Source organism: Pseudomonas sp. Leaf127 (genome assembly GCF_001423155.1).
Lineage (GTDB): Bacteria > Pseudomonadota > Gammaproteobacteria > Pseudomonadales > Pseudomonadaceae > Aquipseudomonas > Aquipseudomonas ovata.
Genome location: NZ_LMOA01000021.1, coordinates 115108 through 227265 on the forward strand (window position 1 = coordinate 115108; position 112158 = coordinate 227265).

At 61.8% G+C, this 112158-nt stretch carries 108 protein-coding genes and 3 pseudogenes (2 of these 111 cut by a window edge); 63 read left to right on the forward strand and 48 right to left on the reverse strand.

From position 1 onward, the window contains the following. Both ASF84_RS13820 and ASF84_RS13825 read left to right on the forward strand, forming a co-directional pair. On the forward strand, positions 1 to 508 hold the 3' portion of the coding sequence (locus tag ASF84_RS13820; protein ID WP_056839265.1) for a DUF2300 domain-containing protein. Its footprint begins 1115 nt before the window's first position; 508 of the gene's 1623 nt are visible here — the last part of the coding sequence; the start codon falls outside the window, past its left edge; it ends in the stop codon at positions 506 to 508. Between the two features lie 58 nt (positions 509 to 566). After that, positions 567 to 1547, forward strand: a complete 981-nt coding sequence (locus tag ASF84_RS13825; RefSeq protein ID WP_156684231.1) for a hypothetical protein — start codon at positions 567 to 569, stop codon at positions 1545 to 1547. A 461-nt stretch (positions 1548 to 2008) separates the two neighbouring features. On the opposite strand, the gene ASF84_RS13830 is transcribed toward ASF84_RS13825, so the two are convergent. Continuing rightward, a complete protein-coding gene (locus ASF84_RS13830) occupies positions 2009 to 2479 on the reverse strand; it encodes a hypothetical protein (protein ID WP_156684232.1) in 471 nt (156 codons plus the stop codon). Continuing rightward, positions 2479 to 2874, reverse strand: a complete 396-nt coding sequence (locus tag ASF84_RS13835) for a hypothetical protein (protein ID WP_056839271.1) — start codon at positions 2872 to 2874, stop codon at positions 2479 to 2481. The genes ASF84_RS13830 and ASF84_RS13835 overlap by 1 nt, the downstream gene beginning before the upstream one ends. Before the next feature lie 138 nt (positions 2875 to 3012). On the opposite strand from ASF84_RS13835, the gene ASF84_RS13840 reads away from it, so the two are divergent. After that, a complete protein-coding gene (locus tag ASF84_RS13840) occupies positions 3013 to 3402 on the forward strand; it encodes a lysozyme inhibitor LprI family protein (protein WP_156684234.1) in 390 nt (129 codons plus the stop codon). Positions 3403 to 3469: 67 nt separating this feature from the next. On the opposite strand, the gene ASF84_RS29125 is transcribed toward ASF84_RS13840, so the two are convergent. Further along, complete coding sequence (locus ASF84_RS29125) at positions 3470 to 3730, reverse strand: hypothetical protein (protein ID WP_152034993.1); 261 nt, start codon at positions 3728 to 3730, stop codon at positions 3470 to 3472. Here ASF84_RS29125 and ASF84_RS13845 point away from each other — a divergent pair. Genes ASF84_RS13845 through ASF84_RS13875 form a run of 7 tightly spaced genes read left to right on the forward strand, consistent with a single transcriptional unit; the run spans position 3687 to position 11182 of the window. After that, a complete protein-coding gene (locus ASF84_RS13845; RefSeq protein WP_056839273.1) occupies positions 3687 to 4703 on the forward strand; it encodes a 3-oxoacyl-[acyl-carrier-protein] synthase III C-terminal domain-containing protein in 1017 nt (338 codons plus the stop codon). The genes ASF84_RS29125 and ASF84_RS13845 overlap by 44 nt on opposite strands. Continuing rightward, positions 4703 to 5710, forward strand: a complete 1008-nt coding sequence (locus ASF84_RS13850; RefSeq protein WP_056839275.1) for an NAD-dependent epimerase/dehydratase family protein — start codon at positions 4703 to 4705, stop codon at positions 5708 to 5710. The genes ASF84_RS13845 and ASF84_RS13850 overlap by 1 nt, the downstream gene beginning before the upstream one ends. Next, a complete protein-coding gene (locus ASF84_RS13855; RefSeq protein ID WP_056839277.1) occupies positions 5707 to 6561 on the forward strand; it encodes an MBL fold metallo-hydrolase in 855 nt (284 codons plus the stop codon). The genes ASF84_RS13850 and ASF84_RS13855 overlap by 4 nt, the downstream gene beginning before the upstream one ends. Continuing rightward, complete coding sequence (locus ASF84_RS13860; RefSeq protein WP_056839280.1) at positions 6551 to 7909, forward strand: F390 synthetase-related protein; 1359 nt, start codon at positions 6551 to 6553, stop codon at positions 7907 to 7909. The genes ASF84_RS13855 and ASF84_RS13860 overlap by 11 nt, the downstream gene beginning before the upstream one ends. Beyond that, the gene (locus ASF84_RS13865) at positions 7897 to 9048 is read left to right on the forward strand and encodes a hypothetical protein (RefSeq protein ID WP_056839281.1); all 1152 of its coding nucleotides are present in this window, start codon (positions 7897 to 7899) and stop codon (positions 9046 to 9048) included. The genes ASF84_RS13860 and ASF84_RS13865 overlap by 13 nt, the downstream gene beginning before the upstream one ends. Then, positions 9045 to 10184, forward strand: a complete 1140-nt coding sequence (locus tag ASF84_RS13870) for a hypothetical protein (protein WP_056839283.1) — start codon at positions 9045 to 9047, stop codon at positions 10182 to 10184. Before ASF84_RS13865 ends, ASF84_RS13870 begins: the two co-directional genes overlap by 4 nt. Then, complete coding sequence (locus tag ASF84_RS13875; protein WP_056839285.1) at positions 10184 to 11182, forward strand: aromatic ring-hydroxylating oxygenase subunit alpha; 999 nt, start codon at positions 10184 to 10186, stop codon at positions 11180 to 11182. Before ASF84_RS13870 ends, ASF84_RS13875 begins: the two co-directional genes overlap by 1 nt. 52 nt (positions 11183 to 11234) lie before the next feature. Here the strand turns inward: ASF84_RS13875 and ASF84_RS13880 are convergent, their stop codons facing one another. Continuing rightward, positions 11235 to 12968, reverse strand: a complete 1734-nt coding sequence (locus ASF84_RS13880) for a DUF4344 domain-containing metallopeptidase (protein ID WP_056839287.1) — start codon at positions 12966 to 12968, stop codon at positions 11235 to 11237. A gap of 104 nt (positions 12969 to 13072) precedes the next feature. After that, positions 13073 to 13537 carry a hypothetical protein gene (locus ASF84_RS13885; RefSeq protein ID WP_156684236.1) on the reverse strand — a complete coding sequence of 155 codons (465 nt, stop codon included), beginning with the start codon at positions 13535 to 13537 and terminating at the stop codon, positions 13073 to 13075. A gap of 267 nt (positions 13538 to 13804) precedes the next feature. Between ASF84_RS13885 and ASF84_RS13890 the strand changes: the two genes are divergently transcribed. From ASF84_RS13890 to ASF84_RS13905, 4 genes are all read left to right on the forward strand, one after another. Continuing rightward, positions 13805 to 14965, forward strand: coding sequence for a DUF6393 family protein (locus ASF84_RS13890; protein WP_056839291.1), 1161 nt, complete (start codon positions 13805 to 13807; stop codon positions 14963 to 14965). Positions 14966 to 15077: 112 nt separating this feature from the next. Then, a complete protein-coding gene (locus ASF84_RS13895; protein WP_056840143.1) occupies positions 15078 to 16346 on the forward strand; it encodes an OmpP1/FadL family transporter in 1269 nt (422 codons plus the stop codon). Between the two features lie 139 nt (positions 16347 to 16485). Further along, positions 16486 to 17022, forward strand: a complete 537-nt coding sequence (locus ASF84_RS13900) for a hypothetical protein (protein ID WP_056839293.1) — start codon at positions 16486 to 16488, stop codon at positions 17020 to 17022. Positions 17023 to 17151: 129 nt separating this feature from the next. Beyond that, positions 17152 to 18765 carry a hybrid sensor histidine kinase/response regulator gene (locus tag ASF84_RS13905; RefSeq protein WP_056839296.1) on the forward strand — a complete coding sequence of 538 codons (1614 nt, stop codon included), beginning with the start codon at positions 17152 to 17154 and terminating at the stop codon, positions 18763 to 18765. A 423-nt stretch (positions 18766 to 19188) separates the two neighbouring features. On the opposite strand, the gene ASF84_RS13910 is transcribed toward ASF84_RS13905, so the two are convergent. Beyond that, on the reverse strand, positions 19189 to 19653 hold the full coding sequence (locus tag ASF84_RS13910) for a hypothetical protein (protein ID WP_056839298.1): 465 nt from the start codon (positions 19651 to 19653) through the stop codon (positions 19189 to 19191). A 305-nt stretch (positions 19654 to 19958) separates the two neighbouring features. On the opposite strand from ASF84_RS13910, the gene ASF84_RS13915 reads away from it, so the two are divergent. Continuing rightward, positions 19959 to 20363: a DUF2251 domain-containing protein gene (locus ASF84_RS13915; RefSeq protein ID WP_056839301.1), complete on the forward strand. Its 405-nt coding sequence runs from the start codon at positions 19959 to 19961 to the stop codon at positions 20361 to 20363. A gap of 6 nt (positions 20364 to 20369) precedes the next feature. Here the strand turns inward: ASF84_RS13915 and ASF84_RS13920 are convergent, their stop codons facing one another. Next, positions 20370 to 20675, reverse strand: coding sequence for a hypothetical protein (locus ASF84_RS13920; protein WP_056839302.1), 306 nt, complete (start codon positions 20673 to 20675; stop codon positions 20370 to 20372). Between the two features lie 122 nt (positions 20676 to 20797). Between ASF84_RS13920 and ASF84_RS13925 the strand changes: the two genes are divergently transcribed. After that, positions 20798 to 21268: a hypothetical protein gene (locus ASF84_RS13925; protein ID WP_236709425.1), complete on the forward strand. Its 471-nt coding sequence runs from the start codon at positions 20798 to 20800 to the stop codon at positions 21266 to 21268. A 173-nt stretch (positions 21269 to 21441) separates the two neighbouring features. Here ASF84_RS13925 and ASF84_RS13930 read toward each other — a convergent pair whose 3' ends face one another. Then, positions 21442 to 22062, reverse strand: a complete 621-nt coding sequence (locus ASF84_RS13930) for a DUF7716 domain-containing protein (RefSeq protein ID WP_056839305.1) — start codon at positions 22060 to 22062, stop codon at positions 21442 to 21444. A gap of 59 nt (positions 22063 to 22121) precedes the next feature. After that, positions 22122 to 22697, reverse strand: a complete 576-nt coding sequence (locus ASF84_RS13935; RefSeq protein ID WP_056839308.1) for a DUF1349 domain-containing protein — start codon at positions 22695 to 22697, stop codon at positions 22122 to 22124. Between the two features lie 153 nt (positions 22698 to 22850). Between ASF84_RS13935 and ASF84_RS13940 the strand changes: the two genes are divergently transcribed. Then, complete coding sequence (locus ASF84_RS13940; protein WP_056839310.1) at positions 22851 to 24068, forward strand: MFS transporter; 1218 nt, start codon at positions 22851 to 22853, stop codon at positions 24066 to 24068. A gap of 64 nt (positions 24069 to 24132) precedes the next feature. Here ASF84_RS13940 and ASF84_RS13945 read toward each other — a convergent pair whose 3' ends face one another. Then, positions 24133 to 26067 (reverse strand): sigma 54-interacting transcriptional regulator, encoded by a 1935-nt coding sequence (locus ASF84_RS13945; protein ID WP_056839313.1) that lies wholly within the window; start codon positions 26065 to 26067, stop codon positions 24133 to 24135. Between the two features lie 216 nt (positions 26068 to 26283). On the opposite strand from ASF84_RS13945, the gene ASF84_RS13950 reads away from it, so the two are divergent. The 6 genes from ASF84_RS13950 (at position 26284) to ASF84_RS13975 (ending at position 32663) form a co-directional block, all read left to right on the forward strand. Continuing rightward, on the forward strand, positions 26284 to 27165 hold the full coding sequence (locus ASF84_RS13950; RefSeq protein ID WP_056839315.1) for a DUF1932 domain-containing protein: 882 nt from the start codon (positions 26284 to 26286) through the stop codon (positions 27163 to 27165). A 10-nt stretch (positions 27166 to 27175) separates the two neighbouring features. Beyond that, positions 27176 to 27880: an RraA family protein gene (locus ASF84_RS13955; protein ID WP_056839317.1), complete on the forward strand. Its 705-nt coding sequence runs from the start codon at positions 27176 to 27178 to the stop codon at positions 27878 to 27880. Positions 27881 to 27961: 81 nt separating this feature from the next. Then, the gene (locus tag ASF84_RS13960) at positions 27962 to 29323 is read left to right on the forward strand and encodes a CitMHS family transporter (protein WP_056839318.1); all 1362 of its coding nucleotides are present in this window, start codon (positions 27962 to 27964) and stop codon (positions 29321 to 29323) included. Between the two features lie 92 nt (positions 29324 to 29415). Beyond that, the gene (locus ASF84_RS13965; protein WP_056839320.1) at positions 29416 to 30408 is read left to right on the forward strand and encodes an AraC family transcriptional regulator; all 993 of its coding nucleotides are present in this window, start codon (positions 29416 to 29418) and stop codon (positions 30406 to 30408) included. 132 nt (positions 30409 to 30540) lie between these two features. Further along, a complete protein-coding gene (locus tag ASF84_RS13970) occupies positions 30541 to 31575 on the forward strand; it encodes a histone deacetylase family protein (protein ID WP_056839322.1) in 1035 nt (344 codons plus the stop codon). Beyond that, positions 31572 to 32663, forward strand: coding sequence for a polyamine ABC transporter substrate-binding protein (locus tag ASF84_RS13975; RefSeq protein WP_056839325.1), 1092 nt, complete (start codon positions 31572 to 31574; stop codon positions 32661 to 32663). Before ASF84_RS13970 ends, ASF84_RS13975 begins: the two co-directional genes overlap by 4 nt. 78 nt (positions 32664 to 32741) lie before the next feature. Here the strand turns inward: ASF84_RS13975 and ASF84_RS13980 are convergent, their stop codons facing one another. Both ASF84_RS13980 and ASF84_RS13985 read right to left on the reverse strand, forming a co-directional pair. Further along, positions 32742 to 34514 carry a BCCT family transporter gene (locus ASF84_RS13980; protein ID WP_056839327.1) on the reverse strand — a complete coding sequence of 591 codons (1773 nt, stop codon included), beginning with the start codon at positions 34512 to 34514 and terminating at the stop codon, positions 32742 to 32744. Positions 34515 to 34691: 177 nt separating this feature from the next. Next, positions 34692 to 35897: an MFS transporter gene (locus ASF84_RS13985; RefSeq protein WP_056839329.1), complete on the reverse strand. Its 1206-nt coding sequence runs from the start codon at positions 35895 to 35897 to the stop codon at positions 34692 to 34694. Between the two features lie 110 nt (positions 35898 to 36007). Between ASF84_RS13985 and ASF84_RS13990 the strand changes: the two genes are divergently transcribed. The 10 genes from ASF84_RS13990 to ASF84_RS14035 all read left to right on the forward strand — a co-directional run bounded on the left by ASF84_RS13990 (position 36008) and on the right by ASF84_RS14035 (position 46033). Continuing rightward, the gene (locus tag ASF84_RS13990; protein ID WP_056839331.1) at positions 36008 to 36634 is read left to right on the forward strand and encodes a TetR/AcrR family transcriptional regulator; all 627 of its coding nucleotides are present in this window, start codon (positions 36008 to 36010) and stop codon (positions 36632 to 36634) included. Between the two features lie 388 nt (positions 36635 to 37022). After that, positions 37023 to 38261, forward strand: a complete 1239-nt coding sequence (locus ASF84_RS13995) for an urea ABC transporter substrate-binding protein (protein ID WP_056839332.1) — start codon at positions 37023 to 37025, stop codon at positions 38259 to 38261. Between the two features lie 10 nt (positions 38262 to 38271). Further along, positions 38272 to 39141 carry an ABC transporter permease subunit gene (locus tag ASF84_RS14000; RefSeq protein ID WP_056839334.1) on the forward strand — a complete coding sequence of 290 codons (870 nt, stop codon included), beginning with the start codon at positions 38272 to 38274 and terminating at the stop codon, positions 39139 to 39141. Further along, on the forward strand, positions 39141 to 40166 hold the full coding sequence (locus ASF84_RS14005) for an ABC transporter permease subunit (protein WP_056839336.1): 1026 nt from the start codon (positions 39141 to 39143) through the stop codon (positions 40164 to 40166). The genes ASF84_RS14000 and ASF84_RS14005 overlap by 1 nt, the downstream gene beginning before the upstream one ends. Beyond that, positions 40163 to 40885, forward strand: coding sequence for an ATP-binding cassette domain-containing protein (locus ASF84_RS14010; protein ID WP_056839337.1), 723 nt, complete (start codon positions 40163 to 40165; stop codon positions 40883 to 40885). Before ASF84_RS14005 ends, ASF84_RS14010 begins: the two co-directional genes overlap by 4 nt. Next, positions 40878 to 41582 carry an ABC transporter ATP-binding protein gene (locus ASF84_RS14015; protein WP_056839338.1) on the forward strand — a complete coding sequence of 235 codons (705 nt, stop codon included), beginning with the start codon at positions 40878 to 40880 and terminating at the stop codon, positions 41580 to 41582. The genes ASF84_RS14010 and ASF84_RS14015 overlap by 8 nt, the downstream gene beginning before the upstream one ends. Positions 41583 to 41592: 10 nt before the next feature. Beyond that, entirely contained in the window at positions 41593 to 43107 is a 1515-nt protein-coding gene (locus ASF84_RS14020) for an amidase (RefSeq protein WP_056839339.1), read from the forward strand. Beyond that, entirely contained in the window at positions 43104 to 44225 is a 1122-nt protein-coding gene (locus ASF84_RS14025) for a transporter substrate-binding domain-containing protein (protein ID WP_056839340.1), read from the forward strand. Before ASF84_RS14020 ends, ASF84_RS14025 begins: the two co-directional genes overlap by 4 nt. Positions 44226 to 44241: 16 nt before the next feature. Next, positions 44242 to 44844, forward strand: a complete 603-nt coding sequence (locus ASF84_RS14030; RefSeq protein ID WP_056839341.1) for an ANTAR domain-containing response regulator — start codon at positions 44242 to 44244, stop codon at positions 44842 to 44844. A 37-nt stretch (positions 44845 to 44881) separates the two neighbouring features. After that, the gene (locus ASF84_RS14035) at positions 44882 to 46033 is read left to right on the forward strand and encodes an iron-containing alcohol dehydrogenase (protein WP_056839342.1); all 1152 of its coding nucleotides are present in this window, start codon (positions 44882 to 44884) and stop codon (positions 46031 to 46033) included. Here ASF84_RS14035 and ASF84_RS14040 read toward each other — a convergent pair. The 8 genes from ASF84_RS14040 to ASF84_RS14075 all read right to left on the reverse strand — a co-directional run bounded on the left by ASF84_RS14040 (position 46027) and on the right by ASF84_RS14075 (position 55877). Then, positions 46027 to 46971 (reverse strand): amidohydrolase family protein, encoded by a 945-nt coding sequence (locus ASF84_RS14040; protein ID WP_056839343.1) that lies wholly within the window; start codon positions 46969 to 46971, stop codon positions 46027 to 46029. The two genes, ASF84_RS14035 and ASF84_RS14040, sit on opposite strands and share 7 nt — an antisense overlap. Continuing rightward, on the reverse strand, positions 46968 to 47894 hold the full coding sequence (locus tag ASF84_RS14045; RefSeq protein ID WP_056839345.1) for a YncE family protein: 927 nt from the start codon (positions 47892 to 47894) through the stop codon (positions 46968 to 46970). The genes ASF84_RS14040 and ASF84_RS14045 overlap by 4 nt, the downstream gene beginning before the upstream one ends. Before the next feature lie 42 nt (positions 47895 to 47936). Then, complete coding sequence (locus ASF84_RS14050; RefSeq protein ID WP_056839348.1) at positions 47937 to 49235, reverse strand: MFS transporter; 1299 nt, start codon at positions 49233 to 49235, stop codon at positions 47937 to 47939. 126 nt (positions 49236 to 49361) lie between these two features. After that, positions 49362 to 50951, reverse strand: a complete 1590-nt coding sequence (locus ASF84_RS14055) for an aldehyde dehydrogenase (NADP(+)) (protein WP_056839350.1) — start codon at positions 50949 to 50951, stop codon at positions 49362 to 49364. A gap of 55 nt (positions 50952 to 51006) precedes the next feature. Continuing rightward, the gene (locus ASF84_RS14060) at positions 51007 to 52182 is read right to left on the reverse strand and encodes an L-rhamnonate dehydratase (RefSeq protein WP_056839352.1); all 1176 of its coding nucleotides are present in this window, start codon (positions 52180 to 52182) and stop codon (positions 51007 to 51009) included. A 419-nt stretch (positions 52183 to 52601) separates the two neighbouring features. Next, positions 52602 to 53606, reverse strand: a complete 1005-nt coding sequence (locus ASF84_RS14065) for a 4-hydroxythreonine-4-phosphate dehydrogenase PdxA (protein WP_056839354.1) — start codon at positions 53604 to 53606, stop codon at positions 52602 to 52604. Then, positions 53603 to 54562: an amidohydrolase family protein gene (locus ASF84_RS14070; RefSeq protein WP_056839356.1), complete on the reverse strand. Its 960-nt coding sequence runs from the start codon at positions 54560 to 54562 to the stop codon at positions 53603 to 53605. Before ASF84_RS14070 ends, ASF84_RS14065 begins: the two co-directional genes overlap by 4 nt. Beyond that, positions 54555 to 55877: an MFS transporter gene (locus ASF84_RS14075; RefSeq protein WP_162241264.1), complete on the reverse strand. Its 1323-nt coding sequence runs from the start codon at positions 55875 to 55877 to the stop codon at positions 54555 to 54557. Before ASF84_RS14075 ends, ASF84_RS14070 begins: the two co-directional genes overlap by 8 nt. A gap of 335 nt (positions 55878 to 56212) precedes the next feature. Between ASF84_RS14075 and ASF84_RS14080 the strand changes: the two genes are divergently transcribed. From ASF84_RS14080 to ASF84_RS14095, 4 genes are all read left to right on the forward strand, one after another. After that, on the forward strand, positions 56213 to 57226 hold the full coding sequence (locus ASF84_RS14080; protein WP_082481582.1) for a Bug family tripartite tricarboxylate transporter substrate binding protein: 1014 nt from the start codon (positions 56213 to 56215) through the stop codon (positions 57224 to 57226). Between the two features lie 69 nt (positions 57227 to 57295). Beyond that, a complete protein-coding gene (locus tag ASF84_RS14085) occupies positions 57296 to 57829 on the forward strand; it encodes a tripartite tricarboxylate transporter TctB family protein (protein WP_056839360.1) in 534 nt (177 codons plus the stop codon). Further along, on the forward strand, positions 57826 to 59355 hold the full coding sequence (locus ASF84_RS14090) for a tripartite tricarboxylate transporter permease (protein ID WP_056839362.1): 1530 nt from the start codon (positions 57826 to 57828) through the stop codon (positions 59353 to 59355). The genes ASF84_RS14085 and ASF84_RS14090 overlap by 4 nt, the downstream gene beginning before the upstream one ends. Before the next feature lie 68 nt (positions 59356 to 59423). Beyond that, positions 59424 to 60368, forward strand: a complete 945-nt coding sequence (locus tag ASF84_RS14095) for a LysR family transcriptional regulator (RefSeq protein WP_056839364.1) — start codon at positions 59424 to 59426, stop codon at positions 60366 to 60368. Between the two features lie 148 nt (positions 60369 to 60516). Here ASF84_RS14095 and ASF84_RS14100 read toward each other — a convergent pair whose 3' ends face one another. Next, the gene (locus tag ASF84_RS14100) at positions 60517 to 61125 is read right to left on the reverse strand and encodes a dTMP kinase (protein WP_056839366.1); all 609 of its coding nucleotides are present in this window, start codon (positions 61123 to 61125) and stop codon (positions 60517 to 60519) included. Positions 61126 to 61348: 223 nt separating this feature from the next. On the opposite strand from ASF84_RS14100, the gene ASF84_RS14105 reads away from it, so the two are divergent. Beyond that, positions 61349 to 61765, forward strand: a complete 417-nt coding sequence (locus ASF84_RS14105) for a GNAT family N-acetyltransferase (RefSeq protein ID WP_201783678.1) — start codon at positions 61349 to 61351, stop codon at positions 61763 to 61765. Between the two features lie 23 nt (positions 61766 to 61788). Here ASF84_RS14105 and ASF84_RS14110 read toward each other — a convergent pair whose 3' ends face one another. Continuing rightward, positions 61789 to 62751, reverse strand: a complete 963-nt coding sequence (locus ASF84_RS14110) for a DMT family transporter (protein ID WP_056839370.1) — start codon at positions 62749 to 62751, stop codon at positions 61789 to 61791. 28 nt (positions 62752 to 62779) lie between these two features. Here ASF84_RS14110 and ASF84_RS14115 point away from each other — a divergent pair, with 28 nt between their 5' ends. After that, positions 62780 to 63586, forward strand: coding sequence for a LysR substrate-binding domain-containing protein (locus tag ASF84_RS14115; RefSeq protein WP_056839372.1), 807 nt, complete (start codon positions 62780 to 62782; stop codon positions 63584 to 63586). 20 nt (positions 63587 to 63606) lie between these two features. Here the strand turns inward: ASF84_RS14115 and ASF84_RS14120 are convergent, their stop codons facing one another. Then, positions 63607 to 64581, reverse strand: coding sequence for an AraC family transcriptional regulator (locus tag ASF84_RS14120; RefSeq protein WP_056839374.1), 975 nt, complete (start codon positions 64579 to 64581; stop codon positions 63607 to 63609). 243 nt (positions 64582 to 64824) lie between these two features. On the opposite strand from ASF84_RS14120, the gene ASF84_RS14125 reads away from it, so the two are divergent. The 7 genes and pseudogenes from ASF84_RS14125 to ASF84_RS29730 form a co-directional block, all read left to right on the forward strand. After that, entirely contained in the window at positions 64825 to 65358 is a 534-nt protein-coding gene (locus tag ASF84_RS14125; RefSeq protein WP_056839376.1) for a 2,4'-dihydroxyacetophenone dioxygenase family protein, read from the forward strand. A gap of 23 nt (positions 65359 to 65381) precedes the next feature. Then, the gene (locus tag ASF84_RS14130; RefSeq protein ID WP_056839378.1) at positions 65382 to 66632 is read left to right on the forward strand and encodes an MFS transporter; all 1251 of its coding nucleotides are present in this window, start codon (positions 65382 to 65384) and stop codon (positions 66630 to 66632) included. Positions 66633 to 66720: 88 nt separating this feature from the next. Then, positions 66721 to 67989 carry a carbohydrate porin gene (locus tag ASF84_RS14135; RefSeq protein WP_082481584.1) on the forward strand — a complete coding sequence of 423 codons (1269 nt, stop codon included), beginning with the start codon at positions 66721 to 66723 and terminating at the stop codon, positions 67987 to 67989. A gap of 48 nt (positions 67990 to 68037) precedes the next feature. Continuing rightward, positions 68038 to 68763: an SDR family NAD(P)-dependent oxidoreductase gene (locus ASF84_RS14140; RefSeq protein ID WP_056839380.1), complete on the forward strand. Its 726-nt coding sequence runs from the start codon at positions 68038 to 68040 to the stop codon at positions 68761 to 68763. Positions 68764 to 68940: 177 nt separating this feature from the next. Next, a complete protein-coding gene (locus ASF84_RS14145) occupies positions 68941 to 69354 on the forward strand; it encodes a YybH family protein (RefSeq protein WP_056839383.1) in 414 nt (137 codons plus the stop codon). Positions 69355 to 69548: 194 nt separating this feature from the next. Then, on the forward strand, positions 69549 to 69836 hold the full coding sequence (locus ASF84_RS14150) for a c-type cytochrome (RefSeq protein WP_056839385.1): 288 nt from the start codon (positions 69549 to 69551) through the stop codon (positions 69834 to 69836). A gap of 394 nt (positions 69837 to 70230) precedes the next feature. Beyond that, positions 70231 to 70419 (forward strand): annotated as a pseudogene (locus ASF84_RS29730) (di-heme oxidoredictase family protein); the annotation flags it as partial. A 236-nt stretch (positions 70420 to 70655) separates the two neighbouring features. Here the strand turns inward: ASF84_RS29730 and ASF84_RS14160 are convergent. The 5 genes from ASF84_RS14160 to ASF84_RS14180 all read right to left on the reverse strand — a co-directional run bounded on the left by ASF84_RS14160 (position 70656) and on the right by ASF84_RS14180 (position 76587). Next, positions 70656 to 72644 carry a TonB-dependent receptor gene (locus ASF84_RS14160; RefSeq protein WP_056840147.1) on the reverse strand — a complete coding sequence of 663 codons (1989 nt, stop codon included), beginning with the start codon at positions 72642 to 72644 and terminating at the stop codon, positions 70656 to 70658. Between the two features lie 221 nt (positions 72645 to 72865). Beyond that, complete coding sequence (locus ASF84_RS14165) at positions 72866 to 75025, reverse strand: TonB-dependent receptor (RefSeq protein ID WP_056839390.1); 2160 nt, start codon at positions 75023 to 75025, stop codon at positions 72866 to 72868. Positions 75026 to 75092: 67 nt separating this feature from the next. After that, positions 75093 to 75500, reverse strand: coding sequence for a DUF2946 family protein (locus ASF84_RS14170; protein WP_056839392.1), 408 nt, complete (start codon positions 75498 to 75500; stop codon positions 75093 to 75095). 14 nt (positions 75501 to 75514) lie between these two features. Continuing rightward, entirely contained in the window at positions 75515 to 76084 is a 570-nt protein-coding gene (locus ASF84_RS14175; RefSeq protein WP_056839394.1) for a putative natural product biosynthesis protein, read from the reverse strand. A gap of 122 nt (positions 76085 to 76206) precedes the next feature. Next, positions 76207 to 76587 carry a DUF2946 domain-containing protein gene (locus ASF84_RS14180; RefSeq protein ID WP_056839396.1) on the reverse strand — a complete coding sequence of 127 codons (381 nt, stop codon included), beginning with the start codon at positions 76585 to 76587 and terminating at the stop codon, positions 76207 to 76209. 312 nt (positions 76588 to 76899) lie between these two features. On the opposite strand from ASF84_RS14180, the gene ASF84_RS14185 reads away from it, so the two are divergent. The 8 genes and pseudogenes from ASF84_RS14185 to ASF84_RS14220 all read left to right on the forward strand — a co-directional run bounded on the left by ASF84_RS14185 (position 76900) and on the right by ASF84_RS14220 (position 82854). After that, positions 76900 to 77736 carry a DMT family transporter gene (locus ASF84_RS14185; protein ID WP_056840148.1) on the forward strand — a complete coding sequence of 279 codons (837 nt, stop codon included), beginning with the start codon at positions 76900 to 76902 and terminating at the stop codon, positions 77734 to 77736. 267 nt (positions 77737 to 78003) lie between these two features. Beyond that, a complete protein-coding gene (locus ASF84_RS14190; protein ID WP_056839398.1) occupies positions 78004 to 78372 on the forward strand; it encodes a histone-like nucleoid-structuring protein, MvaT/MvaU family in 369 nt (122 codons plus the stop codon). A gap of 380 nt (positions 78373 to 78752) precedes the next feature. Continuing rightward, positions 78753 to 79324, forward strand: a pseudogene (locus ASF84_RS14195) (alpha/beta fold hydrolase); the annotation flags it as partial. Positions 79325 to 79610: 286 nt separating this feature from the next. After that, the gene (locus ASF84_RS14200) at positions 79611 to 79889 is read left to right on the forward strand and encodes a hypothetical protein (protein ID WP_056839401.1); all 279 of its coding nucleotides are present in this window, start codon (positions 79611 to 79613) and stop codon (positions 79887 to 79889) included. Between the two features lie 87 nt (positions 79890 to 79976). Further along, positions 79977 to 80485, forward strand: a pseudogene (locus ASF84_RS14205) (ferritin-like domain-containing protein). Positions 80486 to 80549: 64 nt separating this feature from the next. After that, positions 80550 to 81395, forward strand: a complete 846-nt coding sequence (locus tag ASF84_RS14210) for an SRPBCC family protein (RefSeq protein WP_056839403.1) — start codon at positions 80550 to 80552, stop codon at positions 81393 to 81395. Further along, entirely contained in the window at positions 81395 to 82564 is a 1170-nt protein-coding gene (locus ASF84_RS14215; RefSeq protein ID WP_056839405.1) for a zinc-dependent alcohol dehydrogenase, read from the forward strand. The genes ASF84_RS14210 and ASF84_RS14215 overlap by 1 nt, the downstream gene beginning before the upstream one ends. A 38-nt stretch (positions 82565 to 82602) precedes the next feature. Then, entirely contained in the window at positions 82603 to 82854 is a 252-nt protein-coding gene (locus ASF84_RS14220; RefSeq protein WP_056839408.1) for a metallothionein, read from the forward strand. 213 nt (positions 82855 to 83067) lie between these two features. On the opposite strand, the gene codA is transcribed toward ASF84_RS14220, so the two are convergent. Genes codA through codB form a run of 3 tightly spaced genes read right to left on the reverse strand, consistent with a single transcriptional unit; the run spans position 83068 to position 86809 of the window. After that, positions 83068 to 84327 carry a cytosine deaminase gene (gene codA / locus ASF84_RS14225; RefSeq protein ID WP_056839410.1) on the reverse strand — a complete coding sequence of 420 codons (1260 nt, stop codon included), beginning with the start codon at positions 84325 to 84327 and terminating at the stop codon, positions 83068 to 83070. Continuing rightward, complete coding sequence (locus ASF84_RS14230; RefSeq protein ID WP_056839412.1) at positions 84324 to 85547, reverse strand: PucR family transcriptional regulator; 1224 nt, start codon at positions 85545 to 85547, stop codon at positions 84324 to 84326. Before ASF84_RS14230 ends, codA begins: the two co-directional genes overlap by 4 nt. Next, positions 85544 to 86809 carry a cytosine permease gene (gene codB, locus ASF84_RS14235; protein ID WP_056839414.1) on the reverse strand — a complete coding sequence of 422 codons (1266 nt, stop codon included), beginning with the start codon at positions 86807 to 86809 and terminating at the stop codon, positions 85544 to 85546. The genes ASF84_RS14230 and codB overlap by 4 nt, the downstream gene beginning before the upstream one ends. Before the next feature lie 518 nt (positions 86810 to 87327). Here codB and ASF84_RS14240 point away from each other — a divergent pair. Together ASF84_RS14240 and ASF84_RS14245 are read left to right on the forward strand one after the other, a co-directional pair. Continuing rightward, complete coding sequence (locus ASF84_RS14240; protein ID WP_056839416.1) at positions 87328 to 87672, forward strand: helix-turn-helix domain-containing protein; 345 nt, start codon at positions 87328 to 87330, stop codon at positions 87670 to 87672. Continuing rightward, positions 87672 to 88886, forward strand: coding sequence for a type II toxin-antitoxin system HipA family toxin (locus ASF84_RS14245; protein ID WP_056839418.1), 1215 nt, complete (start codon positions 87672 to 87674; stop codon positions 88884 to 88886). The genes ASF84_RS14240 and ASF84_RS14245 overlap by 1 nt, the downstream gene beginning before the upstream one ends. Before the next feature lie 9 nt (positions 88887 to 88895). Here the strand turns inward: ASF84_RS14245 and nadE are convergent, their stop codons facing one another. From nadE to ASF84_RS14260, 3 genes are read right to left on the reverse strand one after another with little or no spacing between them, the layout of a single operon-like run. After that, positions 88896 to 89729 (reverse strand): ammonia-dependent NAD(+) synthetase, encoded by an 834-nt coding sequence (gene nadE, locus ASF84_RS14250; RefSeq protein ID WP_056839420.1) that lies wholly within the window; start codon positions 89727 to 89729, stop codon positions 88896 to 88898. A 14-nt stretch (positions 89730 to 89743) separates the two neighbouring features. Next, entirely contained in the window at positions 89744 to 90961 is a 1218-nt protein-coding gene (pncB, locus tag ASF84_RS14255) for a nicotinate phosphoribosyltransferase (RefSeq protein WP_056839422.1), read from the reverse strand. 12 nt (positions 90962 to 90973) lie between these two features. Next, positions 90974 to 91621, reverse strand: coding sequence for an isochorismatase family protein (locus tag ASF84_RS14260; protein ID WP_056839423.1), 648 nt, complete (start codon positions 91619 to 91621; stop codon positions 90974 to 90976). A 296-nt stretch (positions 91622 to 91917) separates the two neighbouring features. Here ASF84_RS14260 and ASF84_RS14265 point away from each other — a divergent pair, with 296 nt between their 5' ends. Next, positions 91918 to 92463 (forward strand): adenylyltransferase/cytidyltransferase family protein, encoded by a 546-nt coding sequence (locus tag ASF84_RS14265; RefSeq protein ID WP_056839425.1) that lies wholly within the window; start codon positions 91918 to 91920, stop codon positions 92461 to 92463. Position 92464: 1 nt separating this feature from the next. After that, positions 92465 to 93172, forward strand: a complete 708-nt coding sequence (locus ASF84_RS14270; protein ID WP_056839428.1) for an NUDIX hydrolase — start codon at positions 92465 to 92467, stop codon at positions 93170 to 93172. 10 nt (positions 93173 to 93182) lie between these two features. Here the strand turns inward: ASF84_RS14270 and ASF84_RS28520 are convergent, their stop codons facing one another. The 3 genes from ASF84_RS28520 to ASF84_RS14280 are packed head-to-tail and all read right to left on the reverse strand — an operon-like array spanning position 93183 to position 95187. Further along, positions 93183 to 93341, reverse strand: coding sequence for a DUF2256 domain-containing protein (locus tag ASF84_RS28520; protein WP_082481590.1), 159 nt, complete (start codon positions 93339 to 93341; stop codon positions 93183 to 93185). Next, positions 93338 to 94882 carry a cryptochrome/photolyase family protein gene (locus ASF84_RS14275; protein WP_056839429.1) on the reverse strand — a complete coding sequence of 515 codons (1545 nt, stop codon included), beginning with the start codon at positions 94880 to 94882 and terminating at the stop codon, positions 93338 to 93340. The genes ASF84_RS28520 and ASF84_RS14275 overlap by 4 nt, the downstream gene beginning before the upstream one ends. Continuing rightward, entirely contained in the window at positions 94876 to 95187 is a 312-nt protein-coding gene (locus ASF84_RS14280; RefSeq protein ID WP_056840149.1) for a DUF6482 family protein, read from the reverse strand. Before ASF84_RS14280 ends, ASF84_RS14275 begins: the two co-directional genes overlap by 7 nt. 217 nt (positions 95188 to 95404) lie before the next feature. Here ASF84_RS14280 and ASF84_RS14285 point away from each other — a divergent pair, with 217 nt between their 5' ends. Next, positions 95405 to 95956 carry a lipocalin family protein gene (locus ASF84_RS14285; protein ID WP_082481592.1) on the forward strand — a complete coding sequence of 184 codons (552 nt, stop codon included), beginning with the start codon at positions 95405 to 95407 and terminating at the stop codon, positions 95954 to 95956. A 25-nt stretch (positions 95957 to 95981) separates the two neighbouring features. On the opposite strand, the gene ASF84_RS14290 is transcribed toward ASF84_RS14285, so the two are convergent. Beyond that, entirely contained in the window at positions 95982 to 96896 is a 915-nt protein-coding gene (locus tag ASF84_RS14290; protein ID WP_056839431.1) for a LysR family transcriptional regulator, read from the reverse strand. Positions 96897 to 96993: 97 nt separating this feature from the next. On the opposite strand from ASF84_RS14290, the gene ASF84_RS14295 reads away from it, so the two are divergent. Together ASF84_RS14295 and ASF84_RS14300 are read left to right on the forward strand one after the other, a co-directional pair. Continuing rightward, positions 96994 to 97857 (forward strand): aldo/keto reductase family oxidoreductase, encoded by an 864-nt coding sequence (locus tag ASF84_RS14295; RefSeq protein ID WP_056839433.1) that lies wholly within the window; start codon positions 96994 to 96996, stop codon positions 97855 to 97857. A gap of 179 nt (positions 97858 to 98036) precedes the next feature. Then, entirely contained in the window at positions 98037 to 98951 is a 915-nt protein-coding gene (locus ASF84_RS14300) for a LysR family transcriptional regulator (protein ID WP_056839435.1), read from the forward strand. 13 nt (positions 98952 to 98964) lie between these two features. Here the strand turns inward: ASF84_RS14300 and ASF84_RS14305 are convergent, their stop codons facing one another. The 10 genes from ASF84_RS14305 to ASF84_RS14350 all read right to left on the reverse strand — a co-directional run bounded on the left by ASF84_RS14305 (position 98965) and on the right by ASF84_RS14350 (position 110851). Further along, positions 98965 to 100560: a GMC family oxidoreductase gene (locus tag ASF84_RS14305; protein WP_056839437.1), complete on the reverse strand. Its 1596-nt coding sequence runs from the start codon at positions 100558 to 100560 to the stop codon at positions 98965 to 98967. After that, the gene (locus ASF84_RS14310; protein WP_056839438.1) at positions 100547 to 101368 is read right to left on the reverse strand and encodes a shikimate dehydrogenase family protein; all 822 of its coding nucleotides are present in this window, start codon (positions 101366 to 101368) and stop codon (positions 100547 to 100549) included. Before ASF84_RS14310 ends, ASF84_RS14305 begins: the two co-directional genes overlap by 14 nt. Positions 101369 to 101381: 13 nt before the next feature. Continuing rightward, positions 101382 to 102815: an aldehyde dehydrogenase family protein gene (locus ASF84_RS14315; RefSeq protein ID WP_056839440.1), complete on the reverse strand. Its 1434-nt coding sequence runs from the start codon at positions 102813 to 102815 to the stop codon at positions 101382 to 101384. Between the two features lie 325 nt (positions 102816 to 103140). Then, positions 103141 to 104157 carry a LacI family DNA-binding transcriptional regulator gene (locus ASF84_RS14320; RefSeq protein ID WP_056839441.1) on the reverse strand — a complete coding sequence of 339 codons (1017 nt, stop codon included), beginning with the start codon at positions 104155 to 104157 and terminating at the stop codon, positions 103141 to 103143. 60 nt (positions 104158 to 104217) lie between these two features. After that, on the reverse strand, positions 104218 to 104988 hold the full coding sequence (locus ASF84_RS14325) for an SDR family oxidoreductase (RefSeq protein WP_056839443.1): 771 nt from the start codon (positions 104986 to 104988) through the stop codon (positions 104218 to 104220). A gap of 33 nt (positions 104989 to 105021) precedes the next feature. After that, on the reverse strand, positions 105022 to 105726 hold the full coding sequence (locus ASF84_RS14330; RefSeq protein ID WP_056839445.1) for an ABC transporter ATP-binding protein: 705 nt from the start codon (positions 105724 to 105726) through the stop codon (positions 105022 to 105024). Beyond that, positions 105719 to 107500 carry a branched-chain amino acid ABC transporter ATP-binding protein/permease gene (locus tag ASF84_RS14335; protein ID WP_056839447.1) on the reverse strand — a complete coding sequence of 594 codons (1782 nt, stop codon included), beginning with the start codon at positions 107498 to 107500 and terminating at the stop codon, positions 105719 to 105721. Before ASF84_RS14335 ends, ASF84_RS14330 begins: the two co-directional genes overlap by 8 nt. Positions 107501 to 107511: 11 nt before the next feature. Further along, the gene (locus ASF84_RS14340; RefSeq protein ID WP_056839449.1) at positions 107512 to 108387 is read right to left on the reverse strand and encodes a branched-chain amino acid ABC transporter permease; all 876 of its coding nucleotides are present in this window, start codon (positions 108385 to 108387) and stop codon (positions 107512 to 107514) included. Between the two features lie 66 nt (positions 108388 to 108453). Continuing rightward, positions 108454 to 109608 (reverse strand): ABC transporter substrate-binding protein, encoded by a 1155-nt coding sequence (locus ASF84_RS14345; protein WP_236709426.1) that lies wholly within the window; start codon positions 109606 to 109608, stop codon positions 108454 to 108456. Between the two features lie 331 nt (positions 109609 to 109939). Then, complete coding sequence (locus ASF84_RS14350; protein WP_056839453.1) at positions 109940 to 110851, reverse strand: LysR family transcriptional regulator; 912 nt, start codon at positions 110849 to 110851, stop codon at positions 109940 to 109942. Between the two features lie 112 nt (positions 110852 to 110963). On the opposite strand from ASF84_RS14350, the gene ASF84_RS14355 reads away from it, so the two are divergent. Next, positions 110964 to 111797, forward strand: a complete 834-nt coding sequence (locus ASF84_RS14355) for a pirin family protein (protein ID WP_056839455.1) — start codon at positions 110964 to 110966, stop codon at positions 111795 to 111797. A 51-nt stretch (positions 111798 to 111848) separates the two neighbouring features. Then, positions 111849 to 112158, forward strand: partial view of an alkene reductase gene (locus ASF84_RS14360; protein WP_056839457.1) — the beginning only. It continues 761 nt past the right edge of the window; 310 of the gene's 1071 nt are visible here — the first part of the coding sequence; the start codon lies at positions 111849 to 111851; its stop codon lies off the right edge, out of view.

Below are 112158 nucleotides of genomic sequence, written 5' to 3' on the forward strand. Positions count from 1 at the left end.
AAGCGCTGAATCACGCCGTATTGCGGCGTGGACCAGCGACCTGATTCTTGCGGGCACGAATGTCACTTACCATTCGACGCAACCGGATGCCGATAAATTGTCCTGGCAGCAAGCAGTTGAACAAGCCAATGCCGGTCAGCGCTACGACGCCATCCTGGTGCAGGCCTACCCTCGCGCAAGCCTCAGTCGCTGGGACAATCCTGTCGCGTCCTGCACAACACTGCCCGCGGCTCAGGACTGGCTGCAAAAGCAGCGCAAAATCTGGCGTCAACAGCTCGAAACCGAGGTTGGCTACAACGAAGTCAGTACGTTTGCCGTGTGCCGCGTAGCCTTCGGCAATCCCCATGTCGACCGCGAGCGCAACCGGATCTACGTGCGTGGCGTTCTTTCGCTGCAGGACCGTCTCGACCTGACGCACGAGTACCTGCACCTGGCGTTTGAGGCGCACCCCAATGGCAACGATGAAGCGTACATCGAAGGACTGGCCCGGCGTCTGTTGCTGGAATAGCACCCTGACCCTGGGAATGCCCCGATTCTTTTGTATGAATGACAGTGAGGGATTGACCATGTTTGTCTGCATCTCCGGTATTGCCCGGCATCGGGTAGGGTGCGCCGTCAGCGTTTGGCTGAGCAGCGCAATCGCCCCGGCCCTGGCTATCATGCCGGTCGAGCACCCCGTCGATGCCATGGCGGCGCTGGAGGAACTGCGCTCGGAGGACCTTGCCTGGACCTCGCCCAGGATGCAGGCGTTCATGCGGCAATGGCTGGATGTGGTTGAACTGGATGAATCGCCCTGTGCGCCCGCTGAAGTCAAGTTATCGCCCATGACGACGGTCTGTGAATATACCCCGGACGATCAGACCGGCGCTGCCGGGCCATCACGCCTTCTGCTGGGCATTGTCGGCAACGATAAAAACACCGCCCGCCTGGTCAGTGTCGTGAGTACGCGGCGTCTGAGCGACGAAGCCTGGAAGTGCCAGCCAGCGCCGCTGGATACCTTTGTGTGTGTGCCGCTCGGCGGCGACAGCGGTGAAGACGACACCCTGTTTGCCCGGTGGGATAAATGGCTGCCTCGCACGCAGAGCGAGTGGTATGCCCGGTATGCCATGGATCCTGAAATGAGATACATACAAAGCGTCCTGGCGTCTGGCCAGCCCATGCCAGCCGATCTACCGGGCTTGCTGGCCTGGAAAAAATGGCAGGGCGTGGCAATGAACACGGTACGGATCGAACGACTGGTGCTGGTTGGTCAGTTGTGCCGTGTGTTGGAACCGTCTGACGCGGCGACCATTGTTCGCAATGCTCACGCTGAACTGGATCAAGACAGGCGCCAATTGGCTGATCAGGACAGGCGTCGCGCCAAAGACTGGCTGAGGGCGCTGCGCATGGGCGCCACTCAGTCCGCGAGGATATCCGATGTGACAGACGAGGCGTCTTGCCAACGGTTTGCCGCGCCCTATGGAACCCTGTCAAAGCTGTTGACCTGGACCGATAAACCGCAAGAAGCGAGCCCGGGTGTGCGCGCCAGTCCAAGGACGTTGCCCTGATAACGGCTCATCCCGGGCCCCGCTGGCGAGTCACGGGGTTGAAGGGCGGGCTGTAGTCAAAAAAGCCCCGCCCTTATTTTTTGCTCGATGATCTGACCTAACTCCCTGCCAGGGGATTGGTAGAACAATGAGGCGTGGGGGCAATGGGGAGCATGTTTGAAAGGATGCGGATCGATCACATGTTGTGAGTAACCGCAATACTGGCAGTAGACCGACTCGCCCCTCAGCTTCCAGTGTTTGTTCCAGGCCTGCAGTGGGAGATAAGGTATGGTCATCTGGATCCGGCCGCCTGGTGAAGGTGAGTCGTATGTGTCTGACGGGGTTCATGGGCCGCGCCTCTCGTCAAGGTCGACGTAAAAGGCGGCCCGTCTTGAACCCGACGGTCAATGTGCATGGCAAAAAACAATAGGGTTTATGTATCCATCCATACACAGGTGACGGGCGCTGCTGGCTGCGGTCGATTACAGCGAGTCATCCTGGATGCGATACAGTCTCCAGCAGGCCTCGCGCTTGAAGAACAATGAGCGCTGATAGCCCGTGTCGGCCTTGGTCAGTCTTATCATCGCCTGGTCTGGTGCCGTGAGCTTTTTCTCAAGCGTCAAGCCTTCATCGTGCTGCTGCTTTTCGCTCGGCATCAGGGGGAACTCCAGCCGGGCTTTGTCCAGCAGTTCAGAAACCGGTCGGGGTTCGGGCTGCGCCTCAGGGTCAATGAATTCGTTGCGCAACGGCGTGCTGACAAAGGCTTTCTGCACCGCAACGTCGTTCGCGAAGCGCTCCAGGAAGCCATCAAAATTCTGAGACGGGCATACCGCAACGCCTGCCGATGAAGGCGGTGGGGTGCCGGTGGCGAAGGCGAAGGGGATGTACAGCGTGGCAGTCGTCATTGCCAGCACAGCGCCTGCGCGAGTGCACCATTGTTTCAACATAATCATCACAGCCCCTGCGACCATTCTTTGTGAATTGCAGCGATGCGTTCAGCGTAAGCCACTGAAAGACAGGCGGCATCCTTGCACACCCCGGCCAAGGCATCGCGCCATACTTTCTGTTGCACGCCCATCGGGTCTACAGCCTCGCCCGTCTCACCATCGACGCCCTTGGTTTCTCTCCTGACACTGTCGACCAGAGCCAGCATTGTCGCTTCCTGGCCTCGCAGACTTGCACTGGAACACGCAATGTCCTCAAGCCGGGTCAAGGGTGCATTGTCGTCGCAGCGTTCTGCAAAGCCAAAGTCGGAATCGCCGCGTGGAATGCCATCGGTGCCGGCACTCGCATTCAGGGCCAGGGCCATGAGGGTGCTGGCGACACACAGGCCAAGCCGTTGTTTCATGGGGTCGCCTCGTTCAAGTCATTGCCACGATAGAGTGTCCTGCGACACCGTGAAAATACTACACCTGTACTATTGAAAAGCCTTGATGGCTGGGCGAATCTCGATGGTTGAGCCCCTTCATTGAAACGGATTCCAATCATGATGCGTTACCTGCCTGCGCTGTGTACGGCCTTCTTTTGCCTGTCCGCTTCAGCGAAAGATCAATACTCTGCGCAGTACGATGCCTGTGTCGCGCGGTCTGAAGGCATCACGTTCAACATGAATGAATGCGATAACAAGGAACTGGCGAAACAGAATGCGCGCCTGAATACGGCCTACAAGGCGGCCATGGCGGCGCTTTCGGACGAGCAGAAAACGCAACTGCGCGATGCGCAGCGACTGTGGATCAAGTACCGGGACGCCAATTGCTTTATGTATTATCACTTTTCAGGCGGCACCATGGACCAGATCAACGGTGCCGGCTGCGAGTTGAGCATGACGGTCAAACGCTCGGAAGAACTCAAATGGTTTGCCGAGATGAGTGAGTAGCACTTCCACCGTGACCTGGACGCCCGGTTGCCGCCGCACCAGGACCTGCGCCTGACGGCTATATCGATCAAGGGTAAGACAATGCTTTGGGCACCGGATACTGGCTACCGTCAAATGTCAGGGTGACGCTGGGCAGGGCAGGTTTGGCAGAAATTTTTTCGCAGGCTTGGCCTTTGGGGCGTTTTTGGGTGTCAATGATCTTCTGCTCCACCTTCAAGGCGGCAAAGCCATCATCACCGCCCGTATAAGTTTTACTAGAATGATCTTTTATAAACGGAATTTGAATGCACACTTCACCGCTGGCTCTGTCTCCAAGGCCTGTGGCCATTCTCGGCTCCGGGCATGCGCTGCCGGACACAATTGTCACCAGCGCCGCTCTCGATCATGAGTTGGGCCTGGCAGCGGGGAGCGTCGCGCAGATCAGTGGGGTCGTTCAGCGGCATGTCGCGTGCCGCACCGAAACCGCCGCCAGCCTGGGCGCGGCGGCGGCCCGACAGGCGCTAGGGGCCGCCAGTCTCGAGCTGGACCAGATCGACCTGATCGCTTGTGCCAGTGGCACCCTGGATCAAGGCATGCCGTGCAATGCCGCCTTGCTGCAACGGGAACTGGGCATGGGCCACTCCGGCATTCCGGCCATGGACATCAATGCCAGTTGCCTGGGCTTTATTGCTGCCCTCGACACCTTGTCCTGGCCCTTGGTTGCCGGTCGTTACCGGCGTGTTCTGCTGGTGTGCTCGGATATCGCGTCCTGTGGGCTCGATTGGCAGCAGGTGCCGGTCAGCGGCATTTTTGGCGACGGTGCGGCGGCTGTTGTGCTGGGTGTCAGCGAAGGCGGGGCGAAGATCATCGCCTCGAACCTGCAGACATTTTCCGAAGGTGCGCACTTATGCCAGATTCCGGCAGGTGGGTCGCGCTTTCACCCGCAGCGTATCGATATACCCTTCGAGCCCTTGACCCGATTCTCCATGCAGGGCAAAGGCGTGTTCCGTCTTGCCTCCAGGCACTTGCCGACGCTGACAAACGATCTGCTGGATCAGGCAGGCCTGACCCAGGATCAGATCGACTGGGTGATTCCTCACCAGGCCAGCCAGCAAGCGATGAAGCATGCGTCCAGGCGCCTGGGGTTTGCGCCAGAAAAAGTCATCGACATTTTTTCTCATCATGGTAATCAGGTTGCTGCTTCACTGCCGACAGCGCTGGACATTGCGATTCGTGATCAGCGCATTCAGCGCGGGCAGACATTGATGTTGATCGGGACCGGTGCAGGCCTTTCGATCGGCGGCATGATCCTGGAGTATTGATGAAAATCCTGGTGACCGGTGGCACCGGCTTCATTGGCCGGCATATCGTCTGGCGACTGGTTTGCCAAGGCCATGAAGTGCTGTTCAGCGGACGCAACGCTTCAGCCGCGGCCGATGTCGTCCGCCACAGCCAGGGCACGGTGCGCTGGCTTGCACTGGAGCATGGCTCGGCAGCGGCAGCCAGAACGCTGCTTGAGGCGACGCGGGGCTGCACGGCGGTTGTCCATTGCGCGGCATTGTCCTCGCCCTGGGGAACCACCGAAGCCTTTGCCCAGGCCAATCTGATGGCCACCGATGAGGTACTGAACGCCTGCCGCGTCAATCAGGTGAAGCGCCTTGTGCACCTCTCGACGCCCAGCCTCTACTTCGCCTTTCGTGATCGGCTCGATATCCACGAAAACGAACCGTTGCCTGTGCCCGTCAACGAGTACGCGCGCACCAAGGCGCTGGCTGAATTGAGCATTCAGGCGGCAGGTCTTGCCGAGGCGGTCATTTTACGCCCGCGTGCGGTGTTCGGGCCGTGGGACGGGACATTGTTACCGCGCCTGTTGCGTGTCATGCAGCGTGGGCACATACCGCTGATGCGCGGCGGCCGGGCCCAACTGGACCTGACCTGTGTCAACAATCTGGTGCACGCGGTCGAACTCAGCCTGAGTCAACCGTTGCCACGCCCCCTGTGTATCTACAACGTGAGCAACGGCACGCCGCTGGCGTTCAAGGAGCTGTTGCAGCGCATCGCCGAACACTTTCAACTGACCTTGCGTACTCGACGCCTGCCATGGCGGTTGGTGGATGCCGTGGCGCTGGCGCTGGAAACCAGTGCCCGGCTGCGACACAGGGGTGAACCGCTACTGACCCGCTATGGCGCCGGGGTGCTTGCGTTCAGCCAGACCCTGAATCTGGACGCCATACGCAAAGAGCTGGGTTACCGCCCGGTGATCACGCAAGAGCAGGGCATTGGCCAACACGCGCAATGGTGGCTTGCACAACAGGGGATTAAACCGTGAGCCGCACCGTCAGCCTCAACGTATTGCGCGCCGGTTGGTGCCGGCATCTGGCCTGTATGGCCGATCGCAGCGCCCGCTGGGCGCCGACACAGTTTCCGTCACTGTGCGGGCTGATTCGCCATCCCGACGCCGGCTGGATCCTGTACGACACCGGTTACGCTGAACATTTCTTCAAGGCCACCCAGGCCCTGCCAGAGCGCTTGTATCGCGCAGCGGTGCCGGTGCAACTGCCCGTGCAGGAGCAACTGCTCGCCCAGCTGAAGGCGTTGGGCATTCAGCCCGATGACATCCGCACAGTGATCATTTCGCATTTTCATGGCGACCATGTCGCCGGGTTGCGCGACTTCGACAAGGCGTCCTTCATTGCCCTGGATGCTGACCGCCAGCACATTGAAAGCCTGCGCGGCTCGCGTTGGCGGGCGACCCTGGGCGGTCATTTGCCAGGCTTGTTGCCGGACGATTTTGCCAGCCGCCTGACCCTCGCCGATCATTGCAGGCAAGTCGCCCTGCCTGAGTGGATGACCCCTTTCAGTCAAGGACTCGACCTGCTGGGTGATGCCAGCCTGATCGGTGTGCCGCTCCCGGGGCACAGCCATGGCCAACTGGGCCTGTTCATCCCGGATGCGCAAGGGCGTCCGGCGTTTCTGGTCGCTGACGCTTGCTGGTCGGTGCCCGCTTGCCGCGCCGAGCGACTCCCGGCTGCGCCGGCGGTGTGGTTTGCCGGCCACGACGCCAGGCAGTACCGCCAGACCTACGCCAGCCTTGGCACATTGCTGCGCCGAGAACCGGCTGTTGCGGTGCTGCCGTCGCACTGCACGTACGCCTGGGAGGCGTTCCGGGATGAGCAATGAAGGCTTGAGCGCAACACTGCGCAGTGTGCTGAGCTTTCTCGACAGTCGCTACCGGTTGCGATTCACCCGGCGCGAACACCTGCAAGCGTGGCAGGCGCGGCAATTGACGTATTTTCTGGAAACCGTGGTGCGCCAGTCTGCACGGTTCAAAGACCATAGGTTTACCCACCTGGCCGACTTTCCATTGATGGACAAGACCACAATGATGAATGACTTTGCGGCGTTCAACACCTGTGGCCTCGGGTTGGACCAGGTCCTGTCAGTCGCACGGCAGGCAGAACAGTCCCGCGACTTCAGCCCAACGCTGGGCACTATCACCGTTGGCCTTTCCAGTGGCACGTCCGGGCACCAGGGGGTGTTTCTGGTCAGCGCGCTTGAGCGCCAGCGTTGGGCCGGGATTCTATTGGCGAGAACCTTGCCGGCCCGGTTTCTGCCAAGGCTGCTGTGTTTCTGGCAAGCACCGCTGCGCATCGCTTTTTTCTTGCGCGCCAACAGCCGCTTGTACACCACGCTGAGCAGTCGCCGAATCGATTTTGCCTTTCACGACCTGATGCTCGGGCTGGACGCAGCCTTCAAACGCCTGGAGGCCCAGAACCCTGATGTGCTGGTGGCCCCGGCAACGGTGTTGCGGGGCCTGGCTGAAGCCGTGCTGCACGGGCGCTTGCGCCTGCGCCCGACCCATATCGTGTCGGTGGCCGAAGTGCTTGAAAGCACGGATACCGATGCAGTTCTCAAGGCCTTTGGGGTAATGCCACGGCAGATCTATCAAGCCAGTGAAGGCTTTCTCGGCTACACCTGCGAGCAGGGGACGTTGCATCTCAACGAAAGCCATCTGCACATCGAGCCGCAGTGGCTTGACGACCAGCACACCCGCTTTCACCCCATCATTACCGATTTCTCGCGGCGTACACAGATGATCGTGCGCTATCGCCTCAACGACGTGCTGCATGTCAGCGAGGCCCCTTGCGCCTGCGGGCGGGTCGAAAGGGCGATTGCCTTTATCGAGGGCCGTGCCGACGAGGTGCTCTGGCTGCCTGACCTGGAGGGGCGGCAGTTGCGCGCGCTGTACCCGGATGTCGTGCGCCGGACCCTGCTGATGCACGGCGCAGCGCTGCAGGAATATGAGATCCAGCAGACGAACCTGAACTGGCAGATCAACGTGCAGGCCAGCGCTGATCACGACGCACTGTGCCAGGCGATCGACGAAAGCCTGCGCCAGTTGTGTGCCCGGCAGGGCGTAAAGCCTGCGCACATGCGCTTTGGTCACTGGCAGGCACCGCCCGCGCACGTCAAACGCCGACGCCTGAAACTGCTGCAATTGCCTGAAGGGTTGCCATGCGTGTACTGATTCTGGGCGCCCGGGCGCCGGCGTGCCTGGAGTGGGCGAGGGCATTCAACGCTGCTGGCTGGACCGTCAGCGTCGGTGATTCGCTGGGGCAGCCGCTGAGCCGCTTCAGCCGCTCGGTGCACCATTTCGTTCGTTTGCCAGAGCCCAGACTCGATCCCGCCGGCTGGATCGAGGCGCTGGCCAGGGTCATTGAGGCACAACGCATCGACGTGTTGCTGCCAACGTGCGAAGAAGTCTTTTATCTGGCCCATGGTCTGGAGCGTCTGGCCCCTCTGTGTCGAGTGTTGACCTGTGACTTTGCGCTGCTGCACCGTTTGCATCACAAGGGGCAGTTCGCGGACCTGATCCAGGACTGGACGTTGTCGGCGCCCGAAACCCGCCTGCTGACGGATCGCCAAGGCGTGTTGGCGTTCGGTGCGCAGGCTGCGCAGTGGGTGTTCAAACCGGCCTATTCGCGTTTCGCCTCGCACACGCAGGTTCAGCCCGACGCGACGCAGTTGGCTAAGGTCCAGCCCAGTCTCGAGGCACCCTGGGTTGCACAGCGGTTCATTCAGGGCCGGGAGTTTTGCAGCTTCAGCGTATTGATCAATGGCCAGTTGCGAGCCCATGGCGTCTACCAGCCGCGCTATCGGGTGGGCCGGGGGTCGGGCATCTATTTTGCGCCTGCGACGCCAGAGCCTGTGCGTCGCTTCATCGAGCAGTTCGGCCGTGAAACCGGCTATACCGGGCAGGTCGGCTTTGACTTTATCGAAGATCAGGCTGGCCGCTTCCATGTACTGGAGTGCAACCCGCGGGCCACCAGCGGCGTCCACCTGTTCGACAATCAGCGTCAGGCGCTGGTGAGCAGCCTTGGCGAAGCTTGCAGCCGCGTGCTTGAGCCGACGCAGGAGCCGCGGATGATCGCACTGGCGATGCTGTTACTGGCTGCGCCTTCACGCGTGTCGAGCCGCACGTTCTGGCGCGACTACCGTCTGGCCCGCGACGTGATCGTCCAGCAAGGTGATGTGTTGCCGCTGGCGGCTCAATGGCTGAGCCTGGGGGAAATTCTCTGTCGCGCCGCCTCCCGGCGCTGCGGGGTGCTGGCGGCGTCCACCGCCGATATCGAGTGGAACGGCCAGGCCTTGGAGAGACCACAATGAAGCTGGTGTTTCAGGCGCAGCTCCTTCAGGAGCCGGTGACCGCCCACGACAGCCCCGCCCGACACTACGTGCGCGGCTGGGCCGAGGCCGGACTGATCGCCAATGTGAGTACGCGGATGGCGCTGCTGGACACTGGCACGCAGCAGCTTGTGGTCAGCATCAATGACGGACACGACCCCGAAGACAACGGTTATGTGGTGTCGCCGCGTACCGCCTACAGTGGCTACGCCCGTGAGGAACTCAAACGCCTGGGCCGCCCGTGGCTGACCCGTCCCTTGAGCCTGCTGACCCAAGGCGTCGACGCCTTGCTGGGCGCGGCCAGGGTCGACAAGCTGGTCCAGGTCAATAACTGGTTGCTGTCGACCAACCTGTACCCCGCTGACTGGGATCTGGACGAACTGGCGCCGATCAGTGAGTTCTTGCAGCGCACCTTCCCCGATCACGCGCTGTGCTTTCGCTCGATCAATGCGTTCAGCAACCGTGAACTGAAACAGCGTCTGCAAGCGCTGGGCTTCCTGAGTATTCCCAGCCGGCAAGTGTATGTATTCGACGGCCGTAGCGGGGCGGATGCACCGTTCCTGCGGCATCACAACACCCGGCTCGACCGCACACTGTTGCGGCGCAGCCCCTATGAAGTGGTGTCGGGCTCCGCCCTGAGCGACAGCGATTTCGTGCGGGTAGAGCAGCTTTATAACCTGCTGTACCTGGACAAGTACTGCCGACTCAACCCGCACTACAGCGCCCGCTGGATGCAGCGCGGTCAACGTGAAGGCTGGCTGGAGCTGCGCGCGCTGCGCAACCCGCAGGGCCGTATCGATGGCGCATTGGGCTGGTTCGCCAATGACGCGACCCTCAGCGCGCCGATTGTGGGTTACGACACCGGGCTGCCACAGAAAACCGGCTTGTACCGGCAACTGACCTGCCTGTGCCTGCTGGAATCGGTCGAGCGCCGTACAGTATTGAATTTCAGCTCCGGTGCCGCGGGTTTCAAACGCTTGCGCGGCGGCCAGCCGCAGATCGAATACAGTCTGATCAGGGTCGCCCATCTGTCCTGGCGGCGGCGCTGGGTATGGCGATTGCTCAGCGCCCTGCTGCATGGAATAGGTGTACCGCTCATGAGGGCACTCAAACTGTGATGCAGCGTACGCAATGGTGGCCGGTAGCGCTTGGCCACGAACTGAAAAAAGCCCCACTGGCGTGCCAGGTTCACGACCTGCCACTGGTGCTGTTCCGCAGCGACGATGGGCGTGCGGCCGCCTTGCCGGATCGCTGCCCGCATCGCTTCGCGCCATTGAGCCAGGGCCGGGTTCGCGATGGACAGATCGAGTGCCCTTACCACGGTTGGCGATTTGCAGCCGACGGTCGCTGCACCCGGGTGCCCGGCACTGATCAGGCTCCCTCCAGCACGGCCTTGCTCGACAGCCTCGCCTGCTGCGAAGCCCATGGCCTGGTGTGGGTCTGCCTGAATGCCCCGGGGGCGCTTGCTACGCCGGTTGCCCCGGCCGGGCAAGGTCAGGCACTCGATACGTTCTGGATGACCGACCAGGTGCAGTGCTCATTACAGGACGCTGCAGAAAACTTCCTGGACGGATTTCATACCCATTTTGTTCATGCCGGATGGATCCGTCATGACCTGCAGCGCCAACGCATCACGGTCCGCGTTCGCCCGCTCAAGGACGGTATCGAAGCGATTTACAGCGAGGAGGGCAAACAGTCCGGGCTCATCTCGCGGATGTTCGAAGGGCAGCGGGGCAGGAGCATGGGGCGTTTTCGCCTGCCGGGGCTCGCAGAAATCGAGTACCGCGATGGCAACGATCACCTGAACCTGCTGGTCAGCGCCTGGATGACGCCCTGCGCAGCGGGGCAGTTGCGGGTCTTCGCACGCGTTGCGACAGCCAGGGGCAAAGTTCCGGCCGTGCTGAAACGTGCCGTATTGCGGCAGATGTTCAAGGTCATTCTGCGTCAGGATCGACAGATTCTGGAGCAGGTCAGCGCCAACAGACAACGCTTCCATTCACACCCGGTCGCGCCGCTGGATGGCCCTCAAGACTTGCTTGGGCCAGGCATCCGCCAGTTGCTTGAGCAGGGTCAGCCGCTGGCGTTTGAAGAGCGAACCTTCAATATCTCGCTCTGAAAGGCACCTGAAAGCACAGCAGCGGCAGGGCGGTAATCGGCTTCAGCCGTTCTCACTGCCGGCTCTGCGCATCCTGGCGATTGACTGTGTCGTTGGCGATTTTCTGATAACGCGGTGCAAAGTGTGGCAGCAGTAATCGCGCCCACGACGAGACGATTTTGCTGGTTTCCTGAGGGCAGCGTGCAGCCCTGGACTTTGGAAGCAGCCCTCGATCGACAATCGAGGCGTACTCCTGCGGGTTACGGCCGTACACCATGCACAGCAAGTTGTAATAGCGCTGTTCGTTGAGTGAGTGCTCGTCCGAGAATGTATCGTGGGCGGCACTGCCGCTTTGCAGTGAGGCATTGGTCTTGAACCAGGTGGCAGTCATCGACAGGACCCGGGTGAGCTGCTCGGGGGGCTCATCACGGTTTACATGCATCAGGATCATGGTCGCCGCCATTTGATCGACCGCATCTTCTTCACGCCCCGTGGAGGGCAGGTTCAACAAGTCGATAAAGGCATGGCCGGTCTCATGCAGCAGAATAAAGCGCAGGTTGGACTTTACGTAATCGGTCGGGAAATCCGGGTCGTTGTTCACGTTCAGTTCATCGGCCTGGCGCAGCAGGTAGTTGACCATTTCGTAGCACAGGAAGACGGCAGAGTCTTTCGGGCTGTAGAACGCATTCACCATGCCGCACTCCATGCCCACATAATGCAGAGGGCGAGGCATCATGAACATGCCGTCCATGGCGTCAATTTCGACATTACCGACCAGCAGGTCGGCCCGGCGGGTGAAACGATAGGCTTCTTCGAGCCGGGCATCACGAGGCGCCTGGTACGTATAGGAGAACCGCGTGCCCTTGCCGTCCGAGACATCCGGTTTTTGCGCGCTCTGCGCGGGAGGTTGCTGCTGTGCCGGTTGTTGCTGTACAGGTTGCTGCTGCACAGGTTGTCTGCCGGGTGGTGGCGTATTCGCGCTGACCTGAGGCGGGTTGCCGCCGGGCTCGTTTTTAGAAGCCTGAGCCAGTGCAACCAGGTAGGAATAGTCAGGCTCTCTTGTCTGGCGAGGGGTGTCGAAGGGCTCGAAGCTGTTTGAAATCAATACGGAAATCGCCTGCATTTCTGCGTCCCGGCTGCCGCTCCAGACCAGGTCATAACCCCGCACTTCGCTGCCACGCTGTTCATAACGGCTGTAGTATTTACCGGTGCCGCGCTCACCGGCGAGGATGAACAGACCGCCTTTTCTGAACGAATAGGTCACGGTGGATTTACCGTTGCCGGTCAGGTCGGCGTACAGCGTGTCGATGGCATCGGGCTTGACGTTGTCGATACGCATGACCTGGATCGAAACACTTCTGTCTTCGGAATCGATATTGACGAAGCTCGGCTCCGGGTGGGTGGTCCTGGTGAGCAAGGCCGAGGGGTAGGCCAGCGTCACGCCGGACTTGGGCTCGGTCATGGTCGTCCAGCCATACTTCTTGCGTGCAGTGAGCGCCAGCCCCCCCAGGTGCACCGCAAGGTCTGCATTGAGTACCCCGGTGCCAGGTTGCTTGTATTGCTGCTGTACCGTTGCAATGGCGTCACGGGTGCCTTTGCCAAACTGGCCATCGATCCAGCCGTTGTAAACGCCGCCCCAGATCAAGCCTTCCTGGATCAGCTTTCGCTCATCGACATTGAGCGAGCCTTCAGTGTTGTCGGCATTCTGGGTGGCGTAGGGGTTAACAGGGGCTGCGGCACCCGCCAACGCGCCGGCAGGCTGCCCGGCAAAAGTCGCGACAGTCGCAATAAATGCCATGTGCAACATGCGGTTTTTCCAGCTCGTCGAGGAGCGGGTTGCTACGGTCCCTATCGTCAATGGAATAGCTCCTGAAATGCGCTCGCCAGCCTGTAAGTTTGTCATCGTCCAGCTCAGTTGTCAGGGAGTGCTTCGTAGCCCTCGAGTGCATAGCCACTGACACTCGTCCCGGTCAGGTGGGCGCCATCACACCTGTAACTTCGTCGCTCGTAGCTGTAGGACGTCCGTATCTGCTTTATATCGGGCAGAGGACGCCGGAACTGCCAGCCTTCCTCTACGTCGTAAGCCAGGCGCTTGTCATCGAGGGCGACCACACCCTCAGAGTAAATCAATGTCTGCCTCGATCCGCCGTCATCGGGTAACGGCTGCGGGTCGGCTTTTGTCTGGTCGGTTTGCCAGGTTGCTTCAAGAAATGCACGGCAAGCGTGAGCGCTGGGCAACGTGCGCGCTTCGAGGGCACTCGGTGGCAATTGCCCACTGGCCTGGACGCAGGCTGGCAGGGCCAGCAGTAAAAGCCAGGCCATGAAGCCTGTTGCAGCCTCATGAGGTGTTGCTGTCCTGACGAATCCAGTCACCATGCTCCGTGGTTGTCCTTGAGGATTGGCGGTGTCTGACGTCGGTAGTGACGTCATGCTCCAGGCAGGCATTGCCGGGAGTGGTTATCAGCAATTTACGGGGAAACGGTGAAATGCCAATAGCACATCCGTACTATAGATATCCCGATCATTATTCGTCACCCTGGATTAATGAGTAAAACTCAATGCATCGGGAAGAGGATGGCCTGTAAACCTGATCGACAGTGTTTCGATAAGCATCAGGTTCAAGACCCTAAAGGATCCGATTGAATGAAGTCCCCTGCGGTTGCAATCTTTTTGCTGGCTTTCATGTCTCAGCCTGCCTTGGCGCGACCCATGGATTGTGCAAGGGCATCCGCTGCAATAGAACATTTGATATGCGCCGATTCCCGGCTGGTCACTGCTGACGCGGCCATGGCAAGCGCTTATGCATCGATCCTCAGGCGCACCGATGATCCTGAGATTCGCAGCGTGCTGCTCGCCAGCCAGCGTCGCTGGATGGCTGCGAGAGACCAGAACTTCGAGGCACTGCGTGACGGCATTGATCCCCGGACAGGTGAGCCCTATACCCCGCAGGCGCGCAGTCATATCGTACTGAAGGCTATTGAGGCGCGTACCCGGCAACTGGGTCGGATTGCCGATCAGGCATCGGCCAGGCCTGAGCTGATTCAGCGGGCGATTGACCAACGTGCGTTTGATGCAGGGTTCACAGGCGGCCGCTTCGCCGGAAGCAGTGTGGCCTGTGAGTTTGTACCGCAAGCGGATGCCTATGCCTACGGTTGTTTCGGGACGCGCTTTCATCAGAATAACAACCGGATCTGCAGCGTCTCCCAAGACTGGGCCAGCGGGGACTTGTATCAGACCCGCGCTGTCGCAGAGGTCATTGACGGCAAGCCGAAGCTGATTGCGACGTGCCGTCCCGGTATCCAGGATTGCGCTGAGGGCAGTCCTGGCTGGAGTACCCGGTCCGGTGATCCGGATGCAGACACGCAACGTCTCTATGACCAGGTCGATAAAACACCCTTGGCCAGGCTGGACGTCGAACTTGACGACCCGCAAGAGTTCGATGATCCGTGGTTGACGCAATGCCTGACAGCGCCCGGTTTTCCATGGGGCCTGTCGGTTGACCTGAACGCCATGTTCGATGAGGTTTATGCTTCGAAAAAACCGGTCGGATTCGAGCAGGTTGATGTCAGCAGCGTGATCACCCGGTATTTTCCGTTGAATACCCGCAAGGCCGCGCTTACCCGGGCATTCACGCCGTCCAGGACGTGGACGATTGTCGAGGACCTGCCCGACAGGCTTGTGATTCGGGACAATCGGGGGCGGGCGATAGTGGACCCTGATGCCAGTTCCGTTGTAATGACTTTCGCGTTCAATAAAGACAGCCTGCTTAGCCAGGTGCACGCTGTTCGTGTAAAAAGCCAGTAGTTGTATGAAGGGGCTCGCCTCGGCTTTGCGCCGGTTCATGCAGGAAGAGAAGGCATCATTGAGGGTCTTCCCCGGCACTTTTCAATAACGGGTTCTGAAGAAATAAATGACCATGCTCAAGACATCCCTTGGCCTCGCCGTTGCACTGGCATCGACTCACGCTCTTGCTGGGGGTTTTGCCCGCACCGAACAAAGCATCAGCTCCATGGGCAGTGGTCAGGCAGGGCGCGCATCGGCCGCCAACGACGCCGGCACTGTATACGGGAATCCGGCAGGCATGGCGCGCCTGGACGGCACGCAGATCAGCGCCGGCGCCACGTTCATCGACGCCTCCACTGATATCAGTAATGCCAGCGGTCGTTCCACTGGCAGCAATGACGGCGACATGGTGCCGTTCAGCACGGTGCCCTTTGGCTTCTATACGCACACGCTCGATGAGCATTGGTCCTTTGGCCTGGGGGTCTATGCACCGTTTGGTCTGTCGACTGATTACGAAAACGGCTTTCAGGGGCGCATGTTTGCCAGCAAGAGTGACATCAAGGTCATCACGCTTCAGCCCACCGTCAGTTACGCCTTCAATGACAGGTTGTCGATCGGCTTCGGGCCTACCTTCAATCGGATTGCGGGCACGCTTGAGTCAGATGTCACGCTGAATCCGGCCATTGCCGACACCCATGTCAAGGTCAAGGGTGACGATACGGCTGTAGGATTCAATCTGGGGGTGCTGTTCAACGCCACCGATAGCACCCGGATCGGGCTGACTTATCACTCTCAGGTGGATTACAAACTGGACTGCCATACCCAGGTGGCGACGGGCGCGGGCACACCTGCGCCGTTGCTCATGAGCAACCGCTATGACTGCACGCTGAAAGTGAGCACGCCGCAGTCATACGATTTTTCGGTTACCCAGGACGTAACCGATGCCTGGAAGCTCTTCGCGAGTGCGACCTGGACCGGGTGGAGCAGCATGCAGGACCTGAGTCTGCGCAATCAACCCATCTCGGCAGCGCAAGGAGGATCGTTGGCTTCGGCTTTGACGGGCTCCATTCAGGAAGGGCTGAACTGGCATGACACCTGGGCTTATGCCATCGGCACGGCGTATCAGTTGAACCCGCAATGGATCGTGCGCGCCGGTTTGACACTCGATCAATCGCCGACCCGCAACACCGATCGCTCACCCCGTACGCCGACGGGTGACCGGCAGCTGTTCAGCCTGGGAGTTGGTTACAACGCGACGCCGCAATTGACCATTGATCTAGCTTACACCTACCTCAAGGAGGAGCGTATTGACGTCAGTCGCTCAAATGCACTGGCCAGTTACCGTGCAACTTATCAAAGCGACGCTGACATTGTGGGGGTCGGGGCCACTTACCGGTTCTGAGACAGACCGATTGGCCGTCCAGGGGCTGTCCGAATAAACCGGTAGTACAGATGTGCTATTGCCTGAAAACGGTGGTGAATCCTAATCTTCAAGCACCCGCCGTCTATCTTCTATTATCACCTGCGCCCGGAGGCTGTCTTTGCTTAAAAAACTGCTGATCGGTGCACTCGCGATCCTGGCACTCGTATCCGCGATGGTCCTGGTTTTGGCCGTTTTCATCTTTACATCGTTCACGCCCGATCGAACGCCGACGTTCAGTGTGCCGTTGGACATGCAGGGCCCCATAAGCACAACCCGTCTTGAGGTACAGGTGACCGAACCCGATCGTTATGCCGTGACGCTGCGTTATCCCTACACCGGCGGCGTCGAACGAGACAAGGCCTGGGCGCTGGCAGGCGGCGACACCCTCAAGGATGGCGTCTGGAACGAGCGAGGGTCTTCGCTGGTGTTTCAAGTCCGCATTCAAGAAATCCCCAGCGGGGTAGAAGTACTGGACCTGCACGTAATACACCCCAAACTGAACTCATGGGAGAGCAACTACCTGAACGCCGAATTGATCAGGACTACGCTTGAGACGGGGCTTTATCAGGTGTCAGTGCAGCGCGAGGGAAGCCTGGCCGATACGCCTCCAGCCGCTCTTGAAATCCAGTTTAGCAAGGCTCATCGGGCCAAATAATCCCGACGCCCGAAGACAAGGCAAGACCGGTTCCAGTGTCTGGCTTTTTCAAGAAGAAAAGGGCGCGTGTATGTACGACGCCCGTACACCCGTCCATGCATCACCGCCAGCCCAACGGCAGGGTTACTCATGAAAGACCGGAAAAACGCTGAACTGGATCAAGCCACGCTGAGGTTGACGGTGGCGACGGTGGCTATCACTTATGTGTCGCTGATAGGGTTTTTGCCAGGCTACAACGTCGCGCACTATCAGCCCATCATTGCTTACTATGCCGGCTTCCTCGTTATCTCCTTTATCTTGCGCCAATACATTATCAGCCGCCCTGGCGTATTTCCGGCACGCCGGGTATTCGGGATGGTGCACGACTACACCGGCATTTCCGTAGGGCTGGTGGTGGGCGGGGAAGCGACACTGCCCATCTTCAGCGTGATGGTCTGGGTGACGCTGGGGAACGGTATGCGCTACGGCTCGCGTTACCTGGCAATTGCAGCGTCCCTGGCCCTGTTGGCGATCCTGATTATCTATCAGCTGACGCCGTACTGGCAGGCACAGCCGTTCATGGTCCTGATGCTGGTCGCAGTCACGATCCTGGTGCCTGGCTACGCCCATATTCTGTTGGTCAGGACGCGTCAGGCGTCGGAGCAGGCGACCGTTGCCAACCAGGAGAAAGAGCGCTTTCTGGCGCAGGCCAGCCATGACCTTCGTCAGCCCATCCACTCCATCGGCATGTTCACCGCCTGCCTGCGTGCAAGCCCGCTCGGCGATTACGAGCGCAAGCTGGTGGACAATATTGATCGATCCTTGCACAACGTGGCGCAACTGTTCCGCTCCATCCTGGACATCTACACACTGGACAGCGGCAAGGTTTCGGCCAAGTCAGACGTGGTCAACCTGGGCGAAATGCTGGCTGAAATCGCTCAGCAGAATATCGCTGCCGCGCGCTGGGCCGGTGTCGAGCTCAGAATCCGGCCTTGTAACCGGTGGGTGAGGGTGGACGTCACGCTGTTGGCCACCATGGTCCAGAACCTGCTGTCCAACGCACTCAAATACGCGCCAAACCATCCAGTACTGATCGGCGTACGCCGCCACAAAGGAGGATTGTCGATCAGTGTCCATGACCAGGGGCCGGGTATCGCCGCCGAGCATCTTCCTAACGTCTGGGATGAGTTTTATCGGATACGCCACGAGCGTGACAAGGATGTCGAAGGCGTTGGCCTGGGCCTGTCGATTGTCAAACGACTCAGCCAGATTATCGGCGTGCAGATTCACATTGAATCACGCATAAACCGTGGTACCCGCGTGACCATCCACGGCCTCGAAGAAGTCGCGACTCCCGTGCAGCAGCCGCGCAAAAAACCCTTGGGGCACAGCCTGCTCCAGGGCGTCAGGATTTGCCTGGTAGAGGACGATAACAACGTTCTCATGGCCACCGCAGCCTTGCTTGAGCGTTGGGGATGTGTTGTCCAGACCGCCAGCTCGGCGCAAGGGTTGAGCACCGACTGCGACATTATCGTGGCCGATTACGATCTGGGGACGAACGCAAACGGCCTTGATTGCATCGACAGTATCCGCCTGGCCCGGGGCTGGGACGTTCCGGCACTGATTGTCACCGGCCGTGAAGTGGACATCGTCCAGGAGGCATCGCAGTCAAGAGACATATCGGTCTTGTCAAAACCCTTGAGGCCTTCGGAGCTGCGCCTGACCCTGCTGTCGATGTGCGAGAAAACGGCGGAACAGGCCTGAACACATGACCCCGCCGGGCTGACAAGGGCGCGCCTCAACCGCCACGAATCTATCGTCATTACCGATCGTCACGCGCTTGTGCCGTGCCTTTGACGCGCTATTACTGGCTGTTCGGGCAAGCCTGGAGAGGTAAGCCCATATCAGGCCTTCCTGAATCAGCTTTCGCTCATACAGGTTCAGGGAGGCTTCGGTATTATCGACAAGTCGGGCAGGGGCCGGATCAGTCGCAGGCAGAGCGCCGGCATGTGTATCCAGCGGCTGCCAGCTGCACACTGACACCAGGGTGATGAACGCTACTCGCAGCAGTGGCGTTTTCCAGTTCGTGGAAACGCGGGTCGCTACGGTGTCTGGCGTCAATGGAAAAGTCCCTGTGTTTTAGGTGGGGCTGGAATGAGTATGTTAGCCAGCGCAGGCCGATGCCGGTCAACGCAAGTGCTGAACCAGTTGCCAACAGTGCTGCCTGTACTCGAACAGATAAGCCTGGGGTGCACCGAGGGTTCTGATGACTTCGTCGTCAGCCGAAAACTCGGCCTTGATGAAATCCGCACGCATGCGCTCGCCATCGGCAACCAGATCGAGCTTTATTCGAACCAGGTCGCTGGCGTCCTTTTCGGGCTCATCAAAGACCCAACGAGAGTCAACCAGCGCAACCCGGAAGGGTTCAGCAGGACGATGCACGGTTGGGGCACTGTAGGCTTCACGCAAGGCGGGATCGGTGACGAACGTTTCGAAAAAAGTGCCAAAGCCATCGGCCGTTTTTTCGCAGGCTTGCGCCGGCATTGCCGGGCGACTGGGGTCAGCGGCTGTCGGTGTGGAAAAGGCTGCCACGCCGGCACAACTTGGCAACAGCAGCGCCAGCACTGCGCGGGTGAACAGGCGTTGCGCCATGAAGAAGCTCCTCAGTGAGAGACGCAGGTCATAGTCACTAGCGTGGTGGTTGCGCAAGAGGGCATCAATAGTACAGGTGTACTACGAAGAGAAATCCCGGTCAGCGGCCGCTAAATATAACTCTACTAAATGTTCCTTTAGTTTAGTTATCAGTTATTTTTATAGTGTTGCAGTCTGAAAGAACAGGCTGGGCAGCACGTTCAGGAAAGACATCATACCCCTTGCCTGTGATGAACAGACCGGACAGGGCACAAACACCTAACAACGCGGTCTTTATAGACTTCAAGCCCATCAGGATCAACCCCATGCCCATTTATCTGGCTGCTGAAGAGACATTGAACGTAGGACAGGCCTTGGCCGTAGATGCTCCGGCGCAAAAAGGCTTTTTTACGGTGGCCTTCGAAGACGATGGAGACACCGGCTATTTCTATGCACTCGACATGCGTGACGACGATAACCCGGTCCGCGATGCACTGCACATCTACGACGTGGCCAGTGTCTCCGACCGAACCAAGCCGTCGACCGTCAAGGTCGGCTGGTCGACGGACCACACCAAGGCTGTGTTGCTGATCAACGACTATCCCCATGCCGTGTTCGATTTCCAGGCCGAACAAGGCTACTGCCGCACCGGATTTCCGCCACCGGCCAGTACCGGCTGGTCTGTGAGTGGGCATGACTGGGATGACGCGGCGCTCGAACTGTTTGCCTGATGGGCCTTACAGGCCTTTCATGCACTTGCGGACATCCTCATCGATAAGATTGTCGGGCTTCATGCACTCACGCAGGGTTTTTCTGTCAGCTGTTCTATCGAGCTCGCGTGACTCAGTGCGTGCCGGATTGTTGCGATCCCGGCATTGAGGTGTGTTGTTGATCCCGGGTGTGCCCGCCATGACGTCGCAGACAAACGCATTACTGAGCGTTTGCATGTGTTTGCCCAAGGGCTGCGCGACTGAAGAAAGCGAACCGGCCGACCACGCGGGTGAACAGGCGCAAGCGATTATGAGCACCACAGTGCGTTTCATGATTCATCCTTGAATTAGACCGTTGCAACGGCAGAGGCGAGATTATGGCGAGCATTCGCAAGCAATGTCGATTAGCCATCACCTTAAACCACACGGCATCACGTATCTAAAGGACGAGCAACGTGCGAGCACGCCTGACATTTAGTCTATGGGCCGCCTCACTGGCGATCAGCAGCCTCTCAATCGCGGACGAACTTGCGCGCCAGGAGCAGATCAAGGCATTTGGCGCGGCCGGATTCAACGGCACGTCCTCGGCGTGCGAAATCGAGGAAACAGGCAACTACACGCCTGTCACGATGGAGCTGGTCAAAGATCTGAACGGAGACGGCCGGCAGGATGCACTGATCACTGAAGGCAGCGCCTCGTGTTACGGCCTTGCAGGCACGGGGTTCTATCTGGTCAGCCGACAACCTGACGGTCAATGGAAACTCATGGCCAGTGAAAGTGGCTCCGCTGAGTTTCTCGCCAGCAAGGGTCGCGATGGCTGGCCCGATATTCAGGTCGTCGGTCCTGGCTCATGTTTTCCGGTGCTGCGTTACGATGGCGAGCGTTATCGGGTTCACCATCGTATGGGTGACACATGCCATGAATAACGAGTATGGACGGCGGAGGTTTGAAAGCGCCGACGGCTGGGCTTGAAATCGAGCCACCCCGTGGCCAGACCTCTGCATATATGATTACGTATAATGTATATTATGTTAAATCACGTATGCCTGTAAGGGATTGTTGCCCTCGTTCTTGTTGCTATGGTTCGTATGGCCCTCATCTACTGCCACGGAAATGATCGATGTACCACTCGCTGCAACGGAATCGAACGCTCAGAAAAACGCCCTTCGATCTGCCGGCACTGGTCGCCGGTCATGCGCGTTCCCAGGCACAACGGCAATGCTCTACAACCCTGCAACGCACTGGCAATGTTGATTCCAAGAACAGCGCTGACTTCCCGCGCCGCGACACTCAACTGGTCAGGCGCGCATTCAGCCAGAAACAGGTCGTACTCGGCGTATAACTCTCGGGCCAACCCGGGTTCTGCTGCCTTGGGGTTATCTGCGCCGGGCACTTCCATGAAGGCATCTTGCTCAACGTAATGCTCAAGGGCACTGGCGTAATCCTCCAGGCTCGAGTGCGGCTGCTGTCGCTTCTGCACGCTCAAAACGTCTGCAAAAGTCGCCGCTTCCAGGCACGACGACAGACCGTACCGGGCGCCAAAGTCCGACACGCGACGCTCATCGTCTTCATCAAGGTTCGAACCCAGGTAAAAGCGGCTGTCTAACAACGCTGTATCGCCCTGAACATAGACCCAGGCGTATCGCCTCCATAAAGCCTGATCATCAGAGCATGCCGCGAAAGCTTCTACTGTTTCGCGAAAGGAATTGAGCTTGAACATCCTGCAACGGCTCCTGCAAATGGCGCGTGTAATATGAGTAATGGCTGCTGACACGGCACTCACGTCAAATCATGAAGATCCTTGCCATTGGGCTCAGTCACCAGCATCTCGGAAAAACTCACCGTCAAACCTGCGCGTTCAGGTGTACACGCCATCGGCCCGACCCAGTACTGGTCGGCCACGGGAAACGGTGCCAGCCGGATCAGTGACCATTGTTCGCCATCGCTCGACGCCTGAACTTTCATAACGCCCTTGCTGACGGTCACGCGCAGCCAGAAACCCTCTGCGCGTCCGTTGAATGAACCGGTTGCCCAGTCCGACACACCGTCCGTGATGACGGTGCTCAAGAATGGGACACCGTCATTGACCTCTACGGTGATCTTGGCCCAACGCTCTGCGTCGATTCGTACCATAAGACCGGCCTGGTCGTAGAGCGCCTGAAAATCAGCGGACACCTTGGCTTGCGCGGTAAAACCGCCCGTTCGCTGTACACCGAAAAAGTGACCGGTGTCCCGGATAAATCCGTAATGCGTTACCCGCCAGAAATCGCTGCCCGCGTCTGTGGTGAACGACAGCGTATTTGCTGTAGTCGACCAGGCTTTTGGCTCATTTAACCATACGTAACGATCAAACATGTTCATGCCCTGCTTGTTGATGAAGCCGTCTTATTGATCACACTGATGATTATTATCGAAAGGCTCGCCTGTCGGCTGCCAGAACCGACTCCTATAATCGGCCCCTCCGCTTTTACCGTCTGTTTCAGGCGACATTCCCTCAGGAACCCGCATATGCCAAGCGCCCGTCAGGCCCCTCCCGAACATAATCAACAAAGCGTCAGACAACAGTGGCTGGCCATTCTCTCGGTTGCCGTGGGGGCTTTTGCCTTGGTCACCAGTGAGTTTCTGCCGGTAGGCGTACTCAACGATGTCGCCAGCGACCTCGGTATCAGTGCCGGCCACGCCGGCCTGATGATCACCCTGCCCGGCATCATGGCGGCCCTGGCGGCCCCGGTGCTGTCTGTGGGCATTGGGGCGCTGGACCGTCGCTACCTGCTGATCGGCCTGACCCTGATCATGATCATTGCCAACGCGGTCGTGGCCTACGCCAGCGATTTCAACCTGCTCTTGCTCGGTCGCGTGCTGCTGGGCATCAGTATTGGCGGTTTCTGGGCGACGGCCATTGCCCTCAGTGGTCGCCTGGCGCCCAAGGGGGTGGGCGTTGCCCAGGCCACCTCGATCATCATGGTCGGCGTGACCCTGGCCACCGTGCTGGGCGTGCCCGTAGGCACCTGGCTGAGTGGTCTCATGGGCTGGCGCATGACTTTCCTGGTGACCGCGCTGGTGGGCATTCCCGTGCTCCTGGCGCAGATTCTCCTGCTGCCAAGGCTCACGCCGGACAAAGCCATTCGCATCAGCGACCTGCCCGCCTTGTTCATCAATCCCCAGGCCCGGGTTGGATTGATTGCGGTCTTGCTGATTGGCCTGGCGCACTTTGCCGCCTACACCTATGTCGCGCCCTTCTTCAAGCAGAGTGCCGGCTTTGATGGGCCGACGATTGGCTCACTGTTGCTGCTCTACGGCATCGCTGGGGTCATCGGTAATATTTTCGCCGGCTTCGCCGCCAACCGCAGCGTGCGCCATACCTTGTTGCTGATCGCCTTGCTGATCGGCATCAGCACCGCCCTCTTCCCTTACTTCGCCACCACCCTGACGGGCGCGGCGATGCTGATAGCGCTCTGGGGCTTTGCCTTCGGTGCCTTCCCGGCCTGCGCCAGTATCTGGATGTTTGTCGTGGCGCCCAAGGAGGTCGAGCGTGGCATGCCGCTGTTCGTCGCCTTGTTCCAGGTGATCATTGCGCTGGGCTCGTTCTTCGGTGGGCAGATCGTCGATCAACTGGGCAGCTCGGTGCTGCTGAGCCTGGCCACAGCGCTGGTCGGCTGCGGCTTCGTTACAGTGCTGGTGTTGGGACGCAAGGTCAGTAACAGCCTGGTAGCCCAGCCCGGCTGATCATTGCCGAGGGTTCGGCCAGAGGCGGACATAGCCCCTCTGGCCCGCCTGACGATACGCCCATTCACGGTTGGGCGTATCGAGTCCGGGCAAACACATCAGGATCCTGGTCCTGATACTTCTTCATGCGCCGCCATAGCGTCGTGGTACTGATCTTCAACAGCTTTGCCGCCTCCTCGCGATTGCCGCGTACACAGGCCAAGGCCCGGAAAAGCACTTCCTGCTCACTGTCGCCAAGGCCGCCAGGCGGCGCACTCGCGGCAACGGTGGCCGTGGCATCGGGCAAGTCCTCCAGCACCTCCTCCACCCAGTCACCGATCATCTCCCGGCCCTGGCTCATCACCGCCAGGCGCTCGACGACATTGCCCAGTTGGCGAATATTGCCTGGCCATTCGAATGCGCTCAATCGCGCCAGCAACGGATCGCCGACCATGGCGGCTGGCAAGCCAAAGCCTTTGAGCAAGTGGCCAATCAGTTCGGGAATGTCTTGCCGGCGCTCGCGCAGCGCGGGCAATTGCAGTTTCAACACGCAGATGCGGTAGAAGAAATCCTCACGAAACAGCCCCTGTGCCAACAAGTGCGTCAGGCGCTTGTTGCTCGCGGTGATGATGCGGATATCCACCGGCGTGACCTTGTCGTCGCCTATGCGCACCACCTTGCGCTCCTGCAGGGTGCGCAGCAATTTGAGCTGGATGTCTGCCGAGGTTTCGCTGATCTCGTCGAGAAAAATGGTGCCGGTGTGCGCCATTTCGAACACGCCGGCCTTACCTTCGCTCAGCGCGCCAGTAAAAGCGCCTTTGACATAGCCAAACAGCTCGCTCTCCAGCACGCTAGGGGCGAACGCTGCACAGTTGATCGCCACAAACGGCCCCAACCGGCGTTTTGAAGCATTGTGGATGCTCTGGGCAAACAACTCTTTGCCGGTGCCGGTCTCGCCTTCGATCATCACGGTGCTGTCAACGACGGCAAAGGTCTGCGCCAGGCGCTTGGCCTTGATCAGCGCCGGGCTGCTGCCGATGATCGAATCAAAGGTGTTTTCGGCCACATGCAGGCGTGCCTGCCGGCGGCGCATTTTCTGCTCCATGGCCTGGATTTCAGTCTGTTTCTGCAAGGTGGCGACGGCCCCGATCACCTGCTCGCCCAGCGTGATGGGCGCAATGCTGAGGGTCAGTGACAGACGCCCCAGGGTAATCAACGCACCGCGTACCGCCGTCGCCTTTTCCAGCACGCGGCCGAAATAATCCTGCTCCAGCAAGCCGGCAACCGTGTCACCACAGGCCCGGCCGCCCAGGTACTGCGTCGCAACGCTGTTCATATTGGTGATGACGCCCGCGCTGTCGATACTGAAAATGCCCTCGGACACACAATTGAGGATCGACTGGATCATCTCGTAGCGGCTTTGCAGCTCCAGGCGCTTTTGCAGCCGCTCTTGCTCGATCCGCAGCAGGTGCAACGCCTCGTCTATCGCGTCGAAGGCGGCATCGGTGTCGGCCTCGGACATGACGTAGCTCATGCCGCGAATCTTGACCGCGCGCTCCAGGGACAACCCGCCGATTGCCACCTTTATACCGTCGGCCCGCAGCCGATCCAGCTGGGCCTCGGTGGCCTGTGCACTGCCAAAGGGATCGATCAGGCAGATCGCAACCTCAGGCATGAACGGCCGGGCCTTTTCCAGGATCGTCGCATAGCCGTCCGAGGTGGCCAGGAAGGCGATTCTGTCCGACACCTCACGCGCCTTATGGTAGGCATTGATGCAGTCGAAGAACGTATGCCGGACTTCCACGATCGGCACCTGCAGACGCTCACGCAACACGCTGGCGGTCTTGCCACGGCTGATGATCACGCTGGCGCCCTCTTCCACCAGCCGCTGCGCCATCAGGACCGCATCAAGCTGTGTGGCCTCGGCCACCGAGACCTTCAATCCGCGCAGGGACAACGCCCGGTTCATGACTGCCGTCAGAGTGGTGGAGGGAGAAATGACCGCAAGTTGGCTCAGCATTGAAGGTCCCTGATCAAAAGGTACAAGACGGCACGGTATTCACTGGTGAAAGCTTTTGCAATTTATTGAAATGAAACGTCCTTTCATTAGCGCCTGAAAAAGCACTTATAAAAAAATTAAGCGATTGATTTTAATAGCATTAATTCTTTCTAAGAAAGCTGGCACAGCCTTTGCCATTTCATCGGTAACAACAATACAAATAAAAGGAAACAATCGATGAAACTCGTCTTTATCGGGTTCGGCGAGGCGGCCTTCCACCTTGCGCAGGGTCTGCATACCCAGGGCGACCTGGAGATGGGCACCTTTGATGTCAACGCCCGCGACCCTCAGCGCGGTCCCCTGATTCGCCAGCGTGCCCAACAGACCCGCGTCACCGTTTTCGACTCGCTCGAAGCCGCCTGCCACAACGCCCGCTTCGTGGTGTGCCTGACCAGCGCCAGCAGCGCACTGGGTCTGGCGCAGCGCATCCTGCCCTTGCTGCAGGCCGGGCAGACCTACGCCGACATGAACTCGGCCGCCCCGACCGTCAAGCAGGCCATCGATGCATTGCCCAGGGCGGCAGGCGTCGGTGTCTGTGACATCGCGGTGATGGGCACCGTACCGGGCAATAACCATCGTGTGCCAATGCTGCTGGCCGGCGACGGCGCCCAGGCTTTCAACCAGGCGTTCAGCCCTTATGGCATGCGCCTGAGCGTTCTGGCCGCGCCGGCCGGCGCGGCCTCGGCCATCAAGATGCTCAAAAGCGTGGTGATGAAAGGCCTGCCGCAATTGCTGATCGAGGCCTTTCAGGCCGCTGAAAAATTCCACGTCCTGGACACGCTGGTCGAGTCCCTGGGCGACTCGCTCAACGGCAAGACCGTCGAGCAACTGGCCAATACCTTCACCGCGCGGACCCTGATCCACGCCCGGCGCCGCAGCGCCGAGATGACTGACGTGGTGGCCACCCTCGAAAGTGCCGGCGTAGACGCCTCAATGTCCAGAGCCTGCCATGGCCAATTGGAAAAACAGGCCGCCATCGACTGGACCACCCTGCTCGGCCCTGACGCCAGCGACATGGACTACCGCACCGCCATCCAGCACTTGACCCGACTTTCCTGAGGACACCGCCATGAACACTGAATACTACCTGCCCCTGCCCGACCTGATTCCCCAGGACCTGCTTGATCGTTTTCGCCAACTGAGCCCGGCGCAATTGTGCGACGGCATGGCAAAACTGGGTATCGCTCGCAATGGCGCCATGGACGCTGACCTGATGCCGCTGGATGAACGCAAGGTCATGCTCGGCACCGCGTACACCGTCGACACCGAAGACGGCGACAACTTCCCCATCCATGTGGCGGTGTACCAGGGCCAGCCCGGCTATGTGCTGGTCGTCGCCGGCAAGGGCTACCCGGGCCGCGCCTACATTGGCGACTTGATGGCCGGTGCGGCACAAGCGGTGGGCCTGGCCGGCATGGTGATCGACGGCTACGTGCGCGACAAGGTGCCGCTGGCCGGGCTGGACATCCCGATCTATGCCAAAGGTTTCATGCAGCGCAGCCCCGGCAAGCAAGGCCCTGGCAAGATCAACACCCCGGTGACCTGCGCAGGCGTCGAAGTGGCTGCCGGTGACCTGGTGTTCGGCGACTACGACGGCGTCACGGTGGTGCCCCGTGCACGCTTGCTGGAAGTGCTTGAGGCCTCGGAGAAAAAGAGTGCCTACGAAACCCAGCGGCGTGAGGTGATCGACCACTACGTACGCTGCCGCGACAGCGGCGCACCGCTGCCTGAACTGGCGCCTGCCTGGGTCACCGAGCTGCTGCAAGGCCAGTAACTCCTCCGGGCCCGGTGCACAAGCCGGGTCCGCGCATCACCGCCGTACCTCTCAATAAAAATAATAGGTGGAGACGTTCAGATGCTGACAGTTCTGGGCTACGTATTAATAGCGGCATTCCTGCTTCTAGTGATCAAACAGAAACTCTCGCCCTTCACCGGGTTGATCGTGGTATCGCTGGCGGTCGGGATCCTGGCCTGCCTGCTCAACGGCGTGCCGCTCGACACGATCATCACCTGGATCAAGGAAGGCCTGTTCTATTCCAGGGGCACCGACGGAAAAATAGCCCTGGGTACAGTCAATCCGACGGTCATGATCCTCTTCGCGGTGCTGTATTTCAGTCTGATGATGAACGTCGGGCTGTTCGATCCGTTGTGCACCTACCTGATCCGCAAGGCCAACGGCGACCCGCTGAAGATCATTCTGGTCACCGCCCTGACGTCCGCCGTGGTGACGCTGGACGGCGATGGCACCACTACCATATTGATCATCACCACCGCCTTCCTGCCGTTGTACAAACAGATGGGCATGAAACTCTCCAACCTGGCGATGCTGATCATATTGCCCTGCGGGCTGGGCAACTGCCTGCCGTGGGGCGGCCCACTGGCGCGGGCCGCCGCGGTGCTCAATATCGAGGTCAACACCCTGTTCGTGGCGATCCTGCCGATCCTGGGCGTGTCGTTCATCTACGTGTTCATCATGGCCTACATCATGGGCGTCAAGGAGCGCAAACGCCTGGGCTACGTGGCTGGCGAGAAAGTCATCGTGACGCCGCAGCAGATTGCCGGGATGGTCAAGGTCATCGAAGACCACGACAAAGCGTTCAAGCGGCCCAGGCTGTTCCTTTTCAACCTGGCCTTGACCCTGGGCATGCTGGTGATCCTGATCGCCGGATGGGCCAGCGGGGCGGTCGTGTTCATGCTCGGCACGGCATTGGCGCTGACGCTCAACTACAGCGCCGTGGAGCAGCGCGAGCGCATCACCGCCAATGGTGGCGATGCCGTGGCCGTGGCTTCGATCATTCTGGCGGCGGGCTGCTTCCTGGGGATTTTCAACGGCAGCGGCATGGCGGATGCGGTGGCTGTGCACATGGCCAGCCTGATTCCGGAATCCATGGGCAGCCATACCGCCCTGATCTTCGCCTTCCTCGGTGCGCTGGCCTGCTACGCCCTACCGGTGGACGCCTATTATTTCGGCATCCTGCCGGTGGTGGCGCCGATCGCCTACAGCTTTGGCATCACACCAACCGAAATCGGCGTGGCGTCATTCATGGGCCAGGCGCTGCGCTATGCCAGTCCGACAGTGGCCTGGCTGTTCCTGCTGATGAACCGCACCGAGATGAGCTTCGGTGAATACCAGAAAGAGTTTTTCAAATGGTCGCTGCCCATGTTCGGGATCTTCCTGGTCACCGCGATCGTCACCGGTGAGCTGCCGGTGGGCTGAAGCCTGTGGACGGCAGGCTCGCCAAGGCTGCGCGGCGAGCCTGCCGGCACATAACTTGCTCTTCTTGCAGCCATCGCCTGCAGGAGGTCCCCATGCTGCATTCCCACCTCACCACCCTCAATGCCGTCTCGCTGATACTCGGCACCTTCAAGGCGCAAGGCTTGCCCGCCGAAGCGCTGCTGGACGGCAGCGGCATCTGCGCGGCGGACCTGAGCCGTGCCGACACGCGCATTGCCACGCATCAGGAGATGCAGGTATGCACCAATGCCGTGGCCTTGCAGCGTGACATCGGCCTGGTGGTCGGACAGCGCATGCATGTCTCGTCCTACGGCATGCTCGGCTATGCCCTGCTCACCAGTGCCACTTTCGGTGACGCTTTACGCCTGGCCCTGCGCTATCCGGCGCTGCTGGGAACACTGTTCGAGCTGAGCCTGGAAGAAGATGGCGAACGGATCTGGTTTACCGCGGGCGACTACCGCGAGAATCCGGCCCTGACCGCTTTCAATGTCGAGCTGTGCCTGGGGTCGCTGAAAGTCATCTGCGACGACCTGCTCGGCCATTCATTGCCCCTGCTGGGCGCGCGTTTCGAGCACGACGCGCCGGACTACCAGGCGCGCTACGCCGACTGCTTCGACTGCCCGTTGCAATTTCAGGCAACCGCCAATGCGTTTGCCTTTGACAAGCGCTGGCTCACCCAGCCGTTGCCGCTGGCTGACACGGTGACTCACCAGGCCATGGTTGAGCGCTGCCGTAAACAGAACACCGAGTTCATCGGCCGCGAGACCTGGCTGGGACGGGTACGCCAGTTACTGGCGGCACAACTGCATGCCGCCCCCGGGCTGGATGGGCTGGCCCGGCAGATGAACTGTTCGGCCCGCACCCTGCGGCGGCACTTGCACGACCTGGGCTGCAGCTATCAGGAACTGCTCGACGAGCTTCGCTTCGAACGCGCCAAGCAACTGCTGGTCCAGGACCGTTGGCCGGTCTACCGCATCGCCGAGGCCCTGGGCTTCAGCGAGACCGCGAGCTTTCGCCACGCCTTTGTACGCTGGAGTGGCGTGGCGCCGAGCCAGTTTCGTGCATGACGCCCCATTGAAGGGCGAATTGCGGACAGACAATCTGGCCATATTTATCCCCTTTTGGCCGCCCCTGCCATTCTCATAAACCGCGCCCACGGCAAGACTGCAGGCACCGACACCGCCTGCAGAGAACAACAAATGCTCACGATCTACTCCGATGATCACCACCTGCACCACGGTCGCTGTGAACTGATGGACGGGCAGTTGATGCCCTGCTTTGAAATGCCCTCGCGCGCCGACCATGTATTGCAACGGGTCAAGGACCGCCAACTGGGCCCGGTACAGGCGCCGCAGGACTTCGGCCTGGCACCGCTGCAACGCATCCACAGCCGCGATTACCTCGAATTCTTCCAGGGGGCCTGGGCGCGCTGGGCTGCCTTCGGCCAGGACGGCGACCTGCTGCCGTTCACCTGGCCCGCCCGTACCCTGCGCCGCGTATTGCCCACCAGCCTGCACGGCCAACTGGGTTATTACAGCTTTGACGGCGGCGCACCGATTACCGCCGGCACCTGGCAGGCCGCCTACTCGGCAGCGCAGGTCGCGCTCAGCGCCCAGCAAGCGATCCAGCAAGGCGCCCACAGTGCCTTCGCCCTGTGCCGTCCGCCGGGGCACCATGCAGCCGAAGACTTGATGGGCGGTTATTGCTACCTCAATAACGCCGCCATTGCTGCCCAGGCCTTTCTGGACATGGGCCACAAAAAGGTCGCGATTCTGGATGTGGATTACCACCACGGCAACGGCACACAATCGATTTTCTATGCGCGCAGCGATGTGTTGTTCGCCTCGATCCACGGCCACCCGGAGGCGGAGTTTCCATTTTTCCTGGGCTACGCCGACGAACTGGGTGAAGACGCAGGCGTGGGCTTTAACTTCAACTACCCGCTGCCGGCCGGCTCTGGCTGGGAGACCTGGAGCGCAGCGCTGGAACAGGCGTGCACGGAAATCGACTATTACGATGCTGATATCGTCGTTGTGTCCCTGGGCGTGGACACGTTCAAGGACGATCCGATCTCAAAGTTCAAGCTCGACAGCCCCGACTACCTGGCGATGGGCGCACGCATTGCCCGCCTGGGCAAACCCACGCTGTTCGTGATGGAAGGCGGTTACGCCGTGGAAGAAATCGGCATCAATGCCGTCAACGTTCTCGAAGGTTTTGAAGGGGCAGCGCCATGAACATGCTCAAGTCACTCATCCTCTGTACCGCCGTCATCGGCGCGGTCGCGCAGGCCGAAGAGAACACCCTGCGGGTCTACAACTGGTTCGACTACATCACCCCCAAGGCCCTGGAAGATTTCAAGGCACAGAACAGCGGCATCAAGCTGGTGTACGACATCTTCGACACCAACGAAGCGCTGGAGGCCAAGCTGCTCACGGGCAATTCCGGGTATGACGTGGTGGTGCCGTCCAATGTGTTCTTGGCCAAGCAGATCGAAGCCGGCGTGTTCCAGCCGCTGGACCGCAGCCGCCTGCCGAACTGGAACCACCTCGACCCCAAGCTGATGAAGCTGATCGAGGCCAACGATCCGGGCAACAAATTCGCCGTGCCCTACATGTACGGCACCATCCTGATCGGCTTCAACCCGGACAAGATAAAAGCCGCGTTGGGCACCGACGCGCCGGTCGACAGCTGGGACCTGATCTTCAAGGAAGAGAACATCAGCAAGCTCAAGCAGTGCGGCGTGGCCTTGCTCGATTCGCCCTCGGAAATCCTGCCACTGGCATTGCAGCACCTGGGCCTGGACCCCAACAGCAACGACCCCAAGGACTATGTCAAGGCTGAAGCGCTGTTGATGAAAATCCGCCCTTATATCACCTACTTCCACTCCTCCAAGTACATGGCCGACATCGCCAATGGTGACATCTGCGTCGCCGTCGGTTACTCCGGCAGCTTTTCCCAGGCCGCCAACCGCGCCAGGGAAGCGAAGAACGGCATCAACGTAGACATGCGCCTGCCCAAGGAAGGGGCACCGATCTGGTTCGACATGCTCGCCATCCCCAAGGGCGCCAGAAACCCGCAGGACGCCTACACCTTCATCAACTACCTGTTGCAACCCCAGGTCATCGCACCGATCAGCGATTTTGTCGGCTACCCGAACCCGAACAAGGACGCCACCGAGCAGGTCGACCCTTCGATCCGCAACAACCCCAACCTGTACCCGACCGAGGCAGCCATGGAAACGCTGTATACCCTCAAGCCCCTGGTGCGTGATGCGGAGCGGGCCAGGACCCGGGCCTGGACCAAGATCAAGGCAGGCACCTGATTACCCTGCCTGATTCAGGAGCCGGAACAGTCAGTGGCCGGCAGGGGCACCCAAGCGTGCCCATGCCGGTCAGGGACCTTATTGATTGTCGATGTCACCGATGGCTGTGATGTTCATCGAGGGGGCTGGCTCGCCAGCCTTGGCAGCAGCCTTCTTCTCCTGAACAACGATGTAGAACTCCTCACCATGCTTCACTGCACCGTACAGCACCGCTTTCTCGATCAGTTCGCTGCCGCGCAGGTGACGCAGCATCATCGGGTCCTTGCGCAGGTCGCGGTACAGCGCCAGACAGAGAAAGACCATCACGACCACAAAGGGCAATGACACGACAATCGTCAGGTTCTGCAAGCCTGTAAGGGCTGCGCCCGGGTTTGCCGGGTCGCCAATCACCAGCATGATCGCGGCAACAGTGCCGGTCAGCGCCCCCCAGAAAATCACCGTACGCCGTGACGGCGCTGTCGTGCCGCGCTCCGAGAGCGTGCCCATGACCAGCGATGCCGCATCCGCCCCCGAGACGAAAAAGACAGCGACCAGCACCATGACCAGCACAGAGGTTATCGACGACAGCGGATAGCTGTTCAGGAGTTCGTAAAGCGCGTGGTTACTGTTGACCACACCGTCCACCAGCACCAGGCTGCCCTCGCGCACCGCGTCGATACTGGCGCCACCGAAAAGGGTGAACCAGATCAGGCTGACCAGGCTCGGAACCAGCAACACGCCACTGACAAATTGCCGGATGGTGCGCCCACGACTGATGCGGGCGATAAACATGCCGACAAAAGGCGTCCAGGAAATCCACCAGGCCCAGTAGAACACGGTCCAGCTGGCCAGCCAGCTGTCCATCTGCGGCCCGCCACTGGCACTGGTGCGCGCCATCATTTCCGGCAGCAGTTTGATGTAGATACCGATCGAAGTCGGCAACAGGTTCAACATCAGCAGTGTTGGCCCGACCAGAAAGACAAACACGGCCAGTATCAGCGCCAGAATCATATTGATGTTGGAGAGCCACTGGATGCCTTTGCCGATGCCGGAAACCGCCGAGGCAACGAAGGCAATGGTCAACACCGTGATAATGACAAGGTAGAACGCCTTGCCGGGGTGATCGATCCAGCCGTTGTATTCGAGACCGCCTGCAATCTGCAGGGCCCCGAGCCCCAGTGAAGCGGCCGAGCCGAACAATGTGGCAAAAATGGCCATCATGTCGATCGCGCGCCCCAACGGCCCATTGGCATGATGGCCGATCAGGGGGCGGAAGGCGTTGGAGACCAGCTGTGAACGTCCGCGTCGAAAGGTACCGTAAGCGATCGACAGGCCGACGATGGCGTACATTGCCCAAGGGTGCAGGGTCCAGTGGAAGAGCGTGGTCGCCATTGCCACTTGCATCGCCTCGTTCGATTGACCGATGGCCGATCCGGGCGGTGGCGTCATGTAGTGAGACAGCGGCTCGGCAACCCCGAAGAACATCAGGCCGATGCCCATGCCGGCACTGAACATCATCGCCACCCAGGAAATCGTCCGGAACTCGGGCTCTTCGCCATCGCGCCCCAAAGGAACCCTGCCGTACCGGCTTGCCGCCAGCCACAGCACGAAGACGACGAACAAGGTCGATGTCAGGACAAAGAACCAGCCGAAATGCACGATGACCCAGGATTGGGCGGTAGACGCACTCGCCGCCAGGCTTGCCTGGTTGATGATCCCCCAGAAAATGAACGCGATTGCCGTGAGACTGGTAATACCGAATACGATCCAGTCGATCCGGCCTTCAAGATGACGGTCCTGCCGTGCTTCTTCACTTTTGGAGGGGTCGGTTACGCCAAGCGCCAGGGTTTCAGCGTTGTTTTCGGTTGCCATCAATAGCCATCCATTTTGGGGAATCTGCAGGTTTTTCTTGTTTTATCGGTAACACTGCATGCAATGGGCGCGGTGCCCACTGGAGACCCCCGGATTATCCGGCTCTCGTTCCCTCCTCTTGTTCTGGGAACGGCGTGGCGCGAGCTTTGAACGACTCGCGCAACACGACGTGTCCCCTCAATGCCCCATCACCTCTGCACCCACCGGCCTGTCACCTTGCGCAAATCCATGAACCCGCGCGCGCGACGCAATGCCCAGGCTCAGCAGCAGCAATAGCAACAAGGCCCAGGGAAACGCCCCCGCCCCCCATTGTCCCAGCAAGACGCCCCCCAGCAATCCACCGCCGGCAATGGCGCTGTTCCAGACAACCACGTTCATCGACAACGCCACATCAGCGCCCTCACCTGCCGAATCGGCCAGCGCTGTCTGCAACAGCGTGGCGGCGCCGCCAAAGGTCAGGCCCCAGATAAAAACCCCGATGTAAATGGCCAGCACAGAACCTGCAAACATGCCCAGGAAAACCGAAACCGCGGCAAAGGTGGCGAGGCTGGCCAATACGGTCTGGCGCAGATGCCGATCAACCAGCCGCCCGGTGATCCAGATGCCCACCAGGGCCGCGACACCAAATGCCAGCAACACCCGATCCACCTCATCCGCCAACCCGGCCCTGGAAACAAAGGGCGCGACATAGGTGTAAAGAATGTTGTGCGCCAGCATCCAGGTGAAGACCACCCCGAGTACCGGGCGTACGCCTGGCGTGAACAAGACCTGGCGCAAGGCCAGGCGTTGCGAAGCGGCCTGGCCTGGGTAATCAGGCACCTTGACCAGCACCCAGACGATCAACAGCAGGGTCATCCCGGACATCAGGCCAAACGCCAGGCGCCAGCCCATGGCACCACCCAGCCAGGTGCCCAACGGCACGCCCAGCGACAAGGCGATGGGCGTTCCCACCATCGCAACAGCCATCGCACGGCCCTGCAATGACGGGACGACCATACGGCGGGCATAACCGGCGATCAGGCTCCAGGCCAGCCCCGCAGAAACACCCGCGAAAAACCGTGCGATCAAGGTCAGCCCGTAACTGGACGACAGCGCGGTGACAGAGTTGAACACCAGAAAACCGACAATCGCCAGCAACAGCACGGTCCGGCGCCGCCAGCTCTGCGTGGCGATGGTCAGTGGGATGGCCGCCAACAGCGACCCCAGGGCATAAACCGTCACCATCTGCCCGGCAAAGGATGCCGAGATTCCCAGGCCATTGCTGATCTGGGGTAGCAACCCTGCGGGTAACGTCTCGGTCACGATGCAGATAAACCCCGTCATGGCCAGCGCCAGCAGTGCCGCCAGCGGAAGCTTTGGGTCTTCTTTCTCATCTGTTGCCATTTGATCCTCCTCACTAATATACCGATCGGTATAAATATAGGGAGAAGCTGTCAGGTGGTCAACGACTTATGTATCGATTAGTATCCAAGTGCATTCAACGGAGAACCGACATGGCACAGATGGGACGCCCACGCACCTTTGACCGTGATGTGGCAGTCACTCAGGCATTGCACCTGTTCTGGGAGCATGGCTACGACGCCACCTCCCTCAGCCAGCTCAAGGCGAGTATCGGTGGCGGCATTACCGCCCCCAGCTTTTACGCAGCCTTTGGCTCGAAGCAGGCGCTGTTCAAGGAGGTGATGGAGCGTTATCTCACCACCCACGGCCGGGTCACCGACAGCCTGTTTGACACGACGCTGCCCCCCAGAAAAGCGATTGAACTGACCCTGCGACGCTCGGCACGCATGCAATGCGAGCCCGGTCATCCCAAGGGCTGCCTGGTGTCACTGGGCCTGATGAGCGCGTGCTCGGACGAGAGCAAAGCCATCTCTCAGCCTCTGGTGCAGGCGCGCGAGCAGAACCGTAAAGGTATGGTGGCCTGTATCGAACGCGCCATGGCTGCAGGCGAACTGCCCGAGACGGTAGTCCCCACGGCGCTTGCTGCGGTATTCGACAGTTTTCTTCTGGGCTTGTCGACCCTGGCACGCGATGGTGTCACGCATGCAACCCTGGACGCTGCAGTGACTCAAGTCATGGCGCTATGGGACAGCCTGTGCCTGAATACGAACGACACGTAACGCTCCAAAACTGCACACTCAGTGCATCATTTCTACCCACGCAAGACTTCCCAAGACGCAAAAAAGCTCAAACAAGAACTATCTTTTACTTGAAAATCAAATAGATAGACTTTGTGGCCTGCATATTGCTGGTTGAAGCCTGCCGCTCCCTGCGGTATTCGCTTCCCCCTCATGCATGTGAAGGGTGACCAGCCCCAACGATGCGGCTGCGTCTTCAAGTGAAGCGACTCACATCCCCAGCCGACAGCGTCGTCGGCATATGAAATCAGGCCTCCTTCCCCCTCGCCTGCATTTCTCCCCCAGACCTCTTCGCATTGATCACCCACCCTCGAACCTGACCGTGTTCGGTGGCGTCGATGTGCAGGCTCTGGTTTCAGGAGTCTTCCGAATGGCTATGAATCGTCGAACTTTCCTGCGTTCGTCCGCTGTTTCCGCGGCAGCATTGTCCACCTTGAGCCTCAAGAGCTTCTCGGCACTGGCCGCCGGGGATGCGATCAATATCGCCTCGCTCTACGACAACTCCGGCGGTCTGGACATCTACGGCAAACCCATCGTCGACGCCCTGACCTTCGCGGTCGAAGAACTGAACGCCCAGGGCGGCCTGCTGAACCGTCCGCTGAACCTGATCAAGTACGACACCCAGTCGAACATGCAGCTCTATGCACAATACGCCCAGCAGGCCGCGCTCAAGGACCGTGCAGCGGTGGTGCATGCCGGCATCACCTCGGCCTCGCGCGAGGTCGTGCGTCCGGTGCTGGACCGCTACAAGACCCTGTACTTCTACAATAACCAGTACGAAGGCGGCGTGTGTGACCGCAACTTCTTCGGCACCGGTGTCACCCCCGGCCAGACCGTCGAGAAGCTGGTGGCCCATGTTACCCAGCAGTGGGGCAAGAAGGTCTATATCGTCGCGGCGGACTACAACTACGGACAGATCGTCACCGCCTGGGTCAAGAAGTACGTCGAGCAGGCCGGCGGGCAAAGCGTCGGTATCGAGTTCTTCCCGCTGGATGTGACCAACTTCGGGGCGACCATCTCCAAGATCCAGGACGCCAAGCCCGATTTCGTCTGGTCGGCACTGGTGGGCGGTGCGCACATGTCGTTCTATCGCCAATGGAAAGCGGCCGGCATGACCGGCAAGCTGCCGATTGCCTCCACCACATTCGCCGGCGGCAATGAGCACATCGTGCTGTCGCCCGAGGAAAGCAACGGCATCCTGATCTGCCAGAACTACGTCCAGGAACTGGCCACGCCGCAGAATCAGGCCTTTGTCGAGCGTTTCCACAAGCGTTTCGGCGCCGACTACCCGTACATCACCGAACTGGCGATGGGCGCCTATCAGGGCATGATGCTGTGGGCCGAAGGCGTTCGCCAGGCCGGCAGCGTCGAGCGCATGGCGGTGATCGAGGCCCTGGAGAAAGGGATCAGCCTGGACCTGCCCAGTGGCAAGGTCAGCGTCGACCCTGCCACTCATCACTGCGTGCTCGACGTGCACATCGCCGAAGTGCGCGATCGCCGCCTGGAAGTGGTCCAGAGCTTTGCCCAGCAAGCGCCGTCGGACACCGCTGCGGTGTGCGACCTGGTGAAGAACCCGCGCGACGCAAAACAATACAGCATCGCGCTGTAAGGAGGCGGTCATGGATTGGGCTGCCATTTTTTCCCTGCAGATCGTGGGCGCCATCGCCACGCTGGTGCTGCTCAGCATCGGCCTGGCAGTGGTGTTCGGGATGATGAAGATCATCAACCTGGCCCACGGTGAGTTCATGATGCTCGGCGGTTACGTCGCCGTGCTCGCCACCCATCACCTGCACGTGCCCATCTGGATTTCGATCCTGGTGCTGGCGCCCTTGAGCGTCGGCCTGTTCGGCATGCTGGTAGAGCGCCTGCTGGTGCGGCACCTGTATGGCCGCATGATCGACACCATGCTCGCCACCTGGGGCCTGAGCCTGGCGCTGACCGGTGCGGCCACCATGCTGTTCGGCAACACCACGGTGGGCATCAGCTCGCCGCTGCCGGGTATCAGCATCGGCGCTTACCAAACCAGCGGCTACGGGCTGTTCGTGATTGCCGTGGCGGTGGCGGTGCTGTTGGGCATGTGGGCGCTGCTGCGCTTTACCCACTTTGGCCTGTGTGCCCGCGCCACCATGCAAAACGCCAGAATGGCGGCCGCCCTGGGCGCCAACCCCGGGCGTATCTACAGCCTGACCTTCGGGCTGGGTGCGGCGCTGGCCGGCCTGGGCGGTGCAGTCCTGGCGCCGTTGACCGGCGTCATCCCGACCTTGGGTGCCAGCTACATCGCCAAGGCCTTTATCACCGTGATCGGCGGCGGCAGCGCGGTCATCACCGGCACGCTCAGCGCGGCGGGTGGTTTCGGGCTGATCAGCCAGGTCGTGACCTTCTTCAGCACCCCGGTGTTCGGTGAAGTGGCGCTGTTGCTGGCGGCCATCGTGCTGATTCGCGTGTTGCCCCAGGGCATTACCGGTCGTGTCTTTCGGAGGGCGTTCTGATGCCTGTCGATACCCGCATGCTATTACCCGTGCTCGGCTGCGTCCTGGCCACCGGGCTTGTAGTGGTCCTGCCACAGTGGCTGGACCTGTTTACCCTGTTGTCCCTGACCATCTACCTGGTGATGGCGCTGCTGGCGCTGAGCCTGGCCTTTATCTGGGGCTTTGGCGGCATCCTGTGCTTTGGCCAGGCAGCGTTCTTCGGCCTGGGTGCCTATGCCTATGCCATCGGGGTGCTCAATATCGGCGACAGCACCTGGCCGGTGCTGCTGGCCATTGCGGTGCCGGCACTGGTGGCCGCCGCCATGGGCTACTTCATGTTCTATGGCGGCATCAGCGACGTGTACCTGGGCGTCATCACCCTGGCAGTCACCTTGATCCTGTTCAATGTGATGAACTCCACCTCCGGGCCCGAGTACCACATCGGCAGCGCCTTGCTGGGCGGCTTCAATGGCATCCCGGCGATTCCCACGCTGAACGTGCCGTTCAACCCCGAACAGGTGTTGGCGCCGGAAACGTTATTCCAGGTGATCGGCGCCACGCTGATCCTCTGTTACCTGGGCCTGCGCGGGCTCCTGGCCAGCCGCTTCGGCAAGGTGGTGGTGGCGATTCGCGAAAACGAACAGCGTGCCGGCCTGCTGGGCTACGACACGCGCCTGCACAAGCTGATCGTGTTCAGCCTGGGCGGCGGCATCGCCGGGCTGGCCGGCTGCCTGTTCGCCAACTGGGGCGCGTTTGTCAGCCCCGGTGTGTTCGGGCTGGCGCAGTCGGCGCAGATCATCATCTGGGTCATCGTGGGCGGGCGCGGCACCCTGTTCGGGCCGATCCTGGCCTGCATCGGCATTCAGGCGCTGATGGCGCGCCTGGGCGAGCAACAGCACATCGACAGCGGCTTTGTCCTGGGGCTGATCCTGCTGGCCTTCGTCATGCTTTTGCCACGTGGCCTGCTGCCAACCCTGAGCGCCTGGGTCACGCGCCTGTGCCAGCGCCGTCCACGGCCTGTACCGACACAGGAGCCTGCCCAATGAGCCTGTTGCAAACCCAAGGCCTGGGCGTCAGCTTCGGCGGCGTCCATGCGGTCAAAGAAGTGGACTTTACCCTGGAAAAAGGCGAACTGCGCTGCCTGATCGGCCCCAACGGCGCGGGCAAGAGCACGTTCTTCAAGATGCTCAGTGGCCAGTTGAAACCCACGCGTGGCGTCTGCCACTTCAAGGGCCAGCGTATTTCCGGGCTGGCACCGCACCAGGTGGCACGCCTGGGCATCGGTATCAAGACCCAGGCGCCCAGTGTCTTCGACGGCCTGGATGTGCTGGAAAACCTGCGCCTTGCCGCCAGCCGCCGGCAAGGGGCCGGTGAGGCCCGCGACACCGCCGGGCAGACTCTGGAGCGCATCGGCCTGACCGAGCTGCGCTCGCGCCTGGTCGGTGACCTCGCCCATGGCCAGCGCCAGTGGGTCGAGCTGGGCATGATCCTGGCCTCGCGCCCGGCGCTGGTGCTGCTGGACGAACCGGCCGCCGGCATGACCTATCAGGAAGTGCGCAAGACCGCCGCGCTGATCAAAGAGATCAATGCCCACAGCACCATCGTGGTGGTCGAGCACGACATGGCGTTCATTCGCCTGATTGCCGGCACTGTCACCGTGTTCAATCAAGGCGCGATTCTGGCCCAGGGCAGCTTTGCCGAGGTGACCCAGGACCCGGCCGTGCGCGAAGCGTACCTGGGCAAGCAGGAGATCAAACATGCTTGAAGTCATCGGTTTATCGGCCGGCTACGGCCGTATCCCTGTGCTGCGCGACATTCGCCTGAGCTGCGCGGCGAATACCTGCCTGGGTGTACTGGGCCGCAATGGCATGGGCAAGACCACACTGTTGCGCGCCTTGATGGGCGAGCTGCCAGCCATGGCCGGCAGCCTGCACATGGCCGGCAAAAACCTGAGCAAGGCCGCCGCCCACCAGCGAGCCCGTGCCGGCATCGGCTATGTGCCCCAGGGACGGCAGATCTTCGCCCACCTGAGCGTGCGGGAAAACCTGCGCATGGGCTGCGTCAAGGATTTTGCCCAGGCCGACGCCACCCTCGAGCGCATCCTGGCGTATTTCCCGCGCCTGCAGCGCCTGCTCGACCAACCGGGCGGTGCGCTGTCCGGGGGCGAGCAACAACTGCTGGCCCTGGCCCGCTGCCTGTGTGGCGCACCGGACATCATCCTGCTGGACGAGCCCACCGAGGGCATCCAGCCATCGATCTGCGACGAAATCATCGAAACCCTGCAGCGCTTGCGTGTGGAACAGCACCTGGCGGTGATCCTGGTGGAGCAGGACATCGAGTTTCTCAGTGCCTTGTCCGACCGCATCCTGATCATCGAGAACGGCCAGCTGGTGGACGAGGTCGACCCGGCCAGCACCAGTGCCGAGGCCATCGCCGAGCGCTTCATGGGCTTTCACGCATAAGGAACCTGTCATGTCTATTCAACGCCCTACCCTGGATGAGCTCGCCGAGATCGGCCACCGCCTTGGCCTGGAGGCCGGCGAGCCGTTGCTGCGCGAGTACGCGGACATTCTTGAAGCGGTCTGGCAGGACTACGACCGCCTCGACACCCTCGCCAGCCCGCCGCCAGCCTTGCGCTACCCACGCGGCCCCGGCCACATCCCAGAGCGCAACCCCTACAACGCCTGGTACGTGCGCACCGACATCCAGGGCGCCGCCACCGGCAAGCTGGCCGGCAAGCGCGTGGCGCTCAAGGACAATATCTGCCTGGCTGGCATCCCGATGATGAACGGTGCCTCGACCTTGCACGGCTACGTGCCGGACATGGATGCCACGGTGGCCACCCGCGTGCTGGACGCCGGTGGGCAAATTCTGGGCAAGGCCCATTGCGAGTTTTTCTGCGTGTCGGGCAGCAGCCACACCAACGCCACCGGCGCGGTGCATAACCCGCGCAATCCGGGACATTCCACCGGCGGCTCATCGTCGGGCTGTGCGGCGTTGATTGCCGCGGGTGAAGTGGACCTGGGCATCGGCACCGATCAGGGCGGTTCGGTGCGCATCCCGGCGGCCTATTCCGGTCTCTATGGCATGAAGCCTACACACGGGTTGATTCCCTATACCGGCATCATGCCCATCGAAATGACCCTGGACCACGCCGGGGTCATGAGCGCCAACCTTGCCGACAACGCCTTGATGCTCGAAGTGCTGGCCGGCGCCGATGGCCTGGACCCCCGACAGGACCGGGTGGTGCCGACCCAGGCTTACACCCAGGCGCTGGGCAAGGGCTGCGCGGGCCTGCGCATCGGTGTGGTGCGCGAAGGCTTCGGGCACGCCAACTCCGAGGCCGATGTCGACGCGGCCGTGCGCCGTGCGGCGGCCCTGTTCGAAGACCTTGGCGCCCGGGTCGAGGACGTCTCGATCCCGCTGCATGCCCTGGGCCATGCGATCTGGACGCCGATTGCGGTGGAAGGCACCACCCAGTTGTTGCGCGGCTGCAATTACGGTTCGAACTGGAAAGGCCTGTACGTCGAAAGCCTGATGCAGGCGCAACAGGACTGGCAGCGCAAGGCCGGGCAATTTCCCCATGACCTGAAAACCTGCCTGCTGGCCGGTGACTATGCCTACCAGCGCTATGGCGGCCGCTACTACGCCAGGGCCCAGAATGCTGCGCGGCAGTTGCGCGCCGCCTACGACCGGCAATGGCAGGACTTCGACGTGCTGTTGATGCCCACCGTGCCGCTCAAGGCACCGAAGTTGCCCGCAGCAGACGCCTCGGCCAGCGAGTGGGTGCAACGCGCGCTGGAAATGAACGCCAACACCGCGCCGTTCGATGTCACCGGTCACCCCGCGCTATCGATTCCCTGTGGCCTGGCGGCCGGTCTGCCCGTCGGCATGATGCTGGTGGCGCGCGACTATGCCGAGGCCATGCTGTACCAGGTCGCGCACGCGTTCGAACAACAGATCGATTGGGAAAGCCTGAGCTCATGAACACGGACTACAAAGTCGGCCTGCTGTTTTCCCGGAGCAGCCTGACGGCAGCCTCGGAAACCACCCAGGCCAATGCCACGCACCTGGCCATTGCCGAGGTCAACGACGCTGGCGGCCTGCACGGCCGGCCGCTGGTGGCGGTGGATGGCGACCCGGGCCCTGAGCCTGCGGACTACCGCGACAGCGCCCTGCGCCTGTGTGACGAACAGCAGGTGCAGGTGCTGTTCGGTACTCACATGTCGAGCACGCGCAAGCTGGTGCTGCCGGTGGTCGAAAGCCGGCGCCGCTTATTGTTCTACCCCACCCTTTACGAAGGATTCGAGTACTCGCCTTATTGCTACTACACAGGCTCCGCGCCGAACCAGAACTCGGTGCAACTGGCGCGCTACGTGCTGGCGCATTTCGGTAACCGTGTGCTGTTCGTCGGCGGCTCGTACGTGTACCCCTTCGAGTCCAACCGCATCATGCGCGAGCTGTTCGAGCAGGCCGGTGGCGAGGTGGTGGATGAAATCTACCTGCCGTTCCATGCCACCGCCGAGGATTTCGAGCGGGTGATGCAGCAGGCACGGGCCACGGCGCCGGACGCGATCTACTCGACCATCGTCGGCAGTGACATTCCGGCGCTGCACCGCGCCTATCGGCAGGCCGGCTTCGATCCGGCACGCATGCCCATCGTCAGCCTGGCCACCAACGAGGTCGATGTGCTGCGCATGAGCGATGAAGAAGCCGAAGGGCATGTGTCGGCGGCGCCGTGGTTCTCGACCTTGCAGACCCCGGCCAGCCAGGCATTCGTGGCCCGTTACCGGGCGCGCTTTGGTGACCAGGCCCCGCTGACAGCCGGGGCCGAAGCGGCGTATTTCCAGGTGCACCTGTTTGCCGAAGCGGCACGCCGGGCCGAGGGTTCGTCCATCGACGCCCTGCGCCAGAGCCTGGCCGGTGCGCCGTTCGACGCCCCGCAAGGGCGCGTGCAGATCGATGCCGACACCCAGCACACCTGGCTGTGGCCACGCATCGCGCGCCTGGACGCCAGGCGCCGCTTCGAGCTGGTGGTGCAGAGCGAGCAACCGGTCAAGCCCAGCCCCTATATGGTCGACTACCAACTGGACGGGCAGCCATGAGCGCCGGGAGGGACAGATGAATAGCGCCCCTTCGCTGTTGCGCGAACTCAAGGGCCTGCGCGTGCTGGTGATTCACCCGGTGGACGCCGAGGCGCGTGTGGTGCTCGACCAGTTGCAGCGCATCGGCTGCATCGTCGAGCAATGCTGGCCGGTGCCTGCGTGCCTGCCGGAACACACCGACGTGGTGCTGCTGGCGGTGGAACTCAGCCAGCGCCTGAACACCCAGGCGCTGGTCGAGGGCCTGAGCGAGCAGGCACCGCCGATCATCGCTGTGGTGGGGTACGAAAACCCCTCGATGCTGCAACTGGTGCTGGAAACCCAGCCGGCGGCGGTCATCGAGCGCCCACTGCGACCCTTCGGCCTGTTGACCCAGTTGCTGATGGCCCGCGCCGCCTGGCGCGCACGCATCGACATGCTCGCCCAACTGCGCAAATTGCAGACCCGGCAGCCGGCGGTCTCGAAGATTTCCATGGCCAAGGCCCTGTTGATGGCCCGCCACCGCATCGGTGAAAACGACGCCCACCGCCGCCTGCAACGCGATGCCATGGCCAGCCGCACCAGCATGGAAGCGGTGGCCCAGACCATCATCGATGCCGGCCTGCCGCCCCAGCCCGACTAAGCACTGCGGTGCATCCAGAAATAGACAGAGGTTCTTTATGCAAGCCTTCAATTTCAGTACCACTGCCCACCTGATCTGCGCCATCGGCGCGGCGGCCAGACTGGCCGAGCATTGCGCCGAACGTGGCGCACGCAACGTGCTGCTGGTGACCGACGCCGGCATTGTCCGCCATCACCTGCTGGACACGGTGCTGCCTGGCTTTGCCGCCGCCGGTATCAACCTGCAGGTGTACAGCGACGTACTGGCAGACCCGGCCGAAGCGCTGGTGCTGGCCGCCACGGAACAGGCACGGGCCATGAGCGCTGACCTGATCGTCGGCTTTGGCGGTGGCAGTTCCATGGACATCGCCAAGCTGGTCGCCTACCTGGCGCATCCCGAACAACGCCAGGGCCTGAGCGATATCTACGGCGTCAACCAGGCCAGCGGCACCCGCCTGCCGTTGATCCAGGTGCCGACCACGGCCGGCACCGGCTCGGAGGTCACGCCGATCTCTATTGTCACCACCGCCACCGGCAAGTCCGGCGTGGTATCGCCGCAATTGCTGCCGGACCTGGCCATTCTTGACGCGCAACTGACCGTGGGCCTGCCGGGTCCTGTGACCGCGGCAACGGGGATCGACGCCATGGTGCACGCCATCGAGGCCTACACCAGCAAGCTGCGCAAGAACCCGATCTCCGACCTGCTGGCCCGCGAAGCCCTGAGCCTGCTGAGCGCCCACCTGGAACAAGCCGTGCGTGAACCGCATGACCTTGAGGCCCGCCAGGCCATGCTGCTGGGCGCGTGCCTGGCCGGGCAAGCCTTTGCCAACGCCCCGGTGGCCGCGGTGCATGCACTGGCCTACCCGCTGGGCACCACCTTTCACCTGCCCCACGGGCTGTCGAACGCGCTGGTACTCAATCAGGTGCTGGCGTTCAACCTGCCCGATGCCCGCGAGCACTACGCCGCACTGGCGCCTTGCGTGCTGGGTGAGCGACTGGCCCCAGGCGACGCGGCCGCGCAGTTCATCGACGAGCTGCAGCGCCTCCATGCCGCTGTCGGCCTGCCGTTGCGCCTGCGCGATGCCGGGGTCACCCTGGAAAGCCTGCCTGAACTGGCCCGCAGTGCGATGCAACAGCAGCGCCTGCTGGTCAATAACCCGCGTACTGTCCTGGAAGCGGATGCCCTGGCGATTTACACCGCCGCCTATTGACCCCGGGGGGCGCTTGTCGGCGCCCCCGGCTCGATCCGGTAATACGCCTGCGCAGTCCCCTGGAAAAAAGCCTCCTGCTGCGCCGGCGTATCCTCGGCCAGAAAATCCGCCATGTGCCGTACCAGGTCGCCATAACCGATCCGCAACCCGGCCACCGGAAAGTTGCTGGCAAACATGCAGCGATCATGACCGAACAGCGCCAGTGTCTCGCGCACGATGCGCCGGTTCTCATCGACACGCCAGCCCGGCTCCGGCAAGCCGAACTCCGAGACCTTGACTGCCACCCGCGGCAGGCGTGCCAAGGCCTGCATGCCCTGCCGCCAGCCGGCCAGGCCTTCAGGACTGCGGTCCCAGGGCAGCCCGGTATGGTTAAGGATCACCGGCAGGTCAGGAAAGCTTTCCAGCAACTGCGCCGCCTCCTCCAGGTGCCACCAGGGCACGCGCAGGTCCCAGGACAGTCCATGACGTTGCAACAAGCGCAAGCCGTGGTGCCAGGCAGGATCCTGCAAGCTGCCCGGCGCGCCCTTGACCGCATCACGCAGTGCAGCGCCCTTGGCGGTCACGGGTTTGCAACGGATACCGCGCAGCAACGGCGATTGGGCGTGCGCCTCCAGCAGCGCCTCGGCCACGGCCTGATCGGTCAGCGGTGCCCAGGCCACCAGCGCCGTGGGCAACGATGAGCGGGCGTGCAGCGCGGTCAGCCACTGGGTTTCTTTCAGCGGCTGCCCGCGCTCATGCTCGGCCTCGCAATGCACCGAGGCCACCAGCCGAAACTCACGGGCATCATGGCGCAGGTCTTCGGGCAGGTAGTTGCGGCGCAGCGCCTGGTAGTCGCCCAGAAAGAAGCCGGGGTCGCCCTCACCCTGCAACCACGGATACGCCAGCCGGGACAGGTCCCAGAGGTGGTGATGGGCATCGATCAGGGCGAGCGGCGTCATACCACGATCACCTGCGACACGTCGGGCTCCAGCAAGGTATTGAAGTAGCGGGTCACTTGCCGGGTCTGCAGGTCGAGCATGCCGACGCGCTGGTCCTTCAAGGTCACGAACGCCAGGTCCTTGGTGGGGTGAAAGCTCATGGCAATGGCGGTGCTGGCCAGGTCGATGCGACCCAGCTCGTTGAGCGCAGTGTCGAACACCGACAGCGAGGTTTCGCCGTAGTTGGTGACATACAGCCGGTCATTACGGTCACGGTAGATGCGCGTCGGGTCGATACCGGTCTTGCCCCGGGCGACAATCTCCAGGCTGTCGGTGTCTACGGCCACGATCGAGTTGTCACTGCGGGTGGCCACGTACAGTACTTTTTCGTCGGCACTGAAGCAGTTGCCCTCAGGCCGTCCACCCGGTTGCAACGGTTGTGGCGCCTGGGTCGGGTCCTGCGGCTTCAGGCGCGTCACCGTGTTGCTGAGCAGGTTCAGGGCAAAGGCTGTCTCGCCGTCGCGGGTCAGGGCGACCAGGTGACTCTTGTAGCCGCCCGAGGGAATGGCCCGGTCCGGCACGTCACGCTCTTGCGGCGCATCGAAGATCAGCAGGGTCGAATCGCCTTCGCTCAGCACGTACAGACGGCCTTGCTCATCCATGGCCAGCCCGTGCGGGCGGCGATACGGCCAGATGTCCAGCGTGCGCACGTGCTTGCGCGCCTGCAGGTCGATGACGAAGATCGAGGTGCCACCCTCGCCTTTATGGCTGGAAGTTTCAATGCCGTAGTGGCCGACGTAGGCATAACGGTTTTGCGCGTCCACGACGAACTCATGGGGAAAGTCCGGCAGGCGGATGTGCTCCAGGGCATCGCCGCTTGCAACGTCATAGAAACTGAAGGTATGGGCACATTTTTCAACCAGCAACAGGATTTCACGACTCATATCGATACTCCGCAAGGGATGGCAATCAGCAATGGATGACAATCAACGTTCGCAACGCACAGGCAGGAACAGCGCCAGCACAGCGGCCAGGGCCAGGGACATGGCCAGGGCATAGATGCCGGCGCCCTGGTCGTAATAGGTGATCAACAGACCGACGATGTACGGGCCGCAGAACCCGCCCAGGTTACCCAGCGCGTTGATCAGCCCGCGTGCACCGCCTGCCGCTTCGGCGCTGAACAATTTGGGCGGAATGGTCCAGAATACGCCCGCCGCCGATTGCAGGAAAAAGCCGCAACCGACCAGCGCACTGTAGGCCAGCCAGATGTTTTCACGCAGCACCACCGACAAGAACAGGCACGCGGCGAACCCGGCCAGGGGAATGCAGACGAAGATGCGCCGCTTGCCGGTGCGGTCCGAGAGGTTGGAAAACAGGAACATGCCGGCCAGCGCGCCCAGGAACGGCAGGATCGACAGCATCCCGACCATGCCCATGCCGCTGTGGGTCAGGTTCTTGATGATGGTAGGCAGCCACAGGGTGAAGCCGTAGATGCCGAACTGATAGAAAAAGTTGACCGCAATCAGATGCCAGAGGGTGCTGTCCGGCAGAATCTCGCGCAGCGACTGACTGCCCTTGCCTTCCTCGCGCAGCCTCTCCTGCTCCTCACGCAAGGTGTTGACCAGGTAATCGCGTTCTTCATCCGAGATCCACTTGGCTTCCTGCGGCCGGTCGCTGATGGTGAAGCACCACAGCACCATGACCAGCGCCGACAGCACGCCGGCGACGATGAACAGCATGCGCCAGTCATAGACCGCAATGATCCAGCCGGCCAATGGCGCACTGATGATGCCGGCCAGCGGCACGAACATGATCACAATAGCGTTGGCCCGACCGCGCTCATGGTCCGGGAACCAATTGGCAATCATGGTCAGCACCACCGGCAGCATGCCGCCCTCGGCCACCCCGAGGGCAAACCTCAGGATCAGCAGCTCATACTCGTTGCGCACAAAACCGGTGAGCACCGAAAGCACCGCCCAGGCCAGCAGCGACCAACCGATGAAGGTCTTGCCGCTGCCATGCACGGCCAGCTTGCCGCCCGGCACCTGCAAGAACAGGTAGCCGATAAAGAAAATACCGCCGGCAAACCCCACCATGCTGGCCGGCACGCCCAGGTCGCTGGCCATGCCGCCGGGCATGGCAAAGGCGATACTGATGCGGTCCATGTAAGACATGATGCACGTGATCAGAATGGGCGGAATGACCCGCAGCCAGCGCTGGTTGGCGACCCGCGCACCGGCGGTGGTCGAGGCGCGGACATCGACGTTATCAAGGGTGCTGCTCATGCGCAGGCCCTCCGCGCAGTCGAATGACTTGCAGCGGGAGCCACGTTGGAAGTGTCCGTCATCATGGTGTCCTTTTTAATTATTGTTGTCAGTCGTCGGTAACGCAGTGATAGGGATGACGAGGCCTCAAGCGGCGTGTGTCGTGCCCTCCTCGGCCTGCCCATCGACCAGGCGCCGTATACCCAGCGGATTGGCGTCCTTGAGGGCATCGGGCAACAGGGCGTCGGGGTAATTCTGGAAACACACCGGGCGCAGGAAACGGTCGATCGCCAGCGAGCCCACCGAGGTGCCGCGCGAATCGGACGTCGCCGGGTACGGTCCGCCATGCACCATGGCATCGCAAACTTCAACGCCGGTCGGGTAGCCATTGAGCAGGATACGACCGACCTTTTCCTGCAAGGCCTCAAGCAGCCAGGCATGGCTGGCCAGCTCTTGCGGCTCGCCGATCACGGTGGCGGTAAGCTGGCCGCTCAGGCCCTCGATGGCTTGCTTGAGCATCGTTTCATTCTCCAGCTCGACCACCACGGTGGCCGGACCAAAGACTTCTTCCTGCAACACTTCATCACCGTCGAGCAAAAGGCGCGCCTGGGCCTGGAACAGGTGCGCGCAGGCCTGGTTGCCCTGTTGTGCCTGCCCGGCCAGAAGTTGAATCCCGGGATGCGCCTTCAGGCGTTGCAAACCCTGTTCATAGCTGGCCAGGGTGCCGGTATTGAGCATGGTTTGCGGCGCCTGGTCGGCCAGGTGGGCGCCCAGTTGCTTGATAAAGGCGCTGAAGGCCTCGCTGCGCACGCCAACCACCAGGCCCGGGCTGGTGCAAAACTGGCCACACCCCAGCGCCACCGAACCGGCCAGCTCGCGGGCAATCCGCTCGCCATGCAGGCTGAGGGCTTCAGGCAACACGAACACCGGGTTGATGCTCGACATCTCGGCGAACACCGGAATCGGCCGTGGCCGTTGCGCCGCCAACTGGCTCAGGGCATTGCCGCCCTTGAGCGAGCCGGTAAAGCCCACCGCCGCCATCGCCGGATGACTGACCAGCCACTGGCCGACGCCAGCGCCGTAAATCATGTTGAACACGCCCGGTGGCATGCCGGTGTGTTCGGCTGCGCGGATGATCGCCTCGGCCACGCGCTCGGCGGTTGCCATATGCCCGCTATGGGCCTTGAACACCACCGGGCAGCCGGCGGCCAGCGCCGAAGCGGTGTCGCCGCCGGCGGTGGAAAAGGCCAGCGGGAAATTACTGGCACCAAACACCGCGACCGGGCCCACCCCGATGCGCATCTGCCGCAGGTCCGGCCGTGGTAGCGGCTGGCGCTGCGGCAAGGCGCGGTCGATACGGGCGCCATAGAAATCGCCGCGGCGCAGTACCTTGGCAAACAGGCGCATCTGGCCGCTGGTACGCGCCCGTTCACCCTGGATACGCGCCGCCGGCAAGGCGGTTTCGGCACACACCAGGTCAATGAACCCGGCCTCCAGTGCGTCCAGTTCGTCGGCGATCCGGTCCAGGAACGCCGCGCGTTGCCCGGCCGGCAGGTTGCGGAAAATCGGATAGGCCGCTTGCGCCGCGCAGGCGGCCTGGTCGACCTCGGCTTCGGTGGCCTGCACGAAGGCATGCGCCAGCGGCTCGCCGGTGCTGGCTGCCACGCTGTGCAGCAGAACCGTGCCTTGCGCGCTGCGCTGGCCGTTGATGAAATTGTGTCCGTAATGGGATGACATGAAAGCTCCTGGGGCCAGGGCGGCGCCCGCTCGGGCGACGCTCGCCGGCCAGTGATCACTCGATGATGTTGAATTCGCTCAGGTACTCATCGGAAATCTCAAGGCCCAGGCCGGGCGTGTCATCGTCAAGCTGGATAAAGCCATTGACCGGTTGCGGCTCACCCTTGAACACGTAATAGAACAACTCGTTGCCGACCTCGACATCGAACACCGGGAAGAACTCGGCCATCGGTGAGGCGGTGGTGGACATGGTCAGGTGGTAGTTGTGCATCTGGCCGGCATGGGGAATGACCGGCACCGACCAGGCCTCGGCCAGGGCGTTGATCTTGCGTGCCGCGGTGATGCCACCAACGCGGTTGGTGTCGTACTGGATCACATCGACCGCACGGCGCTCCAGCAGGTCCTTGAAGCCATAGGAGGTGAACTCGTGCTCGCCGCCGGAAATCGGCATGATGCCCATCTTCTTGAGCTCGATGTAGCCCTCGATGTCATCGGCGATTACCGGTTCTTCGAGCCAGCGCGGCTCGAACTCGGCCAGCTTGGGCAACATGCGCCGGGCGTATTCCAGGGTCCAGCCCATGTAGCATTCCAGCATGATGTCGACATCGGGGCCGGCCAGCTCACGCAGTGCACGCACTTGTTCGATGTTGCGGCGCATGCCGGCCGGGCCGTCCTTGGGGCCGTAGCCAAAACGCATCTTCAGTGCGTTGAAGCCTTGGTTCAGGTAGCCCTGGGCCTCTTCCAGGAACAGGTCGAGGTTGTCGTTGGCATACAGCTTGGAGGCGTAGGTCCAGATCTTGTCCTTGGTGCGCCCGCCCAGCAGTTTGAACACTGGCTTGTTGACCGCCTTGCCCATGATGTCCCAGACCGCGATGTCGATGGCCGAGATGGCGGCCATGCCAATGCCCTTGCGGCCCCAGGCGTGGCTCTGGCGGTACATTTTCTGCCAGATGTATTCGTTGTCGAACGGGTCTTCACCGATGGCGATGGGCGCCAGGTAGGTGTCGATGATTTCCTTGGCGACCCGTGGGGCCAGGGCGCAGTTGCCGATGCCGACGATCCCGGTGTCGGTTTCTACCTCGACCACCAGCCAGCCGTGGAAACGGAACGAGCCCATGGCATCGCCACGCTCGAACAGGATGTCGCTGGCATTGGTGCAGAAATGCGCCTGGGGCGGGACGACCTTGCCTTTCCACTCGAATACACGGGTACGGATCGCTTTGATTTTCATGCGTCAGGGTTCCTGTCTTTTGTAGTTGTTGTCGACGAATCGATGAACCGATTTAGCCAGTTGCCCGCCGACGCGGATAATCACTTATCCATATCCAGTGATAGCTACAGGTAATAGGTTGACGCAGATGGTCGATGGCGGGGTTATAGGAATCTGCCCTTGAGTACGTGCGGGGTAGGAGCGCGCTCTGCCCGCGACCGAGTGCGAAGCGCTCGCAAAATCTGCCGAACGCCAAAAATTTACAGTTGTGAACACATTCGAAATCTACGAAACGCCACAATTTTACGACTGCTGCGCAGCCGGTCGCGGGCAGAGCGCGCTCCTACGATCGGTGCCGGCAAGCGGGCGCCGCCCATAAAAAAACCGCATGGCGTGCAGGGCACGGCATGCGGTCAAGGGGGTCGTTGAAACCTTTACGGTCAGGCGTTGTTGCGCCCCATGCGGCAAGCGATCTCGAAAGCCTGGCGGATGGCGCCCGGGTTGGCCTTGCCTTGGCCTGCGATGTCGAACGCGGTGCCGTGTGCCGGCGTGGTAATCGGGATCGGCAGGCCGCCCTGTACCGTGACGCCACGGGAGAAACCCATCAGTTTGATCGCGATCTGGCCCTGGTCGTGGTACATGGTCACCACCGCGTCAAAGGCGCTGGCATCACCCTGCACCTTGAGAAAGATGGTGTCGCCCGGGTACGGGCCGTCGGCGTCGATGCCCTTGGCCTGGGCGGTGCGCACCGCCGGGGCAATGATGTCGATTTCCTCGCGGCCGAACGAACCATTGTCGCCGTTGTGCGGGTTCAGGCCACACACGCCGATGCGCGGTCTGGCCAGGCCGTTGCGTTTGAGCGCGGTGTCGATCAGTTCGATGGCCTGCACCACCTTGTCGTGGCTGAGCAGGCCCGGCACCGATGACAGCGCCACATGCGAGGTCACCCGCGAGGTCCAGAGGTTGTCCAGCACGTTGAACTCACAGAACGGCCCGGCAAACCCCAGCCGTTCGGCAAACCAGTGCAGTTCATCGCTGTGGTCCATGCCGGCCATGTGCAGCGATGTTTTGTTCAGCGGCCCGAACAACACCGCATCCGTATTTTTGGCGGCGGTCAGGTCCAGAGCGATGGCCAGCGTGTCCAGGCAATAGCGACCGCCCTTGGCCGTGGCCTCACTGCGTGCAAACTCACCTTCGGTGTCACCGCGATAGTTATAGAACAGCGGCGTGTCGTCGCTGAAGTCCAGGTCTTGCACCGAGCTGACATGACGATACGCAAACTCGGCGCCGGCCAGGCTCATGCCACGCTGCAGCTCGGCTTCGTCACCGATCAGGATGACCTGCGCCTGGCGGCGCGCCTGTGGTTCGGACAATAGCCGGGCGATCAACTCAGGGCCGATGCCGGCCGGGTCTCCCAGGACCATCGCGATGCGGGGCTTGCTCATAATTGACTCCTCAGGGGGTGTTCAGGCCACGCGGTGTCGGTGGCGTCATATTCGCAACGGTAGATGCGCCGGGCATTGCTGTAGAACAGGCGTTGCTGCTCGGCCTGTGGCAAATGCCGCACGATCTGCTTGAAGCCGGTATAGATGTCGTCGAACGAGCCGCACAGGCTGTCGACCGGAAAGTTGCTGGCAAACAACGCTCGCTCGCTGCCGAACATGGCAATGATCTCGCGCACGATCCAGGCATTGTCATCCGCGCGCCAGGGCTTTGCGCGCTGGCCAAGGCCTGAGATTTTCACCACCACGTTGGGCTGCCCGGCCAAGCGCGCCATGGCCGCGTGCCAGCCGGCCAGGCCCTGCTCGCTGCGGTCGGAGGGCAATCCGGCGTGGTTGAGAATCAGCAAGGTCTGCGGAAAATCCCGCGCCAGGCATTCGGCCTCGGGCAGGTTCCACCACGGCGTCTGCAAATCGAAATGCAGCTGCAGCCCCTGCAAGGCGGAAAACCCATGTCGCCAGCGCTCGTCGCTCATCAGGCTGCGGCGCTGACCGACTTCGGCCGGCGACTCAGGCCCGCCCGGTTTGTGCCGCACGCTGCGCACACTGGGAAAGGCGGCCTGTTCGGCCAGCAAGGCCAGCGCCTCGGGGTGATCGAGCCAGGCTTGCGCCACCACGGCATTGGGCACGCCATAGCGGCGGCGCAGTTGCTCGACGAACCGGGTTTCGCCCACCGGGTCGGCCGGGTCCCATTCGGTTTCGACATACACCGTCTGCACCACGTTGTGGCCGGCCGCATCGGCGAAGTATTCAGGCGGCAGGTAGCGCCGCTTGATGGCCGAGTAATCGCCGTAGCGAAAGGCGATGTTCGCCTCGGGCGCCAGCCAGGGGTGATAGTTGGTCTGCGGGTCCCAGAAATGGTGGTGGGCATCGACAATCGGACCGTTCCACAACTCAGTCATGACGCACCTCACGCGGGCCGTCGAGGCTGATGAACAAGGTGCCGACCACGAACAGCGCCGCACAGATGGCGAAGAACGTCAGGGCCGCGCCAAAGCCGCCAAAATACTGCAGGATCAGGCCGACCAGGATGGGCACAAAGATGCCGCCGATGCTGCCGGCCAGGTTCATCACCCCGCCGATCAGACCGACCCGCGCAGGCGCGGCCAGCAACGACGGAAAGCTCCAGTACAGGCTGCCCCACATCAGAAAGAACGCGGTCATGGCCAACAGCGCCACGGCCGCAAGCGGATTGCTCAAGGTGGGCAGCAGCAACAGTGCCCCCAGCGCAATCACGCCGGAGAATGTCAGCAGGCCCTTGACCGCCAGGCCGCGTCGCACACCTCTGCGGATCAGCCCGTCACACAGAAAGCCACCGGCCAGCGAACCCAGCGCGCCGCAAATGAAGATCGCAAAGGTCGCCGCGCCAATGCCCTTGATATCAAAGCCGCGCGCCTGGGCCAGGTAGCTCGGGCCCCAGGTCAACAGGCCGAAATAGACCATGGCCCAGCTGGCGCGGCCGATCAGCAAGGCGGCCAGCGAGCGTGGCGCGATGCCCAGGCCCTTGACCGGCACTTGCGCGGCTTCGGCCACCGGGGTTTCACGCCCGGCCTGGATCCTGTCCAGTTCCTGACTGTTGACCTGCGGGTGCAGCGCCGGGTCGTCACGCAGGTAACGGTAGGCCAGCCAGGCCAGGGCCAGGGTGGCGATGCCGGCGATCACGAAGGCCAGGCGCCAGGAATCGAGCACGGCAATCAGGTAGGCAATCAGCAGTCCGCCCAGCGCCACGCCCAACGGGCTGCCGCTATCCATCATCACCGCGCCCCGGCTGCGCTCGCTGGGCGCCAGCCACAGCGAAATCAGCTTGCCGCCCGACGGAAACAGCGGCGCTTCGGCCGCGCCCAGCGCGACACGGGCAAACAGCAGCGACACCCCCCCGGTGGCAAACCCTGCCAGCACCTGAAAGGTGCCCCACAGCCCGGTCGACCAGGTGATGACCCGGCGCGGCCCGAAACGGTCAATCATCCAGCCGCCCGGTATCTGCAATAACGCATAGGCCCAGAAGAAGCTGCTGAGGATCAGGCCCTGCATGCTGGGCGACAGCGAGAATTCTTTGGCGATGGTCGGCATGGCGATCGACAGCGATACGCGGTCGATCAGGTTGACCATGGTCAGCAGGAAGATGATGGCAAAGATGCGCCAGCGTACGGTGCTGGCGCGAGCCACCTGGCTGAGCGCCGGGTTGGCTGAATCAGGCTGGGCACCTGCCGTTGGCATGTGCGTGTCACCGGGACGGGTCATGGTGATCCCCCTCATGTCATTGTTGTTGTTCTGATGATGCCGAGCCGTACTATCGAAGCCGCACCGATAACCGTCTAATCAAAAATTGAAATACACCGATAGCCTTGGGTTATAGGTGCATTCCTCCTTCCTTTCAGTCCAGCGATCACGCTATCAGACGGCCACCGATAGCCCAGGGTTATCGGTGTATGTTTTGTTTTGACTAGACGTCCCCTGCCCGTTCTTCCCACACTCCTCTGCAAGCGTTGCGCGTCACCCGACGGTCGCGCTACGGTTTTTCGATAACAACTACAATAAAAAGAGGTATCACCATGCCACTCGCATCGACCTGCGGTGTACGCCGTGCCTTGCTCGGTTGCACCCTGCTCTGCGCCAGCACCCTGCCTGCCATTGCCCTGGCCTGGCAACCGGAAAAGAACCTGGAAATCGTCGTTGCCGGCGGCCCCGGCGGCGGGACTGACCAGCTCGGGCGGCTGATCCAGTCGATCATCACCACCCACAAGCTGCTGGACGTCAATACGGTGGTGCTCAACAAGGGCGGCGGCAACGGCGCCGAAGCCTTCCTCGACATGAAGATGTCCAAGGGCGAGGCCGACAAGCTGGTGATCGGCACCAACAATGTCTACCTGCTGCCCCTGGTGGCCAAGCTCGGTTATCAATGGCAGGAACTGACCCCCATTGCCGCCCTGGCCGAAGACGACTTCGTCCTCTGGACCTACAAGGACGCCGCCTGGAAAGACGGCGCGGCCTTCTATGAAGCAGCCAAGACCGATCCGTCGAAAATGCGCATGGGCGGCAGCCAATCCAAGGATGTCGACCAGACCCTGACCCTGCTGCTGAACAAGACCACGGCCAGCAAGCTGGTGTACATCCCGTTCAAGAGCGGCAGTGAGGCGGCCACGCAACTGGCCGGCAAACACATCGCCGCCAACGTCAACAACCCCGCCGAGAGCATCAGCCAGTGGCGGGGCGACCAGGTCCGGCCGTTGTGCGTGTTCAGCCAGCAGCGCATGCAATACACCGCCAAGGTCGCCGGCGACCAATCCTGGGCCGACATTCCCACTTGCCATGAGCAAGGGCTGGGCATCGACCAGTACCGCTTCCCGCGCACCGTGTTCATGCCCGGCGACATCACCGCCGAACAACGTGCGTTCTACACCGAGCTGATGCGCAAGGTCAGTCAGGCGCCGGAATTCAAGGCGTATGTCGCGCAGAACGCGCTGGTGCCGACCTTTCTGGAGGGCGAGCAGTTGACCGCCTATATCGAGCAGGACACCGCCCGCGTCACGCCGGTGTTCAAGGATGCCGGCTGGCTGCAAAAGTGACCCGCCCCGCTGTCATCCCTGTCCGCGCATGTGCGCCTGGCGGTGACAGCCTCACCAATGAGGTGATCCATGTCTGATACGTCGCAAACGCCGGCGCTGGTCGGCACGCGCTGGGTGGAACTGGGCCTGGCGCTGTTCACCGGCCTGATCGGTGCCGTGGTCATGTACGGCAGCCTTGAGCAAGGCATCGGCTGGGGTGATTCCGGTCCCGAGCCTGGCTACTTTCCGTTTTACATCGGCCTGCTGCTGGCCTGCGCCAGCCTGGGTAACGGCGTACTGGCGCTGATTCGCTGGCAGGCTTTGAGCGTTGCCTTTGTCAGCCGCGCTGCTTTTGGCCAGGTGCTGTCGGTGTTTGTGCCGATTGCCGTGTTCGTCGCGGCCATGCCGTTTACCGGCATCTACATGGCCTCGGCGGTGTTCATCGCCTGGTTCATGTGGCGTGACCGCCTGCGCGCCAGACCCTACGGCCTGCTGACCATCGTGGCGGTGGCAGGCGGCGCAGTGCTGGCCAGCTACCTGATCTTTGCCCTGTGGTTCAAGGTTCCACTGGATGCCGGCCCCCTGGGCGACTGGCTGACCCTGGCCAGGAGAGCGCTGCAATGACTGAGTTCGAATCATTGATGCAAGGCATGAGCGTGATCATGACTCCGGGCCATATCGGCCTGATGGTGATCGGCGTGCTGCTGGGCATTCTGGTCGGCGTGCTGCCGGGCCTGGGGGCTCCCAACGGGGTGGCGCTGCTGTTGCCACTGACCTTCACCATGTCGCCGGTGTCGGCGATCATCCTGTTGTCGTGCATGTACTGGGGGGCGTTGTTCGGCGGTTCGATCACCTCGATCCTGTTCAATATTCCCGGCGAGCCGTCCTCGGTGGCGACCACTTTCGATGGCTACCCCATGGCTCGCGAAGGCCGCGCGGCCGAAGCCTTGACCGCTGCCTTTACCTCGGCACTGATCGGGGCACTGGCGGGCGTGTTGCTGCTGACCTTCCTGTCAACGCGCATTGCCGAGTTCGCCATGTCGTTCAGTTCGCCGGAGTTCTTCGCCGTCTACCTGCTGGCGTTCTGCACCTTTATCGGCATGAGCAAGAACCCGCCGCTCAAGACCGTGGTGGCGATGATGCTGGGCTTTGCCATGGCCGCGGTGGGCATGGACACGGTGTCGGGCAACCTGCGCCTGACCTTCGACCAGCCGTGGCTGATGACCGGCATCAGCTTCGAGGTGGCGGTCATCGGCCTGTTCGGAATTGGTGAAATCCTGTGCACGGTCGAGGAAGGCCTGGTGTTTCGCGGTGAGCATGCGCGCATTACGCCCATGACCATCCTGCGCACCTGGGCCAGGTTGCCGCGTTACTGGCTGACGATCGTGCGCAGCACGCTGGTCGGCTGCTGGATGGGCATCACACCGGGCGGGCCGACCGCAGCGTCGTTCATGAGCTACAGCCTGGCGCGGCGCTTCTCGAAGAACCGCGAGCGCTTCGGCAAGGGCGAAGTCGAAGGCGTGATTGCCCCGGAAACCGCCGACCACGCCGCTGGCACCAGTGCGTTGCTGCCGATGCTGACCCTGGGCATACCGGGCTCGGCCACCGCTGCCGTCATGCTGGGCGGCCTGATGATCTGGGGCCTGCACCCGGGTCCCACGCTGTTCGTCGAGCAGCACGACTTTGTCTGGGGCCTGATTGCCAGCATGTACCTGGGCAATGTGGTCAGCCTGATCGTGGTTCTGGCCACCGTGCCACTGTTCGCCTCGATCCTGCGCATTCCGTTCTCGATCATCGCGCCGATCATCATCATGGTCTGCGCCATCGGCGCCTACTCGGTGCACAACTCGATGTTCGACATCGTGCTGATGCTGGGCTTCGGCGCCCTGGGGTATCTGTTCAAGAAGCTCGGCTATCCGATCGCACCGCTGGTGCTGGCGGCCGTGCTGGGTGACAAGGCCGAGGATGCGTTTCGCCAGTCGATGCTGTTCTCCGATGGGCAACTGGGCATCTTCTGGTCCAACCCGCTGGTGGGCGGGCTGACCACCGCCGCGCTGCTGATGCTGTTCTGGCCGCTGATTTCCAGGGCGCTGCGCAGTGCCCTGGGCTGGCGCTCCAGTCGCGCCGGCAAGCCTCAGTCGCTGTCTTGAGCGTCAGTACTGGCAGAGCCTGGCATTTCTTGTCAGGCTCTGCGCACCCTTTACCACGAACCGGCCCGATGACCCAGATTCCTGCTGCCAACGTAATCCACAGTCGCCTGCGCCTGCGCCAACTGCGCCTGATGCTCTCTCTGCAGGAGCTGGGCTCCTTGCGCCGGGCGGCCGACCATATCGGCATGACCCAGCCGGCGGCCACCAAGATGCTGCACGAGGCCGAAGACCTGCTGGGCGTCGAGCTGTTCGAACGCCTGCCGCGTGGCATGCGCCCTACGCCGTTCGGCGAGACAGTGATTTATTACGCACGCATGGTGTTCGCCGAGCTGACCGGCATGCGCGAAGAACTGGTGGCCCTGGAATCAGGCAACCTGGGCCGGGTCGCGGTGGGCGCCATTCCGGCGCTGGCCTCAGGTCTGTTGACGCGTACCATTGCCAACCTCAAATCCAGCCACCCGCGGCTGTCGATGAGCATCCAGGTCGACACCAGCGACGTGCTGGTCCAGGCCCTGTTACAGGATCAGCTGGACGTAGTGCTGGGCCGCATCCCCAGCGGCGCACGGGCCGAAGAGCTGATTTTCGACAGCCTGGGCGAAGAAGAGCTGTGCGTGATCGCCGGTGCCGGGCATCCACTGGCAAACGCTGACAGCCTGAGCTGGGCCGAGCTGCAAAACATGACCTGGGTGCTGCAACAACACCCCAGCCCCATGCGCTCGATCATCAATCAGGTGTTCCACAATGCCCGCGTGGACATTCCGGCGAGCATCGTCGAAACCACCTCGATCATGACCCTGTTGTCGCTGATCCAGCAGACCGACATGCTCGGCGTTACCCCGGTGTCCGTGGTCGAGGACTACCCCGGCCGTGACCTGCTCGCCATCCTGCCGATCAACTTCGAGGCCCGCCTGCCGCCGTATGGCCTGATCACCCGTCGCCACCGTATCCAGTCATCGGCCATGCAGGCGTTTATCCAGTCGGTCAAGGCCGAGCAGGCGCTGACGAAGCGCTGAGCATCCAGCGCCCCGGTAGGAGCGCGCTTGCCCGCGACCGAGTGCGCAGCGCTCGCAAAATCTGTGAAACGCTGAAATTTTACGACTGCTAACGCAGCCGGTCGCGGGCAAGCGCGCTCCTACACGTGCCCGGTGGCTGCCGTGGGTTTCAGAGCAATCCCTGGATCTCGGCCACCACCTGCCGGGTCGCCGCTTCAATTGTTCCGTCGTTACGGCACAGCACCCAGCCCTGATCGGCCGCCGCGCGTTCGAACGCCTCGGTGCAGGCGACATGCTCCTCCAGGCGGTGGATCACCGTACTGCTCAGCCCGCGCGAGCGGGCCGCGGCCCTGGTCCATGAGGTTTCGGGCGCAGTCACCACACCCACATGCAAGTCGGGCACCTGTACGTTGCGATCCATATTCAGCCGCAGGATCTCGGCAAACGGCACCAACCGCCGAAAGGCGGCGTCCGACGGGTACCAGCGATCAATCAGGACGATGCTGCCAGGCGGCTGCCGAGGAAGCACGTGCCCGGATATCCAGGCCCGGCTTTGGGCCAGGCGCTCACACACCGCCCATTCCAGGTCGGCGTCCGGCGCCCGGGCAAGCCGGTTGACGAGGGCCATGGTTTCACTCCGGCAAGGATCGTTTTTCTTCTCGCACAACCGGATCACTTTCTTGCCGTCGGCCCTGAGTACCCGGGTGACGGCTTCCAGCAGCGTGGTCTTGCCGGTGCCCTTGGGGCCGTCCAGGGCGATGAACAGCGGACGGCTCATGGCCGGGCTAATGATGGATGGATGGCTGTTGCAACGCTTGCAGGGTGCAGGTGCATCGTGTTTCCTTCTGTGAAGCGGCAGTCATGGCCCACAGGTTAAAGCATCTGGCCGTGGAGCGAACACCGCGCTGCAGACCAGCCATTGAGGTCGAGCAGTGGCTGCCGTATAAATAAACGCCCGCTCCTTACTCCTCCTTGAGATCCTTTCTGTCCTGGTGACCGCATTGACTGTTTATTCATCCCTGCTGAAGCTGCCCTCCGTTGAAACCTACCAGGCACTTCGCATTGGCTCCGGCCTCAGCGCCAAGACGGATGACGCCGCGATACGGGGCTTGCCCAACACGCTCTTTGCTGTGCAGATTCTGTATGGGTCGATGCCCGTGGGCATGGGCCGGGTCATCGGCGACGGTGGGTGCTTCTTTCAAGTGGTGGACATTGCCGTGCTTGTCGAGCATCAAGGCAAGGGGCTGGGCAAGCGCATCATGAGTGAAATCATGCACTACATCGAAACCCACGTGCCTGAAAGCGGCTACGTCAGCCTTATCGCCGATGGCCAGGCCCAGGATCTCTATGCACAGTTTGGTTTCGTGCACACCGCCCCTCGCTCCGTCGGCATGGCCTACAAAAGACCCCAGGCCTGAGCGGACCGGTCAATAATGAGCGGTCATGCCGGCATGGCCGCCACACGCCGGGCACTGAGCATGCGCCGAACCGCCAGCGCGGCGCCCATGAGCACGGCCACCAGCCCGGCGGCCTCCATGAGCGTTGGCAGACGGGCGTGAAAGACCAGCCCCAGTACAGCGGCGAACACCGACTCCAGCGAAATCAACTGCCCGGAAAGAACCATTGGCAACCGTTGCGTGGCCGCGTTCCAGGCCCAGGCGCCGATTACCGACGACATCAGCGCGATGACCAGCGCCCAAGCGTACAAAGGTCCCGCCATGCCCAGACCGAAGCCTTTTCCGGCAAGGTCAAGCAGGCCGAGCGCCTGGACAACGGGTATCAGGCACAAGGCACCAAGCCCGGCGCCCGCCATCATCAACGCGGTCCACAGCCCCGTCGCCGCAGCGGGCAGTTGCTCCAGGGCGCTCTGATTCAACACGCTGAAGGCCAGCCACAAGGCTACGGCTAACGCAGAAAAAAACAGCCCCGCCCACCGGTCCGTCTGACCGGCGTGTGGCAGCGCCATGCTGCTGATGGTTGCAAGCAGAAGCCCGAGCGTTATCAGCGTCAATGGCAAGGCAAGGCGTTGCCAGGGCACAGTCCGGTCTCGGGCATTGCCGATCAGGGCGACAAGCACGGGCACCAATCCTACGAAGGCGGCCGTCAGCACGGGCCCTCCGAAAATCACGCCGGCGGCAATGCAACTGCTGTACCCCAAGTAGCCGATGATGCCCAGCCCGGCGGCAAGCCACTGCCGAACGCGTGGCACCAGACGTCGCTGCGCGCGGCACAGGGTCACGCCGACCAGGCCCAGGGCACCCGCGATCAGAAACCGGATGAGCGTCAGGTCGTAAATGCTGTAGGGCCCGGTGACATAAGGGGCGATGAAGTTGAAGGCCCACGCCAGCGTCGCCAGCACAGCGAGCAGTACCCCGACGATGATTGTCGAGCGGTCAGGTGTCATGAGTGGGTGTCCAAAAGAGAGTGCACTCATGTTGCCGGCTGCCGTCAGCCGGCAGATTCGCGACCTTGAGCAAGACCTGGGCGTAAAACTCTTTACCCGCCGTAATCGGGCAGTGTTCCTGACCGAGCAAGGGCAGGAATTGAGCCAGGTGGTGAGTGCGGCCTTGGGCAGTATCAGTGACGGCGCCGTGGCCCTTCGCACCTCGCATCGCACGCAGCGTGTCGTTTTCCTGTGCCAGTTATGCGAGGCTTTCTACTGGCTGATGCCGCGCCTCTCCACGTTCCGGGACCAGCACGCCGGCATCGAGGTGCAAGTGGTGACCTCGACCCGGCCTGTCGCCGAATTCAACGAGCCCTTCGATGTGGCCTTGCAGACCACCGGACGCGCCAGCGGCGTGCATCCACGGGTCTTTACCGCTGCCGATGAAGTCTTTCCGGTGTGCAGCCCCGACTACCTGGCAACCGGCACCTTGCCCGGCCTTGAAGCCCTGCCGGCGCACATGCTTTTGCATTATCACGCCACGCCTGCTGATTTCATGACCTGGAATGGCTGGCTGCAGACATTTGGACAGGCGCCCGTAACCTCTCAGCGAACCATCGTGTTCGACAGCTACCCGCTGATGCTGCAGGCGGCAATCGAAGGACATGGCATTGCCCTGGGATGGCGTCGAACCGCGGCGAGGCTGATCAAGACCGGTGCGCTGGTTCAGCCTTGCGCAGAGCGCATTGCCTTGCCCGATGCCATTTCTGTCTACACCGCTCACGGCGCTGACAAGCGCGTCGACGTCCAGACGCTGCTGGCGTGGCTTGAGGCTCAGTTGCTCATGGACACATGAAGTCCTGTTGCAGCGCACCTCTACGCCCGCCCGGCCTCTCCCTGCGCCCGCACCTGGCTGGGCGTGCGCCCGTAATGCGCCTTGAAGGCCCTGGCAAAATGCGCCTGGCTACTGAAGCCGTGCTGGTAGGCGATCTCGGCGATGTCCAGCCCTTGGCCTTTGCTCAGCCGCCGGAACGCCCCTTCCAGACGTTTCTCCAGAATAAAGCGCTGCGGCTGAGTATCTTCCAGGGCAAACAGACGGGTCAGCTGGCGTGTGGAAACGCCAGTCTGGGCCGCCACCCGTTCACAAGTCAGGGTCGGGTCGGCCAGTTGCTCCAGGATGCAACGCTTGGCCGTCAGCAGGTAGGACGCGCTGAGTGAGTTGATACGACGGTTGCCTACCTGGCCGGCGATGACCGTACCCAATAGCTCCAGGGCATCGTCCTGGTAGCGGTCGGCCCCTTGCCTGAGCGGCTGCCCGAAATACCCTTCGGTACGCTCGATCAACGTGCGCAACAGTAAACGCCGGGTGCCGGTGTCGGCGCTGATTTTCAAGGCGTTGTCGAAGCGGCGCAGACACCGGGCGGCAAAGACCTCTTGGGGAATATCGAAGATGAACTTGTGCATCGGCCCGGTGAAGCCAAACAAGTACGGCTTGTCGGTGCGGTACACCATCATTTCGCCAGGTTCGAGTAAGTGACACTGGCCGTTCTGGAAGAAAAACGAACTACGGCCCAATACCAGGGAAACGAACACCGACGCTTTCGGCACCGTGCGGATCATCGACACATCGCGTTCGATGACATGTTGATTGCCTGCAATGTGCGCGACCCGCAATCGGTCCAGGTTCAGGTTGTCTTGTCTCGCACTGAACCCGCTTTCACTGAAGGACGAACACTTCAGGCCCACCAGCGTCGAGGTGTTGTAGTGCTCCCAGAAGGCCAGGCGCTGATCGGGGGGCAGATCGTCGGTGCTCGCACGCCGGGTGTCGAGCAAGGAGGCGGCTGTGGTCATTTTCTTATTCTCGTTTTATTGACGGCCTCGTCCGTGCGCCAGTCGTGTATCGGGCCTGCAAGGCGCAATTAACCCCTCGCCCGGGTTAGCTGTCAATCGACATCGAAAATAAAAACATCAGGATAGCGGCGCCCGGAATATCCGTCCGATACGAACAACAATGGCGTCCGTTTCGATCAAACCGTCCTGTCTTGCAAACCCTAGAGTGTCCCGGCCATCAACCACAATGATCAGAGGCCGAACATGCCCGAATTAGCCCGCAATGAATTCTGGAAAGACCTGCAGCCCATCGCCAACGCCTTGATGCCCGATGCCAAGCCCGAGGTTTACCTGCCCAATGCCGCCAGTGATGACCTGCGCCTCTATGTGCCCTTCACCGAGACGGTGTCTTCGCGCCCGCTGTGGATCTCGCCCAGTGAAAACCGCTGGTGCGACATTCTGATGTCCAGCCAGGCAGGGCTGGTCAACCGTCACTATCACCCGCATGAAGTGTTCGCCTACACCCTGTCAGGCAAGTGGGGCTACCTGGAGCACGACTGGACCGCCACGGCAGGCGACTTCGTCTACGAGACGCCCGGCGAGGGCCATACCCTGGTGGCGTACGAGCATGACGAACCCATGCGCGTGTTCTTCATCGTCAAGGGACCGCTGATCTGGCTCGACGAACACGGCGAGTCCACCGGTTATTTCGATGTGCACTCCTACATTGCCCTGTGCCGTGAACACTACGAAAAGGTCGGCCTGGGGGCTGACACCGTGGACCGTCTGTTCCGTTAAACCCTTGCGTGCGGAGAATCACCATGGCTCAAAACAATAATAAAGCCAGTTATGAAAACACCCTGTTAAGTGTGTTGTTCCTGACCTTCGGGTTTGTGTTTTTTGATCGTCTGGCCCTGTCCTTTCTGTTTCCGTTCATGGCTGACGAACTCAAGTTGAGCAACACCCACCTGGGCATGCTGTCTTCGGTGCTGGCGCTGGCCTGGGCGGTGTCCGGCGCGCTGGTGGGGGCCTGGTCGGACCGGCGAGGGGTGCGCAAGCCGCTGCTGATCGTGGCGGTGATTCTGTTCTCCCTGTGCTCGGCGCTATCCGGGCTGGTGTCGGGCTTTCTCAGCCTGCTGCTGTTTCGCGGCATCATGGGCCTGGCCGAAGGGCCGATCCTGCCCTTGTCGCAGTCATTGATGGTCGAAGCATCATCACCGCACCGGCGGGGCCTGAACATGGGTCTGCTGCAGGGGTCGGCAGCCGGCCTGCTGGGCGCGGTGATCGGCCCGCCGGTGCTGATTGCCCTGGCCGAAGCCTATGGCTGGCGTCATGCGTTCATTGTGTCGCTGTTGCCCGGCCTGCTGATCGCCTGGCTCATCTGGCGCTATGTGCGCAAAGACGAACCGCGTCAGGCACCGGTGCCGGGTGCCGCTGCCCGGGTCAATCGCCTCGCCCTGCTGAAAAGCCGCAATATCGTGCTGTGCATGTTGATCAGCTGCGTGTTCCTGACCTGGTTCGTGATCCTGATCTCCTTTACCCCGACCTTTCTGGTCAGTGTGCGCGGCTACAGCGCGCCGAGCATGGGCGCGATCATGAGCTGCCTCGGCGCGGCCTGGGTCATCTGGGGCTTCGTGGTGCCCAGCGTGTCCGATCGCATCGGCCGGCGCCCGACCCTGGTGTTGTTCTCGCTGGTCGCCGCCTGTTGTCCGGTGGCGCTGCTGTATGCGCCCTCCTCCTTGGTACTGGGCATTTTGATGGTGCTGACCTACACAGGGCTGGGCTGCTTCACGCTGTTCATGGCCACCATTCCGGCCGAGACCGTGCCGCGCGAAGTCATGGCCACGGCGCTGGGCATGATCATGGGCGTGGGCGAACTGATCGGCGGGTTCGTGGCGCCGACCATGGCCGGGTTTGCCGCCGACCGGTTCGGGCTATCGATCGTCATGTGGATTTCCTGCGGTGGCGCCTTGCTGGCGGCCGGCCTGTCGCTGTTTCTCAAGGAAACCGCGCCCGCCGTGTTGCAACGACAGGCCCGGGCCTCGTCGGTTGCGCAGGGCCAGTCACTGTAAGCCCTGCATAAGGCGGGGTGCACGGTCCGGCACCGACACCTCGCACGCCCCCTTGCTCACTACAACAACAATAAATGAGTTCTCGATCATGATCCCAGTCAATCGTTTGTGCGCCCTGTTGCTCGTGGTATCCGCTACCTCGCCGGTGTTGGCCCAGGACCTTGAAGGTCCGCTGGCCGGCCTGGGTGAGCAACTGGCCAGCCAGGGCATCAAGCCCCATGTGCTGCTCACCAATATTTCGATGAAGAACCTCGACACTGGCACTCGCCCTCACAGCTTCGGCAACAGCGGCAACCTGTACCTCGGCGCAGACATCAACCTGGGCACGCTTGCAGGCATTGAAGGTGCCGCACTGCACTTTGAGCAAACCGTGTTCATCCTCGACAACGGCACCGGCCAGCCGACGGCCAACCACTGGCAAGGCGCTGCCGGCAGCTACTTCGCTGGCGCCCCGCTGCACAACGACATCGCCAGCAACCAGTTGAGCCTGCTGACGTTCGAGCAAAAGGCATTCGACGGCCAGCTCGACCTGCATATCGGCCGCACCAACGCCCGGCGGTATTTCTACATCTATAACTGTGAATCGGCACTGACCTGCAACGACCCGATCCTGGATGCCTCGAGCGGCGTACTGCCGCCGCCCTTTGGTGCCTGGGGCGGTTATATGAAGTATCAACCGAGCCCCAGCCTGTACGTGCATGCCGGTGCCTTCGAGTCCAACCCGGTGGATTACCTGAAAAAGCGCAAGGGCCTGGACTTCAGCACCGACGATGCCAGCGGCACGAGCTTTCTAGTAGGCATTGGCAGCAAGCCGGGCGATGCCACCACCCAGTACGAACTCAACGCCTACTTCAACTCCGCCCGGCAGTTCGATCCGCTGACCGGTGACAACGAACACGGCACCGCCGGCGGCTTCTTCAAGTTTCGCCAGACGCTGTGGCGTGGTGGCCAGCAAGGGCTGCAAGCCTTCGGCTCGTTGTCGGCGGCGGCCGATAAGAAACAACCATTCAGCCACTTCGCCGAGGCCGGCCTGACCTACCTCGCGCCGTTTGACCGGCCGCAGGACAAGCTCAACGTCAAGGCCAGCTACCTGCAGGTCAATTCGCACCAGCTGCAGTTCCAGCAACGCCTGCGCACGGCCGCCGGTGGCGACCCCGAGCTAGGTGAGCGCAACGTCTATGCCCTGGAAGCCAACGGCCATTTCGCCCTGACGCGCGACTTGTCCATCGAGCCCAGCGTGCAATACGTGATCAACCCGGACAACTACTACAACCCAGGCGCTGCGCAACTGAGCAACGACGGCTTTGTAGTGGGCGTGCAATTTGCGCTGGACATAGGCTCGGTACTGGGCCTGTAAACCGTTCGTCCCAACGACTTTTTCTGACCCCATGAGGCAATGACAAGCATGTTTATCAGCACTCTGTTTGCAGGCAAGGTCGCGCTCGTCAGCGGCGGCACCTCCGGCATCGGCCAGGCGACCGCCGAGTACCTGGCCCGACATGGCGCACGCGTAATAGCCATCGGGCTGGGTGCCGAGGCCACCGTGGTGGCCGATGATGTGCAACTGGACCTGCGTGAAGTGAATGTCACCGACGATGAAGCGCTCAAGCGCGTGATCCAGAGCCTGGACCGGCTCGATATCCTGGTGCCGGCCGCCGGCGGAACGCTGGGTGACAAGGAGATGGAGTGGGAGGCCTTCAACCAGGTGCTGTCGGTGCAACTGGGCGCGGTCTACCGCCTGATCAACCTGGCGCACCCGTTGCTGGCCCGCCAAGGCGGCTCGATCATTAACATCGCCTCGATGTTTTCCTACTTTGGCGGCGGCAAACTGGTGGCATATTCGGCGGCCAAGGGCGGTATCGTGCAGCTCACCAAGTCGTTGGCCGAGGCCTATGCCCCGGATCATATCCGGGTCAATGCCGTGGCACCCGGCTGGATCACCACCCCGCTGCTGGCGAAAATCGACGACCAGCCACGGATTGACCGCCTGCTGTCGCGCACGCCCATGCAGCGCTTCGGCAGTGCCGCAGAGGTGGCCAAGGTGATTGCCTTTCTGGCATCCGATGCCGCTTCGTTCGTCAACGGCGTGGTGCTGCCGGTGGATGGGGGGTATCTGACGACGGCTATCTGAGTTGCGCTTTTACGCATCTTGATGCAGATTGAGGCCATGAACAGTTACCGCTTGTTACGCACTCATTCAATTATGGCCTTCTCCGGATAGAGGACGGCCTGTGCATGAAATGCCAAACCCCGCCTCGACAGCGGGGTTTTTCATTTCCGCTGTCCGGGCCTGATCAGGAGAGCCACAGTGGACGCATTGACCCAACACCTCAAGGAGACTATCCAGGCAGCCGACCGCGCCATTACTTCCGAGCGCTTCGACGACCTGATGACGTTCTATACCCGCGATGCAAGTCTGGTCGTCAAGCCAGGCCTGACCGTTACCGGTAAAGACAGCATACGCCGGGCATTTGTGGCCATTTCCGAACATTTCAACCACAGCATCGTGGTGACCCAGGGCAAGATGCAGGTCATCCCGGCGGGTGATACAGCCCTGGTGATCATGGAGACCCTGTTACAAGCCACTGACACGTCGGGAGCAAAAACCGAGATCACGCGCCGGGCGACCTATGTATTCAGGTACATCGAGCAGCAATGGCTGTGCGCCGTGGATAACTCGTATGGCACCACGCTGCTGGATGAAGCATTCGAGCTGCCGTAAGCATGCGCAAGCGCCTATGGCTCACGGCGCCTGGAGCCGTTGTTGCTGGCCTTCACGCGACACCCCGCCGCACCGGTGCCTTCGCGCCTGATACAAGCCTGCACCTTGCAGCGGTGTGGCCGGGCGTCGCAGTTGAGTGAGGCGGCACGCCTTCTTAACCTGTAGCGCCGCGACACTCAGGCCACGCCCTCGTGATGAAACCCTTCGTTTTGCTTGCATTACTCAACGGTCTGGCCGGCGCGGTGCAGGCCGCGCAACCCCCTCAGGAAATCTTTGATCGTACCTGCAGCCTGTGCCACAACGGCCAGTCCACTGCCCCGCGCACAGGCGATGCCGAGGCGTGGCAGCCCCGCCTGGCGCAGGGCATGGACACGCTGGTGCTGCATGTGACCGAAGGCTACAACGGCATGCCGCCGCGCGGATTGTGCATGGACTGCACGGCCGAGGACTTCAAGGCCGTGATCACCCTGATGTCGGACTAACACTTGAATTGCCCCCCGGTAGGAGCGCGCTTGCCCGCGACCGGCTGCGTTAGCAGTCGCAAATTTGCAGCGTTTCGCAGATTCACAGCCGTAAATTTGTAACGTTTCGCAGATTCACAGCCGTAAATTTTCAGCGTTTCGCAGATTCGCAGATTCACAGCCGTAAATTTTCAGCGTTTCGCAGATTTTGCGAGCGCTAGCGCACTCGGTCGCGGGCAAGCGCGCTCCTACACCGCGCAATGCAAGGACAATGCTCATGAATAACGGCCTCAGGGGCGTGCCGGGGATGCTGGGGGCCGCTGTGAAGCGCCTGATCAGCTGGCCGTGGTGGACTCCGGCGAAGAGCGCGCAGGCGGCGGTACCACCGTCATGCGCACCGATGCCGATGCGTTTTCCATGCTGGGGCATCGGGCTGACGCAGACCGTCAACGGCCATACCCGCTTTCTGCACGACGGCCGCGCCCGCAACCTGCTGTAGGCGATCCTCTGGCACGGCGGCGAAGCGCAGCCTGCCCGGGAGAAGGTCCAGGCCATGCCACACGAAAGCCGCGAGGCCTTGCTGGATTTTCTGCAATCGCTTTAGCCGGGTGCCGCCGGCCCAACACCGGCACGCCACCAACACCCGACTGTCGTAGGAGCGCGCTTGCCCGCGACCGGCTGCGCAGCAGTCGTAAATTTGTAGCGTTTCACAGATTTACAGCCGTAAATTTGCAGTTTTTCACAGGTTTACAGCCGTAAATTTGCAGCGTTTCGCAGATTTTGCGAGCGCTACGCACTCGGTCGCGGGCAAGCGCGCTCCTACCATCAGACCGCGCGGCCCTAGAAATCCAGGGTCAGGCCGACGTATACCGCGCGGCCATCGCCTGCCGCATGCAGTGACTGGCGCACGCCGGCGGTGTCGTCGTACCAGGCGTATTCGTAGTAGCAATCGGTGATGTTCCTGGCCTGCACATCGACACTGAGCTGCGGGGTCAACGGGTAGGTCGCGCCCAGGTTGAGCAGCGCGTAGTCGCCGAACCTGCCGGTGCTGTTGGTGCGTTCCAGGTAGTAGTCGCTCTGGCCGTTGGCCCAGGCCGACAGTTGCAGCCTGGGGGTGGCTTGCCAGGTGGTGCCGGCGGCATACAGGTGATGGGGTACGTGGTCCATTTCCTGGCCTTCGCTGGCCGGCAGGTTGGGGTTGGGCTTGAGGATTTCCGAGAACTGCCGCGAATACGACAGCCACAGGCGGGTGTCCGTGGTGGGGTAAAGATTGACCTGCACATCCCAGCCCTTGCGCAGGGTCTGGCCGACGTTCTCGGCATCGCCTACCGCATCGTTGAGCTTGCGCTGCACTTCGTCCGAGGCTTTCTGCTGCCAATAGGCAATACGGCCGTCGATCCAGGCGGCCGGGCGAAACTTCAGCCCGGCCTCCCAGCCGTCGTTGATCGAGGGCTTGAGGTCATCCTGCTGGCTGGCCAGGCGATAAGCAGCCGAGCCCACGCCCACCTGGTAACTGCGCCCCCAGTTGGCATACAGGCTGGCCTGCTCCCACGGCGACCAGACCACGCTGATCTTTGGTTGGCGAATCAGTCCGTAGTCGTTGACCCCGGCGTGCTCGCCACTCAGGTCATTGCGGTAGCCGCCGTACAGCTTGTCGACGCGCAGGGCCGGGATGATCTTCAGCGACTCGACCGGCTCGATGACCGCCTGCACATAGACGCCATAGATATTCAGATCGAAGGTCTGGTCGCGGGTCTGCGCCGTGCGGCTGCGCAACAGCGTGCGATAGCGCAGGCTCTGGTTTTCCTGGCGCTGCACCTCGGCGCCGCCTTCCAGGGCAAACCCGTGCAGGAAGTCGACCTGCGGGCGCCAGGTCAGGCTGCTCAGGGCGCCATACTGGGTTTCGTCGCTGTAGCGTTCCTGTTGTGCCGAGGTGCGCCAGTACTGGGTCCAGCGCCGATCCTCGAAAGTGTTGACGTACGCCTTGCCGGCCCAGCTCAGATCGTCGCTGAGGCTGGCGTCCAGGTGCAGGCTGAGCTGGTTCATTTCGCGCTCACCGGTGTCAGTGGCGTTGTTGGCGTAGGACTGGCGCGGCCGGTCGTGGCTGTCGCGGCGGCTCAGGTAACCGGCTTCGTCGGCATCGACCGTGTAGTGCCGGGCAATCAACCCGGCGCGCCATGATGCGTCGTCGGCGGTGTAGAACCACTTGCCGGCAAAGCTCAGGCGCTCGGCGTCGGCATGCTGGCGGTAGCCTTCGCTGCCCTGGTAGCTCAGGGCGTAGTTCTGGCTCCAGTTGCCTGATTCCAGGCCTTTGACCAGTTGCACCTCGCGGGTGTCGAAGCTGCCGTAGCGCAATCGCAACGTGCCGCCGTTGCCGCCCTGGCGCGTGTTGATCGTGGCGTTGCCGGCGATGTTATGCAGCCCATAGCGTGGGTCGTTGGTGCCGCGTACCACCTCGATGCTGTCGATTTCCAGCGGAAACACCATGTCGATGAACGGCATGTTGCCGTCGTTGGTGTTGCTCGGGATGCCGTCGATCAGCAGCTTGACGGCATTGACCTCGCCCTCGCCGTTGAAGCCGCGAAACGACAGCTTGCCCGAGGTGGTGCCTTGGTTGAATTGGGTGAGCATTACCCCCGGCACCCGGTTGAACAACTCCCAGCTGTATTGCACCGGCTGCTGTTGCAGCAGGTCGGCGCCGACCACATCCACCGAACTGAGAATGTTGCGGCTGGCCAGCGGTCCGCTCGGGTCGCCGCTGACGGTCACGGCGCCGAGGGTGACGACCGAGCCTTCGCGGGCCAGGGCCTGGCTGAGCGGCGTTATCATGAACAGACAGCCCAGGACCGCCGGCCCGGCCGAAACGCTGATCGATGGCCAGTGGCGGCCCGGCGGCGGGGTGTAAATGTGCTTATGCATAATGAATTCCTTGGCAAAACCTGCGTTGCACGCGCGGCCAGGCGGGCCGCACGTCAACGCCATTAATGTGTTCAGGTCACAGGACAAGGCACGCCGTCAGGCGCAGCCTTGAACCGGTCAGTTCGAGAGGCTCAGAAACGCAGGTGCATAGACAGGTCCAGGCTGCGCGGCTCGCCCATGTAGTACTGGCTGGCGTAGGCCTGCCTGGCGTACAGCTCATCGGTCAGGTTGCGTACCCGCGCAGTGATGGCGGTGTGTGCGTTGAGCCGGTAACGTGCAAAGGCGCCCCAGAGGGTGTACGACGGCGCCTTGAGGGTGTTGGCGTTGTCGGCGTACACCGAGGCCACGTAGCGCCCGTCGGCGCCCACTTGCCAGTCATCTGCCAGGCGGTAGGTCAGCCAGAGGTTGGCCACGCTGTCGGGCACATTGGTCGGGGTATTGCCCTTGCGCGACACGGACACCCCGTCCACGGCCTCGTTGAACCGGTCGTATTGCGCATCGACCCAGGTGTAGTTGGCTTCGGCCAGCAGGCGTGGCGTCACTTGCAGCTTGCCGGCCAGTTCGATGCCCTGTGAGGTCTGTTGCCCGGCCTGCACGGTCAGGTTGGGATTGACCGAGTCACGCACGGCAAAGTCGCGCCGCACGATCTGGTACAACGCTGCCGTGGCCGAGGCCCGGCCATCAAGAAAGTCGAACTTGCTGCCGATTTCCCACTGCTCGCCCTTGGACAGGTCGAACAGGCCGACATTGGAATACGTGGCCGAGGCCAGCGACCCGGCCGGCAGATCGGCACTGGTGCTGTATTGCACGTAGGCATTGGCGCTCGGGCTGAAGGCATACAGCAGCCCGACCCGGCCGCTGAGCGGCTCCCAGCGGCGCTCGAACCAGGCCGGGCTGGTGGCCGAGACCGTGCCGTAATTGCTCACTTCCATGTCCAAGTGGTCGTACCGCAAGCCGGTGAGCAAGGCCAGGCGCTCGGTCAGTTCCAGGCGGTTTTCAATGAACAGCGCCTGGGTGGTGATTTCGTGCCTGCGCTGTTTTTTCAGGCCATTGCCCATTCCCGGCAGGTCGTGGAAACGCCCCGCATCGAAATGATCCGGGTCCACGGTGTCGGACGTCGACCCGTTGGTGGGGTACAGGTCCTGGCGCATGACCGAGTAATCGAGCCCCGCCGCCCACTGGCTGCGCCGTCCGAACAGACCCTGCTCGTGCTGCACTTCCAGGCGATTGCCCAAGACGGTCTGTGCATGCCGCTGCAAATAGGCGCCGGAGCGGATCACCTGCGAATTGTCAGCGTTGTAGCGGTAGTTCTCCAGGTTGCGGTAATCGCGCTGGACGTCGTAGTGGTACAGGGTGTTCTGCAGGCGCGTGTCAGCCGCCAATTGATAGTCGATGATCGAGCGCAACCAGCGCACGCGTTGCTCGTAGCGCCCGTCGTCGACGTTGTAGTTTTCAAACCGGCGCTGTTTGTCGATTCTCATGCTGCGACCGACCGGGTTGAGGATTGGCGAGCCCCAATAGGGGTTGTCTTCCTTGTCTTCCAGATATTCCAGCGCCAGGGTGTGACTGAGGTCCGGGGTCAGGTCGCTGAGCAACGAGGCCGCGAAACTGTCGGTTTGCCGGGTATTGCGGTCGATGTAGCCATTGTCGCGGCCGCGGCTGAAATCCATGCGCAGGAAATGCCGGGGCTCGGTCGCAGGATCGCCCAGCGCCTGATTGAAGCCTGCGGCTATTTCCGAATCATCGAAACGGCCATAGCGCACGCGCCCTTCAAGTTGTTGCGTCTCACGACCGGCCAGCTTGCTGATCGTGTTGATTGATCCGCCGACGGCACCGGCGCCATACAGAAAGCTCGAGGGCCCGCCGATCAGTTCGATACGCTCGACCAGCCAGGCGTCGATCGGGCGCGTGGCGCTGCTGTAGCCCAGGTTGATGCCGTTATACAGCTGGGTGATCTGGTTCTGGGTAAAGCCGCGGTAGGACACGAAGCCGCCGTAGCCGGGGTTGGCCGAGGCATTGATCCCGGTCATGGCATTGATCACCTCGTGGGTGTCCCGGGCGCCACGCGCCTCGATCACGGCGCGGTCGACCACGCTTACCGACGCCGGTGTTTCACGCACGTTCAGGCCCAGGCGCGAGCCGGTCTTTACGGGTTGATCCAGGCTCAGGCCCGAAGGTTGCTCCTGGGTAGCTTCAATGCTCAGGGGGTCGAGCTGCAGCGCTGCCTCCTGTGCCCACGCGACATTGCAGGCGCCCAGCAGCAGCGCCGTAGCGGCGTTTCTTTTATTCATGAACAACGACTTCCACGCAGTAAATGTGACGCTGTTTCCGGCTGCGACAAGGCGCAGGCTGACGGACTCAGACGGTTGGGGTCACAGCGGGAATAGGCACGGGTGGCGCGCGGGGGTTGCGCGAGGGCCACAGGTCACGCGGTGGCGGCTGGGCCCAACTGCGCACGACAATCGGTGCGTTCGCGCCCAGAAAGACCGCGTGCAATCCCCAACCCAGCGAGTTCAGGGCCAGGGCCATGCCGGAGGTCGAACACAATGGGCAGGACAGCTGTGCGGCGGCCTTCTGGAGATGATCGGCGCCACTGCCCTGCCCCAGGCCGGCGCCACTGTCCATCGAGCAGTAACCGCCGTCGAGCCCGCTGAGCGCCAGCCCCGCCATTTGCCCATGGTGCAGGCTGTACGCGAACAGACTGAACAGCACGCTGGCGTAGAGCATCCATGCCATCAGTGAGCGGTCGGTCCGGGACAGGTTCATGATCGGTTCCTGGCTCAACCCGGCACCGGCAGCCAACGCCGGAATCCGCCCTGGCCCTTGCCGCTGAGCGGGCTCCAGGAAAATACCCAAGGCGGTGGTGGCAGGTTTTCGTGCGGCCAGGCCATGGTTGGCTGCATCCCCGGCTTCCATTCCACCACCACATCGGCCATCGGTTGCCAGGCCAGTAGCAGGCCACGCGCCTGAGACACATCGGCGGTCACCCACAGCGCCGCAGCCGCCACCATGAAGGCCTCGACATGCTCCTCGGTAACCCGCGCCTTGTACGGCGAACCCAGCAACCAGCGGCACACGCTGATGTAATAGGTCCAGTCCAGGGCCGGGTGATGACGATAGGCCCAGGTCATGAAGCGACGAAACAGTTCAAGCCCTTCCGGCGGGTCAAGCTTGAGCAAGCCAGGGCAGACGTCGAACAAGGTGTGCCAGTACGGTAACAGGCGCGCATCCAGGTTGACGAAACTGCGGGCATTGCAGGGGTAATCGGGAAACGGCAGCCGGGCATCGACCTTGTGCGCCGGGCGCGCAAGGGCTTCCAGCAGGGCCGGCCCCGTCAGGGTACGAGACATTGTGTGCTCCTCAATTCAGATAGCCTGCGGCAGGCCCGTGCCGCCTGTGCAGGGCGACCCGGGATTACCGTCAGCGTTCGCCGGCAGGCAAAGGCCTGCCCAACGCTAAAGCGCAAGCCGTATCAGAAAGGAGAAGCTCGAGGATTGGCCGAAGGCCAGCAGTAACGTGGCGGTGCCTGGCTGCGCACCTCGCGCATCACGGCCGGGCGGTTGGCGCGTGCCAGCAGCCAGGCAACAGCGATGAGAAACACCAGAACCAGCAGGCTCGCCGAGCCCATCGGGCACGTGAACAAGTTGCCCCAGTCGGCAGCGCTCAGGGCGCTATCCTGTTGATCGCTCAAGGCCGAAGCATTACTGCCCAGGCTGCAATAGCTGCCACCGATGCCATTGAGGGCCATGCCGAGGGCCTGCCCATGACCTATACCGCACGACAGCACATTGAATAGCACGCAAAAATACAGTGCCATTACGATGGAGGTGCGGTGGGTAGGTGACTTTTTCATGGGCGGCGACTTTAGCACCTAAAGCCGCCCGCTTGAAGGGAGGCGCCCTGGCCGCACGGCCTGCGACCGACTGCCACACCCCTTGCCCGCCGGTTCCTGCGCAAGGCCTGCCTGCCAGGGGGGTGGACAGATTGTCGCAGTGCATCTATGCGCTTTAGTGCCTTTACCGTGGCGCGGCCTGCTTGAAGCCCTATGCTCAGGCTGGACGGGCTGAACGCCAATCCATCACCCATCCGACCCGACCCCGTGGAGGAATAATAAGTGAACCCGAGTTCCAGCCTGATCGCCCCCTTGAGCAAACAGCACCGGCTGATGCTGCTGACGGCGCTTGCCATGCTCGCCTTTGCAGCCAATTCGTTACTGTGCCGGGTGGCCCTGCGCGGCGAGGCCATCGACCCGGTGGCCTTTACCCTTGTGCGCCTGTTGAGCGGGGCGCTGGCGTTGTGGTTGATTTCCAGCCTGCGCACAAAAACCGAAAGCATGCAGGGCAACTGGAAAGGTGCGTTATCGCTGTTTGTCTATGCCTTGGGGTTTGCCTACGCCTACGTGCAGCTCGACACCGGCACCGGCGCCCTGCTGTTGTTTGGCGCTGTGCAGATGACGATCGTCGGCTATGGACTGTTCCGGGGCGAGCGCCTGTCGGTCCCCGCCGTCGCCGGATTGCTGATCGCGTCTGCCGGCCTGGTCGCGCTGCTGCTGCCAGGCAGCAGCGCCCCGCCCCTCATCAGCTCAATGATCATGATCATCGCCGGGATGGCCTGGGGCATTTATTCGATTCTGGGAAAGGGGGCATCAAGCCCGCTGGGTTCAACGACGGGCAACTTCATGCTGGCCATTCCCGCCATTGTGCTTGTTGCGCTGCTGCAGGCCGATGAGATCCGGATGACGCTGGCCGGTGTCATTGCAGCGCTGGTCTCCGGTGCCATTGCCTCCGGGATCGGGTACGCCCTCTGGTACAGGGTGATGCCCAGGCTCGGTTCATTCCAGGCGGCCTCGGTGCAGCTCAGTGTTCCGGTGTTGGCGTCTGTCGGCGGCTTGATATTCCTGGGCGAAAGCCTCTCGCTGCGGCTGGTGCTGGCGTCGTGCGCCGTGCTTGTGGGGATTACCCTGGTGTTGATGTCACGGCGTGCGCAAGTGCGGTCCAATTAAAAGACTTAACGCATTGGCAAGCGCCTTTACTCTTCGCAGGCGCAGTGTCCGCACCGGTCTTCTTTCAATGGCCCATCCGTGCGCACAAGGCGGTAACTTTCAATGCCCCGGTTTCGCAGCCGTCTGCCAGATTCAAAGGCGGGGTCCTGCAATGACAGCGCCGCTGAAAAGTGTAATGGCAAGATATTCATAATTAAGTGCAACTCATATCCCGGCCACCGGTCATAGTAATTAACCCCGTTAATCTTCCCCCTGCATGGAGCTCCAATGTCTAAACTTGCTGAATTCCGCCAACTTGAACGTCACCTTGCCGAGCAACTCGCTGCACTGGAGGCCATGAAAGGCGACAAGGGTCTTGAACAAGAAATCGAGTTTGAGACCAAATTGCGTGCCTTGTTGGGCGACTACAACAAGAGCCTCAAGGACATTATCTCGGTCCTGGATCCACGCCTGGCTGCCAAGCCCGGTCGCCCTGCACCGGCCCCGGAAAAAGCGCCGCGCAAGCCTCGCTCGGTCAAGGTATACAAGAACCCGCATACCGGTGAAGTGGTCGAGACCAAGGGTGGCAATCACAAGACCCTGAAAGAGTGGAAGTCCGAGCACGGTTCGGACACCGTTGAGTCGTGGCTGTCCTGACCGGATCTGGCTGTGACGGACAAGGGCCCCAAGGGGCCCTTTTTCGTGCAGGCAGGAAAAGCGTCTGCCCTGCGTCTATGGCTGTATATTCATACAGCTATCTTGAACCCCCCCGTAATCTTGACACTTTTTCCAGGCCTGACCTTTTTTCAAAATGCTATTGCACGCCCCCGCCCTTCCCGCAAGCCCAGTGTTCATTGGGTCATGCGCCTTTTGCGCTGAAGATCAGGTGCTGAACCGCATGAGCAAGCAGGAAAATCAGGCAACCACCCGGTAACTGTATATAAATACAGTTACCGAGTGGTTTCCTGCCCAAGGCCATCGCTCCTCTTATATCCCTCTCGCGCCGCCTTCTCTGACCTCATCGCCTTAATTATGATGTCATCCGGGCGCTGGGCTTCGACAAGGTCGACCTGCTGGGGTTTTCACTGGGGGCTTCGTGGCCCAGGAAATAGCGCTGAGCGCGCCGGACCTGGTGCGCCGGCTGGTGCTCACCGGTACAGGGCCGGCGGGTGGCGCAGGCATCGACTGTGTCTGGTCGGTGAGCTGGCCTTTGATGCTCAAGGGGTTATTCACGTCGCGTGATCCAAAGGCCTACCTGTTTTTCACCTCAACAGCCAATGGACAGCAAGCTGCCAGGCATTTTCTGCAACGCTTGAAAGAACGCAGGACGGACCGCGACAAGCCCGCCACGCCCATCGCGTTCTGGCGTCAATTACAGGCTATCGTCGCCTGGGGCCGACAGCCGCCCCATTCTCTGGACCGGATAAGGATTCCCACACTGATTGCCAACGGCGATAACGACATCATGGTCCCTACGGCGCACTCTGCTGATCTGGCCAGGCGCATTGCGAACTCACATTTGATCATTTACGAAGATGCCGGGCATGGCGGTATTTTTCAGCACCATGCTCGCTTCGTGGCAAGCGTGACGGCGTTTCTGGATGCCTGAGCATGACAACTGTCGATAACGATGATGGGGTGATCGATACCCCCCTTCACCTGCCAGACAACAAACCAAAGCCAATAGATCCCGAGGCTGTGTCGAATACGGACCCTGTTGCCCTGCAACCCGATTCGATGCCCGCCATCGTCTGGCGCACATTGATGTTGGAGCCATAGCCCGGAGTCTGTAATGTTCCGGTATGTAAAGTCCCACTCAAGAGATCAGGATGCACCCTCGCCGAATAAGCCGCGATAAAGAACCCAGCCGCAACGTTCATCTAAGGCTCAAGAAAATGGATGCCTGGGTGAATGGCAGTTATCTGATGACGGCTGTGCTATTGGCTCTGGTGGGCGGGGGCAAACTGCTCATGCTGGTGATCTTTATCTACCCCTGCATCAGCCTGGTTTATTTCGTTGTTCGCTACCGCTACCTGAAAAGCCTGTCGACCGAACAGGCACGGTCTATCTTCCCCTACAGCCATGAGTACGTGGGTGCCGCGGTGTCGGCGTTCATTTTGTCTCTTGCGCTGATCTCCTGTGCCATGGGCTTGTACAACTACATTATTAAATAACCGTTCATCAGGCCCCACCTGTCAGACAGGGAACCTCAAGCGGCGCGATTTTTTCTATCGAAAACATCACCGACGGAGGATTGAATCATGGCAACGGTTCAGGAAAACCTGCTCGACTGGCTGCGTGACGCGCATGCGATGGAACAGCAGGCGGAAAAATGCTCAAGGCGCAATCCGAGCGCCTCGAAAACTACCCCGTACTCAAGCAGCGCATCGTTCAACACATCGAGGAAACCCGCGGGCAGCGCGAATTGCTCGAGGGATGCCTCAACCGGCTGGGCAGCAGTCCTTCGACACTCAAGGACATCGGCGGCAAGTTGATGGCCTTCGGCCAAGCCGTCGGCGGCATGACCATGAGCGACGAAGTGGTCAAGGGCGCCATGAGCGGCTATGTGTTCGAAAACATTGAGATCGCCATGTACACCGTGTTGATCGAAGCCGCCCGCCTGGCCGGCGACACTGAAACACGTCGCGCCTGCGAACAGATCCTGCCGCAGGAAATCGCCATGGCCGACTGGCTCAGAGAGCATCTGCCGCAGATCACGGCAGCCTTCCTGCAACGCTCGGAAAATCCCCACGCTCAAGCCAAGCGCTGATGGCTCGTCGCTGTCAGGGCCCATGCAGGCCGGGCGGCGGCGTCGACAACTCAAGGAGATTGATATGCCTGAACATCCTCTGGTAGCGACTCACACCGATCACCACAACGGTCCGCGTGGCGCGATGACGCCGGCCGAGCGCCGGCTGTCAGTGGGCGGCGGCGCTGCGCTGCTGCTGCACGGCTGGTACAAGGGTGGCCTGAGCGGTGCCTTGCAAGTGGCGGCAGGCGCCTATGCGGTGTTTCGTGGTGCAACGGGGCATTGCGCGTTAAAGCAAGCGCTGACGCCCACGCCTTTCGAGCAGCGCTTCAGTGTCGAGCATGACTGGCCCGTCAGTGAAGCCATCATGCGCAGCATTACCATCAACCGGCCGCTGGATGAAGTGCGTGAATTCATCCAGGCCGAAAAAAATGTCGGTCCCCTGCTGCGCTGGGTCGACCGGGTTGAAGAAACAGGTCCCGATACTACGCGCTGGACCCTGCGCGCCCCCGCAGGGCGCCAGGTGCGGTGCACGCTCACCCGCACGGCCTCGACACAAGACGCGCATACCCTGCAATGGAAGACGCCGGATGGTTCACCCTGGCAACACGTGGTCTCGGTCGCGTTGGCGCCTGCACCGGCAGGGCGCGGTACGCAGCTCAAGGCGGTGGTTATCTGCAAGCCCACCCTGGGGACGCTGGGCTATGGCCTGGCGCGTGCGATTGGCCTGTTTACCGACAAAGCCCTGCTCAATGCGTTGCGGGCGATCAAGCAGCAACTGGAAACCGGTGAGGTCACCACTAACCGCCTGCGCCCCGATGACGACCGCGACTTCTTCTATGTCCATGGCACCCCGGAGACCGGGGTGGCGCCAGACAAGGACGAGCCCGCCGTAAAAACCGGCGTAGCCATTGAAAAGGGGGTGGTCTGATGCGCGCACTGACCTGGCAAGGGCCCAATAAACTGCAGGTCGACAACGTGGCCGACCCTTCGATACTCAACCCGCGCGATGCGATCATTCGCGTCACGCTCTCTTCCGTGTGCGGCTCGGACCTGCACCTGCTGGGCGGCTACGTGCCAGCCATGAAGCCTGGCGACATCATCGGCCATGAATTCATGGGCGAAATCGTCGAGGTTGGCCCAGGCGTCACGGGCCTGGGCAAAGGCGACAAGGTGATCAGCATTTCGATCATCGGTTGCGGCCACTGCGATCCGTGCCAGCGCAACGATTTTTCCTGTTGCGACAACTCCAACCCCAACCCGTCGGTCACGGACCTGGCCTACGGGCAGCCGTGCTGCGGCATCCTGGGCTACAGCCACGCCTTCGGCGGTTATCCGGGCAGCCATGCGACCTATATCCGCGTGCCGTATGCCGACACCAACCTGTTCAAGGTGCCCGAAGGCGTCAGCGACGAACAGGCCCTGTTCGTCTCCGATGCCGCGCCCACTGGCTATTTTGCCGCCGACATCGCCGACATCCAGCCCGGCGATACCGTGGCGGTCTGGGGCTGCGGCGGTGTGGGGCAAATGGCGATCCGCAGCGCCTACCTGCTGGGCGCTGAACGCGTCATTGCCATCGACCGCTACCCTGACCGGCTGAAACTGGCCCAAGAGCGCGGCAACGCCATCGTCATCAATTATGAACACACCAATGTGCACGAGGCCTTGCTGGAGCTGACCGGTGGCCGCGGGCCGGATCGCTGCATCGACTGCGTGGGCATGGAAGCTCATGGCACCGAAATCGACCATGCCTACGACAAGGCCAAACAGATGCTGAGGCTGCACACCGAACGCGGCACCGTGCTGCGCCAGGCCATACGGGCCTGTCGTAAAGGCGGCACGGTTTCGGTGATCGGTGTCTACGGCGGGTTGCTGGATAAGTTTCCCATGGGTGCCATCGTCAACAAGGCACTGACCCTCAAGTCCGGTCAGCAGCCCGGCCAGCGCTATGCCCGTACGCTGTTCGAACACATCCAGAAAGGCGAACTGGACCCTTCGTACCTGCTGACCCACCCGATGAGCCTGGAAGATGCACCCGAAGGCTACCGATTGTTCAAGGAGAAAAACGACCAGTGCCTGCGTGCCGTATTCAAACCCTGATGCCTCGCGCCAAGAGGCCATGAAGTAAGGAGAGCGTTATGTCAGCTACCACGACAGAACTTTGCGCATGCCCGGGCTGCACCTGCTCGGTGAATGCCCACGCCCCCGTAGAGCGGGACGGCAAGACCTGGTGCAGCGAGGCCTGTGCCGACCATCACCCCAATGGTGCGCCCTGCCCGTCCGATAATTGCCATTGCGAACAGGCCTTGGAAAAACGCACGGTCAGCGACAGGCAACTGGACGAAGCGGTGGAAGAAACCTTCCCGGCGAGCGATCCGATCTCGCCGTAATCCCAGCGGGCGTTGTGGCGCCGGGAAGTATCAGCTTCTCGCGCCGCAAGGCCTGGAGCGCGCTTGCCGGGATGCCGGAATGCTGCGACCGAGTGCGCAGCGCTCGCAAAATTTGCCAGACGCCACAAATGCTGAGCTGTGGACGCATTTAAAATTTATGAAACGCTGAAAATTTACGACTGCTGCGCAGCCGGTCGCGGGCAGAGCGCGCTCCTACGGGGCGATCTTCAGATCGGGGTGCCTGGTGATACGGGCCGGGTGGCGCTGCATGAGGACCTTGCCTGCGCGGATCGACATCAATACCTGCCCCTGGCTGCGGATCATTTCGTAATCATCAGGTGCCGAGAGGATCAGCAGGTTGGCCGGCCGCCCCACTTCCAGCCCGTAGCGTTCGCCCAGATGCAGCGTGCGGGCGCTGTTGTCGGTGATCAGGTCCAGGCAGCGCTGCAGGTCTTCGTAGCCAAGCATGTGGCAGATATGCAGGCCCGCCTCCAGGATGCGCAGGATATTGCCGTTGCCCAGCGGGTACCACGGATCGACGATCGAGTCCTGGCCGAAACAGATATTCAGGCCGGCCCGGTCGATCTCGGCCACCCGGGTCAGGCCACGGCGCTTGGGATAACCGTCGTAGCGCCCTTGCAGGTGAATGCTCTCGGTCGGGCAGGAAATGAAGTTGATCCGCGACTGCTTGAGCAGACGGAACAGCTTGTAGCAGTAGGCGTTGTCGTAGGAACCCATCGCCACGGTATGGCTGGCGGTCACCCGTTCGCCCATGTCGCGTACCCTCGCCTGTTCGGCCAGCACCTCCAGAAAGCGCGAGTGCGGATCGTCGGTTTCGTCGCAATGCACATCCACCAGGCAGCCGGTGCGCTCTGCCAGGTCCATGAGGAATTTCACCGACGATTCGCCCTGCTCGCGGGTGTTTTCAAAATGCGGGATACCGCCCACCACATCGGCGCCCATCGCCACCGCTTCGGTCATCAGCGCGCGGCCGTTCTTGAACGATTCGATGCCTTCCTGGGGAAAGGCCACGATCTGCAGGTCGATCAGGTGCCGGGTTTCTTCACGCACCTCCAGCATTGACTTGAGCGCCGCCAGGCTGGGGTCGGTGACATCGACATGGGTACGCACATGCTGGATACCGTGGTCGACCAGCATCTCGATGGTCTTGCGCGCCCGCACCTTGGTGTCTTGGTGGGTCACCAGCGCCTTGCGCTCGGCCCAGCGCTCGATACCTTCGAACAGCGTACCGCTCATGTTCCAGCTCGGTTCGCCAGCGGTCAGCGTGGCGTCCAGATGAATGTGCGGCTCGACAAAGGGCGCCGTCACCAGGTTTTGCCCGGCATCCAGATCGGTGGCGCCGCTGGCCGGCACAGCCGCCGCCTGGGCGACGATGGCGGCAATCTTCGCGTCCTTGATTTCGAGGCGGAACAGGCCGGTCTTGCCGCGCAGGCGGGCGTTGATGATGTTCATGTCGACTCCTTGCTTTGGACTTTGGTCAGGCGCCACACCAGCAGCGCGACCGAGGCATTCATACGAAAAAGAGGGTCTTCCAGCGACTGGCCGCTTTGCTGCTCGATGCGCTGGAGCCGCTGGTTAATGGTGTTGCGGTGGATCGCCAGGCGGTTGGCGGCCTTGTGGCCGTTGCCGTTTTCCTGCAGCCAGGCGTCCAGGGTTTCAATCAGTGCAAACGGCTGCTTGCGCGAGGGCTCGATCAGGGCGCCGAGGGTCTGCTGCACAAAGTGGTCGATCACCGAGCGATCGCCGATGCCCTGCAACAGGCGCAGCACGCCCAGTTCACTGAAATCGCAGAAGCCGCTGGCCGGGTGCAGGGTTTCCGCCACATCGAGCGCCTGGCGGGCCTCGTTCAAAGCCTGGCGATAACGCCCGCAGTCCTCAACGCGTGTGGCCAGCCCCATGAACAGGGTCAGGTCACCGATCAGCGCCGTGACATTCTGGTACAGGCCCATCAGGTCGGCCCGCCAGGTAGCGGATTCCGGCAACAGCAGGATGAACAGGTCGCCCTGCTGGATCACCGGCAGCGGTTCATGCAGGCTGCGATTCCAGGTTTCAAGATGGTCCTGCAAGGCTTGTCGGGTTTGCTGCAAACGCTGCTCGGCCAGTACCGGGTTGTGCTGCTCGAACAGCACGCTCACCGAAGACAGGCGCAGCGCCACCAGACGGCGCGGGCCGTCCACCGGCAACTGCGCATGCGCGGCGCGCTGTCGGGCAATCGCCAGGCTCGGGTAATCGCCACTCAGCAACTGACTGAGGATGTCCTGCTGCGAACGCCGGGCCTGGGCCATATGCACAAGGGCCGTGCCGATGGTGTGACTGACAAAGACCATTTTCAGCAGGTAAGGCTGCTCGATCAGCGGCAAGCCGTGCTGCTCGGCCCGGTCAATGACGGCTTGCGGGATACGCTGGATAAATGAGCCGCCGACCAGGATCACCAGGCCCGCAATGCCCATGGCCACGCCGTCTTCCACCAGGCTCAGCAGGTTGGCTTCATCACGGGTGTGGTTGATGCCGGTGACGAATACCAGCTCACCGCCCATGACCCATTCGGCAATGCCTTCGTTCTCGGCCACATACGGCCAGCGCACAGTACGGTGCAGGCAGCGTGCACTGGCCCGTACCGTCAGCGGCTCGAGCCCCGGCAGCCTGAGCACTTCTTCGACGGTCAGGCTCATTGCGGCCCCGACACCGAGCCCACGGCCGCACGCCGGCCACTGAACTGCAGCAGGCCGATATAGCAGACGGCGGCCACCGCGATGCCCACCAGTGGCGCCACCCACGGCGAGCTGTACGCCACCAGCGCCCCGGCCGCGTAGGCGGTCAGGCCCCTGTAGTTGTAGCGCGGCAGTGTGGTGGTGGCCAGCAGCGGGTACTGGCCGCGATGGCGATACCAGAAGTCCGCCATGATCACGCCACCCACCGGCGGAATAATCGAGCCCAGCAACACCAGGAACGGAATCAGCATCTCGTACATGCCACCGATGGCCAGCACCACACCCACGGCGGCGGCCACCAGGGTCATGGTCCGGCGGCGCTCACTGCGCAGCAGGTGGCAGGCGGCGGCCGACACGTTGTAGATGGTCGGCCCCTGGATGGTCCACAGGTTCAGGCACAGCATGATCACGGCGGCAAACGACAGCCCTTGCAGGATCATCACTTCGACGATATCGGCCTGCTGGTAGACGATGGCACACCAGGCCCCCGCCACCACCATCAGGCCATTGCCGACCAGGAAGCTGATGACGCTGGCAATGATCGCCGCCCGCCCGGTCTTCGACAGCCGGGTCCAGTTGGTGGCCTGGGTGGCGCCGCTGGCGAAGGTGCCGAACACCATGGTCACTGCGGCGGAAAAGGTCATGGTCTCGTGTGGAATGACCGCCGCCAGCCCGGCGAAGCCGCCGACATGACGGGTGGCGATCACCATCGACACCACCAGCAGAATGAACATCAGCGGCACCGAGACCCGCGACAGCCGGTCCAGCCCCTTGAAGCCCACGATCGCCGTGAGGCTGAAACCGAAGCCGAACACGATCATCAGCGGGACGGTCAGGCCCTCGGCCAGCCCCAGGATTTTCACCAGCACAATGGCCACGGTCGCCGTGCCCCAGGCGTACCAGCCCAGTTCGGCAAAGCCGAGCAGGAAATCCGAAAGCCGGCTGCCGGCCTCACCAAAACAAAAGCGCCCCATCAGCACGGTGTTCAGCCCACTGCGCGAGGCAATGAACGCCAAGGCGGCGGCATACAGGGCCAGCAGGCTGTTGCCGATGGCGGCGATCCACAGCATGTCGACAAACGAGAACGCCATGCCCAGCTTGCCACCGGCAAACATGGTGCCGGTGAAGAAGGTAAAACTGAACAGCACCATGGAAATGGACAACAGGCCCTTGCGTGCAGACGCCGGGGCTTCGGTTAACGGGAAATCACCGGATGAACTCATTTTCTTCTCCTGCTGGCGTGCGGGTGTGAGTAAGAAGCGCACAGGAACAGGAGCAATTACCAGGCCGCTTTCGCAGAGGTCTGGATTCGGGAAAAAACGAGGCGCGGGGACTATGCGGCTATGTGCATCGTGCACATCAATTTGCCGTAAAAATGATTTTTGCTGTGCTGAACGCCCTTTATTCAAGCGTTTACGCACCCTATTGGGTCAATGAACGGCGCTTGCGCCTTTTGCGCTGAAACCAGCCAAGTGCAGGAGCGGCTTCAGCCGCGATAGGCTGCGTTAGCAGTCGTAAATAGGTGGCGTTTCACAGATTTCTACGAGCGCTGCGCACTCGATGCAGCTGAAGCTGCGCCTGCAAGAAACGGTACACCCTCTAGATTAGCGCTTATAAGGCTAATGAAGGCGAGCATTAAGTATTTTAAGATTAAATCTAGTTAACTTTATAAAGGCAGAATCCAGCGTAATACATGCTAGCATTCACCTTATCTGGTCTAAGGCTCACTCAGACAAATACTATGAACGACTATTTTCCCGTTGCCTGTGCCGACACGCTCAGCAAAATCGGGCTTCTGGTCAAGGCAAGGCGCCTTGCTCAGGGCTTGCGCCAGGCCGATCTGACGCAGGCCATCGGCGTCTCGCCCCACACCCTGCGTAAGATCGAGAGCGGTTCGGAGCGAGTCGACCTGCGCTCGTTCATGCTGGTGCTGTGGCGCCTGGGCCTGACCGAAGTGGCGTTCAATACCCTGGACGGCATCGAGCACAGCTCCGAGATCGCACGCTTCACCCAAGATGAAGATGCCCACGCCAGCCTGGCATCCAAGCGCGTCAGACTGAGCAAACCCAAGCCGGGGGATTTCTGATGTCGCGCGCTTATGTGTACATGCAGGACCCTCACAGCGGCGAGGTCATGACCCTGGGCCGGCTGACCCTGAGCGGTCGTCAGGGCGAATTCGTCTACGCGCCCGATCACGTCGCCCGCGGCGGCTGGGTGCCCGACCCGATTCACTACCCCCTGCGCGCCGAGCCTTACACCGGCATCGTCAAGAACCGCGGCATACCAGGCTTCATCAATGACGCCATGCCCGATGGCTGGGGCGAGCGTCTGCTGCACCGCGCCTACGGCCAGGCGCTGGCGCCCATCGATTACCTGCTCAAGTCCCCCAACCATGACCGCATCGGCAACCTCATGGTCGGTACGTCCACCGTGCCCCCGCAAGGCCTGGGCGACAGCACGGTGCCCACACTCAAGGGCCTGGCGAAGTTCGTCGCAGCCTGTGAAGCGGTGTACGACGGTCAACTGGACGAGCAATCGATCAGGCTGCTGAACATTCGCCAGCAACGCTCGTCCCTGGGCGGGGCGCGGCCCAAGCGCACGCTGCAGGACCAGGGCATGCTGATCCTGGCCAAGCCGCGCGACCGCTACGATGAGTATGATTTTCCCGCCATCGAATTTGCCTGCATGAACTTTGCCGCCAGCAAGGGCTTGAACGTGGCCAGCACCGCCCTGCATGCCGAGCACCCGGCCACGTTGCTGATCAAGCGCTTTGATCGCACGCCTCTGGCCGATGGCGCCCGCCGCATCCCGATGCTCAGTGCGCTGACGCTGCTGGATGCCGACTGGCATGCAGTCCATCACCCCGACTGGCGTTACGCGGCGGTGGCCGACGAGATGCGCCGGCGCGGGGTGCCGGACCACGACCTGCAAGAGCTGTTCAGGCGCATGTGCTACAACGCGCTGGTAGGCAACAGCGACGACCACCCGCGTAACCACGCCATCCTGCTGCTTGACGGACAATGGCGCCTGTCGCCGCTCTACGATGTTCTGCCGATTCTTGAGGAAGGCCCTGCCAAGACCCTGGCCATGGCCGTGGGCCGTAGTGGCAGCCAGATCAGTCGCGCCAACCTGCTCAGCCATCATGCGCACTTTGCGTTGTCGCGTGACGAGGCCGAGAAGGTATTGGAAGAGGTCGCCGGCTGGGAAGATGAACTGAAGGACTATTACGGCCAATGGCTCAAGGGCCAGGACTTGCAGGCGGCATGCGAAGCGGTGGGCGCCGCCCGCATGCTGGTCTAAGGCCGTGAATCAAGCAGCGTCCGGAACACACGGCAGTGCGCGCTTGTGCGCCGTACGCCGGTAGGCCTCCTCGATCAATGCCCGTGTCGCCGGCACCACCTCCTCGCCCATCAGGTAGGCGTCGATCTCGGCGTAGCTGCAGCCGTAGGCCACTTCATCGAGCTTGCCCGGTTGCAGTTCTTCCAGGTCCGCCGTCGGTGCCTTGTGCACCAGGTGCGCCGGCGCCCCCAGCGCATCGGCCAACAGGCGCACCTGGCTCTTGGTCAAGCCCGACAGCGGTGTCAGGTCGCAGGCGCCGTCACCGAACTTGGTGAAAAAGCCCATCAGCGCTTCGGCGGCATGGTCGGTGCCCACCACCAGGCCATTCGTGAAGTTGGCAATGGCGTACTGCGCGACCATTCGTGCCCGGGCCTTGACGTTGCCTTTGGCGAAGTCGACCTGCTCGGGTGTCGGCTGCAGGCCCTCGATACTGATGGCAGCCATCAACCCATCGACGCCTTCGGCAATGTTGCTGGTGGTGATCAGATCCGGGCGAATGAAGTCCAGCGACGCCTGGGCATCGCGCTCATCGGCCTGGGTGCGGTACGGCAGGCGCACGGCGATAAAGCGTGCATCGTGGCCTTGTTCGCGCAGTTGTTCCACGGCCAGCTGGCACAGGCGCCCGGCGGTCAGCGAGTCGACGCCACCACTGATGCCCAGCACCAGGGTCTTGCAGCCGGAATCCTGTAACACCTGCTGGATAAAGGCAGTACGGCGGGCAACTTCATGTGCTTCGCTGCCGGCGGGCCACTGTTGGTTGATACCCAGTTCGCGGGCTATATCAGCTTGCAGTGCGGTGCTCATGGTGGGTTCTCCCTTCATTGGTTGTTCAAGTCGACACTGAAGACTTGAGCGGCGTATTGCAGGAACGAGGCGTCTTCGCAGACGTTCTTGATCGGGTCGTCGGAAAACTTCACCACCGGCTCACCGTGTACCCGCACCAGCTTCATGACGATGCTCAGTGGCTCCACACCGTCGACATCGCACGCCAGGCTGGTGCCCATGCCAAAGCCGAAGCGGGCCTTGCCGCGCACGTGCCGCAGGATTGGCAGGCATTTCTCGAAGTTCAGGCCATCGGAAAACATCAGGTCCTTGGTCTTGGGGTCGATGCCCAGTTCGCTGTAGCGCTGTAACACCTTGTCGGCCCAGACGATCGGGTCACCGGAGTCCTGGCGCAGGCCGTCATAAAGCTTGGCGAAATACAGGTCGAAGTCCTTGAGGAAAAAGTCGGTGCTGATGCAGTCGGTCAGGGCGATGCCCAGCCGGCCACGGTATTCATGCACCCAGTTTTCCAGCGCCGTGCTCTGGCTCTCACGCAGGCGGCCCAGTTGCTGGTGCACCATCAGCCACTGGTGAGCCATGGTGCCGATCAGCGGCAGGTCGAACTCGTAGGCAATGTGCGCATTGCTGGTGCCCACGAACACCCCGGGAAAGTCCTTGCGCATGATGTCGACCACTTCGCGCTGGGTGCGGAACGACAGGCGACGACGGGTCGAGAAGTCCGAGACTCGCAGCTCGGCCAGTTCTTCGGCGCTGGCGTTCTTCTCCAGCCACTCGAACTTCTGGTAGAGCCGGCGAGTGACGTCGGCCAGTTCCACGTCCGGGTATTTGTCGCGGTTGCGCAACTCGCTGACCATGGCCAGGACCGGCTGCTCGAACATGATGCAATGCAGCATCGGCCCGCGAACGCGGATATTCAGTTGGCCATCGACCTCGGCGACATGGATGTAGCGCAGGTTGAAGCGAAACAGCCCCAGGAACTGCTCGAAATCAGGCGTGAGGTATTCACGCGAGTGCTTGTTGAACAGAAAACGCTGCTCGCCTTCACGCATCTGCAGGTCGGACAGCTTTTCCAGCTCGTCGCGAATCTCCGGAATCAGGTGCCCGAGCGACTCCTTGGAGCGAACGATGAACAGGTACTCCACATCGACGTTGGGGTGCTGGTGCAACACCGCCTGCATCATGGTGAAGGTGTAGTAATCGGTGTCCAGCAAGCTCTGGATCACGCCGTTGCTGCGGTCGAATGCACTGTCCATGAGTATTGCTCCTTATTGGCCGGCCAATTGGCGGGTCTGGTCCCGGGTGGCCGCAGTGGCGATCCCGGCGTTACGCATGTCTTCGATGGCCTGGGCCGCGCCCGGCTCGCTGATGGCGCGGCAGGCCGGCAGGTGGACAATCACCTTGAAGCCTGCACCTGCCAGTTGCAGGGCGGTGGTCTTGACGCAGTAGTCCAGGGCCAGGCCGCCGACGATCACCTGTTGCACGCCCCGGCTGTTGAGAAACTCGATCACACCGGTCGAAAGCTTGCCGTGCAGGTCGTGGTAGAGGGCGCCGTACGGGTGAAGTTCGGGCTCGACGCCCTTCCAGACGAAATAGTCGTAGTCACAGGGGGCTGGCAGTTCATCCAGCAGGGTGAAGCCTTCAGTGCCCGGTACGCAGTGGCTGACCCAGGTCAGGTCGGCATGCTCCAGTCCGGTGGGCTGCAGCATCTGTGTGTGCTGTGCCACGACCCAGGGGGCTTGCGGGCTGTGAGCGTCCTTGCTGCCGATACGCAGGCCGGCCAGGGTGGCCATGAAGTTCAGCTCGGTGCCGATCTGATCACCACCGGCGACCGGCAGTTCATCCGGGCACAGCGGCGTAAAGCTTTTTTGTGCATCGACATCGAAAGAAGCCGTGATCATCAGTGATTGGTTCATGTCGTGTACCTCCGTCTCGTGAAGCAAAGGTACATGTCGTGTACTTACAAAGCAACCCCTCCAGACTGGATAATTTTCCGGGCCGCCTATACGACCGGCAGGTACAAGGCTCGCAGGAGCGACCATCGGCCGCGAATGCTGATTATAAAGGGTTAGAAAATTCCTGATGAGGCTGGCTTTTCGCGACCGTTGGTCGCTCCTACAGATGGCGGCCTGAAACAGACAGGTTAAAAAAGACTTCCATCCAAGCCCGCCCGGCCATAAAGTACACGTCATGAACTTTATGAGGTGTGCACATGCATGAGATAGCGCTTTATGGCGGCGCCTTCAACCCGCCCCACGCCGGCCACGCCCGGGTCATGATCGAAGCGTCGCGCCAGGCACGCAAAGTGATGGTCATGCCCAGCTTTCGTCACCCGGACGGCAAGTGCATGGCCGATTACGCGGTGCGCCTGCAATGGCTGCGCAGCATCGTCGCCCATGTGCAAAAAGACTGTGCCGCCGACATCTGTGTGAGCGACACGGAGCAGCACCTGGCCGCGCAGCAAGCCGGCCCGATCTACAGCTATACCCTGCTCGACCATATGGCGCGCTGCCTGGGCATCGCGGATCACGCGCTGGCGCTGGTGGTCGGCCCGGATGTACTCCAGCAACTGCCGCGTTTCTATCGCGGCCGGGAATTGCTGGAACGCTTTGCGGTGATCTGCATCGACGAACAGATCGGCGTGCGCAGCAGCACCCTGCGTGAGCGCCTGATCAATGGCGAACCGGTGCCACCGCACTGGATGGCACCGGGTATGAATCCGCTAAACTACGGCCTCTACGCCGCACACGGACACTGATATGCAAGACCGCATCACCCCAAGAAGTGCCTATCTGCACACCATCGACTTATGCGTGCTGCGCTACTGCCGCGACACCCAGGCCCTGCAGATCCTGCTGAACCAGCGCGACAACGAGCCCTTCGCCAACCACTGGGCGCTGCCCGGCATCGTGGTCAATGGCGATGTCGAGGACCGCACCCTCGATGACGCCCTGGAGCGCCTGCGCCGCTCACCCAAGGTGGACATGCCCCTGGCCTGGACCGAGCAGGTCGGCACCGTGGGCGACGCGTTTCGTGATCCGCGCTGCTGGTCGTCCTCGACGTTCTACCTGGCCATTTTCAGCGAGCACATCGAACTGGCGCCGCACCAGGGCTTCTTTGCCCTCAAGGAGGTTGCTTCAGGGGCGTTCAAGCTGCCCTTCGACCACAATCAACTGGTCGCCCGCGCCCATGAACGGCTGTTCTCCAAGTCGATGTACAGCAGCCTGCCGCTGATGTTCCTGGGCCCGGAATTCAGCGCCCCGGAAGCGGTGAACATCTTTTCCCTGGTGCTGCAGCGCCCGGTGCTCAAGACCAGCATCCGCCAGCGCTTGATGAAAATGACCGAGGCCGGTTACCTGCAAGAGTCCGGCCGCAAGAAAAACGGCGAAGGCGGCCGCCCGCAAGCGACGCTCGACAACCTCAAGCCCGGCAGCCTGTACCTGTTCGATCGCAGTTTTCTGGATTGAGTCTTCTGGATCAGAGGCGGCTATCAGGTGTGCTTTTAGACCGCCGGCAACGTTCCGAGCAATAGCGCACCTCGTCCCAGCATTTTTCCCAGCGCTTGCGCCAACTGAACGGCAAACCGCAGGTCACACAGGTCTTGTGCGGCAGATCGGCTTTCTTTACGCGTTTCATAGCGCCTCCCCGGCATCGAGCCTGGCCAGCAAGGTCTCGCCGCGTTGCCACAGCGCCTGGCGGCGGCTTTCAGGCAGGCCTTGCAGGTTGCGATAGACCATCGCCAGCCGCGGGTTGTCGGCCAGTTGCTGGCGGTGGCGCATCAAGAAATGCCAGTACAGCGAATTGAACGGACAGGCATCGTCTTCCACGGCCTGCTCCACCCGGTACTGGCAGGCGCCGCAATAATCGGACATGCGCTGGATGTAACGGCCACTGGCGCAATAGGGTTTCGAGCCCAGGTAGCCGCCATCGGCGTGCATCACCATGCCCAGGGTGTTGGGCAGCTCGACCCAGTCGAAGGCGTCCATGTAGACCGCCAGGTACCAATCGCAGATCGCCTGCGGTGCAATGCCGGCCAGCAGCGCAAAGTTGCCGGTGACCATCAGCCGCTGAATGTGGTGGGCGTAGCCCAGTTCCAGGGTCTGGTCTATCGCCTGGGCCATGCAGCGCATGCCGGTGGTGCCGGTCCAGTAGAACCCGGGCAGCGGCCGCCGGTTGCCGAAGGCGTTGAGGTCGGCATACTCGGGCATCCGCCACCAGTACACGCCGCGCACGTATTCGCGCCAGCCAATCAGTTGCCGGATAAACCCTTCGGCGGCATTGAGCCTGATGCGGCCCAGTCGATACGCGCTCTCGACATCGGCGCAGAGCTGGCGCAGGTCCAGCAGGCCGATGTTCAGCGCCGCACTGATGCGCGCATGGAACAGGAACGGCTCGCCTTCGGCCATGGCGTCCTGGTAATCGCCAAAGGCGGCCAGGGAAAACTCGAGAAAGTGCTGCCAGAGCGATTGCGCCTGTGCGTGGGTCACCGGGTAGTCGAAACGGTCAACACGGCCATAGTGGTCAGCGAAGCGCTCACGCACCAGGGCCAACACCTCCAAGGTAATGGCATCGTGCGCAAAACGGGCCGGGAACGGTCCGCGCAGGCCGCGTGGCAGCGACTTGCGATTATCGCTGTCGAAATTCCAGGCGCCGCCCGAGGGGCTGCCGTCAGGCTCGAGCAACAGGCCGCTGCGCTTGCGCATCCATTGGTAGAACGGCTCCATGCGCAGGTTCGCGCGGCCACTGGCCCACCCGGCAAAGGCCTGGCGCGAGCACAGAAAGCGCTTGTCGGCATGCCACACCAAAGGTAACCCGCTGTCATTGAGCGCCTGCTCCAGGCGCCATTCCCCGCATTCGGTGACATGCACCTGCGTGGCACCCAGCGCCTGCTGCCAGCGCTGCAATTCGCCGGCGATGCTGGCGCTGTTATCAGGCGCGTCCAGGGTCACGTAGTGCACCTGCCAGCCGCGCTGGCGCAGGGCCTGGGCAAAATGGCGCATGGCACTGAAGATCAGCACGATCTTCTGTGGGTGATGGGGCACGTAGCGTGCCTCAGCGTCGACTTCGGCCATCAACAGCACATCGCGCTGCGGATCCAGTGCCTGCAATACCGCCAGGTTGAACGACAGTTGATCGCCCAGCACCAGGCCTAGACGCGGGCCCCGGGTTTCTACCATTGACGCTCCAGGTTCACGGGCAGGCGCAAGGGTTCGATCGGCCCGTCGCGCCGCCCGCACATCTCGTCGTGGACCACATGCTGCACCAGCACACAGGGCAGTGCCGGCAGGTCGTGTTCCTGCAACAAGTCGCGCAGATGGGTGGTCGAGCGCAAGCGCACGGTTTCGCCGTGTTTGTCGACCAGGTACTGCAGACCGTGCGGTGACTGCACGCGCAGCAGATAGAAACCGCCCTCCAGCGAGAACAGTTCCAGTTGATCGATTTGCCCGGCCCTGGCCTGCGCCACAAAGCGTTGCAGGTTCATTTGCGTGTCCTGGCCCATGCTGTACCGCCCTCTTGAGAATTCACGTTTGTCTTCAGGTGCGCTGAATGGCGCAGAAAATATTGTACAAATAATGGACTTTGTATAGTTTTTTCGGCATTACCTGCCAGACCGGTACAACTTTCCGTCCTGCTTTGTATCGAAAGACAGACGCGCCCTGGCGGCCCACTCTTTCAACAGCGCTCTCAAGAGGTTTTTCATGAAAATGCGTACCACTGTGCTGCTCTCATGCCTGATGCTGACGCTGGTCGGATGCGCAGGTTCCGGCAGCGACGACAAGAATGCACCGGCCACCATGCAAGTGGACCTGGAGCGCTACCAGGGCACCTGGTATGAGCTGGCGCGCTTGCCGATGTTCTTCCAGCGCAATTGCGTACAGTCCGAAGCCAGGTACACGCTGCGTGAAGATGGCCGCATCGACGTGATCAACCGTTGCCGGGAAAAGGATGGGCAGACCAATCAGGTGCAAGGCATCGCCGAGCCGCAAGTGCCGGGCAAGACCGACAAGCTCTGGGTGCAGTTCGACAACTGGTTCAGCCGCCTGCTGCCAGGCCTGACCAAGGGCGAGTACTGGGTGCTCTACCATGACCAGGATTACCGCGTGGCGCTGGTCGGCCACCCGAACCGCGAATACCTCTGGCTGCTGTCGCGCTCGGCCGTGGTCACCGATGAAGTGCGCGAGCAACTGCTCGACACCGCACGCAAGCAGGGCTACGACACCCGCAAGCTGGTCTGGCGCGAAGCCGAATGATCGCAGCCCGACGCTCAGGCCACCGTCATGTCGGGACCTGAGCGTTGGCGTCCTTGATAAAGTCCACCAGCGCCCGCAGCGGTGACGGCAGATAGCGCCTGCCGGGGTAATACAGATAGGGCCCCGGAAAGGCTTGCCACCACGGCTTGAGTACCGGCACCAGCGCACCGCTGGCCAGGTGCGGCGCCAGCCAGTCTTCGAACAGGTTGATGATCCCCAGCCCTGCCAGGGCCGCCTCGATGGCCAGATCGATCCCGCCACCCAGCCGCACGATCAACGGTCCGGTGGGGTCGATGCACAGGGTTTCGCCGTCATGCTCGTATTCCCACAGCGGCATCACCCCGCTGGGAAACCGACCGCGCAGGCAGGCATGAGCCAGCAAGTCACTGGGGTGCCGGGGATGTCCGCGCGCACTGAGGTAAGCCGGCGAGGCGGCGGTGGCCATGCGTTGAATGCGCGGACCGACCGGGATGGCAATCATGTCCTGTTCCAGCCGCTCGCCATAGCGAATGCCGGCATCGCAGCCTTGCTTGAGCAAATCGACAAAGCTTTCTTCGACGATTACTTCGACACGAATGTCAGGGTAAGCCTTGAGAAACGGCGTCAGGATGCCTGGCAGCACCAGTGTGGCGGCGCTGGCCGGCACATTCAGCTTGAGCGTGCCGGAGGGCCGGTCGCGGTAGTCATTGACCACATCCAGCGACGCCTCGACCTCCGCCAGTGCCGGCACGATACGCTCCAGCAACCGTGCCCCGGCCTGCGTCACCGCCACACTGCGGGTGGTGCGATTGAGCAGACGTACGCCCAGTTCAGTCTCCAGCCGCCGCACCGCTTCGCTCAGGCTTGAGGACGATTTGCCGCTCAGGCGTGCGCCTTCACGAAAGCCGCCGGCCTTCACAACCGTCATCAGTGCCACAAGGTCTTGAATATTGTTCAGCATTGTCCGCTCACCCGTACAGCCTGTGCCGATTGCACCTGATTATCGGGACAGCGGTCAATGCCTATAGTGGCTGCTCAACCAGCACAAGGGCATTGAAATGAGCGACGCACAGGCAGCAGGAACCTTTCTGATCGGGGGCCGTTCGGTCAACCGCATGGGCTACGGCGCCATGCAACTGGCAGGCCCTGGCGTCTTTGGCCCACCCAGAGACCACAAGGCCGCCATCGCCGTACTGCAAGCGGCCGTGGCGGCCGGCGTCAACCATATCGACACGGCCGACTTCTATGGCCCGCACGTCACCAACCAGTTGATTCGCGAAGCGCTGCACCCCTACTCGCCTGACGTGTTGATCGTCACCAAGGTCGGCGCCGTACGCGATAACAAAGGCGCCTGGCTGCCGGCGCAAAGCCCGACAGAACTGACCCGCGCGGTGCATGACAATCTCAGAAACCTGGGCATGGATACGCTGGAGGTGGTCAACCTGCGCGCCTGGGGCAACCATCAGGCGCCGGCAGAAGGCTCGATCGAGGCGTCCTTTACGGCCCTGGCCGAATTGCAACACCAAGGCCTGATCCGCCATCTGGGCGTGAGCAACGTCACCCCGACCCAGGTCCGCCAGGCCCAGGGCATCGCCGACATAGTCTGCGTGCAGAACCACTACAACCTGACCCACCGTCAGGACGAAGTATTGATTGCGACGCTGGGCGAGCAAGGCATTGCCTATGTGCCGTTTTTCCCGCTGGGTGGGTTCACGCCGCTGCAATCACAGACGCTTTCACAGGTGGCCCGGCGTATCGATGCATCCCCTTTGCGTGTCGCCCTGGCCTGGTTGTTGAAACGTGCGCCGAATATCCTGCTGATTCCCGGCACGTCCTCGGTGGTGCACTTGCAGGAGAATCTTTCAGCGGCTGAATTGACCCTGGATCAAGAGGCGTTGCAGGCACTGGACACCTTGGTATGACATGCAGGTGTGACGAGCCTTCACAGACGCTATGAAAAGACGGGGGCTTTTGCTCCGGACGTTGCTCACTTACGCTGTGGCGCACGCAGGCCTTACCTCAAGAACGATCGGTCAAAAACAAGGCCCACACAAGCGCGCCTCGGGCGCGTTTGTCGTTTCACTGCCATCAAGGGGCTTGAATGGACAATTACTCGCAAATGCTGGCGTTCATGTGGGCCAACGAGCATGGCAACTTCTCGGCCGCCGCTCGTGCCAACGGCCTGACGCCCTCGGCCATCAGCAAGCTCATTACCCGGCTGGAAGACCGCCTGCAGGTCCGGCTTTTTCAGCGCGGCACCCGTGCCTTGATGCTGACCGAAGAAGGCATGGCGTACCTGGTCAGCGCCCGTGAAGTCATCAATGCCATGGCAGAAGCCGATTCGCTGGCCGAAGCGTTCCCGAACCGGGTCAGTGGCACATTGCGCATCCATACCATGGCGACCTTTGCCAGGCATCAGATCCTGCCGTGGCTGCCGGAATTTCTGGCCACCTACCCGGCATTAAGCGTGGATATCCAGGCCGGGCCGCAATATGTCGATCATTTCGAGCAGGGGCTTGATATCGCCATTCACAGCGGAGTCCTGCCGGATTCCTCGCGCATTGCCAGAAAAATCGGCGAAAGTGCCTGGCTTATCTGCGCTTCGGCCGACTACCTGGCGCGTTGCGGTGAACCTGCCCATCCGCAGGATCTGGTCCACCACGCCTGCTTCAACTTCAGTTTCAAGAGTGCCTGGAACAACTGGGAATTTCTGATCGACCAGCAAAAGACCCTGATCCCGGTCAGCGCCAAGGCCTCGTTCGCCCAAGGCGATCTGTTGCGGCAGATGGCCTTGTCCGGTGCCGGTATCGTCAAGCTTGCACAGTTTCATATTGGTGCCGACATCGCCAGCGGGCGGCTGATTCCGCTGCTGCAGGACTATGCGCTGGACGAAAAAGAGCCCATCTACATGGTTTATTCAAATCGCAAACATTTGAGCCCGCGCATCAGGGTGTTTCGTGATTTTCTTGAGCGCAAGCTGGCCGAGCATCCCTGGGCGACGGGCCCGGCCAAGTGAACAGGCCGTCTTTTCAGACAGGCGCCGCCGCCAGAATCAGGTCGGCGGCGCGCTCGGCCACCACCATTACCGCGCCCTGGATATTGCCCGACACCATGGACGGAATGACCGACGCATCGACGATGCGCAACCCCTCAAGCCCCCGCACGCGCAAGCTTGAGTCCACCACCGCCTCTGGGTCTTCACCCATGCGGCAGGTGCCCAGGGGGTGGTAGATGGTCTGGCCGTTCTCCCGCGCAAAGGCCAGCCAGTCCTGATCACTGACGGTCTCAGGCCCGGGGCTGGTTTCTGCCTCGACAAACGGCTGCAAGGCAGGTTGCTGCATGATGCGCCGCGCAATCTTCATGCCTTCTACCAGGCTTTTGCAGTCTTCTTCACAGGTCAGAAAGTTGGGCCTGATGGCCGGCATCATGTCCGGGTCGCTGGACTGGATATGAATACTGCCCTGGGATTTGGGTCTCAACTGACTGACGCCGATGGTAAAGCCAGGATGGGTGTCCAGAATGCGTTCGGCGGCATTGGCGTAGCTGGCATGAACGACAAAATACTGCACGTCCGGGGTCACCCTCTCAGGCTCGGTCTTGACGAAACCGTGCACCAGCCCGGTGCCCAGCGTCAGAATGCCGGTGCGCTTGGTGAAGTACTCAGCCACCGCCAGCCCCAGCCGCCAGCCACGGGCCATCTCGTTAAGGGTCACGGTGTTTTTCAGGCGCCAGTTCATCCGGGTGGCGAAATGGTCGATGTAGTTTTCGCCGACCCCATCAAGCCTGTGCCTGAGCGTGATACCACAGGCGCCCAGCACGTCGGGCCGGCCGATGCCCGACAGTTCCAGCAGTTGGGGTGACTGGATGGCACCGGCGCACAGAATGACGTCCACACGGGCTGCCACGGTCTTTTCCTGCCCCTGATGCCGATAGGTCAGGCCGGTGCAACGGGAGCCCTCAAGGTTCAGGCGCAGCACATGGGCGTGGGTGCGGATATGCAGGTTGGTCCGTGACCGGGCCGGCTTGAGGTAGCCATCGACCACACTCCAGCGGCGGCCCTTGTGCTGGGCGACCTGGTAGTAGCCAAAGCCGGCCTGGTCATCACCGTTGTAATCGGGGTTGTGCTGCTGGCCGTCTTGCAGGGCAGCTTGCAGAAAGGCATCGGCGATCGGGTAGCGCTCGTCGACCTGGTGAATGTGCATGGGCCCTTCCCGGCCACGGCTGTCATCACCCTGCGTGTAGGTCTCGAACTTCTTGAAATAGGGCTTGAGCGTTGCAAAGTTCCAGTGCCGGGCACCGGCCGCCTCCCAGGCGTCATAGTCGCCCGGCTGGCCACGCACATAGATCATGCCGTTGATCAACGTCGAGCCGCCCAGCCCCTTGCCGCGCGGGACACTGATTTCGCGGCCACAGGTGCCAGCTTCGGCCTGGGTCTTGAAGCGCCAGTTATAGCGTTTGTCGACCAGCAGCTTGCTGAAGCCGGCCGGGATCGGAATCCAGAAACCACTGGGCTCCCCCCCCGCCTCCAGCACCAGCACCGAATACTTGCCCGAGGCCGTCAGCCGGTTGGCCAGGATGCAACCGGCGGTCCCCCCACCGACGATGACGTAATCAAATGTGTTCATGAGGCAACTCGCTCCCGGTGCAGGTCATGGCGGCGGCCATCAGTTCGATCTGGCAGAGCAGCATCGGCAAGCCGTCATGAATACGGCAACCCTTGGTCATGGCCGCAGCCAGCAACGGGGTGATGGCCGGCTGCATGATGATTTCTGCCACGATCTGCTCAGGCACCAGGCCACTGACGTCAAAGGGCAGGCTGTCGCCTGGGGCCAGGCCCAGCGAAGTGCTGTTGATGAGCAGGTCATGACCGGCAGGGTTATCAGTGCCCACGGTAAAGGCTACGTCGGGGAATACGCCGGCCAGTCGTTCGATCAGTGCCTGGGCCTTGGCGGCCGAGCGGTTGTAGATCGTCAGGCTGGAAATGCCGGCCTCGGCCAAGGCAAAGGCAATGGCTTTGCCGGCGCCTCCGGCACCGGCCAGATAGACCGAGCGCCGGGCCGGCTCGATGCCTTTTTGCCGCAGGCCCGAGACAAAGCCTGCGCCATCCAGAATGTCGCCGTGCAGGAGGCCGTCGGGCCCGCGACGCACGGCATTGACGGCACCGACCAGTCTGGCCGCCTCCGACACCGAATCGCACAGTTCCAGCATCGCGGTCTTGTGTGGCACCGTAACGATAAAGCCGTCCAGGCTCTGAATGCTGCGCAGCCCCTCGACGACGCCGGCCAGGTCTTGGGTCTTGACGTGAAAGGGCACCATGACCCGGTCATCGTCGCGTGCGGCGAACAACCGGTTTATTGCAGTGGGCGTCTGCACATGATGGATCGGGTCGGCGATGATGGCATAGACCCGTGTGTTGCCAGTGATCTGCTGCATGTCGTTCACTCCATCAGGCCAGGGTGTAGGCGGTTTTGACAGTGGTGTAGAACTCTTTGGCATAGCCGCCCTGCTCGCGCGCGCCATGGCTTGAGGCTTTGCGACCGCCGAACGGCGCGTGGTAATCGACCCCGGCCGTGGCGACGTTGACCATCACCATGCCGGCGGTGGAGCGCTGCTTGAAATCGCTGCTGTACTTGAGCGAGGTGGTGCAGATGCCCGAAGACAGCCCGAATGGGGTGTCGTTGGCAATTGCCAGCGCTTCGTCGTAGTCACTGACCTGAATGACGCTGGCCACCGGTCCGAACACTTCCTCGCGGTTGATGCGCATCTGGTTGTGCGTTTCGGTAATCAGCGCCGGTGACAGGTAGTGGCCGGGGGTGCTGCGTTCCAGCCGCTCACCGCCATACACCAGCCGCCCGCCTTCCTGCTGTGCCTGCTGGATGTAATCGCAGTCCTGCTGCAACTGCGCCTGCGAGACCACCGGCCCCATGTCGCAGCCTGGCGCCAATGCATGATCGACCTTCAGTGACGCCAGGCGCCGGATGACCGCCTCGACAAAGCGGTCGTGAATGCCGCTTTGCACGATCAGCCGGCTGGACGCCGTGCAGCGTTGCCCTGTCGAAAAGAACGAACCGGCCACGGCGACTTCAACGGCCTGCTCCAGGTCGGCGTCATCAAGCACGATCAGCGGGTTCTTGCCGCCCATTTCCAGTTGCACCTTGGCACCGCGCGTCATGCACGCCATACCGATGTTGCGGCCGGTGCCAGTGGAGCCGGTAAAGGTCAGGGCCCGAACCCTGGCCGAGGTGGCCAGCGCCTCGCCGACCTTCGAGCCCGGTCCCATCACCAGGTTGAACACGCCAGCCGGCAGCGCACCGGCCCGCACGATGATTTCAGCCAGGGCCCAGGCGCTGCCCGGCACCAGGTCGGCGGGCTTGAACACGACCGTGTTGCCGAACGCCAGGGCCGGGGCGATTTTCCAGGCCGGAATGGCGATGGGAAAATTCCACGGCGTGATGATGCCTACCACGCCTTCGGGCTCACGCCGGACATCCACCTCGACGCCGGGGCGAATCGACGCCAGCCGCTCGCCCGAGAGGCGCAAGGCTTCACCGGCAAAGAACCTGAATACGCGACCGGCACGCACCACCTCACCAATGCCTTCGGCCAGGGTCTTGCCCTCTTCGCGAGCCAGCAGTTGCCCCAGCTCCTCACGCCGGGCAAGGATTTCGCTGCCGATACGGTCCAGTGCATCGCTGCGCACCTCGGCACTGACCCGTGCCCAGCGCTCAGTGGCCGCAAAAGCGGCATCGATGGCCATTGCGGCCTGCGTGGCGTCGGCGCGGGCATATTCGCCGATGACTTCGCGAGTATCGGAAGGGTTGATATTCAGATTGATATCAACGCCCTCAATCCATTCACCGGCAATAAAGTTCTTGTGCATATTGATTCCTGAAATACCGGGCCACTTCCTGAAGACGTGCAGGGGCGCAGGCGACAAGAAAGTGCCGACACCTGTCGCGTACCTGACCGCAACTAATCATTTAAAAAAAGTGGGCCGAACGGGTAGTTGATTATTAAAGTAAGGGCGATGCAAACACAGTAACTTGATCAGTCGCCGCCTCTGTTTAAAACGATACCCAGATCACTGGACGTCGTCTACGGCGTGGCTGTGACCTGTATTCACACCCTCTTTGCCACGCCGCCTGGTTTACGATTGCCTTGTCTTACATGCCCGGCTCATCACGCATCCACGCCACGTTTATTATTCAAGGTGCTACCGCCGTACTTTGTCGAACCACCAGTTCGATTGGCATACGTTCGCGCCGCGCCAAGGGTTTGCCTTCAATTAACGCCACTATATTATTGGCGCTGCTGATACCCAGCTGAAACAACGGCACCCGGACGGTGGTCAATGCCGGCACGGACACGGCGGCAACGTCGATATCATCGAAGCCGGTGATCGACAGCGCGTGGGGCACCTGGATACCCAAAAGTCGCGCCTCGGCGACAGCGCCTATGCATGTGACATCCGTGCTGCACACTATCGCCGTCGGCCGTGGCTCAAGTTCCATCGCCATGCGCAACCCGGCACGACCGCCCTCAAGGGTAAAGGGCTGCTCAATGAAACGCGTCTCGTCGAGCGTTACGCCGTGACCGGCCAGCTCACTGAGCACACCAAGCTTGCGGTAATGGGCACGCTCGTTGTGAGCCAGCACGCCACTGATCATGGCGATGCTGCGATGGCCCAGGCTCAACAGATGCCGCGCGACCATCCGCCCGCCTTCTTCATTACTGAAACCCACACAATGGTGTGGGTGCAGACCATCGAGCGACCACATCAGGATGAACGGGCATTGCGCAGCGTTCAGTGATTCATAGACGGCGGCGCTGTGTTCGGTCCCCACCAGCAATACGCCTTCGACGCCACGCTCGATCATGTTTCTGACGCTGATCAACTCCTGGGCCTGGTTATATTCATGGGAACAAATGATCAGGTGATAGCCAAGCGCGCTCAGGCGCTGCTGCAGGGCCTGAACCGACTCGGCAAAGGCCGGGTTATTGAAGGTCGGAAAAACGGCCCCGATGCTGTAGGTGCGCCGTGAAGCCAGCGCCCGGGCAGCCCCGTCGCGGACATAACCGAGCCGCTCGACCGCCGCCAGCACTTTCTGCAAGGTGCCGGGCTTGACCAGGTGCGGAACCGAAAGCGCCCGCGACGCGCTGCCTACCGAGACACCGGCCAGTTGCGCCACGTCCTTGAGCTTGGGTTTTTCATGCGTTTTCATCAAAGGATCAGCCTTGCCGGGTCAATACACCAGAGTTTGACAGACGCGCCCGTGACCGCTCTAGCGCATCAACCAGCCGCCAGCCACATCGAGCACCTGGCCGGTGATGAACGCGCTGTCACCCGAGGTGAGAAAGCACGCGGCCTGGGCCACTTCTCGAGGTGTGCCAAGCCGTCGCAACGGGGTTTCATCGACCACGCGCTGGTTGGCCTGGGCCGATACGCTTTGCACCATCGGGGTTTCGATACGACCGGGGGCCAAGGCATTGGCCGTGATCCCCAACGGCCCCAACTCACCGGCCAGGTGCCGGGTAAAACCGATGATCGCAGCCTTGCTGGCGCTGTAGTGCGCCGCCACGATGGGCAGGAACGCGCTGCCCGCCACCGAGGACATATTGACGATGCGTCCGAAGCGCTGCTGCACCATCGACGGGGTCAAGGTACGCACCAGGTTGAATGACCCGCTCAGGTTGATCCCGACCACCCGCTCCCACTCCTGCGGGTCCATCTCCCAGATGCGTGACGGGGCGCCATTGTGCTTGGGCGAAACCCCGGCGTTGTTGATCAGCGTATCAATGGGGCCCAGCACGGCGGCGAGTTGCTCGCACGCATGCTGGCACTGGCCGAAATCGGCTACATCAGCCTGGGCCCAGGCCACCTGATGGCCCTCGGTGCGCAGGCTGTCGGCCTGCCGACTGACACTTTGCGCATCGAAGTCGAGCAAGCCGACCCGTGCCCCTTCCTCACAATACAGCCGGGCAATGGCAGCACCGATGCCACCGGCAGCCCCGGTGACCAGCACGACGCGACCCGCATGCCGAAGCGTTTCCATGGTTATCCTCGATTCAATGAAATCCATTGCCGGTCAAAGGCCCAGGTAGGCGCGCTTGACGTGGGGATTGTCGAGCAGTTCCTGACCGGTGCCGCTGAGGACCACCTCACCGTTCTCCAGCACATAACCCCGGTTGGCAATGCGCAATGTATGCACGATGTTCTGCTCGACGATCAGCACCGTGGTGCCCAGCGCCAGGATCTTGCCGATGATCTCGAACACCTGTGACACCAGCAGCGGCGACAGGCCCAGTGAAGGCTCATCGAACATCAGCAGCCTGGGTTCGGCCATCAGGCCGCGGGCAATGGCGACCATCTGCTGTTCACCGCCGGACAAGGTGCCGGCGTTCTGGCCCAGGCGCTCACGCACCCGGGGAAACAGGTCCAGGATATCGTCGAAGCGCTTCTTGTAATGTTGACGGGCGCTGCGTTTGTAGGCGCCCATCAGCAGGTTGTCGCGCACACTCAGAAACGGAAACAGCTGGCGACCTTCAGGAATCAGGGTCAGCCCCGCGGCCACGATCTCATCCGGTCGCTTGCCGTCCAGGCGTTGCCCTTCGAACTCGATGCTGCCCTGCGACGGTTCGACGATGCCGCACAGGCTGCGCAACGTGGTGGTCTTGCCGGCCCCGTTGGCGCCGACGATGGTGATGACCTCGCCGGCATTCACTTCAAAACTGACGCCGCGCAGGATCTCGGTGCCGCCATAGCCGGCATGCACATTAGTGAGCTTAAGCATGGCTGTACTCCTTGCCCAGATAGGCTTCGATGACGTGCGGGTCGTTGATGACCGTCTGCGGGGCGCCCTGCATGAGCAAAGCCCCGGAACTGATCACCACAATCCGGTCGGACAGACTCATGGTGGCTTGCATCAAGTGCTCGATCATCAGCACGCTGACGCCAGAATCGCGTACCCGGCGAATCACTTCGATCGCCTTGGCCACATCGGCAGGGTTCAAGCCGGCCATGACTTCATCGAGCAGCAGGATGCGCGGCCGCGTGGCCAGGGCACGCGCCATCTCCAGGCGTTTCATGCCACCGACGGTCAGGTTGCGCGCACGGGTGTCCAGCAAGGCCGTCAGTTCGGTCAGGTGCGCCACCTGGGTGGCAATCGCCCGCGCCTCATGGGCATCGGCGGTGTGCATGAAGGCGCCCAGCATGATGTTTTCGCCCACGCTCAAATCGGCGAATGGCTGCACGATCTGGAAGGTGCGGCCAATGCCGGCCCGGGCAAACCCCGCCGGACTGGTGGGAGTGATCCATTCGCCATTGGCCAGGCGTACCTTCACGCAGCCTTTGGAGGGCAGCAAAAACCCGGAGAGCTGGTTGAACACGGTGGTCTTGCCGGCACCGTTGGGGCCGATGACCCCGACGATTTCACCTTCGGCCAGGCTCAATGACACGTCATTGGTGGCATGCAGACCACCGAAGAACTTGTGCAGGTTTTCGGCGACCAGGATCGGCTCGCCCCGGGTGGCCGAGATCGTCGGCACCGGTTTGGGCATGGTGCCCGCCGTCTCCTTGAGTAGCGGCTGCCTGCCGCCGGGCAAGGCATCGATCCAGGCGAATACACGGCCGCCGAAACGCCCGACCAGGCCTTGCGGAATGGTCAATACCACGACCACCAGCACAATGCCGTAGACCAGGCCGTGCACGCCGCTGCCCATGTCACCCAGCCAGCCGCGCGCCAGTTCAGCCAGTGGCAGCACCAGGATCGTGCCGATCAGCGGGCCCGATACGGTGCCCAGGCCGCCGATCAGGGCGAACATGGCAATCTGGATCGAAAGGTCCAGCGAGAACACCGAGCCCGGCTCGATGAAGGTCAGGTACATCGCATGGAAACTGCCCACCAGGCTGGTCAGGAAAGCCGAGAGGATCACCGCGATCAGCTTGACCTTGACCGAGTTGACGCCCACGGCATGGGCGGCATCTTCACGCTCGCGCACGGCGATCAGGTAGTAGCCCAGGCGCGAGGTCTTGATTTTCCACGACACGGCCAGCGTCACGATCAGAAAGCCGAACGCGATCAGCAGGTAAGGCCAGCGAGGCCGGAACAGCATCCATTCGATGCCCAGTTGCAGCGGTACGCCAATACCTGCGGCGCCACCGGTGATGTCGTGCTGATTGATCGCAACCAGGCGTACCACTTCCAGCACGGCAATGGTGGCCAGTGCAAAGAACGGCCCGCGCAGCCTGAAGCACGGCCAACTGATCACCACCGCCACCACGCACGACAGAGCCGCGCCGATGAACATGCCGAGCCAGGGGCTCAGGCCGAAGTTGATCATCAGCAAGGTCGTGGTGTAGGCCCCCACGCCATAGAACACGGCATGGCCCAGCGACAACTGGCCGGCAAAGCCGCCGACGATGTTCCAGGCGCTGGCCAGGGCCGCGTAGCTGCAAATCAGAATGAACAGGTGGTAAACGAACGGCGACCCCACGCCCAGGGGGATCACCAGCAGCAGCGCCAGGATAATTGCGCTGACATAAACACGCGGATGCAGGAGGTTCATGATCCTTTTCCTTATTCAGAGCCGCGGCCGGAGCCGAACAGGCCGGTCGGGCGAAACACCAGGATGGCCAGGAAGATCATGAAATAGACGACCTCCTTGAGATCCGGCGCGATGTAATACCCGGCCAGGCTGTCGACGATGCCGATCACCATCGATCCCAGCAGCGCCCCCGACAGACTGCCCAGGCCACCCAGCACGACAATGACGAACGCCGTCAGCACGAAGAACGTCCCGACCGTAGGAAACACCGGGTACTGCGGGGCAATCAGTCCACTGGCCACGCCAAGGCAGGCGCAGCCCAGGCCAAAGGCGAAGACGTAGATTTTCTTCACGTCTACCCCCATCAACTGCGCCGCATTGCGGTGTTGCGCCGTGGCCCGCACCGCGCGCCCCAGGAAGGTGTGGTGCAAGAAGGCATGCAGTCCGGCGACCATGATCAACGACACCACGAAGGTGATCAGTTGCCCACTGCTGGCGCGCAAGGGCCCAAGGGTCACAGACGCGGTGCCGACGCTGATGTTCTGCACGGTCTTCACGTCCGCGCCGAACACCAGCAATGCACCGTTGATCAGGGCAATCGACACCCCGACCGTGGCAAAGATCTGGATATGCCCTTCGGCACTGAGCAGAGGCTGGATGATGAAGCGCTGCATGACCGCGCCTGCAGCGAACAACAGCAACGTGACCGGGATGATTGCCACATAGGGGTGAAGCCCGAAGTGGCTGTTCATCAGGTAGACCGCATACAGGCCGATCATCAGAAACTCGCCGTGGGCGAAATTGACCACGCGCACGATGCCGAAGATCAGTGTCAGGCCGATGCTGATGATGGCCAGGGTGCCGCCCAAAAGCAGCCCGTTCAGGACCAGCTGGATAAAAATTTCCACGAGACGCCCTCTTGGCGAGCGGACAGGTTGCGCAGGTCAGGGAGATGACCTGCCACGAGCCGGTATTCAGGGGTGATCGGTAAAACGTGCCTTGGTTACGGCTGCCGACTCGGGATAGACGGTTTTCAACACACCGTCCTGCCATTGCATGATCGAGGTACTGGCTCGCTCGTTCTGGCCATTGGCGGCAAAGCGCGCGCCCATGCCAGAGGCCGTCTGGCCGGCGGGAATATCGACACTGGCCACCGCGGCGCGTAATGCATCGGCCTCCAGCGAGCTGGCGCTCTGCATGGCATCGAGGAAGATCTTGGCGCCCACATAGTTGATCAGGCTATGACCGGAACGGGGTTCGGTTCCATAGCGCGCCTTGTAGGCCTGGGCAAAGGCGCTGATGCCCGGTGCACCGGCTTCGTTGGTCTGGTATTGCGGAAAATCGACGTCCAGCACCCCTTCCATGTTCTGCGCGCCGACCACCTTGACGGTGTCCTGCATCGAGTAGCCACCGCCGGCGCCAATCACGGCCTTGGGCTTGAAGCCAGCCTCGCGGATCTGCCGGAAGAACAGCGTGGTGTCGTTCTGGTAGCTGGTTTGCAGCACCACGTCGGCCTGAGCGCCCTTCAGGCGCAGAATCAACGAGGACAGATCGACGGCCTTGGCCGAATAAGGCAGCACCTCGACCACGTTGAGCCCCTGCTCTTCGGCCAGCTTTTTCTGGAACCCGGCAATGGTGGTGCCGTACAGCGCATCTTCGTGAATGATCGCGACCTTCAGTTGCCTGGCATCTACATTCAACGTCGGTGCAACGATTCTGGTGATGGCGGTAATAGTGCCTTCGGCAAAGTTCTTGGCCGTCGGGTTGCTGCGCATCACATACTTGAGATTGCGCTCGGTAATGCTGTCAGACACGGCGCCCAACTCGAAATACGGGACGCCTGCCAGCTCAGTGACCTGCGTGGCGGCAAAGGACAGGGCCGAGGAATAGCTGCCAAACACTGCCGTGACGTTTTGCACCGAGGTCAGTTTGCGCGCCGCGCCCACTGCCTGGCCTGCGTCGACGGCATCCGCCTTGAGCAACGCGATTTGCTCGCCTTTGAGACCGCCTGCCGCATTGCGCTCGGCCACTGCGATTTCCAGCCCTCGGTAACTTTCATCGCCCAGCAAGGCCAAGCCCCCGCTGAAAGGATAGAGCGCTCCCAGTTTTATATCGGCGAGGGAGGCCATTGAAGCGCTCAATGACAACGCCGCGCAGAGGGATGTAGCCCAGTATTTTGTCTTCATTGTTATCTCCTGGTAAAAAGGCATGGCTCAAAAAAATGAATCGATTCATATTTTTTATGGTTACTTTAAATAGCCAAATACCTGCTTATGGCTTAAAAACTCATCATTTTATGAAGCGCTTCATTTTTAGTGTGGCAGCGTGGTTTACAGATGGCCTGTGTACCGTTGCGCAACGCCCAAAGATTACGGCGGGCGTTGACGCATTCATACCGCTGAGAATTCACACCTGCTGTGAACGCTCGTCACAGTCATTGCCGGGGTTAAGCCACGCCTTTCAATCGCGTGCTGTAAAACCCTGGCGCCCGAGGCGCTCCATGATCAGCTCGATAAACGCCGACACTGCCAACGGCAGATGCTGGCGGCTGGGGTATAAAACGTGCAGGCCATAGCCGGTGCGGTAGTAATCGGGCAACACAGGCACCAGGCGACCGGCGTGCAGATCGGGGGCGACGATGGTGATCGGCAACAGAGTGATGCCCAGGCCGGCCAGCGTCGCCTTGCGCAAGGCCTGGGCGGTGTTGCCGGTAAAGCGACTGGCGATGCGCACATCGTGTTCGGCGCTGCCCGGGCCCTTGAGACGCCAGGTGGTCAAGTGGCCGGGTTGAGTGAAACTGACCGCATCGTGTTCAGCCAGGGCTTCCAGCGTGACTGGCATGCCACGCCGGTCCAGATAAGCAGGACTGGCCACCATCTGATCATGACGCGCTTCGAGTAACTGGCGGCCCACATAGCCGGAGTCCTGCAGGATGCCGCCGCGAAAGGCAATGTCGATGCGTTCGGCAATCAGGTCGCAACGGGCGTCGCTGAGGACAAAATCCAGCCGCACCTTGGGGTGTGTGGCGAGAAAGTCGGCCACCCATTGCATCGGAAAAAAGTCGAAGAAATCGGCCATCGCCGCCACACGCACCGTGCCGCTGGGTTCCTGGCTGCCGCTGATCAATTGCTGCCCGGCTTCCATCAGGCCTTCGACAGCACTTGAGCAGCGGTCGTGAAAGGCCTGGCCGGCCTGGGTCAGGGTCAGCTTGCGGGTCGAACGCTGCAACAGGCGGGTGCCGACCTGGTCCTCAAGCTGCTGCACCCGACGGCTGAGGGTATTGGCCGGCATGCCCAGTAGCCGGGCGGCCTGGGCAAAGCTGCCGTAACGGACTACGTGGACGAACAAGGCAACATCGTTGAGATCAAGCATAGGCAACACCACTACTTCGCTAACTGGATGAGTGCACTCCAATTGTGCCATCTAATAAAGTAATTGCCAGGCGCTTAAGCTGCGGACATTCCCACTTGCAGAGCGCCTTCCCATGACTCGCACACTTGCCGTTCAACACCAGGCCCAACGCCGAATCACTCGTCAGACATCAGGACGCGTCCACGGCCCCATCACCCGCTTGATGAGCCCCGGCGATCTGGGCCAGGTGCTCAAGCCCTTCGTATTCCTGGACATTTTCAGCCTGCAAGCCAAAGGCCTCAAGTCGAGCTTCGGCATGCACCCGCACTCGGGCATTGCTACGGTCACCTACATGATCTCCGGCGACGTGGCCTATCAGGATTCCACCGGTGCAACGGGTGTGCTGCCGGCCGGCGGTGTGGAGTGGATGCGTGCCGGCAACGGTGTATGGCATGACGCGACACTGGCCAGCGATGCCGCCATGCTGGGTTTTCAGCTGTGGCTGGCGCTGCCGGCGGCACTGGAAAACGCCCCGGCCCAGAGCCTTTACCTCGACCCGGCCGACGTTGCCGAGGACGGCCCCGTGCGGGTGCTGATCGGCCAGTACGGTGCTGCCCGCAGCCCCATTCCGGCACCTGCCGGCATCAACTACCTGGCGGTCAACCTGCGTGACGGCGAGCACTGGCACTACACACCACCCGCCGGACACACCGTGGCCTGGGTGGCGGTCAATGCCGGTCGCCTGCACGCCAATGGCCTGATCGAAGCCGGTGAACTGGCGGCCTTTGAAGAAAGCGAGCAAGGCATCGACTTCGTGGCCCACGGCGCCACCTCGTTCGTGCTGGGTTCGGCCATCAAGCATCCCCATGACCTGGTGACCGGGCACTACTCGGTGCACACCAGCCCCGCCGCCCTGGCGCAGGGCGAAGCTGAAATCCAACGCATCGGCGCCCTGCTGGGCGCCTGAGGCCCAAGCCACAGCCCTCTCTATTCATTCTTTATTCAAGCGAGCAAAACCATGACCACCGCACCCGATCTTCTGCTTTCGCCTGTCCAGCTTGGCGCCACTGCCTTGAACAACCGCATGGTCATGGCGCCCATGACCCGCAGTCGCGCCGGCGATGGCGACGTCCCCACGCCGCTGATGACCGAATACTACCGCCAGCGGGCCAGTGCCGGCCTGATTGTCACCGAAGGCTCGCAAGTCTCGGCCCAAGGCAAGGGCTACATGCGTACCCCCGGCATCTTTACTGCCGCCCAGATCAAGGGCTGGCAGCAGATCACCGATGCCGTGCATCAGCAAGGCGGGCGTATCTTCCTGCAACTGT

Bases quoted from the DNA above. Each gene is read 5' to 3' on its own strand.
- ASF84_RS13825 (WP_156684231.1), top strand. From the start codon at position 567: ATGTTTGTCTGCATCTCCGGTATTGCCCGGCATCGGGTAGGGTGCGCC.
- ASF84_RS13830 (WP_156684232.1), bottom strand. From the start codon at position 2,479: ATGATTATGTTGAAACAATGGTGCACTCGCGCAGGCGCTGTGCTGGCA.
- ASF84_RS13835 (WP_056839271.1), bottom strand. From the start codon at position 2,874: ATGAAACAACGGCTTGGCCTGTGTGTCGCCAGCACCCTCATGGCCCTG.
- ASF84_RS13840 (WP_156684234.1), top strand. From the start codon at position 3,013: ATGATGCGTTACCTGCCTGCGCTGTGTACGGCCTTCTTTTGCCTGTCC.
- ASF84_RS13845 (WP_056839273.1), top strand. From the start codon at position 3,687: ATGCACACTTCACCGCTGGCTCTGTCTCCAAGGCCTGTGGCCATTCTC.
- ASF84_RS29125 (WP_152034993.1), bottom strand. From the start codon at position 3,730: ATGGCCACAGGCCTTGGAGACAGAGCCAGCGGTGAAGTGTGCATTCAA.
- ASF84_RS13850 (WP_056839275.1), top strand. From the start codon at position 4,703: ATGAAAATCCTGGTGACCGGTGGCACCGGCTTCATTGGCCGGCATATC.
- ASF84_RS13860 (WP_056839280.1), top strand. From the start codon at position 6,551: ATGAGCAATGAAGGCTTGAGCGCAACACTGCGCAGTGTGCTGAGCTTT.
- ASF84_RS13865 (WP_056839281.1), top strand. From the start codon at position 7,897: ATGCGTGTACTGATTCTGGGCGCCCGGGCGCCGGCGTGCCTGGAGTGG.
- ASF84_RS13870 (WP_056839283.1), top strand. From the start codon at position 9,045: ATGAAGCTGGTGTTTCAGGCGCAGCTCCTTCAGGAGCCGGTGACCGCC.
- ASF84_RS13875 (WP_056839285.1), top strand. From the start codon at position 10,184: ATGCAGCGTACGCAATGGTGGCCGGTAGCGCTTGGCCACGAACTGAAA.
- ASF84_RS13880 (WP_056839287.1), bottom strand. From the start codon at position 12,968: ATGTTGCACATGGCATTTATTGCGACTGTCGCGACTTTTGCCGGGCAG.
- ASF84_RS13885 (WP_156684236.1), bottom strand. From the start codon at position 13,537: ATGGTGACTGGATTCGTCAGGACAGCAACACCTCATGAGGCTGCAACA.
- ASF84_RS13890 (WP_056839291.1), top strand. From the start codon at position 13,805: ATGAAGTCCCCTGCGGTTGCAATCTTTTTGCTGGCTTTCATGTCTCAG.
- ASF84_RS13895 (WP_056840143.1), top strand. From the start codon at position 15,078: ATGCTCAAGACATCCCTTGGCCTCGCCGTTGCACTGGCATCGACTCAC.
- ASF84_RS13905 (WP_056839296.1), top strand. From the start codon at position 17,152: ATGAAAGACCGGAAAAACGCTGAACTGGATCAAGCCACGCTGAGGTTG.
- ASF84_RS13910 (WP_056839298.1), bottom strand. From the start codon at position 19,653: ATGGCGCAACGCCTGTTCACCCGCGCAGTGCTGGCGCTGCTGTTGCCA.
- ASF84_RS13915 (WP_056839301.1), top strand. From the start codon at position 19,959: ATGCCCATTTATCTGGCTGCTGAAGAGACATTGAACGTAGGACAGGCC.
- ASF84_RS13920 (WP_056839302.1), bottom strand. From the start codon at position 20,675: ATGAAACGCACTGTGGTGCTCATAATCGCTTGCGCCTGTTCACCCGCG.
- ASF84_RS13930 (WP_056839305.1), bottom strand. From the start codon at position 22,062: ATGTTCAAGCTCAATTCCTTTCGCGAAACAGTAGAAGCTTTCGCGGCA.
- ASF84_RS13935 (WP_056839308.1), bottom strand. From the start codon at position 22,697: ATGTTTGATCGTTACGTATGGTTAAATGAGCCAAAAGCCTGGTCGACT.
- ASF84_RS13940 (WP_056839310.1), top strand. From the start codon at position 22,851: ATGCCAAGCGCCCGTCAGGCCCCTCCCGAACATAATCAACAAAGCGTC.
- ASF84_RS13945 (WP_056839313.1), bottom strand. From the start codon at position 26,067: ATGCTGAGCCAACTTGCGGTCATTTCTCCCTCCACCACTCTGACGGCA.
- ASF84_RS13950 (WP_056839315.1), top strand. From the start codon at position 26,284: ATGAAACTCGTCTTTATCGGGTTCGGCGAGGCGGCCTTCCACCTTGCG.
- ASF84_RS13955 (WP_056839317.1), top strand. From the start codon at position 27,176: ATGAACACTGAATACTACCTGCCCCTGCCCGACCTGATTCCCCAGGAC.
- ASF84_RS13960 (WP_056839318.1), top strand. From the start codon at position 27,962: ATGCTGACAGTTCTGGGCTACGTATTAATAGCGGCATTCCTGCTTCTA.
- ASF84_RS13965 (WP_056839320.1), top strand. From the start codon at position 29,416: ATGCTGCATTCCCACCTCACCACCCTCAATGCCGTCTCGCTGATACTC.
- ASF84_RS13970 (WP_056839322.1), top strand. From the start codon at position 30,541: ATGCTCACGATCTACTCCGATGATCACCACCTGCACCACGGTCGCTGT.
- ASF84_RS13975 (WP_056839325.1), top strand. From the start codon at position 31,572: ATGAACATGCTCAAGTCACTCATCCTCTGTACCGCCGTCATCGGCGCG.
- ASF84_RS13980 (WP_056839327.1), bottom strand. From the start codon at position 34,514: ATGGCAACCGAAAACAACGCTGAAACCCTGGCGCTTGGCGTAACCGAC.
- ASF84_RS13985 (WP_056839329.1), bottom strand. From the start codon at position 35,897: ATGGCAACAGATGAGAAAGAAGACCCAAAGCTTCCGCTGGCGGCACTG.
- ASF84_RS13990 (WP_056839331.1), top strand. From the start codon at position 36,008: ATGGCACAGATGGGACGCCCACGCACCTTTGACCGTGATGTGGCAGTC.
- ASF84_RS13995 (WP_056839332.1), top strand. From the start codon at position 37,023: ATGGCTATGAATCGTCGAACTTTCCTGCGTTCGTCCGCTGTTTCCGCG.
- ASF84_RS14000 (WP_056839334.1), top strand. From the start codon at position 38,272: ATGGATTGGGCTGCCATTTTTTCCCTGCAGATCGTGGGCGCCATCGCC.
- ASF84_RS14005 (WP_056839336.1), top strand. From the start codon at position 39,141: ATGCCTGTCGATACCCGCATGCTATTACCCGTGCTCGGCTGCGTCCTG.
- ASF84_RS14010 (WP_056839337.1), top strand. From the start codon at position 40,163: ATGAGCCTGTTGCAAACCCAAGGCCTGGGCGTCAGCTTCGGCGGCGTC.
- ASF84_RS14015 (WP_056839338.1), top strand. From the start codon at position 40,878: ATGCTTGAAGTCATCGGTTTATCGGCCGGCTACGGCCGTATCCCTGTG.
- ASF84_RS14020 (WP_056839339.1), top strand. From the start codon at position 41,593: ATGTCTATTCAACGCCCTACCCTGGATGAGCTCGCCGAGATCGGCCAC.
- ASF84_RS14025 (WP_056839340.1), top strand. From the start codon at position 43,104: ATGAACACGGACTACAAAGTCGGCCTGCTGTTTTCCCGGAGCAGCCTG.
- ASF84_RS14030 (WP_056839341.1), top strand. From the start codon at position 44,242: ATGAATAGCGCCCCTTCGCTGTTGCGCGAACTCAAGGGCCTGCGCGTG.
- ASF84_RS14035 (WP_056839342.1), top strand. From the start codon at position 44,882: ATGCAAGCCTTCAATTTCAGTACCACTGCCCACCTGATCTGCGCCATC.
- ASF84_RS14040 (WP_056839343.1), bottom strand. From the start codon at position 46,971: ATGACGCCGCTCGCCCTGATCGATGCCCATCACCACCTCTGGGACCTG.
- ASF84_RS14045 (WP_056839345.1), bottom strand. From the start codon at position 47,894: ATGAGTCGTGAAATCCTGTTGCTGGTTGAAAAATGTGCCCATACCTTC.
- ASF84_RS14050 (WP_056839348.1), bottom strand. From the start codon at position 49,235: ATGAGCAGCACCCTTGATAACGTCGATGTCCGCGCCTCGACCACCGCC.
- ASF84_RS14055 (WP_056839350.1), bottom strand. From the start codon at position 50,951: ATGTCATCCCATTACGGACACAATTTCATCAACGGCCAGCGCAGCGCG.
- ASF84_RS14060 (WP_056839352.1), bottom strand. From the start codon at position 52,182: ATGAAAATCAAAGCGATCCGTACCCGTGTATTCGAGTGGAAAGGCAAG.
- ASF84_RS14065 (WP_056839354.1), bottom strand. From the start codon at position 53,606: ATGAGCAAGCCCCGCATCGCGATGGTCCTGGGAGACCCGGCCGGCATC.
- ASF84_RS14070 (WP_056839356.1), bottom strand. From the start codon at position 54,562: ATGACTGAGTTGTGGAACGGTCCGATTGTCGATGCCCACCACCATTTC.
- ASF84_RS14075 (WP_162241264.1), bottom strand. From the start codon at position 55,877: ATGCCAACGGCAGGTGCCCAGCCTGATTCAGCCAACCCGGCGCTCAGC.
- ASF84_RS14080 (WP_082481582.1), top strand. From the start codon at position 56,213: ATGCCACTCGCATCGACCTGCGGTGTACGCCGTGCCTTGCTCGGTTGC.
- ASF84_RS14085 (WP_056839360.1), top strand. From the start codon at position 57,296: ATGTCTGATACGTCGCAAACGCCGGCGCTGGTCGGCACGCGCTGGGTG.
- ASF84_RS14090 (WP_056839362.1), top strand. From the start codon at position 57,826: ATGACTGAGTTCGAATCATTGATGCAAGGCATGAGCGTGATCATGACT.
- ASF84_RS14095 (WP_056839364.1), top strand. From the start codon at position 59,424: ATGACCCAGATTCCTGCTGCCAACGTAATCCACAGTCGCCTGCGCCTG.
- ASF84_RS14100 (WP_056839366.1), bottom strand. From the start codon at position 61,125: ATGAGCCGTCCGCTGTTCATCGCCCTGGACGGCCCCAAGGGCACCGGC.
- ASF84_RS14110 (WP_056839370.1), bottom strand. From the start codon at position 62,751: ATGACACCTGACCGCTCGACAATCATCGTCGGGGTACTGCTCGCTGTG.
- ASF84_RS14115 (WP_056839372.1), top strand. From the start codon at position 62,780: ATGTTGCCGGCTGCCGTCAGCCGGCAGATTCGCGACCTTGAGCAAGAC.
- ASF84_RS14120 (WP_056839374.1), bottom strand. From the start codon at position 64,581: ATGACCACAGCCGCCTCCTTGCTCGACACCCGGCGTGCGAGCACCGAC.
- ASF84_RS14125 (WP_056839376.1), top strand. From the start codon at position 64,825: ATGCCCGAATTAGCCCGCAATGAATTCTGGAAAGACCTGCAGCCCATC.
- ASF84_RS14130 (WP_056839378.1), top strand. From the start codon at position 65,382: ATGGCTCAAAACAATAATAAAGCCAGTTATGAAAACACCCTGTTAAGT.
- ASF84_RS14135 (WP_082481584.1), top strand. From the start codon at position 66,721: ATGATCCCAGTCAATCGTTTGTGCGCCCTGTTGCTCGTGGTATCCGCT.
- ASF84_RS14140 (WP_056839380.1), top strand. From the start codon at position 68,038: ATGTTTATCAGCACTCTGTTTGCAGGCAAGGTCGCGCTCGTCAGCGGC.
- ASF84_RS14150 (WP_056839385.1), top strand. From the start codon at position 69,549: ATGAAACCCTTCGTTTTGCTTGCATTACTCAACGGTCTGGCCGGCGCG.
- ASF84_RS14160 (WP_056840147.1), bottom strand. From the start codon at position 72,644: ATGATAACGCCGCTCAGCCAGGCCCTGGCCCGCGAAGGCTCGGTCGTC.
- ASF84_RS14165 (WP_056839390.1), bottom strand. From the start codon at position 75,025: ATGAATAAAAGAAACGCCGCTACGGCGCTGCTGCTGGGCGCCTGCAAT.
- ASF84_RS14170 (WP_056839392.1), bottom strand. From the start codon at position 75,500: ATGAACCTGTCCCGGACCGACCGCTCACTGATGGCATGGATGCTCTAC.
- ASF84_RS14175 (WP_056839394.1), bottom strand. From the start codon at position 76,084: ATGTCTCGTACCCTGACGGGGCCGGCCCTGCTGGAAGCCCTTGCGCGC.
- ASF84_RS14180 (WP_056839396.1), bottom strand. From the start codon at position 76,587: ATGAAAAAGTCACCTACCCACCGCACCTCCATCGTAATGGCACTGTAT.
- ASF84_RS14185 (WP_056840148.1), top strand. From the start codon at position 76,900: ATGCTGCTGACGGCGCTTGCCATGCTCGCCTTTGCAGCCAATTCGTTA.
- ASF84_RS14190 (WP_056839398.1), top strand. From the start codon at position 78,004: ATGTCTAAACTTGCTGAATTCCGCCAACTTGAACGTCACCTTGCCGAG.
- ASF84_RS14200 (WP_056839401.1), top strand. From the start codon at position 79,611: ATGGATGCCTGGGTGAATGGCAGTTATCTGATGACGGCTGTGCTATTG.
- ASF84_RS14210 (WP_056839403.1), top strand. From the start codon at position 80,550: ATGCCTGAACATCCTCTGGTAGCGACTCACACCGATCACCACAACGGT.
- ASF84_RS14215 (WP_056839405.1), top strand. From the start codon at position 81,395: ATGCGCGCACTGACCTGGCAAGGGCCCAATAAACTGCAGGTCGACAAC.
- ASF84_RS14220 (WP_056839408.1), top strand. From the start codon at position 82,603: ATGTCAGCTACCACGACAGAACTTTGCGCATGCCCGGGCTGCACCTGC.
- codA (WP_056839410.1), bottom strand. From the start codon at position 84,327: ATGAACATCATCAACGCCCGCCTGCGCGGCAAGACCGGCCTGTTCCGC.
- ASF84_RS14230 (WP_056839412.1), bottom strand. From the start codon at position 85,547: ATGAGCCTGACCGTCGAAGAAGTGCTCAGGCTGCCGGGGCTCGAGCCG.
- codB (WP_056839414.1), bottom strand. From the start codon at position 86,809: ATGAGTTCATCCGGTGATTTCCCGTTAACCGAAGCCCCGGCGTCTGCA.
- ASF84_RS14240 (WP_056839416.1), top strand. From the start codon at position 87,328: ATGAACGACTATTTTCCCGTTGCCTGTGCCGACACGCTCAGCAAAATC.
- ASF84_RS14245 (WP_056839418.1), top strand. From the start codon at position 87,672: ATGTCGCGCGCTTATGTGTACATGCAGGACCCTCACAGCGGCGAGGTC.
- nadE (WP_056839420.1), bottom strand. From the start codon at position 89,729: ATGAGCACCGCACTGCAAGCTGATATAGCCCGCGAACTGGGTATCAAC.
- pncB (WP_056839422.1), bottom strand. From the start codon at position 90,961: ATGGACAGTGCATTCGACCGCAGCAACGGCGTGATCCAGAGCTTGCTG.
- ASF84_RS14260 (WP_056839423.1), bottom strand. From the start codon at position 91,621: ATGAACCAATCACTGATGATCACGGCTTCTTTCGATGTCGATGCACAA.
- ASF84_RS14265 (WP_056839425.1), top strand. From the start codon at position 91,918: ATGCATGAGATAGCGCTTTATGGCGGCGCCTTCAACCCGCCCCACGCC.
- ASF84_RS14270 (WP_056839428.1), top strand. From the start codon at position 92,465: ATGCAAGACCGCATCACCCCAAGAAGTGCCTATCTGCACACCATCGAC.
- ASF84_RS28520 (WP_082481590.1), bottom strand. From the start codon at position 93,341: ATGAAACGCGTAAAGAAAGCCGATCTGCCGCACAAGACCTGTGTGACC.
- ASF84_RS14275 (WP_056839429.1), bottom strand. From the start codon at position 94,882: ATGGTAGAAACCCGGGGCCCGCGTCTAGGCCTGGTGCTGGGCGATCAA.
- ASF84_RS14280 (WP_056840149.1), bottom strand. From the start codon at position 95,187: ATGAACCTGCAACGCTTTGTGGCGCAGGCCAGGGCCGGGCAAATCGAT.
- ASF84_RS14285 (WP_082481592.1), top strand. From the start codon at position 95,405: ATGAAAATGCGTACCACTGTGCTGCTCTCATGCCTGATGCTGACGCTG.
- ASF84_RS14290 (WP_056839431.1), bottom strand. From the start codon at position 96,896: ATGCTGAACAATATTCAAGACCTTGTGGCACTGATGACGGTTGTGAAG.
- ASF84_RS14295 (WP_056839433.1), top strand. From the start codon at position 96,994: ATGAGCGACGCACAGGCAGCAGGAACCTTTCTGATCGGGGGCCGTTCG.
- ASF84_RS14300 (WP_056839435.1), top strand. From the start codon at position 98,037: ATGGACAATTACTCGCAAATGCTGGCGTTCATGTGGGCCAACGAGCAT.
- ASF84_RS14305 (WP_056839437.1), bottom strand. From the start codon at position 100,560: ATGAACACATTTGATTACGTCATCGTCGGTGGGGGGACCGCCGGTTGC.
- ASF84_RS14310 (WP_056839438.1), bottom strand. From the start codon at position 101,368: ATGCAGCAGATCACTGGCAACACACGGGTCTATGCCATCATCGCCGAC.
- ASF84_RS14315 (WP_056839440.1), bottom strand. From the start codon at position 102,815: ATGCACAAGAACTTTATTGCCGGTGAATGGATTGAGGGCGTTGATATC.
- ASF84_RS14320 (WP_056839441.1), bottom strand. From the start codon at position 104,157: ATGAAAACGCATGAAAAACCCAAGCTCAAGGACGTGGCGCAACTGGCC.
- ASF84_RS14325 (WP_056839443.1), bottom strand. From the start codon at position 104,988: ATGGAAACGCTTCGGCATGCGGGTCGCGTCGTGCTGGTCACCGGGGCT.
- ASF84_RS14330 (WP_056839445.1), bottom strand. From the start codon at position 105,726: ATGCTTAAGCTCACTAATGTGCATGCCGGCTATGGCGGCACCGAGATC.
- ASF84_RS14335 (WP_056839447.1), bottom strand. From the start codon at position 107,500: ATGAACCTCCTGCATCCGCGTGTTTATGTCAGCGCAATTATCCTGGCG.
- ASF84_RS14345 (WP_236709426.1), bottom strand. From the start codon at position 109,608: ATGGCCTCCCTCGCCGATATAAAACTGGGAGCGCTCTATCCTTTCAGC.
- ASF84_RS14350 (WP_056839453.1), bottom strand. From the start codon at position 110,851: ATGCTTGATCTCAACGATGTTGCCTTGTTCGTCCACGTAGTCCGTTAC.
- ASF84_RS14355 (WP_056839455.1), top strand. From the start codon at position 110,964: ATGACTCGCACACTTGCCGTTCAACACCAGGCCCAACGCCGAATCACT.